The organism is Streptomyces sp. NPDC057302, from assembly GCF_042667685.1.
In the GTDB taxonomy this organism is placed as follows: Bacteria; Actinomycetota; Actinomycetes; order Streptomycetales; family Streptomycetaceae; genus Streptomyces.
Genome location: NZ_JBHUZJ010000005.1, coordinates 114691 through 227532 on the forward strand (window position 1 = coordinate 114691; position 112842 = coordinate 227532).

106 protein-coding genes, 5 tRNA genes and 1 riboswitch (2 of these 112 cut by a window edge) are annotated in these 112842 nt (G+C 70.0%); of the genes, 81 read left to right on the forward strand and 30 right to left on the reverse strand.

Going from position 1 to position 112842, the window contains the following annotated elements; all coding sequences use genetic code 11:
- Positions 1–957, reverse strand: partial view of a purple acid phosphatase family protein gene (locus ACFUPX_RS06060; protein ID WP_383316725.1) — the 5' portion only. The gene continues 666 nt to the left of window position 1, outside the view; the window shows 957 of its 1623 coding nt (coding positions 1–957); it begins with the start codon at positions 955–957; the stop codon falls past the left edge of the window.
- A gap of 152 nt (positions 958–1109) precedes the next feature.
- Here ACFUPX_RS06060 and ACFUPX_RS06065 point away from each other — a divergent pair, with 152 nt between their 5' ends.
- The 3 genes from ACFUPX_RS06065 to ACFUPX_RS06075 all read left to right on the forward strand — a co-directional run bounded on the left by ACFUPX_RS06065 (position 1110) and on the right by ACFUPX_RS06075 (position 4763).
- Positions 1110–2150, forward strand: coding sequence for a 3-isopropylmalate dehydrogenase (locus ACFUPX_RS06065; protein WP_383316728.1), 1041 nt, complete (start codon positions 1110–1112; stop codon positions 2148–2150).
- A 244-nt stretch (positions 2151–2394) separates the two neighbouring features.
- Positions 2395–3492, forward strand: a complete 1098-nt coding sequence (locus tag ACFUPX_RS06070) for a branched-chain amino acid aminotransferase (RefSeq protein WP_383316731.1) — start codon at positions 2395–2397, stop codon at positions 3490–3492.
- A 494-nt stretch (positions 3493–3986) separates the two neighbouring features.
- Entirely contained in the window at positions 3987–4763 is a 777-nt protein-coding gene (locus ACFUPX_RS06075; protein ID WP_383316734.1) for a class I SAM-dependent methyltransferase, read from the forward strand.
- Here the strand turns inward: ACFUPX_RS06075 and ACFUPX_RS06080 are convergent.
- Positions 4744–6168: a cytosine permease gene (locus tag ACFUPX_RS06080; RefSeq protein WP_383316737.1), complete on the reverse strand. Its 1425-nt coding sequence runs from the start codon at positions 6166–6168 to the stop codon at positions 4744–4746. The genes ACFUPX_RS06075 and ACFUPX_RS06080 overlap by 20 nt on opposite strands.
- A gap of 162 nt (positions 6169–6330) precedes the next feature.
- On the opposite strand from ACFUPX_RS06080, the gene ureA reads away from it, so the two are divergent.
- The 10 genes from ureA (at position 6331) to ACFUPX_RS06130 (ending at position 18716) form a co-directional block, all read left to right on the forward strand.
- Entirely contained in the window at positions 6331–7047 is a 717-nt protein-coding gene (ureA, locus tag ACFUPX_RS06085) for an urease subunit gamma (RefSeq protein ID WP_383316738.1), read from the forward strand.
- Positions 7044–8732, forward strand: coding sequence for an urease subunit alpha (locus tag ACFUPX_RS06090; protein WP_383316741.1), 1689 nt, complete (start codon positions 7044–7046; stop codon positions 8730–8732). The genes ureA and ACFUPX_RS06090 overlap by 4 nt, the downstream gene beginning before the upstream one ends.
- A 72-nt stretch (positions 8733–8804) precedes the next feature.
- Entirely contained in the window at positions 8805–9821 is a 1017-nt protein-coding gene (locus tag ACFUPX_RS06095; protein ID WP_383316744.1) for an agmatine/peptidylarginine deiminase, read from the forward strand.
- A 121-nt stretch (positions 9822–9942) separates the two neighbouring features.
- A complete protein-coding gene (locus ACFUPX_RS06100; RefSeq protein ID WP_383317013.1) occupies positions 9943–10491 on the forward strand; it encodes a TetR/AcrR family transcriptional regulator in 549 nt (182 codons plus the stop codon).
- 128 nt (positions 10492–10619) lie between these two features.
- Positions 10620–11747: a protein TolB gene (locus ACFUPX_RS06105; protein WP_383316747.1), complete on the forward strand. Its 1128-nt coding sequence runs from the start codon at positions 10620–10622 to the stop codon at positions 11745–11747.
- 42 nt (positions 11748–11789) lie between these two features.
- Positions 11790–12998, forward strand: a complete 1209-nt coding sequence (locus ACFUPX_RS06110) for a TolB family protein (protein WP_383316750.1) — start codon at positions 11790–11792, stop codon at positions 12996–12998.
- A 64-nt stretch (positions 12999–13062) separates the two neighbouring features.
- Positions 13063–14316, forward strand: coding sequence for a TolB family protein (locus ACFUPX_RS06115; RefSeq protein WP_383316753.1), 1254 nt, complete (start codon positions 13063–13065; stop codon positions 14314–14316).
- Positions 14317–14651: 335 nt separating this feature from the next.
- Positions 14652–16256 carry a citramalate synthase gene (cimA, locus tag ACFUPX_RS06120; RefSeq protein WP_383316755.1) on the forward strand — a complete coding sequence of 535 codons (1605 nt, stop codon included), beginning with the start codon at positions 14652–14654 and terminating at the stop codon, positions 16254–16256.
- A gap of 69 nt (positions 16257–16325) precedes the next feature.
- On the forward strand, positions 16326–17702 hold the full coding sequence (locus tag ACFUPX_RS06125) for a hypothetical protein (protein ID WP_383316757.1): 1377 nt from the start codon (positions 16326–16328) through the stop codon (positions 17700–17702).
- Positions 17703–17828: 126 nt separating this feature from the next.
- Positions 17829–18716 carry an alpha/beta fold hydrolase gene (locus tag ACFUPX_RS06130; protein WP_383316760.1) on the forward strand — a complete coding sequence of 296 codons (888 nt, stop codon included), beginning with the start codon at positions 17829–17831 and terminating at the stop codon, positions 18714–18716.
- Between the two features lie 30 nt (positions 18717–18746).
- Here the strand turns inward: ACFUPX_RS06130 and ACFUPX_RS06135 are convergent, their stop codons facing one another.
- Positions 18747–19790 (reverse strand): SDR family NAD(P)-dependent oxidoreductase, encoded by a 1044-nt coding sequence (locus tag ACFUPX_RS06135; RefSeq protein ID WP_383316763.1) that lies wholly within the window; start codon positions 19788–19790, stop codon positions 18747–18749.
- 59 nt (positions 19791–19849) lie between these two features.
- On the opposite strand from ACFUPX_RS06135, the gene ACFUPX_RS06140 reads away from it, so the two are divergent.
- The gene (locus tag ACFUPX_RS06140) at positions 19850–20455 is read left to right on the forward strand and encodes a TIGR03086 family metal-binding protein (protein WP_383316766.1); all 606 of its coding nucleotides are present in this window, start codon (positions 19850–19852) and stop codon (positions 20453–20455) included.
- 12 nt (positions 20456–20467) lie between these two features.
- On the opposite strand, the gene ACFUPX_RS06145 is transcribed toward ACFUPX_RS06140, so the two are convergent.
- Both ACFUPX_RS06145 and ACFUPX_RS06150 read right to left on the reverse strand, forming a co-directional pair.
- Positions 20468–21004, reverse strand: a complete 537-nt coding sequence (locus ACFUPX_RS06145; protein WP_383316769.1) for a hypothetical protein — start codon at positions 21002–21004, stop codon at positions 20468–20470.
- Between the two features lie 198 nt (positions 21005–21202).
- A complete protein-coding gene (locus ACFUPX_RS06150) occupies positions 21203–21838 on the reverse strand; it encodes a YceI family protein (protein ID WP_383316772.1) in 636 nt (211 codons plus the stop codon).
- Between the two features lie 307 nt (positions 21839–22145).
- On the opposite strand from ACFUPX_RS06150, the gene ACFUPX_RS06155 reads away from it, so the two are divergent.
- Positions 22146–23738 (forward strand): acyl-CoA carboxylase subunit beta, encoded by a 1593-nt coding sequence (locus ACFUPX_RS06155; protein WP_383316775.1) that lies wholly within the window; start codon positions 22146–22148, stop codon positions 23736–23738.
- Positions 23739–23792: 54 nt separating this feature from the next.
- Complete coding sequence (locus ACFUPX_RS06160; protein ID WP_344520107.1) at positions 23793–23990, forward strand: acyl-CoA carboxylase subunit epsilon; 198 nt, start codon at positions 23793–23795, stop codon at positions 23988–23990.
- Between the two features lie 156 nt (positions 23991–24146).
- Here the strand turns inward: ACFUPX_RS06160 and ACFUPX_RS06165 are convergent, their stop codons facing one another.
- From ACFUPX_RS06165 to ACFUPX_RS06200, 8 genes are all read right to left on the reverse strand, one after another.
- Complete coding sequence (locus tag ACFUPX_RS06165; RefSeq protein ID WP_190084708.1) at positions 24147–24731, reverse strand: ATP/GTP-binding protein; 585 nt, start codon at positions 24729–24731, stop codon at positions 24147–24149.
- Positions 24712–25305, reverse strand: coding sequence for a DUF742 domain-containing protein (locus ACFUPX_RS06170; RefSeq protein ID WP_383316779.1), 594 nt, complete (start codon positions 25303–25305; stop codon positions 24712–24714). Before ACFUPX_RS06170 ends, ACFUPX_RS06165 begins: the two co-directional genes overlap by 20 nt.
- Before the next feature lie 93 nt (positions 25306–25398).
- The gene (locus tag ACFUPX_RS06175) at positions 25399–25812 is read right to left on the reverse strand and encodes a roadblock/LC7 domain-containing protein (protein WP_135330751.1); all 414 of its coding nucleotides are present in this window, start codon (positions 25810–25812) and stop codon (positions 25399–25401) included.
- Positions 25813–25822: 10 nt separating this feature from the next.
- Positions 25823–29011, reverse strand: coding sequence for a nitrate- and nitrite sensing domain-containing protein (locus tag ACFUPX_RS06180; protein ID WP_383316782.1), 3189 nt, complete (start codon positions 29009–29011; stop codon positions 25823–25825).
- A gap of 340 nt (positions 29012–29351) precedes the next feature.
- Positions 29352–29936, reverse strand: coding sequence for an ATP/GTP-binding protein (locus ACFUPX_RS06185; protein WP_190084711.1), 585 nt, complete (start codon positions 29934–29936; stop codon positions 29352–29354).
- Positions 29917–30321, reverse strand: coding sequence for a DUF742 domain-containing protein (locus ACFUPX_RS06190; protein WP_190084712.1), 405 nt, complete (start codon positions 30319–30321; stop codon positions 29917–29919). The genes ACFUPX_RS06185 and ACFUPX_RS06190 overlap by 20 nt, the downstream gene beginning before the upstream one ends.
- Before the next feature lie 119 nt (positions 30322–30440).
- Positions 30441–30860, reverse strand: a complete 420-nt coding sequence (locus ACFUPX_RS06195) for a roadblock/LC7 domain-containing protein (protein WP_098244998.1) — start codon at positions 30858–30860, stop codon at positions 30441–30443.
- Positions 30861–34727 carry a nitrate- and nitrite sensing domain-containing protein gene (locus ACFUPX_RS06200; RefSeq protein ID WP_383316787.1) on the reverse strand — a complete coding sequence of 1289 codons (3867 nt, stop codon included), beginning with the start codon at positions 34725–34727 and terminating at the stop codon, positions 30861–30863.
- A gap of 573 nt (positions 34728–35300) precedes the next feature.
- Here ACFUPX_RS06200 and ACFUPX_RS06205 point away from each other — a divergent pair.
- The 9 genes from ACFUPX_RS06205 (at position 35301) to ACFUPX_RS06245 (ending at position 39265) form a co-directional block, all read left to right on the forward strand.
- Positions 35301–35501, forward strand: coding sequence for a hypothetical protein (locus tag ACFUPX_RS06205; protein ID WP_383316790.1), 201 nt, complete (start codon positions 35301–35303; stop codon positions 35499–35501).
- Between the two features lie 118 nt (positions 35502–35619).
- Positions 35620–36408, forward strand: coding sequence for a fumarylacetoacetate hydrolase family protein (locus tag ACFUPX_RS06210; protein ID WP_383316793.1), 789 nt, complete (start codon positions 35620–35622; stop codon positions 36406–36408).
- Positions 36401–37882: a glutamate--tRNA ligase gene (gene gltX / locus ACFUPX_RS06215; RefSeq protein ID WP_383316796.1), complete on the forward strand. Its 1482-nt coding sequence runs from the start codon at positions 36401–36403 to the stop codon at positions 37880–37882. Before ACFUPX_RS06210 ends, gltX begins: the two co-directional genes overlap by 8 nt.
- 73 nt (positions 37883–37955) lie before the next feature.
- A complete protein-coding gene (locus ACFUPX_RS06220) occupies positions 37956–38681 on the forward strand; it encodes an HAD family hydrolase (RefSeq protein ID WP_383316799.1) in 726 nt (241 codons plus the stop codon).
- Between the two features lie 88 nt (positions 38682–38769).
- A tRNA-Gln gene (locus tag ACFUPX_RS06225) sits at positions 38770–38841 on the forward strand.
- Positions 38842–38862: 21 nt separating this feature from the next.
- Positions 38863–38935, forward strand: a tRNA-Glu gene (locus ACFUPX_RS06230).
- 62 nt (positions 38936–38997) lie between these two features.
- Positions 38998–39070: transfer RNA gene (locus ACFUPX_RS06235), tRNA-Glu, on the forward strand.
- 28 nt (positions 39071–39098) lie between these two features.
- Positions 39099–39170, forward strand: a tRNA-Gln gene (locus ACFUPX_RS06240).
- A gap of 22 nt (positions 39171–39192) precedes the next feature.
- Positions 39193–39265: transfer RNA gene (locus ACFUPX_RS06245), tRNA-Glu, on the forward strand.
- Between the two features lie 43 nt (positions 39266–39308).
- On the opposite strand, the gene ACFUPX_RS06250 is transcribed toward ACFUPX_RS06245, so the two are convergent.
- Positions 39309–39983: a MerR family transcriptional regulator gene (locus ACFUPX_RS06250; RefSeq protein ID WP_383316802.1), complete on the reverse strand. Its 675-nt coding sequence runs from the start codon at positions 39981–39983 to the stop codon at positions 39309–39311.
- Between the two features lie 132 nt (positions 39984–40115).
- Here ACFUPX_RS06250 and ACFUPX_RS06255 point away from each other — a divergent pair, with 132 nt between their 5' ends.
- The gene (locus ACFUPX_RS06255; RefSeq protein ID WP_383317017.1) at positions 40116–40574 is read left to right on the forward strand and encodes a DUF4188 domain-containing protein; all 459 of its coding nucleotides are present in this window, start codon (positions 40116–40118) and stop codon (positions 40572–40574) included.
- 85 nt (positions 40575–40659) lie between these two features.
- On the opposite strand, the gene ndgR is transcribed toward ACFUPX_RS06255, so the two are convergent.
- Entirely contained in the window at positions 40660–41376 is a 717-nt protein-coding gene (gene ndgR / locus ACFUPX_RS06260) for an IclR family transcriptional regulator NdgR (RefSeq protein ID WP_119295157.1), read from the reverse strand.
- 180 nt (positions 41377–41556) lie between these two features.
- Between ndgR and leuC the strand changes: the two genes are divergently transcribed.
- The 4 genes from leuC to ACFUPX_RS06280 all read left to right on the forward strand — a co-directional run bounded on the left by leuC (position 41557) and on the right by ACFUPX_RS06280 (position 44925).
- A complete protein-coding gene (leuC, locus tag ACFUPX_RS06265; RefSeq protein ID WP_383316806.1) occupies positions 41557–42990 on the forward strand; it encodes a 3-isopropylmalate dehydratase large subunit in 1434 nt (477 codons plus the stop codon).
- 5 nt (positions 42991–42995) lie between these two features.
- The gene (leuD, locus tag ACFUPX_RS06270) at positions 42996–43589 is read left to right on the forward strand and encodes a 3-isopropylmalate dehydratase small subunit (RefSeq protein ID WP_383316809.1); all 594 of its coding nucleotides are present in this window, start codon (positions 42996–42998) and stop codon (positions 43587–43589) included.
- A gap of 239 nt (positions 43590–43828) precedes the next feature.
- Positions 43829–44065, forward strand: a complete 237-nt coding sequence (locus tag ACFUPX_RS06275) for a hypothetical protein (protein WP_363212500.1) — start codon at positions 43829–43831, stop codon at positions 44063–44065.
- 173 nt (positions 44066–44238) lie between these two features.
- A complete protein-coding gene (locus ACFUPX_RS06280) occupies positions 44239–44925 on the forward strand; it encodes an HU family DNA-binding protein (RefSeq protein WP_383316813.1) in 687 nt (228 codons plus the stop codon).
- A gap of 120 nt (positions 44926–45045) precedes the next feature.
- On the opposite strand, the gene ACFUPX_RS06285 is transcribed toward ACFUPX_RS06280, so the two are convergent.
- Together ACFUPX_RS06285 and cofC are read right to left on the reverse strand one after the other, a co-directional pair.
- Positions 45046–45249 (reverse strand): hypothetical protein, encoded by a 204-nt coding sequence (locus ACFUPX_RS06285; protein ID WP_383316816.1) that lies wholly within the window; start codon positions 45247–45249, stop codon positions 45046–45048.
- Between the two features lie 13 nt (positions 45250–45262).
- On the reverse strand, positions 45263–45898 hold the full coding sequence (cofC, locus tag ACFUPX_RS06290; protein ID WP_383316820.1) for a 2-phospho-L-lactate guanylyltransferase: 636 nt from the start codon (positions 45896–45898) through the stop codon (positions 45263–45265).
- A 159-nt stretch (positions 45899–46057) separates the two neighbouring features.
- Here cofC and ACFUPX_RS06295 point away from each other — a divergent pair, with 159 nt between their 5' ends.
- Genes ACFUPX_RS06295 through ACFUPX_RS06305 form a run of 3 tightly spaced genes read left to right on the forward strand, consistent with a single transcriptional unit; the run spans position 46058 to position 49135 of the window.
- Positions 46058–46912 (forward strand): lysophospholipid acyltransferase family protein, encoded by an 855-nt coding sequence (locus ACFUPX_RS06295; protein ID WP_383316823.1) that lies wholly within the window; start codon positions 46058–46060, stop codon positions 46910–46912.
- Positions 46909–47919: an NAD(P)H-dependent glycerol-3-phosphate dehydrogenase gene (locus tag ACFUPX_RS06300; RefSeq protein WP_383316826.1), complete on the forward strand. Its 1011-nt coding sequence runs from the start codon at positions 46909–46911 to the stop codon at positions 47917–47919. Before ACFUPX_RS06295 ends, ACFUPX_RS06300 begins: the two co-directional genes overlap by 4 nt.
- A 34-nt stretch (positions 47920–47953) precedes the next feature.
- Positions 47954–49135, forward strand: coding sequence for a D-alanine--D-alanine ligase family protein (locus tag ACFUPX_RS06305; protein WP_383316829.1), 1182 nt, complete (start codon positions 47954–47956; stop codon positions 49133–49135).
- Positions 49136–49162: 27 nt separating this feature from the next.
- On the opposite strand, the gene ACFUPX_RS06310 is transcribed toward ACFUPX_RS06305, so the two are convergent.
- Both ACFUPX_RS06310 and ACFUPX_RS06315 read right to left on the reverse strand, forming a co-directional pair.
- Complete coding sequence (locus ACFUPX_RS06310) at positions 49163–49645, reverse strand: DUF3515 domain-containing protein (RefSeq protein WP_383317020.1); 483 nt, start codon at positions 49643–49645, stop codon at positions 49163–49165.
- Positions 49646–49671: 26 nt separating this feature from the next.
- Positions 49672–49905 (reverse strand): Lrp/AsnC family transcriptional regulator, encoded by a 234-nt coding sequence (locus ACFUPX_RS06315; RefSeq protein ID WP_016642988.1) that lies wholly within the window; start codon positions 49903–49905, stop codon positions 49672–49674.
- A gap of 209 nt (positions 49906–50114) precedes the next feature.
- Between ACFUPX_RS06315 and ACFUPX_RS06320 the strand changes: the two genes are divergently transcribed.
- Complete coding sequence (locus tag ACFUPX_RS06320) at positions 50115–51080, forward strand: thiamine-phosphate kinase (RefSeq protein WP_383316832.1); 966 nt, start codon at positions 50115–50117, stop codon at positions 51078–51080.
- A 216-nt stretch (positions 51081–51296) separates the two neighbouring features.
- On the opposite strand, the gene rpmB is transcribed toward ACFUPX_RS06320, so the two are convergent.
- Entirely contained in the window at positions 51297–51482 is a 186-nt protein-coding gene (gene rpmB / locus ACFUPX_RS06325; protein ID WP_160507429.1) for a 50S ribosomal protein L28, read from the reverse strand.
- A 218-nt stretch (positions 51483–51700) separates the two neighbouring features.
- Between rpmB and ACFUPX_RS06330 the strand changes: the two genes are divergently transcribed.
- The 9 genes from ACFUPX_RS06330 to mutM all read left to right on the forward strand — a co-directional run bounded on the left by ACFUPX_RS06330 (position 51701) and on the right by mutM (position 60839).
- On the forward strand, positions 51701–53362 hold the full coding sequence (locus ACFUPX_RS06330; protein WP_383316837.1) for a DAK2 domain-containing protein: 1662 nt from the start codon (positions 51701–51703) through the stop codon (positions 53360–53362).
- A gap of 80 nt (positions 53363–53442) precedes the next feature.
- The gene (gene recG, locus ACFUPX_RS06335; RefSeq protein WP_383316840.1) at positions 53443–55653 is read left to right on the forward strand and encodes an ATP-dependent DNA helicase RecG; all 2211 of its coding nucleotides are present in this window, start codon (positions 53443–53445) and stop codon (positions 55651–55653) included.
- 71 nt (positions 55654–55724) lie between these two features.
- The gene (gene rsmD, locus ACFUPX_RS06340; protein ID WP_383316843.1) at positions 55725–56318 is read left to right on the forward strand and encodes a 16S rRNA (guanine(966)-N(2))-methyltransferase RsmD; all 594 of its coding nucleotides are present in this window, start codon (positions 55725–55727) and stop codon (positions 56316–56318) included.
- Between the two features lie 26 nt (positions 56319–56344).
- Positions 56345–56824: a pantetheine-phosphate adenylyltransferase gene (gene coaD / locus ACFUPX_RS06345; protein WP_383317023.1), complete on the forward strand. Its 480-nt coding sequence runs from the start codon at positions 56345–56347 to the stop codon at positions 56822–56824.
- A gap of 90 nt (positions 56825–56914) precedes the next feature.
- The gene (locus tag ACFUPX_RS06350; protein WP_383316846.1) at positions 56915–58012 is read left to right on the forward strand and encodes a cell division initiation protein; all 1098 of its coding nucleotides are present in this window, start codon (positions 56915–56917) and stop codon (positions 58010–58012) included.
- Positions 58013–58182: 170 nt separating this feature from the next.
- Positions 58183–58827 carry a YceD family protein gene (locus tag ACFUPX_RS06355; protein ID WP_383317026.1) on the forward strand — a complete coding sequence of 215 codons (645 nt, stop codon included), beginning with the start codon at positions 58183–58185 and terminating at the stop codon, positions 58825–58827.
- A gap of 2 nt (positions 58828–58829) precedes the next feature.
- Positions 58830–59003: a 50S ribosomal protein L32 gene (gene rpmF, locus ACFUPX_RS06360; RefSeq protein WP_003965982.1), complete on the forward strand. Its 174-nt coding sequence runs from the start codon at positions 58830–58832 to the stop codon at positions 59001–59003.
- Positions 59004–59010: 7 nt separating this feature from the next.
- Positions 59011–59865, forward strand: coding sequence for a ribonuclease III (gene rnc / locus ACFUPX_RS06365; RefSeq protein WP_383316849.1), 855 nt, complete (start codon positions 59011–59013; stop codon positions 59863–59865).
- 110 nt (positions 59866–59975) lie between these two features.
- Positions 59976–60839, forward strand: a complete 864-nt coding sequence (gene mutM / locus ACFUPX_RS06370; protein WP_383316852.1) for a bifunctional DNA-formamidopyrimidine glycosylase/DNA-(apurinic or apyrimidinic site) lyase — start codon at positions 59976–59978, stop codon at positions 60837–60839.
- Here the strand turns inward: mutM and ACFUPX_RS06375 are convergent.
- Together ACFUPX_RS06375 and ACFUPX_RS06380 are read right to left on the reverse strand one after the other, a co-directional pair.
- On the reverse strand, positions 60809–61198 hold the full coding sequence (locus ACFUPX_RS06375) for a winged helix-turn-helix transcriptional regulator (RefSeq protein ID WP_383316855.1): 390 nt from the start codon (positions 61196–61198) through the stop codon (positions 60809–60811). The two genes, mutM and ACFUPX_RS06375, sit on opposite strands and share 31 nt — an antisense overlap.
- Before the next feature lie 74 nt (positions 61199–61272).
- Positions 61273–62220, reverse strand: a complete 948-nt coding sequence (locus ACFUPX_RS06380) for a CAP domain-containing protein (RefSeq protein WP_383317029.1) — start codon at positions 62218–62220, stop codon at positions 61273–61275.
- 131 nt (positions 62221–62351) lie between these two features.
- Between ACFUPX_RS06380 and ACFUPX_RS06385 the strand changes: the two genes are divergently transcribed.
- The 4 genes from ACFUPX_RS06385 to ACFUPX_RS06400 all read left to right on the forward strand — a co-directional run bounded on the left by ACFUPX_RS06385 (position 62352) and on the right by ACFUPX_RS06400 (position 68768).
- A complete protein-coding gene (locus tag ACFUPX_RS06385) occupies positions 62352–62633 on the forward strand; it encodes an acylphosphatase (RefSeq protein ID WP_383316858.1) in 282 nt (93 codons plus the stop codon).
- A gap of 383 nt (positions 62634–63016) precedes the next feature.
- Positions 63017–63220, forward strand: coding sequence for a hypothetical protein (locus ACFUPX_RS06390; RefSeq protein WP_135333243.1), 204 nt, complete (start codon positions 63017–63019; stop codon positions 63218–63220).
- Positions 63221–63498: 278 nt separating this feature from the next.
- Complete coding sequence (smc, locus tag ACFUPX_RS06395; protein WP_383316861.1) at positions 63499–67071, forward strand: chromosome segregation protein SMC; 3573 nt, start codon at positions 63499–63501, stop codon at positions 67069–67071.
- A 245-nt stretch (positions 67072–67316) separates the two neighbouring features.
- Positions 67317–68768, forward strand: a complete 1452-nt coding sequence (locus tag ACFUPX_RS06400; protein WP_383317032.1) for a sugar porter family MFS transporter — start codon at positions 67317–67319, stop codon at positions 68766–68768.
- 44 nt (positions 68769–68812) lie between these two features.
- Here the strand turns inward: ACFUPX_RS06400 and ACFUPX_RS06405 are convergent, their stop codons facing one another.
- Together ACFUPX_RS06405 and ACFUPX_RS06410 are read right to left on the reverse strand one after the other, a co-directional pair.
- A complete protein-coding gene (locus ACFUPX_RS06405; protein ID WP_383316864.1) occupies positions 68813–69793 on the reverse strand; it encodes an LLM class flavin-dependent oxidoreductase in 981 nt (326 codons plus the stop codon).
- A gap of 92 nt (positions 69794–69885) precedes the next feature.
- Positions 69886–71328, reverse strand: coding sequence for a purine-cytosine permease family protein (locus ACFUPX_RS06410; RefSeq protein ID WP_383316867.1), 1443 nt, complete (start codon positions 71326–71328; stop codon positions 69886–69888).
- A gap of 211 nt (positions 71329–71539) precedes the next feature.
- On the opposite strand from ACFUPX_RS06410, the gene ftsY reads away from it, so the two are divergent.
- Complete coding sequence (gene ftsY / locus ACFUPX_RS06415) at positions 71540–72748, forward strand: signal recognition particle-docking protein FtsY (protein ID WP_383316870.1); 1209 nt, start codon at positions 71540–71542, stop codon at positions 72746–72748.
- A gap of 90 nt (positions 72749–72838) precedes the next feature.
- On the opposite strand, the gene ACFUPX_RS06420 is transcribed toward ftsY, so the two are convergent.
- The gene (locus ACFUPX_RS06420) at positions 72839–73501 is read right to left on the reverse strand and encodes a bifunctional DNA primase/polymerase (RefSeq protein WP_383316873.1); all 663 of its coding nucleotides are present in this window, start codon (positions 73499–73501) and stop codon (positions 72839–72841) included.
- Between the two features lie 422 nt (positions 73502–73923).
- On the opposite strand from ACFUPX_RS06420, the gene ACFUPX_RS06425 reads away from it, so the two are divergent.
- The 6 genes from ACFUPX_RS06425 (at position 73924) to ftsH (ending at position 83776) form a co-directional block, all read left to right on the forward strand.
- On the forward strand, positions 73924–75399 hold the full coding sequence (locus ACFUPX_RS06425) for a hypothetical protein (protein ID WP_383316875.1): 1476 nt from the start codon (positions 73924–73926) through the stop codon (positions 75397–75399).
- A 301-nt stretch (positions 75400–75700) separates the two neighbouring features.
- Positions 75701–77068 carry an ammonium transporter gene (locus ACFUPX_RS06430; RefSeq protein ID WP_383316878.1) on the forward strand — a complete coding sequence of 456 codons (1368 nt, stop codon included), beginning with the start codon at positions 75701–75703 and terminating at the stop codon, positions 77066–77068.
- Positions 77065–77403 carry a P-II family nitrogen regulator gene (locus ACFUPX_RS06435; RefSeq protein ID WP_362340004.1) on the forward strand — a complete coding sequence of 113 codons (339 nt, stop codon included), beginning with the start codon at positions 77065–77067 and terminating at the stop codon, positions 77401–77403. The genes ACFUPX_RS06430 and ACFUPX_RS06435 overlap by 4 nt, the downstream gene beginning before the upstream one ends.
- A 53-nt stretch (positions 77404–77456) precedes the next feature.
- Complete coding sequence (locus ACFUPX_RS06440; RefSeq protein ID WP_383316883.1) at positions 77457–79925, forward strand: [protein-PII] uridylyltransferase; 2469 nt, start codon at positions 77457–77459, stop codon at positions 79923–79925.
- A gap of 212 nt (positions 79926–80137) precedes the next feature.
- Positions 80138–81703, forward strand: a complete 1566-nt coding sequence (ffh, locus tag ACFUPX_RS06445; RefSeq protein ID WP_383316886.1) for a signal recognition particle protein — start codon at positions 80138–80140, stop codon at positions 81701–81703.
- Between the two features lie 138 nt (positions 81704–81841).
- Complete coding sequence (gene ftsH, locus ACFUPX_RS06450) at positions 81842–83776, forward strand: ATP-dependent zinc metalloprotease FtsH (RefSeq protein WP_383316889.1); 1935 nt, start codon at positions 81842–81844, stop codon at positions 83774–83776.
- A gap of 50 nt (positions 83777–83826) precedes the next feature.
- On the opposite strand, the gene ACFUPX_RS06455 is transcribed toward ftsH, so the two are convergent.
- Positions 83827–84690, reverse strand: a complete 864-nt coding sequence (locus ACFUPX_RS06455; protein ID WP_383316892.1) for a class I SAM-dependent methyltransferase — start codon at positions 84688–84690, stop codon at positions 83827–83829.
- A gap of 227 nt (positions 84691–84917) precedes the next feature.
- On the opposite strand from ACFUPX_RS06455, the gene proS reads away from it, so the two are divergent.
- The 18 genes from proS (at position 84918) to ACFUPX_RS06545 (ending at position 99670) form a co-directional block, all read left to right on the forward strand.
- Positions 84918–86333, forward strand: a complete 1416-nt coding sequence (proS, locus tag ACFUPX_RS06460; protein ID WP_383316895.1) for a proline--tRNA ligase — start codon at positions 84918–84920, stop codon at positions 86331–86333.
- 270 nt (positions 86334–86603) lie between these two features.
- On the forward strand, positions 86604–87200 hold the full coding sequence (locus ACFUPX_RS06465; RefSeq protein ID WP_383316898.1) for a hypothetical protein: 597 nt from the start codon (positions 86604–86606) through the stop codon (positions 87198–87200).
- 208 nt (positions 87201–87408) lie between these two features.
- Entirely contained in the window at positions 87409–87846 is a 438-nt protein-coding gene (rpsP, locus tag ACFUPX_RS06470; RefSeq protein ID WP_383316901.1) for a 30S ribosomal protein S16, read from the forward strand.
- Positions 87847–87848: 2 nt separating this feature from the next.
- Entirely contained in the window at positions 87849–88088 is a 240-nt protein-coding gene (locus tag ACFUPX_RS06475) for an RNA-binding protein (RefSeq protein ID WP_030361979.1), read from the forward strand.
- Between the two features lie 114 nt (positions 88089–88202).
- Entirely contained in the window at positions 88203–88766 is a 564-nt protein-coding gene (gene rimM / locus ACFUPX_RS06480; RefSeq protein WP_383316905.1) for a ribosome maturation factor RimM, read from the forward strand.
- Positions 88766–89587 carry a tRNA (guanosine(37)-N1)-methyltransferase TrmD gene (trmD, locus tag ACFUPX_RS06485; protein ID WP_383316908.1) on the forward strand — a complete coding sequence of 274 codons (822 nt, stop codon included), beginning with the start codon at positions 88766–88768 and terminating at the stop codon, positions 89585–89587. The genes rimM and trmD overlap by 1 nt, the downstream gene beginning before the upstream one ends.
- 132 nt (positions 89588–89719) lie before the next feature.
- Positions 89720–90070, forward strand: coding sequence for a 50S ribosomal protein L19 (rplS, locus tag ACFUPX_RS06490; RefSeq protein WP_351165399.1), 351 nt, complete (start codon positions 89720–89722; stop codon positions 90068–90070).
- Positions 90071–90115: 45 nt separating this feature from the next.
- On the forward strand, positions 90116–90835 hold the full coding sequence (lepB, locus tag ACFUPX_RS06495) for a signal peptidase I (protein ID WP_383316911.1): 720 nt from the start codon (positions 90116–90118) through the stop codon (positions 90833–90835).
- Entirely contained in the window at positions 90828–91913 is a 1086-nt protein-coding gene (gene lepB, locus ACFUPX_RS06500) for a signal peptidase I (RefSeq protein ID WP_383316914.1), read from the forward strand. Before lepB (ACFUPX_RS06495) ends, lepB (ACFUPX_RS06500) begins: the two co-directional genes overlap by 8 nt.
- Positions 91798–92769: a signal peptidase I gene (lepB, locus tag ACFUPX_RS06505; RefSeq protein WP_383316917.1), complete on the forward strand. Its 972-nt coding sequence runs from the start codon at positions 91798–91800 to the stop codon at positions 92767–92769. The genes lepB (ACFUPX_RS06500) and lepB (ACFUPX_RS06505) overlap by 116 nt, the downstream gene beginning before the upstream one ends.
- An 80-nt stretch (positions 92770–92849) precedes the next feature.
- Positions 92850–93626 (forward strand): signal peptidase I, encoded by a 777-nt coding sequence (gene lepB / locus ACFUPX_RS06510; RefSeq protein ID WP_383316920.1) that lies wholly within the window; start codon positions 92850–92852, stop codon positions 93624–93626.
- On the forward strand, positions 93532–94119 hold the full coding sequence (locus ACFUPX_RS06515; protein ID WP_383316923.1) for an NUDIX hydrolase: 588 nt from the start codon (positions 93532–93534) through the stop codon (positions 94117–94119). The genes lepB (ACFUPX_RS06510) and ACFUPX_RS06515 overlap by 95 nt, the downstream gene beginning before the upstream one ends.
- Before the next feature lie 55 nt (positions 94120–94174).
- Positions 94175–94483 carry a DUF2469 domain-containing protein gene (locus ACFUPX_RS06520; protein ID WP_003965949.1) on the forward strand — a complete coding sequence of 103 codons (309 nt, stop codon included), beginning with the start codon at positions 94175–94177 and terminating at the stop codon, positions 94481–94483.
- Positions 94484–94589: 106 nt separating this feature from the next.
- Complete coding sequence (locus tag ACFUPX_RS06525) at positions 94590–94967, forward strand: YraN family protein (RefSeq protein ID WP_383316926.1); 378 nt, start codon at positions 94590–94592, stop codon at positions 94965–94967.
- Positions 94967–96586, forward strand: coding sequence for a YifB family Mg chelatase-like AAA ATPase (locus ACFUPX_RS06530; RefSeq protein WP_383316929.1), 1620 nt, complete (start codon positions 94967–94969; stop codon positions 96584–96586). Before ACFUPX_RS06525 ends, ACFUPX_RS06530 begins: the two co-directional genes overlap by 1 nt.
- Complete coding sequence (gene dprA, locus ACFUPX_RS06535) at positions 96583–97809, forward strand: DNA-processing protein DprA (protein WP_383316932.1); 1227 nt, start codon at positions 96583–96585, stop codon at positions 97807–97809. Before ACFUPX_RS06530 ends, dprA begins: the two co-directional genes overlap by 4 nt.
- 328 nt (positions 97810–98137) lie before the next feature.
- Positions 98138–98980 (forward strand): RNA polymerase sigma factor WhiG, encoded by an 843-nt coding sequence (whiG, locus tag ACFUPX_RS06540; protein WP_383316937.1) that lies wholly within the window; start codon positions 98138–98140, stop codon positions 98978–98980.
- A gap of 132 nt (positions 98981–99112) precedes the next feature.
- Positions 99113–99670: a TetR/AcrR family transcriptional regulator gene (locus ACFUPX_RS06545; protein ID WP_383317035.1), complete on the forward strand. Its 558-nt coding sequence runs from the start codon at positions 99113–99115 to the stop codon at positions 99668–99670.
- Here ACFUPX_RS06545 and ACFUPX_RS06550 read toward each other — a convergent pair.
- Complete coding sequence (locus ACFUPX_RS06550; RefSeq protein WP_383316940.1) at positions 99639–100337, reverse strand: peptidoglycan DD-metalloendopeptidase family protein; 699 nt, start codon at positions 100335–100337, stop codon at positions 99639–99641. The two genes, ACFUPX_RS06545 and ACFUPX_RS06550, sit on opposite strands and share 32 nt — an antisense overlap.
- A gap of 282 nt (positions 100338–100619) precedes the next feature.
- On the opposite strand from ACFUPX_RS06550, the gene rpsB reads away from it, so the two are divergent.
- From rpsB to ACFUPX_RS06595, 9 genes are all read left to right on the forward strand, one after another.
- A complete protein-coding gene (rpsB, locus tag ACFUPX_RS06555) occupies positions 100620–101576 on the forward strand; it encodes a 30S ribosomal protein S2 (protein ID WP_383316943.1) in 957 nt (318 codons plus the stop codon).
- Positions 101577–101670: 94 nt separating this feature from the next.
- Positions 101671–102507, forward strand: coding sequence for a translation elongation factor Ts (tsf, locus tag ACFUPX_RS06560; RefSeq protein WP_383270741.1), 837 nt, complete (start codon positions 101671–101673; stop codon positions 102505–102507).
- A 186-nt stretch (positions 102508–102693) separates the two neighbouring features.
- A complete protein-coding gene (pyrH, locus tag ACFUPX_RS06565) occupies positions 102694–103455 on the forward strand; it encodes a UMP kinase (protein ID WP_249587479.1) in 762 nt (253 codons plus the stop codon).
- A gap of 148 nt (positions 103456–103603) precedes the next feature.
- Positions 103604–104161, forward strand: a complete 558-nt coding sequence (gene frr / locus ACFUPX_RS06570; RefSeq protein WP_383316946.1) for a ribosome recycling factor — start codon at positions 103604–103606, stop codon at positions 104159–104161.
- Between the two features lie 40 nt (positions 104162–104201).
- Positions 104202–105275 (forward strand): phosphatidate cytidylyltransferase, encoded by a 1074-nt coding sequence (locus ACFUPX_RS06575; RefSeq protein ID WP_383316950.1) that lies wholly within the window; start codon positions 104202–104204, stop codon positions 105273–105275.
- 370 nt (positions 105276–105645) lie between these two features.
- On the forward strand, positions 105646–106752 hold the full coding sequence (gene rlmN, locus ACFUPX_RS06580; protein WP_383316954.1) for a 23S rRNA (adenine(2503)-C(2))-methyltransferase RlmN: 1107 nt from the start codon (positions 105646–105648) through the stop codon (positions 106750–106752).
- A 20-nt stretch (positions 106753–106772) separates the two neighbouring features.
- Positions 106773–106889, forward strand: a riboswitch (TPP riboswitch).
- 92 nt (positions 106890–106981) lie between these two features.
- Positions 106982–108064 (forward strand): thiamine ABC transporter substrate binding subunit, encoded by a 1083-nt coding sequence (locus tag ACFUPX_RS06585; protein WP_383316958.1) that lies wholly within the window; start codon positions 106982–106984, stop codon positions 108062–108064.
- A 50-nt stretch (positions 108065–108114) separates the two neighbouring features.
- Complete coding sequence (locus ACFUPX_RS06590; RefSeq protein WP_383316962.1) at positions 108115–109725, forward strand: ABC transporter permease; 1611 nt, start codon at positions 108115–108117, stop codon at positions 109723–109725.
- Entirely contained in the window at positions 109725–110771 is a 1047-nt protein-coding gene (locus ACFUPX_RS06595) for an ABC transporter ATP-binding protein (RefSeq protein WP_383316965.1), read from the forward strand. Before ACFUPX_RS06590 ends, ACFUPX_RS06595 begins: the two co-directional genes overlap by 1 nt.
- A gap of 77 nt (positions 110772–110848) precedes the next feature.
- Here ACFUPX_RS06595 and ACFUPX_RS06600 read toward each other — a convergent pair whose 3' ends face one another.
- The 3 genes from ACFUPX_RS06600 to ACFUPX_RS06610 all read right to left on the reverse strand — a co-directional run.
- On the reverse strand, positions 110849–112015 hold the full coding sequence (locus ACFUPX_RS06600; protein WP_383316968.1) for an LOG family protein: 1167 nt from the start codon (positions 112013–112015) through the stop codon (positions 110849–110851).
- Positions 112016–112145: 130 nt separating this feature from the next.
- Positions 112146–112550 carry a VOC family protein gene (locus ACFUPX_RS06605; RefSeq protein WP_383316973.1) on the reverse strand — a complete coding sequence of 135 codons (405 nt, stop codon included), beginning with the start codon at positions 112548–112550 and terminating at the stop codon, positions 112146–112148.
- 166 nt (positions 112551–112716) lie between these two features.
- Positions 112717–112842, reverse strand: partial view of a hypothetical protein gene (locus tag ACFUPX_RS06610; protein WP_383316975.1) — the 3' end only. The gene runs 1041 nt beyond the window's last position; only the last 126 of its 1167 coding nucleotides appear in the window; its start codon lies off the right edge, out of view; its stop codon occupies positions 112717–112719.

The following is a 112842-nucleotide window of genomic DNA, read 5'->3' on the forward strand; positions in this document are numbered from 1 at the left end:
GTTGCCGTACGTGAAGGAGTAGACGCCCGGCGCGTTCCTCGGGTCGAAGCCGTTCTCGGGGAGCGACCAGCGGGCGGACTGGCCGCCGTAGCCGTTGGGCGAGTACCACGCCTCCATGTCGTGGTTGCCGGTCGTCACCATCCACGGGACGGACTTCGCCACGGACTCCGTCTGCGCGAGGAAGGTGTCCCACACCCGCGCGTCGTACGTGTCGGACTCCTTGCCGTGCCCGGTCGTGTCCGCGTAGCAGATGTCGCCCGCGTGCAGATGGAAGGACGGGTTCTGGCCAAGGATCAACTGGTCGTTGGCGAGGGCGTGGTAGCTCACGCCCTGGTCGCCGAAGGCCGTGAAGACGAACTTCCGCGCCTGCGCGGGAGCCGTGCGGAAGGAGCCGATCGTCGCCATCCGCTCGGGCGATGCCGGGTCGAAGCCCTCGTGGCCGACGCCGTAGTAGTACGTCGTGCCGGGCCTGAGGCCGTCGAGCGCCGCGTGCAGGTAGTACTGCTCGACCGCGGGCAGCTTCTTCGACAGGGACGGGGTGTGCAGGTCGCGCACCTCCGCCTCGATCTTCCGGCTCAGCTCCCAGGGCTTGGGGCCCACCCGCAGATAGGGGGACCTGACCGCGAGCGGCACCTGCCAGGAGACCCGCATCTGCGTCTTCGGGTCGGCCCCGAAGGCGAGATGCCGGGCGAAGGGCGCCACCAGCCTGCCGTCGACCTTCACGGGCGCGGAGGGCGCGGAGGCCGCGGAGGGTGCGGACGGTGCGGAGGCCGCTGAGGACGCTGAGGACGCGGAGGACGCGGCGAGCAGGCCGATGCCGCCGACCGTGCCGGCGGTGGCGAACGAACCGGCGAGCACCCTGCGCCGGGAGAGCCTCTTGCGCAGGTACTCGTGCTGCTCGGGCATGGTCATCCCGGCCGCGAGCCGCTCGGGTATGCCGACGTTCGGAGTGTCCATGTCGATAGAACTTCCCGGCGGCGTCCAACTCCCGTCAGGCATATGGGTGAAGACGGGGTGGCCATGTGGTGACGTGCCCGTGGCGTGACCAGGGGTGTCCGCATGCCGGACTGCTTGTGTCATCCCCTGGGACGGAGCGTAGGGTGTTTCGCATGTCTCGCAGCATCAATCTCGCAGTGATCCCCGGTGATGGAATCGGCCAGGAAGTCGTGGCCCAGGGGCTCAAGGTCCTCAATGCCGTCCTCCCGCAGGATGTGAAGCTGGAGACCAAGGAGTTCGACTTCGGCGCCAAGCGCTACCACGCGACCGGTGAGACCCTCACCGACGCCGACGTCGAGGCCCTCAAGCAGTACGACGCGATCCTCCTCGGCGCGATCGGTGACCCCTCGGTCCCGTCCGGCGTCCTGGAGCGCGGTTTCCTGCTGAAGCTCCGCTTCCTCTTCGACCACCACGTCAACCTGCGGCCCTCGAAGCTGCTCCCGGGTGTGGCGACCCCCCTCAAGGGCCAGCCCGAGATCGACTTCATCGTCGTACGCGAAGGAACCGAGGGCCCGTACACGGGCAACGGCGGCTCGATCCGCACCGGTACCCCGCACGAGGTGGCCACCGAGGTCTCCGTCAACACCGCCTTCGGTGTGGAGCGTGTCGTCCGTGACGCCTTCGCCCGCGCCCAGGCGCGCCCGCGCAAGAAGCTGACGCTCGTCCACAAGAACAACGTCCTCGCGTACGCCGGGCACCTCTGGACGAACGTCTTCAACCAGGTGGCGAAGGAGTTCCCCGACGTCACCACCGACTACATCCACGTCGACGCCGCGACGATCTACCTCGTCACCGACCCGGCCCGCTTCGACGTGATCGTCACCGACAACCTCTTCGGCGACATCATCACCGACCTCGCCGCCGCAGTCTCCGGCGGTATCGGCGTCGCGGCCTCCGGCAACATCAACCCGAGCCGCGAGTTCCCCTCGATGTTCGAGCCCGTGCACGGCTCGGCGCCGGACATCGCGGGCCAGGGCAAGGCCGACCCGTCGGCCACGATCCTGTCCGTGGGCCTGCTCCTGCGCCACCTGGGCCACGAGGACGAGGCGGAGCGCATCGAGAACGCCGTCTCCGCCGACCTCGCGGAGCGCGGCGACACGGTCCGCAGCACCGAGCAGATCGGCGACGCGCTCGCCGTACGAGTAGCGGGCTGACCCGGTAGCTCGTCCCTCGACACAGAAGCCGCCGGGTCTGGTTCACCACCCGGCGGCTTCTCGTATGCGGCTCCGGGTGCCACCATCGACCCCTGGGCCGCATTCACGCTGTTTCTTCCTCGGCGCCACGCGAGCGATAATCGAACGTGGGGCCGCGGAATGCAGGGTTACTCGGACGTCCTAGTACGAGACGTACAGGCGTGAGCGCGGTCCGTCACCATCACACCGTGAAGGACTAGTACTCATGACGACGACGCCGACACCCACGATCGAGCTCAAGCCCACATCGAGCCCGCTGTCCAAGGCGGACCGCGAGGCGATCCTGGCCAACCCCGGGTTCGGCCGCCACTTCACCGACCACATGGTGACGATCAAGTGGACGGAGGGCCGCGGCTGGCACGACGGCCAGCTCGTGCCGTACGGCCCGCTCTCCCTCGACCCGGCGACCAACGTCCTGCACTACGCGCAGGAGATCTTCGAGGGCCTGAAGGCCTACCGCCAGCCCGACGGCACGGTGGCCTCCTTCCGCCCCGAGGCCAACGCGGAGCGCTTCCAGCGGTCGGCGCGGCGGCTCGCGATGCCGGAGCTGCCGGTCGAGACGTTCATCGAGGCGTGCGACGCGCTGGTGAAGGCGGACAAGGCGTGGGTTCCGGCGCACGGCGGCGAGGAGTCGCTCTACCTGCGTCCGTTCATGATCGCGAGCGAGGTCGGGCTCGGCGTGAAGCCGGCCAACGAGTACCTGTTCATCGTGATCGCCTCGCCCGCGGGCGCGTACTTCCCCGGTGGGGTCAAGCCCGTCTCGATCTGGCTTTCGGAGGACCGGGTGCGGGCCGTGCCGGGCGGTGTGGGCGACGCCAAGACCGGCGGGAACTACGCGGCGTCCCTGCTGGCGCAGGCCGAGGCCGCGGAGAAGGGGTGCGACCAGGTCGCGTACCTCGACGCGGTCGAGCACAAGTGGGTCGAGGAGCTCGGCGGCATGAACCTGTACTTCGTGTACGGGGACAAGATCGTCACCCCGACTCTCACCGGCTCGCTCCTGGCCGGAATCACCCGGGACTCGCTCCTGACGGTCGCCCGTGACCTCGGCTACACGTCGGAGGAGTCGCGGGTCTCGATCGACCAGTGGCAGGCGGACACGTCCGAGGGCACCCTGACGGAGGTCTTCGCCTGCGGCACCGCGGCGGTGATCACTCCCGTGGGTACGGTCAAGTGCCGCTCGGGCGAGTGGACGCAGAGCGGTGGGGAGCCGGGGCCGGTGACGATGAGGCTGCGGGAGGCGTTGCTGGACGTGCAGCGGGGGACGGCGAAGGATCGGCATGGCTGGATGCATGATCTCGGCTGAGGGCTTGCGGGGGTAGGCCGGTAGGTACGCGCATTGAGGCCGGACCCGGAAGTGAATCTTCCGGGTCCGGCCTTTGTGGTGCTTGGGGGCGGGGCGCGCGCCGCTGTGGGGGTGCGGTGCGGGTTCGTCTGTGGGGGCGGGGCCGCGCCGGTATGTCCGTCCTCGCCATCGTCCGGTGGCCGCGGGGGTTCTTCGGCTGGGGAGTGACAGGAACCGTGCTCCGGGCGGAAATACCGGCACGTCCCCTCAGGCGCGCTCCCGACTGCGGGTACGTGGGGGCTGGTCCCCCCATGGCGACGGGATCTCCCCCGCCCACCTCACAGACCTCCGCTCACCCCCACAGACCCCCGCCCGGGATCACGGGTCGCTGCGGGGTAATCGGGTGGGTGGGTGGGAAAGCTTGTTCGGTCAGGGGTGGGTGCGGGGTAATCGGGTGGGTGGGCGGGGAAGCCTGTTGGGGTAGGGGGTGTGGGGTGAGGTGGGAGAGTGGGGGGATGTTGCGGGGGGTTTTTGATGGGGATGCCGAGTTGTATGACCGGGTGCGGCCGCGGTATCCCGCCGGGCTGGTGGACGAGCTGGTCCGGCAGGCGCAGCTGGGCAGCGGCAGCAGGGTTTTGGAAGTCGCCCCCGGTACGGGCCAGTTGACCGTGCCGCTCGCGAGGACCGGCAGCGCCCTCACCGCCGTGGAGCTGGGACCCGCCCTCGCCGCCGTGGCCCGGCGCAACCTCGCGAACTGGCCGCTGGCCCACGTCGAGGTGGACGAATTCGAAGCGTGGCCGCTGCCTGCGGAGCCGTACGACCTGGTGGTGTGTGCCACCGCCTTCCACTGGCTCGACCCCGCCGTGCGCGTCCCGAAGATGAGGCAGGCCCTGCGCCCCGGCGGGACTCTCGCGATCGTCACCACCGAGCATGTCGCCGGGGGGAGTGCGGAGTTCTGGGTGGAGGTCCAGGGGTGTTACGAGAGGTGGGATCCCGACGCGACCGAGCCGGGGCTGCGGCTTACCCCGGAGAGTGAACTCCGCACCGATACGGGGGAGTTGGAGCGAACCGACGGCCTCGGGCCCGTCGTCGTGCGCCGCTTCGCGCGGGACATCACCTACACCGCCGACCAGTACATCGACGTACTGCGGACCTACTCGGGGCACCGGGCCCTGGATGACCACACGCGGGAGGGACTGCTGGGGTGTGTGCGGGAGTTGATCGACGGTACGTACGGCGGGTCCATCAGCAAGCGGTACCTGCATGAGCTGATCACGGCGTCGGCACGCTGACCGCGGGCTCGACCGCCGGCTCCGGCGCCCCCTTGCGCTCCAGGACCGCGTACGCGATGCCGCCCACCACACCCGACAGCAGGAAACTGCAGTCCACGCCCCCGGTGAGGGAGAGCAGTGGCCCCTCGTAGGACGGCAGGGAGACCGCCGCGAGGCCGACCGCCGCGCCCAGCGCCCAGCTCACCGTCGCCGGGACGTTCCAGCCCGCCCGGTACCAGTAGATCCCGCCCCTGGAGCGGCGGTTGAAGACCTGGAGAGCCTCCGCGTCGTAGGCGCCGCCGCAGCGCACGAAGCCGATCAGGGTGATCACCGCCCACGGTGTGCCGATCGCCGTGAGGAGCAGGACGAAGGACGTCATCGCGTCCTGTGCCTCCCACGCGTAGTGCCCCACGAACACGCACCCCGTGGCCACCGTCGCCACCGTGTACGTCGCCCGCGCCCGCGAAGCCCGCGGCAGGATCGCGTCCAGGTCGAGGCCCATCGAGTACAGCATCAGGCCCGCGTTGCCCACCGAGCCCGCGGAGGCGGCCAGGAGGAGCGGGACCAAGTACCAGGAGGGGGACGCCGAGACCAGCGGGCCCGCGTAGTCGAGCGCCGCGCCCGCCGCGTACGCCGTGAACGTACCGAAGAGCTGCGGCACCAGGAGCCCGGCCAGCAGTCCCGCCCAGGACGCCCGCAGCACCGCCCGGGAGCTGTGGCGCGCGGGGGAGATGTAGCGCGTGTAGTCGCCCAGGAGCGTGATGAACGCGATCGGGCCGCTCAGGCCAGCCGCCACCAGGGCCAGGAGCCACGTCGGCCAGAAGGAGCCCAGGAGGTACCCGCCCGCCTCGGGGAGCGCCGACGTCGTGAAGTCGGGGGCGTAGGCCACCGCCCCCAGGATCAGCAGCGCCGTCATGCCGACCGCCAGTACGCGCGACAGGCGCAGCAGCACCCGGTAGCCGTACACCGCGCCCGTCACCGTGGCCGCGGCGAGCAGCGCGTACACGATCCCGTACGAGAGGCCGCCCGCCGGGAGCCCGATCAGGCGGTGCAGCACGCCCACCATGACGTCGCCGCCGATCCAGACCGTCAGCGCGGTGTAGCCGAGGGAGAGGAGGAGGCCGACGACCGAGCCGACCAGGCGGCCCCGGACGCCGAACTGCGCCCCGGAGGAGGTGGAGAGATTCGTGCCCGTGCGCAGCGAGACCAGGGCCAGGGGCGCGGTCAGGGCCGTGCCGAGGACCGTGCCCGCCACCACGGACGTGACCGACGCCCACCAGCCGAGGCCGAACGACACCGGCAGCCAGCCGAAGACGATCACCCCGAGACAGAGGTTGGAGCCGAGCAGGATCGAGATGAGATCGCGGGGACCGCTGGTGCGTTCCCCGTCCGGGATGGTGTCGACTCCGCGCTGTTCTATCGGCATGAGGGTGCCCCTGACGCTCGATCGTGGCCGCCTGCGCACACAGGCCGCCGTTCGACTGTTTGAGTGCCGCTCAATGTGACCTGAGGCATGCTCGTACGTCAATGTTTCCGTTGAATGAATCTCGTGGTTAGAGTGTCGTTCAAACGATGGAGGTGTGGTGGCGTGCGGCTTACCCCCACGGAACGCGACCGGCTGCTGCTCTTCGGGGCGGCCGAGCTGGCCAGGGCCCGCAAGGCGCGCGGCCTCAGACTCAACGTCCCCGAGGCGACCGCGCTGATCGCGGACACGGTGTGCGAGGCGGCCCGCGACGGGGTCAGGCTCGCCGAAGCGATCGAACGGGCGCGCTCGGTTCTCGGGCCCGACGACGTCCTGCCGGGTGTCGCGGACGTGGTGACCGAGGTGCATGTGGAAGCCGTCTTCGACGACGGGTCCCGGCTCGCCGTCGTCTCGCAGCCGATCGGTGCGGGCCTCGGGAGCGAGGCTCCCGGAGCGCTGCTTCCCGGGCCCGAGCACGCGGAGCTCGCGCCGGTCGTGACGCTCACCGTGCACAACACCGCGTCCGTGCCGGTCTCCGTCACCTCGCACTTCCACCTCTTCGAGGCCAATCCCCGGCTCGACTTCGACCGCTGTGCCGCCTACGGCATGCGGCTCGCGGTGCCTGCCGGGTCCTCCGTGCGCTTCGGCCCCGGCGAGAGCGTCGAGGTCGGGCTCGTGCCGATCGGCGGTGAGCGCGTCGCCATCGGCTTCGCCGGTCTGGTGGACGGCCCGCTCGACGCGCCCGGCGCCAAGGAAGAGGCCCTGCGCAGGGCCGTGGCCTGCGGCTATCTGGGAGCTGACCCAGCCGCAGGCCGAGGAGCAGACGGAGGAGCCGACCGATGAGCATCGATCCCTACGCGTACGCCGCCACCCATGGGCCCCGCGCGGGCGACCGTGTCCGGCTCGGCGACTCGGGCCTGGTGGTCCGGGTGGAGTCCGACGCGCAGCAGTACGGCGAGGAGTTCCTCGCCGGGTTCGGCAAGACGGCCCGTGACGGGCTGCATCTGAAGGCCGCCGCGGTCCGTGACACCTGTGACGTCGTGATCAGCAATGTGCTCGTGATCGACGCCGTGCAGGGCATCCGCAAGGTGTCCATCGGGATCAGGGAAGGGCGGATTCATGCGATAGGGCGGGCGGGTAACCCGGACACCCTCGACGGGGTCGACGTCGTCGTCGGCACCGGAACGTCCATCGTGTCGGGCGAGGGGCTCATCGCCACCGCCGGGTCCGTGGACACGCACGTCCATCTGCTTTCGCCGCGCATCATGGAGGCGTCCCTCGCCTCCGGGGTGACCACGATCATCGGCCAGGAGTTCGGGCCCGTGTGGGGCGTCGGGGTCAACTCCCCGTGGGCGCTGCGGCACGCGTTCAACGCCTTCGACGCCTGGCCCGTCAACATCGGCTTCCTGGGCCGTGGTTCGTCCTCGCACGACGCCCCGCTGATCGAGGCGCTCGCCGAGGGCGGGGCCTCGGGCTTCAAGGTGCACGAGGACATGGGCGCCCATACGCGGGCGTTGGACACCGCGCTGCGGGTGGCCGAGGAGCATGACGTTCAAGTCGCTCTGCACAGTGATGGGTTGAATGAGTGTCTTTCGGTCGAGGACACGTTGAAGGTGTTGGAGGGGCGGACCATTCACGCCTTCCACATCGAGGGGTGTGGCGGCGGGCATGTGCCCAATGTGCTGAAGATGGCGGGGGTGCCGAACGTCATCGGCTCCTCCACCAATCCGACGTTGCCCTTCGGCCGGGACGCGGTGGCCGAGCACTACGGGATGATCGTCTCCGTCCATGACCTGAAGACCGATCTGCCCGGTGACGCGGCGATGGCCCGTGACCGGATCCGGGCCGGGACGATGGGCGCCGAGGACGTGCTGCACGACCTGGGCGCCATCGGGATCACCTCCTCGGACGCACAGGGCATGGGGCGCGCGGGCGAAACCGTACGCCGCACGTTCGCGATGGCCGGGAAGATGAAGACCGAGCTGGGTCCGATGGAGGGCGACGGCGACGGGGACGACAACGCGCGCGTCCTTCGCTACATGGCCAAGCTGACCATCAACCCCGCCATCGCCCACGGCCTGGCCCACGAGGTCGGCTCCATCGAGGTCGGCAAGATGGCCGACATCGTGCTCTGGAAGCCCGAATTCTTCGGCGCCAAACCGCAGTTGGTGCTGAAGTCCGGCTTCCCCGCCTATGGAGTGGTGGGCGATCCGAATGCCGCGACCGACACGTGCGAGCCCCTCGTCCTCGGCCCGCAGTTCGGCGCGTACGGCGCGACGCCCGCCGACATCTCGGTGGCCTTCGTCGCGCAGGCCGCCGTCGACCAGGGCAACGACCAGATGCCCACCCGGCGGCGCCGGGTCGCCGTGCGGGGCACCCGGGGCATCGGACCCGCCGATCTGCGGCTCAACTCCCGCACCGGCTCCATCGACGTCGACCAGCGCTCCGGCCTGGTCACGCTCGACGGCGACCCGGTCCGCTCCGAGCCCGCCGACTCCGTGTCGCTCAACCGCCTCTACTTCCTGTAGCCCGCCCCGCGGTCCTTTCCGCAGCCCTTTCCGCAGTCCTTCCCGCGTTCCTTCCTTCCCGTAGGGATCACCATGACCTTCCACATGCCCGCCGAGTGGGCCCCGCACGAGCGCACCTGGATGGCCTGGCCGGGCCCCAACCCCACGTTCACGAACGCGCGCGAGCTCGCCGAGGCGCGGGCCGCCTGGGCGGGCGTCGCCCGTGCCGTACGCCGCTTCGAACCCGTCACGATGGTCGTCGGCACCGGTCAGAGCGAGTCGGCCCGCGCGCTCCTCGGGCCCGACGTCGAACTGGTCGAGCGCGATCTGGACGACGCGTGGATGCGTGACATCGGCCCCACCTTCGTACGCGACGGCGCTCAACTCGCCGCAGTGGACTGGACGTTCAACGGCTGGGGCGGTCAGGACTGGGCCCGCTGGGAGCACGACGCGAAGATCGCCCGCCACGTCGCCGACCTGGCCGGTGTGCCCGTCCACTCCTCGCCCCTGGTCAACGAGGGCGGCGGCATCCACGTCGACGGCGAGGGCACGGTCCTGCTGACCGACACGGTCCAGCTCGACCCCGGACGCAACCCCGGCCTGACCCGCGAGCAGGCCGAAGAGGCGATCCACGCCCGTATCGGCACGCGAAAGGCGATCTGGCTGCCGAAGGGGCTGACCGGTGACTACGGGCAGTTCGGCACCCGGGGACACGTCGACATCGTCGCCGCCTTCGCCGCGCCCGGAGTCGTGCTCGTCCACTCGCAGCAGGACCCCGCCCACCCGGATCACGAGGTCAGCAAGGAGATCATCGGGGTGCTGAAGGGGCAGACCGATGCCCGGGGCCGCGCCCTGCAGATCGTCGAGGTGCCCGCGCCGACCGTCCTCGCCGACGACGAGGGGTGGGTCGACTACTCGTACATCAACCACTACCTCTGCAACGGCGGCGTCGTCCTGTGCGCCTTCGACGACCCGCGCGACGAGATCGCGGCGGGCATCTTCCGCCGTCTCTTCCCGGAGCGGACCGTGACGCTCGTGGACGCCCGTACGATCTTTGCCGGGGGTGGTGGCATCCACTGCATCACCCAGCAGCAGCCGAAGGTCTCGTAGATCCGTAGATCCCCGTAGATCCCATAGGTCTGGCGTCAGACGAATCACCGCAGGAGTCCCCGTGGCCGAGGCCGCCCGCCGGAAGAACGCACCACCGCGCGAGGACGTGCTTGCCGCTGCCATGGAGATGATCGCCGAGCGCGGCCTGGAGAAGCTGACCATGGCCGCGCTCGGCCGCGAGGTCGGCATGAGCAGCGGCCACCTCCTCTACTACTTCCGCACCAAGGACGAGCTGCTCCTGCGCACCCTGGAGTGGAGCGAGTCCGCGCTCGGCGCCGAGCGCGGCCGGCTGCTCGCACGGCGGGGCACGGCCCGCGAGCGGCTCGACGCCTACGTCGACCTGTACGTCCCCGACGGCCCCGGCGACCCGCACTGGACGCTCTGGCTGGAGGTCTGGAACCGCTCCCTGAACGCCGACGAGGACGAGCGCGACCGGCAGGTCGCCATCGAGAGCGCCTGGCACCGCGACCTGGTGGCGCTGCTCGCCGAGGGCGTCTCGCGGGGCGAGTTCGAGGCCCTGGACCCCGACCGGTTCGCGTCCCGGCTGAGGGCGCTGCTCGACGGATTCTCCATCCACGTGGCGATCGGCCTGCGCGGCACGGGGCGCGACCAAATCCTCACGCACGTAAGGGAGTTCCTGGACGGAACGCTGGCCTCCAGCTCCTCCTAGGACCCCGTTCTCCCCGTCTAGGTTGTACGCGTTCCTGCGGATTGTGTGGATCCTGGCGGTGCGCTTGTATCCCCGTGGGCCCTTGGCTCGGTATCGGGCCGGGGGAGCGACAGGTTTTGGGGGAAGCCATGTCCACTGCCAGACGTGTGTCCTTGAGCGGGACGTCCTTCGGGCGGGCGTCCTTGAGCGCCTTGCTGGTCGCGGGACTGGGCGCGACCGTGTCGCCGGCCGTGGCGCAGGACGCGCCGCACGCGCGGTCGGCGCCGAAGGTGGAGCGTGTGAGCACCGCGGCCGACGGGGCCGAGGCCGACGGGGCGTCGCGCACCGCGTCCATCTCTGCGAACGGCCGGTACGTCGCCTTCTACAGCGACGCGGAGAATCTGACGGAAGGTCATCAAGGGCCGTACGACTGGGCGTTCGTCAAGGATCTGAAGACCGGCGAGGTCAAGCGCCTCAAGAACTCCATGGCCGCACCCGTGATCAGCGACGACGGGCGGTACGCGGCGCACACCGGCTGGGGCGCGCACGGCATCAACGTCTTCCTCACCGACCTGAGCACGGGGGAGATCAAGCAGATCGACGGCAGGCGCTTCAAGTACAGCGCGTCATCGCCCGCCATCAGCGCGAACGGCCGCTACGTCGCCTACGACCTGCAGCCGCAGCACCCGGGAGACCCCCAGCGGGTCGAGGTCTACGACCGTGAGACGGACACCCGCGAGGTCATCAGCGACGGACCGCCGGACTCGGCCCGCGACATGGCGGACCCGTCCATCAGCGCCGACGGCCGCCATGTCGCCTACGAGGACGAAGGCACCGGTGAGGTCTGGCTCCGCGACCGCGCAACGGGCGGCCTCACCCGCGTCGACGACGGCACCCCGTCCAGGCTCGTGCAGGTCAACGGCCGCACGGTGGCGATGAACGGCCCGGACGGTGCCTACGTACGTGACCTGCGCACCGGAAAGGTCCAGCACTTCGCGGGGGCGAGCGCGCAGGCGGTCAGCCGGGACGGCCGTCGGCTCGTCTACGGCATCTCTGGTGCATCCGGCGTCTCTGGCGCATCCGGCGACGGCCGGCCGGAGATCAGGCTGCGCCACCTGCCCAGCGGCCGTGAACGCACCATCGGCCACGGGGGAAGCGCCACGGTGGGGGCGATCGCCGACGAAGGCCGCAGCATCGTCTACTCCTCGGCCGACACGGACATCGTGCCGGGCGACACGAACGGCGTCTCCGACATCTTCTTGCGCCACATCCACTGACGTGTGCGCCACATCCACTGACCGATTCGGGGGAATCACACCATGATCAGCAGCAAGAGAGCCGCCACCGGCCTGTGCCTGGCCGCCCTGCTCGGCACGATGGGAGCGCTCCCCGCCCACGCGGAGCCCGACCCGGAGCCTCCGGCGACCGAGCGGATCAGCACGACCACCACCGGCGAGCAGCTCGCCGACCCGTCGTACGACCCGGCGATGGGCGAACGCCGCGTGGTCGCCTTCACGTCCGACGGAGGCGCCGACGGCCTGTCCGGGGTGTCCGTGAACGCGGCGGGCGGCATCGCGGGCGTCAGCTACGGCGCGAACGGCCCGTCGTACGACGGCGCGCCCTGTGCCAGCGGGCGGATGGTCGGTTTCGTCTCCGAGTCCACGACCCTCGGCAGCCCGCCGAAGCCGGACCACCGGCCGACCGTCTACATCCGCAACCGTGCGGTCGGCAAGATCACCGGCCTCCACAGCTACCAGGGGGTCCGCTTCACTTCGATGGGGCAGCCCCACGTCGATCCCGGCTGCCAGTGGGTCGTCTTCACGGCCACGCTTCCGGCCACCGAAGCGGACCCGGATCCGCAGCCGCGCGTCTACCGCTTCCAGTTCAACGGCGGCACCACCGACCTGGTGAGCGAGGCACCGGCCGAGGCCGCGGGTAAGCCTTCGATCGGCGCCCGCGGGGAGTACGTCTCCTACGAGCAGGGCGGCGACATCTACGTACGGAACATGACCACCGGCGCCCTGGAGAAGGTGTCCGTGGCGCGGGACGGGGGCGCCGCCGACGGGCCGTCGTCCGGCGCGTCGCTCAGCGAGGACGGGCGCCGCGTCGCCTTCGACTCGCGTGCGTCCAACCTCGCGTCCGGCGACCCGAACCGCGACACGAACGTCTTCGTACGCGACCTCGACACCGGCACCACGACGCTGGTGAAGGCCCCGAAGAAGAAGGGGTACACCGCGCAGGCGTCGCTCGCGAAGAACGGCACCCACGTCGCGTACGTCTCGGCGAAGGCCCACGGGAAGGGCTCCGTCCCCTCCGTGTACCTGCGCGAACTGGCCACCGGGCAAACGCGGTTGATCAGCGTCGACCTCAAGGGCGGCCGCAACGACCTCGCGGCGCAGCACCCCTCGGTCAACGAGGACGGCTCCGTCGTGGCCTTCGACTCGGAGTCGGCCGACCTGGTGCCGGGGGACACCAACGGCGTGTCCGACGTCTTCTTGCGGACAGTTCCGGGAGAACCGCAACCGTAAGAGCATCTCGCGCATCACAGACATTGCACGCACCGAACATCAAAGAAACACGGGGGATTTGACCATGCACAGCACCAAGCGCCGAGCCACCCTGGCCGCCGCCGCACTCGTCGCCGCCGTCACGGCGGGCACCCTGCCCGCCGCCTTCGCGGCACCCGACGCCGCCGCGCCCCGCACCGAGGGCGTCAGCGTCACGGCCGAAGGCAAGGCGGCCGACGACCGGTCGTCGGGGGCGACCCTCAGTCGCGACGGACGGTTCGCGGCCTTCGACTCCGGGGCCACCGACGTCGTGGCCGGCGACACCAACGGACTGAACGACGTCTTCGTACGCGATCTGCGCACCGGGAAGACCGAGCGGATCGCCCTCGAAGGGCGTGACGTCAGGAACCCCTCGCTGAGCGCGGACGGGCGGTACGTCGCGGTGGTCACCAGCCCGGCCGGCTCCTACTCGGACTCCGACGTCCGGCTCTACGACCGCAGGACAAAGAAGACCGAGCGGCTCGACGTCGAGCTGCCCGACGGCGCCGCGGGCGCGGGCACCGTCTCGCTGACCCCCGACGCCCGGTACGCCGTCTTCGACGTGAGCCAGCGCGCGGGCAGCCCCGGCGGCATCGTCTTCCTGCGCGACCGCAAGTCCGGCACGACCGAGCGGATCAGCGCCGCCGACCCGGCGAGCGAGGGGCGCACCGCGCACGGGGCGAGCGTCAGCGACGACGGCCGCCGGGTCGTCTACGCGTACAACTACTTCAACGGTCCGCGCGGCGACGACTGGAGCGACGTGCTGCTGCGCGACCGCAAGAGCGGTGAGCTGACCAAGGCCGACCGCTCCCACGACGGATCGCAGACGGAGAAGGAGTCCCTGGAGCCGTCCATCAGCGGCGACGGCCGCACCGTCGTCTTCGAGTCCCGCGACACCCATCTCGTCCCGAACGACGACGACGCCGCCTGGAACGTCTTCGTCCACGACATCGCCTCCGGCAAGAACCAGCGGATCCACGGCACCCAGGGCGGACCCGGCGAGGCCTACACCCGGGCGCCCGCGATCAGCGCCGACGGCCGCCGCCTGACGTTCATGTCGGAACTCACCGAAGCCGGGTCCGAGTACGGCAAGGAGTGGCCCGTCTACCTGCGGGACCTGAAGAGCGGCAGCACCACGCTCGTCACGCCGGACACCACGGGCGGCGCGGCCTCGGCGCTGGTCGCCCCAGGCGGCATCTCCGCGGACGGCCGCAGGATCGCCTTCCTCTCCGGCGACGCGACGCTCTTGAGCGGCGACACGAACGACGGCTACGACACCTTCGTACGCCACGTGCGCTGACGGAGGAGCACGTCATGCGGGCGGCGGCGCCGGACGCGCCGCCCGCATCGTGAGACGGGGCAGCGCGGTGTGTGCGTGCTGTGGCAGGCTGCCACCGTGCTCTCGTTCGCCATGATTATTGGCAGCAGGCGCGCCGGTCCGCAGTGACCGTCTCGTACCACCATGTACGGGCGGACACCGTCGTCTCTTAGACCCGCGCGCAAACCTCTCGTACCCACGAGGGGTTTTTTCGTTTCCTGGCCCAACATCAGCCGGACGCGGAGCGCGAGGGATCATTGAGGCGGTGGAGCCGGTCATTCCGGTAGACCGAGATCCGACACAGGAGCCAGATCAGCATGACGGAAACCAGCACACCCGACGATACGTTCCACGTCTTTGACACCACGCTGCGCGACGGCGCGCAGCGCGAGGGAATCAACCTGACCGTCGCGGACAAGCTGACCATCGCCCGGCACCTGGACGACTTCGGCGTGGGCTTCATCGAGGGCGGCTGGCCGGGCGCCAACCCCCGCGACACCGAGTTCTTCTCCCGCGCCCAGCAAGAGATCACCTTCCGGCACGCCCAGCTCGTCGCCTTCGGCGCCACGCGCCGCCCGGGTGGCTCGGCGGCGCAGGACCCGCAGGTCAACGCCCTGCTGGAGTCCGGCGCCCCGGTCGTCACGCTCGTCGCCAAATCCCATGACCGGCACGTCGAGCTCGCTCTGCGCACGACTCTGGACGAGAACCTGGAGATGGTGCGCGACACCGTCTCCTACCTCGTGGAGCAGGGGCGGCGCGTCTTCGTCGACTGCGAGCACTTCTTCGACGGCTACCGCGCCAATCCCGAGTACGCGAAGTCCGTCGTCCGCACGGCCTCCGAAGCGGGCGCCGACGTCGTCGTCCTGTGCGACACCAACGGCGGCATGCTCCCCGCCCAGGTCCAGGCGATCGTGGGGACCGTGCGCGCCGACACCGGCGCCCGGCTCGGCATCCACGCGCAGGACGACACGGGGTGCGCGGTCGCCAACACCCTCGCCGCCGTCGACGCCGGCGCCACCCACGTGCAGTGCACCGCCAACGGCTACGGCGAGCGCGTCGGCAACGCCAACCTCTTCCCCGTGGTCGGCGCCCTGGAGCTCAAGTACGGCAAGCAGGTCCTGCCCGAGGGCTCGCTGCGCGAGATGACCCGTGTCTCGCACGCCATCGCCGAGGTCGTCAACCTCACCCCCTCCACGCACCAGCCGTACGTAGGCGTCTCGGCCTTCGCGCACAAGGCGGGCCTGCACGCTTCCGCGATCAAGGTCGACCCGGATCTCTACCAGCACATCGACCCGGACCTGGTCGGCAACCGCATCCGGATGCTGGTCTCGGACATGGCGGGGCGCGCCTCCATCGAGCTCAAGGGCAAGGAGCTCGGGATCGACCTGGGCGACGACCGGGCGCTGGTGGGACGGGTCGTCGAGCGGGTGAAGGAGCGGGAGCTCAGCGGCTACACCTACGAGGCCGCCGACGCGTCCTTCGAGCTGCTGCTGCGCGAGGAGGTCGAGGGGCGGGCCCGGCGCTACTTCCGCGTCGAGTCCTGGCGGGCCATCGTCGAGGACCGGCCCGACGGCACGCACGCCAACGAGGCGACGGTGAAGCTGTGGGCCAAGGGCGAGCGCATCGTCGCCACGGCGGAGGGAAACGGCCCGGTCAACGCCCTGGACCGCTCGCTCCGGGTGGGCCTGGAGCGGATCTACCCCCAGCTCGCCAAGATGGAGCTCGTCGACTACAAGGTCCGCATCCTGGAGGGCAAGCACGGCACGTCGTCCACGACCCGGGTACTGATCTCCACCAGTGACGGTGACGGTGAGTGGTCGACGGTGGGCGTGGCGGAGAACGTGATCGCGGCGTCCTGGCAGGCCCTTGAGGACGCGTACACCTTCGGCCTGCTGAGGGCGGGCGTCGAGCCGGTGGAGTAGCCGCCGCGCACCCGGAGCAGCTCCGCCTCAGGACCGCCGTCGGCGGCCCGACTGAGTTAGCTTCGAAGTATGACAATTAATGGGGCAAAGCGAATATTTGTCGCGCTGTCCGGGCTTCTCGTGTCCCTGGGTGCCGTGTCGTTCACGGCGGCGCCCGGGGCTGCGGCAGCCGCCACGGCGTCGAGCGTCCCGGCCGTGGCCGACGCCTGGGAGAAGAGCCCGGTGTACGTGGATCCCGCCGCGTCGGACCAGCTGCCCCGGGCCGACGCGGATGCCCTCGCGCAGAAGATCAAGGACGCCGACAAGCCCGTGTTGGTGGCGGTGCTGCCCGCCGACTTCCCCAAGCAGGACCTCTTCCAGAAGCTGCGCACCGAGACCGGTGTGACGGGGGTGTACGGGATCCGGCTCGGCGACGCGTTCGACGCGAAGGCGGACCGGGCGGTGCTTGGCCGTGCGGCCGTCGCGAACCTCGTCACGACGTACGGGGACGGGGGCGGGGGCGATGCCAAGACCCAGCTGAACGGCTTCGTCGACCAGGCGGTGAAGGACGCCCGCGGCTCGGCGCCCGCTTCGTGGGGCGGTGAGTCCGGTTCCGACGGCGGCACTCCCGTGGGCGCGCTGATCGGCGTCGGCGCGGTGCTCGTCGCGGGTGGCGGGGCCGCGTACGCGGTGGTCCGGCGCAACCGGCGGCGGCGGGCCGAGGTGCAGCGGGCCGCGCTGGAGAAGCTGCGGGTCGTGGTCGACGAGGACATCACCGCGTACGGCGAGGAGTTGGACCGTCTCGACTTCCACCCCGCGGAGGCGGGCGCGGACGACGCGATGCGCGCGGACTACGAGCGGGCCCTGGACTCCTACGAGAAGGCGAAGTCGTACATGGCGGCGGCGCAGCGGCCCGACGAGGTGCGGGCCGTCACGCAGTCCCTGGAGGACGGCCGCTTCTCCCTCGCCCTGCTCGCCGCACGGCGGGAGGGCCGACCGCTGCCGGAGCGTCGCGCGCCCTGCTTCTTCGACCCGCGGCACGGTCCCTCGGTGAAGGACGCGCAGTGGGCGCCGCCGGGCGGGACCGAGCGGACGGTCCCGGTCTGCCTGCCGGACGCGACACGCCTCGCGGACGGTGAGGAGCCGCTGTCCCGGACGGTGGCGACGGACTCGGGGGAGCGGCGCCCGTACTGGGAGGCGGGCCCGGCATACGGCCCGTGGGCCGGCGGCTACTTCGGGGGCGGGATGCTGCCGGGCCTCCTGGTCGGCACGATGCTGGGCGGGATGATGGCGAGCCCGGCGTACGGGGCGGACTACGGGGGCGTCGGGGACGGTGCCGGGGGCGGGTACGACGGTGGGGACTACTCGGGGTCGGACTTCGATCCCGGGGACTTCGGGGGCGGCGGCGATTTCGGGGGCGGCGGGGACTTCGGTGGGGGTGGGGACTTCGGGGGTGGGGGGTTCTAGGGGGCGTGGTTGACGGAGTCGAGAATTAGCGAGACGATACGTATCGTCTGATGCGTAGCCGTCTTAACTGTCTCGGCCGGCTTGGCTGTCTTAGCCGTCGTTGCCGTCGATCCGGAGGGTCATCCCATGCAGCAGCAGTACGTCGAAGCCGCCCCCGGCATCCGCCTCTGGACGGAGCGGCGCGGCGACCCCGACGCTCCCGCGCTGCTCCTGATCATGGGCGCCCAGGCCTCGGGACTCGGCTGGCCCGACGCCTTGGTCGACGCCCTCGCCGCCCGTCACCAGGTCATCCGCTACGACCACCGGGACACCGGCCGCTCCACCTCCACCTTCGACGAACACCCTTACCCCATCACGGACTTGGCGCGGGACGCGGTAGCCGTCCTGGACGGCCTCGGCATCGAGCGGGCGCATCTGGTGGGCATGTCACTCGGCGGCATGCTGACCCAGCTGGTCGTCGCCGACCACCCCGAGCGCGTCCTGAGCGCCACCCTGGTCGGCACCTGCGCGCTCAGCGAATCCCCGTACACGGCCCCGGACGGAACCCAGGTCCCGGTGGGTGAACTCCCCGGCATCGCCCCGGAGGTCCTGGAGGTGTGGTCCCGCCCGGCCGAGGACAAAGGCCCGGAAGCCGAACTGGACCGCCGGGTGGAGCACTGGCGCGTCCTGAACGGCGGCCAACTCCCCTTCGATGACGCGTACTTCCGTGATCTGGAGAGCGAGATCATCGCGCACACCGGGACCCACGTCTCCTCGACGGCACATGCCCGCGCCGACGACTCCCACATGCTCCGCACCGACGAACTGGCCGGCACGAAGGTCCCCACGCTCGTCATCTCCGCCCCGGCCGAGCCGGTGTTCCCGCCCCCGCACGCGCACCACCTGGCCCAGGCCGTCGCAGGCGGCGGCGCACGCGTGGTGGAGATCGCGGGCATGGGACACGCGCTGCCCCCGGCGGTGCATGGCCCGCTCGCCGAAGCGATCCGCACGCACACGGATGCCGCGCGGCCCTAGCCGCGCCACCGGCGGAACCGGATGTGCCCGCTACAGGTCGCCCAACCCCGTGAGTTCCGCCGACAGCTGCCAGAGGCGGGCCGCGGCCTCGGGGTCGGTCGCCCAGGGCTTGACGCCTCCGGTCAGCATGTCGTCCGTCGTGGCGGGCTCCGCGACGCCGCAGTCCTGGCAGTACGCGCCGCCGTGGGCGTCCAGGAGCGGTGACGTCGCCGCCCAGACCGCCGTGGCCGCACCCTGCGCCGGGCTCTTGAAGCCCTGCGCCGGTGTGCCGTCGGCGGACATCCAGCCCTGCGCGATCTGTTCCTCCCGGGGGATGTGGCGCTGGAGGGGCGTGAGGATGCTGCCGGGGTGTACGGAGAAGGCCCGCGGGCCGGAGCCCGCCGCACTCCCGGAGCCTGCCGCGCTCAGGGAGTCGAGGTGCACGGCGAAGAGCGCGTTCGCCGTCTTGGACTGGGCGTAGGCGAGCCAGCGGTCGTATCCCTGGTGGAAGTGCGGGTCCTCCCAGCGGATGTCGGAGAGGAAGTGGCCGGACGAGGCCACCGACACGACGCGCGACGTGCCCGGACTCAACGCCGGGTAGAGGCGGTTGACCAGGGCGAAGTGCCCCAGATGATTGATCGCGAAGTGGGACTCCCAGGTGCCGTCCGGGCCGACCCGGGTCTCGGGGCACGCCATCACGCCCGCGTTGTTGATGATGATGTCGAGGGCCCGGCGCGTGGCGAGGAAGCGCTCGGCGAAGCGCCGGACACTGCTCTGGTCCGCCAGGTCGAGCTCCTGCACCTCCACGCCGTCCGTGCCGCGCAGCGCCTCCTGGGCGGCGAGCGGCCTGCGCGCAGGGACGACGACGTGCGCGCCCGCCTTGCCGAGCGCCCGGGTGATCTCCAGGCCGAGCCCCGAATAGCCGCCGGTGACCAGCGCCGTCCTGCCCGAGAGGTCGATCCCGGCGAGCACGTCGTCAGCCGTGCTCGCCGCACCGAACGTAACCGGCTCACCGGACGTACCCAACTCACCGAACTCACTGAACTCACCGAACTCGCGGCCGGAATCGTGCTGTTGTTCTTGCCGTGTGGTCATGGGCGTGACGCTAGAAGCTGGACCGCGCTCTAAGGCAAGGACGAAAGTCGGGAGACGAAGTGAGCGAGCAGCACGGCACGAACACCACCTGGCCCATCCTCGACAGCGCGCACGCGGCACTGCGTACGGCCGTCCACGGCGTGCCGGAAGGAGACTGGGACCGCCCGACGCCCTGCGCGGAGTGGAACGTCACCCAGGTGTTGCAGCACGCGGCGGGCGACCAGCTCGGCTACGCCTCGTCCCTCACCGGAGGCCCCGGCCCCGCGGAGAACCCCTTCGCCCCCTCCGGCAAGCTGACGGATTCCCCGCTGGCCCTGCTGGAACCGGCCCTAGTGGCCGCGGCCGAGGCCTGGGGGAGCGTCGACCCATCGGTCCAGGAGGTACGCGTACCGCTTCCGCCCGGCAGCATGACCGCCGCCCTCGGCGTCGGCGCCTGCGCACTCGACGCGGCCGTCCACGCCTGGGACATAGCGGTGGCCACCGGCCAACCCTCGCCCCTGACCGACGAGTTGGCGAGACCCCTGCTGGACGTGGCCCGGCAGATCGTCGAGCCGGTCCGCGCCTTCGCCTTCGGGCCCGCACTCGACGCGGAGGCGGGCGGGGCGCAGGGGGGAGAGGCCGCCGAACTGCTCCGGTACCTCGGCCGTCAGCCCGACTGGGCATAGCGGCCGGGAGGCTCAGGCGCTCTCCGGCGGCGGCAGGCGCCAGTTCCCCGGATGTCCGGGCGGGAGCGCGAGGTCGCGCCGCACCGCCTGGTAGTAGCCCTCGCGTGTGGTCCGCTGGCGCTCCAGCAGTACGGACCACGCGGCGGGGTCCCGGATGCCCTCGCGCAGGAACCGCTCCATCTCGATGACGGTGAGCACCCAGACCCGCGCCTTGTCGACCACGTCCGGCGTGCCGAGCATCAGCAGCGCCTCCCCGGCCGGATCCCGCGCGATGGCGGCCTCCGCCAGGTGGGGCGCCGCTACCTCGGGGGCCAGCGGGTGCGGGTGCGGGTCGTTGCCGAGGTGGGCGGCGACGCGGTAGGTGAGCGTGACGGTCTGCTTCACCACGCGGGCGTAGTCGCCGTACACGGCGAGCCGCCGTTCCTCCCAGCGAGCCGCCTGCTCCCGCTGGAAACGGGCCCGGTCGCCTCGGGTGATCGCCAGATACGAACCGAGCGCACCGACGATCACGCCTATCAGCGCGGGCAGTTGCTGCATGAACTCGGACACGGCCCGAACGGTATAGGAGCCCCACCCACCGCCCCGGCACACATGCAAGGCAAGCCCACCCACCGCCCCGGCACGTATGCAAGACAAACCCACCCACCCCACCCCGCATGCATGCGGGGCAATCGGGTGGGTGGGTGGGAGAGACCCGTCGCGAAGCGGCGGTCCAGAAAGCCAGCGAGGCTCAGGAGCCAGAACAGATCAGGAGCCGGACTTGATCGCGGAGATGTCGAAGCTCAGCTTGATCTTGTCGGAGACGAGCACCCCGCCGGTCTCCAGCGCGGCGTTCCAGGTGAGGCCCCACTCCGAGCGGAGGATCTCCGCCTTGCCCTCGAAGCCGACCCGCTCGTTCCCGAAGGGGTCCGTGGCCGAGCCGTTGAACTCCAGGTCGATGGCGAGCTGCTTCGTGGTGCCGAGGATCGTCAGGTCACCGGTGATGCGGTAGTCGTCGCCGCCCAGCGCCTCCGCCTTGGTGGAGCGGAAGGTCATCTCGGGGAACTCGTCGGTCTTGAAGAAGTCCGCGCTCTTCAGGTGACCGTCACGGTCCGCGCTGCCGGTGTCGATGCTGTCCATCTTCACGTCGATGGAAGCCGTCGATCCGGCCGGGTCCGTGCCGTCCAGGTGCAGCGTGCCCGCGACGTCGGTGAAGGAGCCCTTGACGTTCGTGACCATGGCATGGCGCGCGACGAAGCCGATGGACGTGTGCGAGGGGTCGATCGCGTACTCACCGGTCAGGGCGGCCAGGTCCGGGCTGACCGGAGCGGACACCGTGCCGGTGCCAGTACCGGCGCCGACGGAGGAGGTGACGGTTTCGTTCTTGCGGCCGAAGAGACCCATGACTGCTCCTTGGGGACGAGCTGCGACCGGGAAGGCCGAGCTGCGAGCTACGGGGGTTGTGTCTGTTGAATGTTCAACGAGATTGACTGTAGCGCGATTCAGTTCAACATTCAACATCAGGCACAGCGTCCCGTGTGAGGTGTCTCTCACCCGCCCCTTTGTGGAATCCCTACAGCGCGACGACCCTCTGAGCAGTCACTTCGGGCGCACTGGAGCGAGCTTCTGTTCAGGGGTGCCAGGAAAACGGGCCGGAGACTGTTCAAAGTCGACGGTCCGTTTCAGTAGGCGCCCTTCGTAAGGTCACTACATGACCGTTTTGGACGAGACCGCTTCTCCCGAGGGCGAGCCCACCGACGCGCGTGGGCGCGTGGCCGAGCTGCACGCGATCCGTGCCGAGGCGCTGCGCGGCCCGAGCGAGAAGGCGACCGAGGCGCAGCACGCCAAGGGCAAGCTGACCGCGCGTGAGCGGATCGAGCTGCTGCTGGACGCGGGTTCGTTCCAGGAGGTCGAGCAGTTGCGCCGGCACCGGGCGACCGGGTTCGGCCTGGAGGCCAAGAAGCCGTACACCGACGGTGTCATCACCGGCTGGGGCACGGTCGAGGGCCGTACGGTCTTCGTCTACGCGCACGACTTCCGCATCTTCGGCGGCGCGCTCGGCGAGGCGCACGCCACGAAGATCCACAAGATCATGGACATGGCCATCGCGGCCGGTGCCCCGCTGGTGTCGCTCAACGACGGCGCGGGCGCCCGTATCCAGGAGGGCGTCTCCGCGCTCGCCGGGTACGGCGGCATCTTCCAGCGCAACACCAAGGCCTCGGGCGTCATCCCGCAGATCAGCGTGATGCTCGGCCCGTGCGCGGGCGGCGCGGCCTACAGCCCCGCCCTGACCGACTTCGTCTTCATGGTCCGCGAGACCTCGCAGATGTTCATCACCGGACCGGACGTGGTGCGTGCGGTGACGGGTGAGGAGATCAGCCAGAACGGTCTGGGCGGCGCGGACGTGCACGCCGAGACCTCGGGCGTCTGCCACTTCGCCTACGACGACGAGGAGACCTGCCTCGCCGAGGTCCGCTACCTCATCGCGATGCTCCCCTCGAACAACCGCGAGAACCCGCCCACCCACGACTCGGACGACCCGGCGGACCGCCGCTCCGAGGTCCTGCTCGACCTGGTCCCGGCGGACGGCAACCGTCCGTACGACATGACCAAGGTCATCGAGGAGCTCGTCGACGACGGCGACTACCTCGAGGTCCACGAGCGCTGGGCGCGCAACATCATCTGCGCCCTGGCCCGCCTGGACGGCAAGGTCGTGGGCATCGTCGCCAACCAGCCGCAGTCCCTGGCCGGGGTCCTGGACATCGAGGCCTCCGAGAAGGCGGCCCGCTTCGTCCAGATGTGCGACGCTTTCAATATCCCGATCGTGACGCTCCTCGACGTGCCCGGCTTCCTGCCGGGCGTGGACCAGGAGCACGGCGGGATCATCCGGCACGGCGCGAAGCTCCTGTACGCGTACTGCAACGCCACCGTGCCGCGCATCTCGCTGATCCTGCGCAAGGCGTACGGAGGCGCGTACATCGTCATGGACAGCCAGTCCATCGGCGCCGACCTCACCTACGCCTGGCCCACCAACGAGATCGCGGTGATGGGCGCCGAAGGCGCCGCCAACGTCATCTTCCGGCGTCAGATCGCGGCCGCCCAGGACCCCGAGGCCATGCGCCAGAAGATGGTCAAGGAGTACAAGGCCGAACTCATGCACCCCTACTACGCCGCCGAGCGCGGCCTGGTCGACGACGTCATCGACCCCGCCGCCACCCGCGAGGTGCTCATCAGCTCCCTCGCGATGCTCCGCAACAAGCACGCGGACCTGCCGTCGCGCAAGCACGGCAACCCCCCGCAGTAAGCACGCAGCAATCACGCAGTAACCCCGCAGTAGCCCACAAGGAGAACGCTGCACATGACTACCCCCGACATCCGCGTCGAGAAGGGGCACGCCGAGCCCGAAGAGGTCGCCGCCATCACCGCGATCCTGCTGGCCCGGAGCGCCGCCGCCACCGCGCAGGCTCCCGCGCCCCGCCGAGGCCGCGACAAGGCCGGCTGGCGCCGCCTGGAGCGCACCCCGGGCTTCCGCGCCCCGCACAGCTGGCAGGGCTGAGCCCCACCGCCGCACGGCACCCGACAGGGCCCCGCACCACTTCCGGTGCGGGGCCCTGCCGCGTCCCCGACCGCAGGGCGCCCCCGGGCAAGGCAAAGGGCCCCGCACCGACTGAACGGTGCGGGGCCCTTCACGTACGGGCGAGAACGGCCGGCGCTAACGCAGCCGCGCCATCAGCGCGTGCTCCACGAGCGTGATCAAGCCGCTCTTCGCGTCCGCGCGATGCCGCGCGTCGGTGGTGATGATCGGGGTGTCCGGGCCGATCTGCAGCGCCTCGCGGACCTCGTCCGGCGTGTACGGCTGGTGGCCGTCGAAGCCGTTGAGGGCGATGACGAAGGGCAGGCCCGAGTTCTCGAAGTAGTCGACGGCGGGGAAGCAGTCGGCGAGCCTCCTCGTGTCGACCAGTACCACCGCGCCGATCGCGCCGCGTACGAGGTCGTCCCACATGAACCAGAAGCGGTCCTGTCCCGGCGTACCGAAGAGGTACAGGATCAGGTCCTGGTCCAGGGTGATGCGGCCGAAGTCCATGGCCACCGTGGTGGTGGTCTTGTCCCCGGTGTGGGTGAGGTCGTCGATGCCCGCGGACGCGGACGTCATGACGGCCTCGGTGCGCAGCGGATTGATCTCAGAGACCGCTCCGACGAACGTGGTCTTGCCCACGCCGAAGCCGCCCGCCACCACGATTTTCGCGGAGGTGGTGGAGCGGGCTGTTGCTCCGCCGCTAGAGCTTGCGAAGTCCACTGAGCACCCTTTCGAGCAGTGTCACGTCTGGCTGGCCGCCGGCGGACTCGTCGCCGCCCGGCTGATGGATGGCGACAAGTCCGGCCTCCGCCAGGTCGGCTACGAGGATCCGGGCGACGCCGAGGGGAATGGAGAGAAGTGCCGAGATCTCAGCGACTGACTTGATCTCGCGGCACAGATTGCAGATCCGCTGATGCTCGGGCAACTGGCCCTGCAACTGATGCGGTTGGGCGGTGGTGTGCACCAGCGCCTCGATGGCGAGCTGGTAGCGGGGCCTGGTGCGGCCGCCCGTCATGGCGTACGGGCGCACCAGGGGGTTGCTCGCAGCGGGCGCCGGCTCGGGCGCGCGTCGCTGTGGTTGCACTGGCTGGATCCTGGGGGTATGAGGCTGCTCGTACGGGCTCTGGCGGGGGCCCGGCTGCTGCGGCTGCTGATAGGGCCTGCGGTGCTGGCTGGGCGCGGAGGGGAAGTTGTAACGGTTGGGTCCCCCGTCGTGCGGCCCCTGCCCCTGGCCGTGACCAGGCGACCAGTTGGCCGATGACGAACCGTTCGGGGGTGTTCCTGAGCCTGCCACGTACTCCTCCTCCGACTGTGCCGGGCACCATCATTCTGGAGCCGCGTCCCGAAACCTTACGGCCACGGGACGCGAAAACGCACCGTACGTCTACTAGTTGAGAAGGCTCCCCTGCAGCTCCGCACGCAGGTCGGGCGTGAGTACGGTGCCGGCGCGGTCGACAAGAAGCGCCATCTCGTACCCAATGAGACCGATGTCCGCATCCGGGTGGGCGAGGACGGCCAGCGAGGAGCCGTCCGAGATGGACATAAGGAAGAGAAATCCTCGCTCCATCTCCACAACGGTCTGGGTCACGGAACCACCCTCGAAGATCCGGGAGGCCCCGGCGGTGAGGGAGGTCAGACCGGATGCGACGGCCGCCAGCTGGTCGGCGCGGTCGCGGGGAAAACCTTCGGACATCGCCAGAAGGAGTCCGTCGGCGGAGACCACCACCGTGTGGGACACCCCAGGGGTGTTGTCCACGAAGTTGGTGATCAACCAGTTCAGGTTCTGCGCCGCCTGGCTCATCGGGCTCACACTAACGCTCCTGGTTGTAGGTGCTGTCAGAGCCGAAGCCCTGGCCATTCGTGGTGTCACTGCCTGCGCTGCGTCCCCGCTGGACGCCGCGGCGCAGGTTGCTCAGCCGACCCCGAACGTCCTCGGGGTCGCGGGAGACCTGGGGGCCGCCCTGTGGGGTCTGTTCCGCCGTGCCCTCGACCAGATTGGCCTTGGGCACCCGCTTGGGGAGACCGGACGGGGTGACCCCACCCGCCTTGGGCTCCTTCAGCGACTCGGCGCGGTGCCAGCGGTCGTCGTTGGACGTACGCCAGCTGCTGTCGTTGTTGCCGAACACATCGTCGGCGGGGGCCGCCGGAGCGCTGCCGTTGCCGGCCGCCGCACCGGTGGATCCGCGGCGCGGAAGGCCCGCGGAGGTCGTGTCGTGGACTGCGGACGGGGCCGGCCCGGGACGGTCGAAGCCTACGCGCTCGCCGCCGTTCGCGGGAGCCGCCGGACCGGATTCCGGTTCCGGAGAGTACTCGGCCTGATACGCGCCCGAGTTGTTCTCGTATCCGTCGCGCGAGGGCCAGTCGTCCTGGTGGGAGCGGTCCGGGTAGGCCGCGAACGGCTCGGAGACGGCACCCGTACGAGCGGCGTGGTCGTCGTGACCCGCCTCCGTATAGGGGGTGTCCTGGTATCCGTCCTGCGCCGGGTAGTACGCGTCGTCGTACGCCGGCTGCGCGGCCTGGCCCTGGTCGTACTCGTTGTACGCCGGGGCCGCCGGAGCCTGCTGGTCGTACCCGGAGTCGTAGCCGCCCTGCTGCTGGTCGAAGCCCTGGCGGCCGTCGATCTCGTCGCGGAAGAGCGGACGGCCGTCGGCGGACTGCGCCTGCGCCTCCAGAGCGGCACGCCGCTCCTCGCGCATCAGCGAGCGGCCCACCGGGTCGAGCTCCTGCGCGTCGACGCCGTCACCGTTGTAACGGCTGTCGTCGAAGCCCAGTTCGGCTGCCGTGCGCATCGGCTCGTGGTGGAAGGAGGGCTGCTCCGGGGCGTGCTGCTCCGGCATGATCGAGGAGACCGTGAACTCGGACTCGGGCAGCTGGTTCTCGCCGCCGCCACCATGCGTGATCCCGTCGGGAAGCATGACGAGCGAGGTCGTGCCGGCCTGCTCGCCCGAAGGACGCAGCTGGACGCGGATGCCGTGCCGGTCGGAGAGGCGGCCGACCACGAACAGGCCCATGCGCTGGGAGATCGCGGCGTCCACCGTCGGCGGGTTGGCCAGCTTGTGGTTGATGTCCGCGAAGTCCTCGGCGGTGAGGCCGATGCCCTTGTCGTGGATCTCGACCATGATGCGGCCGTCGGGCAGCCGGGTCGCGGTGACGCGGACCTTGGTCTGCGGCGAGGAGAACGTGGTGGCGTTCTCCAGGAGCTCGGCGAGCAGGTGCACGAGGTCGGTCACGGCGAGGCCGTGGATCTCGGCCTCCGGCACGCCCGACAGCTCGACGCGCTCGTACTGCTCCACCTCGGATGACGCGGCGCGCAGGACGTCGACCAGCGGGACCGGCTGGTCCCAGCGGCGTCCCGGCTCCTCGCCGGAGAGGACCAGGAGGTTCTCGCCGTTGCGTCGCATACGGGTCGCCAGGTGGTCCAGGCGGAAGAGGCTCTCCAGCTGGTCCGGGTCGGCCTCGTTGTTCTCCAGGTCGGTGATGAGGGTCAGCTGGCCCTCGATCAGGGACTGGTTGCGGCGCGAGAGGTTGGTGAAGATCGCGTTGATGTTGCCACGGAGCAGGGCCTGCTCGGCGGCGAGCCGCACGGCCTCGCGGTGCACCTGGTCGAAGGCGCGGGCGACCTCGCCGATCTCGTCCGTGGAGGAGATCGGGATGGGCTGTACGCGCGTGTCGACGCGGCCGGGGTCGGTGCGCGAGAGCTGGTCGACCAGCATCGGCAGGCGCTGCTCGGCGATGCCGAAGGCGGCCGTACGCAGCTGGCGCATCGCGCGGCTCATCTGGCGGGCCATGAGCCCGGCCAGGATGAAGGCGGCCAGGAGCGCGATCACGACGATGGCGCCGTTGATGTAGGCGCTGCGCTGGGCGTCGGCCGCGATGTCCGACGCCTCGTTCACCGCCTTGTCGGCCAGATCGGACTCGATGGTGCGGTACGCGTCGAACTTGGCGGAGGTGGTGGCCCACCAGGCCTCGGGGGTGATGCCCTTGCCGGCGAGGGCGACGCGGGCGCTGGGCTGGGTGGTCTCCAGCTGCGCCATGGCCGCGACCATCGCCTCGGACGACGGCGGCGGGACGAAGGTCTCGCCCTTGGCCTTGGCGGCGGCAGCGGCCTGCTTGGCCTGCTTCTCGCCGTCGGCCTTCAGCTGCTTCTTCGCGGCTTCGAGCTTGGCGACGTCCGCGGGGGTGCCACCGCCGGTGTACTCCTCGATGGCGATGCCTTCGAGGTAGGCGTACGAGGAGATGGCCACCCGCTGCTTGGCGAGGCTGGTGGCGGTGGGGCCGGGCTTGACCAGCAGGTGCGTGCCGAGGGAGCGCTGCAGGGAGAGCGCGGCCTTGGTCAGCGAGATCGCGTAGACCGTGCGGCCGTAGCTGGTGATGTTTCCGGTGCCCAGACCGAGTTCGTTGGCGAACTCCATCAGGGGGTGCTGGATGGCTACGTAGCCCTCTTCGGTCTGCGCGCCGGAGAGCTTGGAGGTGTAGGCGGCCTGCCGCAGGGACTGCAGACCCGGCTCCACCTTGTGGAAGCCTTCGAGGCGGCGCTTGAGGCCTTCCTTCTGCGGCATGCTCGCGGCGGCGGCGTCGAACTCGTCCGCGGCCTTGTCGGTGGCCTTGCGGGCCTTCACGACGACCGGGTCGTTCTTCTTGCCGCGCAGCAGCGGAGCGGCGGAGAGGTCACGCTCTTCGATGAGGCGGTTGCCGTAGTTCAGGGAGGCCTGCACGAGGCGGGCCGTGCTCTCGGCGTCCTGGGCTTCGCTCCAGGTGTCGATCGAGCCCTTGACCTGGAAGCCGCCCATGACGAGGCCGACGAGCACGGGTATGAGGAGGATCGCGTTCAGACGGGTCGGCACGCGCCAGTTGCGCGGGGACATTCTGCCGCCCGTGGGCGCCGGCGGCTCCATGCCCTGCACATCGGTGGGGGACGCCGCTGTGCGCGGCGGCGGGGTGAAGTTGCCCCGCGTGTCCCGCGTAAGCGGCGGTGCGGGGCTCGGCTTGCTTCGCCTCACTCGACCAACAACCTCTCGGCGGCGGGACCTGAACTGGTCCCGCTGTCGTCTCCAAGGCCCGTGCTACTGGGCAGTTCAGCGCATTCCAGCACGTCAGGGGGTCCTCTACCAAACAGTGGGAAGGGCAAGTCCGGAGTGGTGTAAGCCTCAGATAAAACGGTCAAATAGAGCGAGCCCCGCCAAAAGGCGGGGCTCTCGTGCGCACAGCGACACCAAATGACCGCGACGCGTGGCGGCGCCCGGCGAATTCTCTGTCGAAACGTTATGAACACAGCGGCCGTCCGTGTCAAAGGACACAGACAGCTCTGTGGAATCTACGGCAACTGCCGTACGGCCTCGTCTACTTGAGTCGTGCCATAAGTGCGTGCTCGACCAGCGTGATCAAGCCACTCTTTGCGTCCGCACGGTGTCGCGCGTCGGTGGTGATGATCGGCGTGTTGGGACCGATCTGGAGAGCTTCGCGCACCTCGTCGGGGGTGTAGGGCTGGTGGCCGTCGAAGCCGTTGAGGGCGATGACGAAGGGCAGGCCGCTGTTCTCGAAGTAGTCGACGGCCGGAAAGCAGTCGGCGAGACGGCGGGTGTCGACGAGCACGACGGCGCCGATGGCACCGCGTACGAGGTCGTCCCACATGAACCAGAAGCGGTCCTGACCGGGCGTACCGAAGAGGTACAGGATCAGGTCCTGGTCCAGGGTGATGCGGCCGAAGTCCATGGCGACGGTCGTCGTCGTCTTGTCCCCGGTGTGGGTGAGGTCGTCGATGCCCGCGGACGCGGACGTCATGACGGCCTCGGTGCGCAGCGGGTTGATCTCGGAGACGGCGCCCACGAACGTGGTCTTGCCTACGCCGAAGCCGCCCGCCACCACGATCTTCGCGGAGGTGGTGGAGCGGGCCGGCGCTCCGCTGCTAGAGCTTGCGAAGTCCACTGAGCACCCTTTCGAGCAGTGTCACGTCAGGCTGACCGCCGGCGTTCTCGTCGCCGCCGGGCTGGTGAATGGCGACGAGCCCGGCCTCGGCCAGGTCGGCCACGAGGATCCGGGCCACGCCGAGCGGCATGGAGAGCAGCGCCGACACCTCGGCCACCGACTTGACCTCACGGCACAGGTGGCAGATGCGCTGGTGCTCCGGGAGCAGCCCCATCAGCTGCGCCGGGTCGGCCGTCGTGCTTACCAGCGCCTCTATCGCGAGCTGGTAGCGGGGCCTGGTCCGGCCGCCGGTCATCGCGTAAGGACGCACCAGCGGCTGGTCGCCTTCAATACCGTACGACGCGTGAGAGCCGTACGGGTCGTGAGAGGCGTTGGGCGGGGTCATGGATCCTCCGGGCGGGACAGCAGGTGGTCTGCGTGCCGTCTGATAGAGCCGGTGGGGGGCACCAGGTTGGCCGGACGGTGGTCAGTACGTTCGGTCGGTGGGGCGGCCGATGAAGAGAGCTAGTGCAGCAGGCTGCCCTGCAGTTCGGCGCGGAGGTCCGGGGTGAGGACGGCGCCCGCGCGGTCGACCAGGAGTGCCATCTCGTAGCCGACGAGGCCGATGTCGCACTCGGGGTGCGCGAGTACGGCGAGGGACGAACCGTCGGAGACCGACATGAGGAAGAGGAACCCCCGCTCCATCTCCACCACGGTCTGGGTGACGGCGCCGCCCTCGAAGATCCGCGAGGCCCCGGCGGTGAGGGAGGTGAGACCCGACGCGACCGCGGCCAGCTGGTCGGCGCGGTCACGCGGGAAGCCCTCGGACATCGCCAGAAGGAGGCCGTCGGCGGAGACCACGACGGTGTGGGACACCCCGGGGGTGTTGTCCACGAAGTTCGTGATCAACCAGTTCAGATTCTGTGCCGCCTGGCTCGGACTCAACTAACGCTCCTGCTGGTGAGTGGGGAAGCTGCCGGTCTGGCCGGTACCGGCCTGGCGACCCTGCTGGATGCCCCGACGGAGATTCGTCAGCCGGCCGCGTACCTCTTCGGGCGCACGCGAGACCTGCGGACCTGTGCTGTCCTGCTGCTGCTGTGCGGTGCCCGCGACGAGGTTGGCTCGCGGGACGCGGCGCGGCAGGCCGGATGTGGTGACGCCACCGGCGGACGGCTGCCGGACGCGCTCGGCCTGGCGGCCCAGCTCGTCGTTGGGCGAGGTGCGCCAAGAGGCGGCGCTGCCGTTCGTGACGCCGTTCATGGTGTTTCCGCCGCCGGTTCCGTTGGACGCGGGGGCGGGCGTTGCGGCCGGGCGCTGGGGCGCGGCCGGGTTCTGCGGCTGCTGTCCTTGCGGCCGCTGTCCCTGGGGCCGCGAGGGGAGCGGCGATGAGGGCTGCGGGCGCTGCGGACGCTGGGGCTGCTGCTGCTCGGGGGCGCCGGGCGCGGGGGAGCGGTCGCCGCCCTGCGGGTCCTGGGGTCCCTGCTGCTGTTGCTGCTGGAACCAGTTGGTCTCCAGCGTGTCGAACAGCGGGGTGCGGCCGTCACCGGGACCGGCGGGCGGAAGCCCTTCCGGCTGCGAGGGCTGCTGGGGCTGAGACTGCTGCGGCTGCTGGGGCACGGGAGGCACCGGCGGTATGCCGAGCTGGCCGCCCTGGCTCTGACCGGGGCCCTGACCGGAGCCCGGCCCCTGACCGGGACCCTGCTGACCACGCCGAGGCTGCGGCGGCGCACCCGCGCCGGGCGCCCCGCCGTTGTAGCCGGGAGCGCTGGTGCCGGGACGCTGGAACTGGCCCGTACCGGAAGAGGTGTCCTGCCCGCCGAAGACGTCCGGGCGGACGAACTGACCGGTGCCCTGCTGGCCGGGACCCTGGCCACCCTGCTGGCCGGAGCCCTGCGGCGAACCCGCCCCGGGCGGCGGCCCGTTGAAGTCCGGTCGCGCGAACTCGGCGGTCGAGCCGTGGCCCTGCGCGCCCGCGTCGGCCGCGGGGTAGGGGAACTGCCCGGTGGACTCGGGCTCCTCGTGCCCGCGCGGGGTGTCGAAGGGATCGCGCGAGACCTGCGGCTGCGCGTTCTCGTCGCTCCAACTGGGCACGCGCGGCTGCGGGTTGCCCCCGGGAAGCTCGGCACGCGGACCACCGCGCGGCGGCAGCTGCGGCCTGCGCCCCTGGTCCCCGGAGTCGTTCGCCGAGGGGTTCGCGGGAGCGGCGGGGTTCATGGGCCCGGCCGGGTTCACCGGGTTCGTACGCTGCTGAGGCACCGGAGGCTGCGGCGCGGACGACTGGCCGCGGCCACCGCCCTGCCCGCCCCCGAAGAGGCTGCCGCCGGAAGAGCCCGCGCCCTGTCCGGGCGGCACCTGCCGGGGAGGCTGCTGACCGGACGGGCCGGCCGGAGCGGACGGCGAACCGGTGCGCTGCCCCGCGTCACGAGCGGGAAGCGCGGCCCGCGGCCCCGTGCCCGTCACCTGACCACGCGGCGGACCGGCACCGAGACGGCCCGCGGAACCCGCGGGACCCGCCGAGCCGGGGGCGCCGTTTCCGGCGCCGACTCCACGACGTGCGGCGGCGGCGCCCGCGGAGGCCTGGGCGGCGACGGGGCCGCCGCTCTGGCCGGGGACGGGCGCACCGGGCTTGTTCGGCGCCTTCTTGCCGCCCTGGGCGACATCGATGGGCAGCATGACCAGCGCGGTCGTACCGCCGGAGTCCGAAGGACGGAGCTGGATGCGGATGCCGTGGCGCTGCGACAGACGGCCGACCACGAACAGACCCATGCGGCGCGAGACCGAGACGTCCACGGTGGGCGGCGACGCGAGCCGCTCGTTGATCGCGGCGAGGTCCTCGGGGGAGAGGCCGATGCCCGTGTCGTGGATCTCGATCAGCACACGCCCGTCGGGCAGCGCGTGACCGGTGACCTTGACCTTGGTCTGCGGCGAGGAGAACGACGTCGCGTTCTCCAGGAGCTCGGCGAGCAGGTGCACGAGGTCGTTGACCACGCGTCCGGCGACCTCGGTCGTCGGGACCGCGGAGAGTTCGATGCGCTCGTACTGCTCCACCTCGGACGCGGCGGCACGCAGCACGTCGACGAGCGGGACGGGCCGGGTCCACCGGCGGCCGGGCTCTTCACCTGCGAGAACGAGGAGGTTCTCGCCGTTACGGCGCATGCGGGTCGCGAGGTGGTCGAGCTTGAACAGCGAGGAGAGCTGGTCCGGGTCGGCCTCGCGCGACTCCAGCTCGGAGATGAGCGAGAGCTGGCGCTGGATGAGGCCCTGCGAACGGCGCGAGAGGTTGGTGAACATCGCGTTGACGTTGCCTCGCAGGAGCGCCTGCTCGGCGGCGAGGCGGACGGCCTCGCGGTGCACGTCGTCGAAGGCCGCGGCCACCTGGCCGATCTCGTCCCTGGAGTGCACACCGACGGACTCGACGGAGGTGTCGACGTCCTGCGGGTCGGCCTCGGAGAGCTGCTTGACGAGCTCGGGCAGCCGGTCCTGGGCGACCTTGGTCGCGGTGTCCTGGAGGCGCCGCAGCGAGCGGATCATGGACCGGGCCACGACGAAGGCGCCGACGAGCGAGACACCGAGGACGAGCAGGATCAGCGCACCGTTGAGGATGGCGGCCTGCTCGGACTCGTTGCGCAGCTCGCGGGCCTTCTGCTCCATCTCGTTGAGCAGCGTGAGCTCGATCTTGGACATCGCGTCGATCTTGGTGGTGTCGGCGTCCACCCAGTCCTTGTACGACCGCTTGTCCTGGAGCTTGATGCCGCCCTCCTGCCCGAGCACACGCTTGGCGTAGGAGTCGGCGCCCTCGATGGAGGAGTTGCCTCCGTCGATGGGCTTGGTGACCTCGTCGGCGTTGCCGGAGTAGATGCCCTTGAAGGCATCCAGCTTGGAGTTCTCCTTGTCCAGCGCGGCGAAGCCGTAGCGCCGGTCGGTCTCGGAGATCTTGCCGAACGTGCTGTCGCCCGCGGGAAGCGAGGCGGCGATCACGGCGCGCTGCACCGAGGCGTACTCCTTGGCGGAGGAGAAGGCCGTCAGGGCGCGGGTGCGCTGGATCATGTCCGGGTTGCTGGTCGCCTGCGCCATGTCCGAGGACAGGGTCAGCAGCTGCTCGATGAGCTGGCTGTAGGCGTCGACCGTCTGCGAGGTGGAGTTCTCGTCCTGGTACGCGTCCTTGCGGACCTTGTTGATCTGCTGGAGCTGCTGGGTGATCTCGACCGTGTTCGCCCGGACGCCGAGGAGGCCCTTGTCGTCGTCGGTGTTGTCGAGGTCCTGCGTCTCCTGGAGGAACCGGTTGTAGGCGCGGTCGGTCTTCTGCCGGGAGCCCTTGACCACGTAGTCCGAGGAGTTCGCGCCGTGCGCGAGGGGCCCTGCCGAGCGGTCGCGCTCCTCCTGGAGCGCGGAGGCCAGCTCGGTGGCCCGCTTGGTCATGTCCGTCAGCAGCTTCATGTTGTTGAGCTGCTGGATCTCGTCCATGGACTCGTTGATGCGCAGCGCGCCGAGGGACGTCGCGGTGATCACGGGGAGCGCGAGCAGCGAGACCAGACGGGTGGAGATGCGCCAGTTGCGCAGGGCTATTCGCGAACCGGGGCCGGTGGGCGACTTCACGGTGCCCGTCGTGCCGCCCGAGTTCGATGCGCCCGGGTTCGAGGCGCCCGTGGGCAGGCTTGCGCCACCGGCGCCGCGCACGGCCCCGGAGCCGTTGTCGCCGGACGGTGCTTGCCCGGGGTTCTGGGCGTGCTGGGCCGAGGAGCCGCGGTCGGTCCCGCCGCGCTCCGGCTCTGCCGCAGCGCTGCTGCCATCCCTCTTGAAACGTCCCTGCACTAGCGTCGCAACCTCTGGACCAGGCGTCCCTCCGCACAAACGGCGGGACGGTGTCGGCGTCGTGGGGCGCAGAACGCCCCATGGTGGTCGTGAGTGACCGGCGCTGCTCCCCTTTCCCGCCGCCACTCGGCGCTGCGTTGCGCCCCTGCGCGCCGGTTCGATCCCGCGGCGGTCCCGGGAATTCCAGCACAGTGCAGGATCTCCAACAAGGCCCGTGTGTCGCGTCGCGACCTCCGTGACTGGGCGTGAGTGGCGCGTCACGAGACGTAGAAAGCGATCCGGGCAAAACGACCCATTGCGCCCGGCGGACTAGGGGGTAAGCGGTGTCCCAGTGTTCATGATCGGGAGCGGAATGATGGCTTCAGTGGCGCAATGTCCGATTCCAACAAGGCCTCCACGGGCCTGAATTGACCCATTTGCCCGCTCGCTCGTGAGCAAACTCACATCAAGATCAAGGCCTCATCCGGGCTTTGGCCGGGAATTGGATGTTTAGCCTGACGCTTTACAGGGATGGCGAATCCGACAAGCCGCGTCCGTCATACGACGCCACAACCGACAGGGCCTGAAGAGCAGATGAAGACTGTGAAGTCGGCGATGTTCCACAACATAGCCAACCCCCGCCGCACCACCCTCGCCCACCTCACGGACGCACAGGAGGTCGCCCCGGCCGCCGAGCAGCCGGACCACGCCCTGGAACTCCCCACGGTGACGGCCAACCCGAAGCGCACGATCCTGATGGACGCTCCGGCGGAGTTCATCCCGTCCGGCGTCTGAGGACGAGCGCGCGGCGCGATCGGCGCCGGCCGCGGCCGCGGGGGCACAGGAGGCTGGGCGGCACGCGGCCACGTTAGCCTGGGGTGTCAGTCTCTCCCTCCAGCAAAGGGCACCGCTCTTGCGCATCGCCAGGTTCTCCATCGACGGCAACGTCGCCTTCGGCGCGGTCGAGGGTGAAAGTCCCCCCGGAACGACCGACGGGCTCGTCCTCGACATCATCAAGGGCATCCCGTTCGCGGACTTCGAGCTCTCCGGCACGAAGGTCCCGCTGAGCAAGGTCAGGCTGCTGCCCCCGGTGCTCCCCAACAAGGTCGTGGGCATCGGCCGCAACTACGCGGACCACGCGGCGGAGCTCGGCAACGAGGTCCCCGACGTCCCCGTCGCCTTCTTCAAGCCCTCCACCTCGGTGATCGGCCCCGGCGACGCCATCGCGTACCCCTCCTTCTCGCAGGAGCTGCACCACGAGGCCGAGCTGGCCGTGGTCATCGGCCGCATGTGCCGCGAGGTCCCGCGCGAGCGCGCCCGCGACGTCATCCTCGGCTACACCTGCGCCAACGACGTCACCGCGCGTGACGTGCAGAAGCGCGAGAAGCAGTGGGCCAGGGCCAAGGGCTTCGACACCTCCTGCCCGCTGGGCCCCTGGGTGGAGACCGACCTCGACCCCTCCGACCTCACCATCCAGTGCACGGTCAACGGCGAACAGCGCCAGCTGGGGCGTACGGCCGAGATGGTCCGCTCCATCGAGGACCTGATCGTGCACATCTCCGAGGCCATGACGCTGCTCCCGGGCGACGTCATCCTCACCGGCACCCCGGCAGGGGTCGGCCCCCTGAACGTCGGCGACGAGGTCGCCGTCACCATCGAAGGCATCGGCACTCTCACCAACAAGGTGATCAAGCGTGGCTAACGCGACCCCCGTACGCGTACGTTTCTGTCCCTCGCCGACCGGCAACCCCCACGTGGGCCTGGTCCGCACCGCTCTCTTCAACTGGGCCTACGCCCGGCACAACGAGGGCTCCCTGATCTTCCGCATCGAGGACACCGACGCGGCCCGCGACTCGGAGGAGTCGTACGAGCAGCTGCTCGAAGCGATGCGCTGGCTGGGCTTCGACTGGGACGAGGGCCCCGAGGTCGGCGGCCCGCACGAGCCGTACCGCCAGTCGCAGCGCATGGACGTCTACCAGGATGTCGCCGCCAAGCTCCTGGACGCGGGCCGCGCGTACTACTGCTACTGCTCCACGGAGGAGCTCGACGCCCGCCGCGACGCCGCCCGCGCCGCGGGCAAGGCGTCCGGCTACGACGGCCACTGCCGCGACCTGACCGCCGAGCAGCGCGCCGCGTACGAGACGGAGGGCCGCAAGCCCATCGTCCGTTTCCGCATGCCCGACGAGGCGATCACCTTCACGGACCTGGTCCGCGGCGAGATCACCGTCCAGCCGGAGAACCTCCCGGACTACGGCATCGTCCGCGCCAACGGAGCACCGCTCTACACCCTGGTGAACCCGGTCGACGACGCCCTGATGGAGATCACCCACGTCCTGCGCGGCGAGGACCTGCTCTCCTCGACCCCGCGCCAGATCGCCCTCTACAAGGCGCTCGCGGACCTGGGCATCGCCAAGGAGACCCCGGCCTTCGGCCACCTCCCGTACGTGATGGGCGAGGGCAACAAGAAGCTCTCCAAGCGTGACCCGCAGGCGTCCCTGAACCTCTACCGCGAGCGCGGCTTCCTCCCCGAGGGCCTCCTTAACTACCTGTCCCTCCTGGGCTGGTCGTTCTCCGCGGACCAGGACGTCTTCTCGATCCCCGACATGGTCGCCAAGTTCGACCTCGCGGACGTGAACGCCAACCCGGCCCGCTTCGACCTGAAGAAGGCCGAGGCGATCAACGCCGACCACATCCGCATGCTGGACGTGAAGGCGTTCGCGGCGGCCTGCGAGCCGTGGCTCCAGGCCCCGCACGCGAACTGGGCCCCCGAGGCGTTCGACCAGGCAGCCTGGGAGGCCATCGCCCCGCACGCCCAGACCCGCATCAAGGTCCTCTCCGAGATCACGGAGAACGTGGACTTCCTCTTCCTGGACGAGCCCGTCGAGGACGAGGCGTCCTGGACGAAGGCCATGGGCAAGGGCGACCCCGCCGCGCTCCTGACGACGGCCCGCGCCAAGCTCGACGCCGCCGACTGGACCTCCCCGGAGTCCCTCAAGGAGGCCGTCCTGGCCGCAGGCGAGGAGCACGGCCTGAAGCTCGGCAAGGCCCAGGCCCCGGTCCGCGTGGCCGTCACCGGCCGCACGGTCGGCCTGCCCCTCTTCGAGTCCCTGGAGATCCTGGGCAAGGAGAAGTCGCTCTCCCGCATCGACGCGACACTGGCGAAGCTGGCCGCGTAAGCACGCCCTCCCGTACGCGACGAAGGACCCGGAAGCCGCCACGGCTGCCGGGTCCTTCGCGTACGTTCGAAGCATGCCGATCAAAGCCGTGGTCTGGGACGTGGACGACACGATCTTCGATTACGCGCACGCCGACACCACCGGCATGCACGCCCACCTCACCGCCGAAGGCCTCATCGAGCGGTACGAGACCGCCGAGCGCGCCCTGGCCCTCTGGAAAGAGGTCACCGAGCGCCACTGGGCCCGCTTCAGCGCCGGGGGGATCGAGTTCGAGGCCCAGCGCCGCGACCGCGTACGCGAGTTCCTGGACGCCGTCCTGACCGACCAGGAGGCTGACGCCTGGTTCGCGCGTTACCTCGGTCACTACGAATCCGCCTGGACCCTCTTCCCGGACACCGTCCCCACCCTGGACGCCCTCGCGGGCGAGTACCGCCACGCCGTCCTCTCGAACTCGGCTCTGGCCGTCCAGGAGCGCAAGTTGAGCGTCCTGGGCGTGCGCGACCGCTTCGAGGCCGTCCTGTGCGCCGCCGACCTCGGCGTCTCCAAGCCCGCGCCCGAGGCCTTCCTCGCGGTCTGCGAGGCGATGGGGCTGCGGCCCGACGAGATCGCCTACGTGGGGGACCAGCCGGAGATCGACGCCAGGGGCGCCCGTGACGCCGGCCTTCTCGGGATCTGGCTCGACCGCAACAGCGCATCCCAGGAAGGCCCGTCGGGGGTGCACCGCATTACGCGCCTCGCCGAGCTGCCCGCGCTGCTCCGCGCCGATACCCGTTTTGGAGCGCCGTCCACCTTCGGGTAATGTTCTTCCTGCGCCGCCCGAGAAGGCCGAAAGGTCCGGTCAGGAGGCGTAAGTCGAAGCAAAACTCCCGCAAGGGGTTGCGTATCGATGGCCTATGGTGTAATTGGCAGCACGACGGTTTCTGGTTCCGTTAGTCTAGGTTCGAGTCCTGGTAGGCCAGCTCGCAGAGCTTATCTGCAACGCCCCCGTTGTGTAGCGGCCTAGCACGCCGCCCTCTCAAGGCGGTAGCGCCGGTTCGAATCCGGTCGGGGGTACAGATCCTTCCCATGGAAGCAGTCCGGGTCGCACCCACTGCAGCCGATGCAGGATCGCTAGGGCCCCCGTTGTGTAGCGGCCTAGCACGCCGCCCTCTCAAGGCGGTAGCGCCGGTTCGAATCCGGTCGGGGGTACGCAGGGTCTAGCTGGTCTAGACCACAGTGGGCTATGGTGTAATTGGCAACACGACGGTTTCTGGTTCCGTTGTTCTAGGTTCGAGTCCTGGTAGCCCAGCGCAGTACAGCAGGATGAGCTAGCCCCCGTTGTGTAGCGGCCTAGCACGCCGCCCTCTCAAGGCGGTAGCGCCGGTTCGAATCCGGTCGGGGGTACGCGAATTGGCAAGGGGCCTTCCCGTAAGGGAGGGCCCCTTCGTCATTCCTTCGACGCTTCCGGCCCGTCCGAAGGCGCTTGCCCGTAACGGCGGTTGGACTCCTCGGCCTGGGCGAGCCTGCGCAGGCTCAGCAGCACCGGCTCGTAGAGAACGGTGAGCGCGACCGCCGCCTCCAGCTGTTCGTCGGGTGCTTCGTGGCGGTCCACCGAGTCCAGGTCGGCGACGGCCAGTTGACCGGCGGAATGCGCGTACGGCGCCAAGTCGTCGACCGTGCACGGGTATCCGAGCCGGGTGAGCGCGCCGACCGCCGTCACCAGCATTCCGTACGCCGGCGACAGCGGGCCGAGGTCCTCGCTGAACCGCCAGCCGAGCCGGGCGAGCAGGGCGTCCACCGTGTGGCGTGCCGTCTGTGTCGCCGGATCGTCGGCTGGCGGCTGTGGTCCGTGCGGGAGGGCCCAGACCGCTACGCCCAGGCGGAAGTTGCGGTCCAGGGAGTCGTCCTCCAGGGCGGTGAGCACCTCGCGGGCGGACGCGATCGGCACCCGCCCCACCTGGATGAGCGCCCGGACGAGGCGCAGCCGCTGCACGTGCTTCTCGTCGTACTCGGCCTGCGTCGCCGTCACCCGGCGGCCCGGCGGGAGCAGCCCCTCACGCAGGTAGTACTTGATCGTGGCCGTCGAGACCCCGCTGCGTGTGCTGAGCTCCGCCAGTCTCATCGGCTCGCTCCTCCTCTTGTTTCCTCTTGCGCACCCACTTGGGTAGTGGCACTATCCAACCATGGATAGCAGGGCTATCCAACGCTCTCTGGAGGGGGAACCATCGTGAGCACCAAGCCGATCGAAGGCCGCATGACCGCCGATGCGCAGGGCGGTGTCACCGTCTTCACCATCGGGATGCGCATCAACAACTTCCGTGCCGTGCGCAGCTGGTGGCCCGTCTTCCGTGCGATGCCGCGGATGCTCAAGGAGCTCTCCGTGGACCGGGAGCTCGGCATGCTGGGCTACCAGCTGCTGCTCGGTGCTCCACGGGTGCTCTACGTCATCCAGTACTGGGAGTCGCCGGAGAAGCTGCTCGCCTACGCGTCCGATCAGGGCAAGGAGCACCGGCCCGCCTGGGCCGCCTTCAACCGGCGGATGCGGGAGGGCAAGGGGAAGGTCGGCTTCTGGCACGAGACGTATGCCGTGCCGGCCGGCGCCCACGAGGCGGTGTACGTCAACATGCCGGAGTTCGGCCTGGGCAAGGCGACCGGTGTGGTGCCGGTCGGCCACCGGGGGGAGCGGGCCGCCGACCGTCTCAAGGTGGCCTGAGGGCATGAAAAGAACGCCCGAGGGGCCGCCGCGGCGTTGAGGCGGCCCCTCGGGCGTTCTGTGTGGACTCTTGGAGTGGTGCGGATCAGCCGGTGCGGCGCAGGGCCTCGGACAGGCGGCCCGCGGCGTCGATGATGGCCTGCGCGTGCATCCGGCCCGGGTGGCGGGTCAGGCGCTCGATCGGCCCGGAGACCGAGACGGCGGCGACCACGCGGTTCGAGGGGCCGCGCACGGGGGCGGAGACCGAGGCGACGCCCGGCTCCCGCTCGCCGATCGACTGGGCCCAGCCCCGGCGGCGTACGCCCGAAAGGGCCGTGGCCGTGAAGCGGGCGCCCTGGAGGCCGCGGTGCAGGCGCTCCGGCTCTTCCCACGCCATCAGGATCTGCGCGGACGAGCCGGCTTTCATCGTGAGCGTCGAGCCGACCGGGACCGTGTCCCGCAGGCCCGAGAGGCGCTCGGCCGCGGCGACGCAGATACGCATGTCGCCCTGGCGGCGATAGAGCTGCGCGCTCTCGCCCGTCACGTCCCGCAGGTGCGTGAGGACCGGTCCTGCCGTGGCGAGGAGGCGATCCTCGCCCGCCGCCGCCGCGAGTTCCGAGAGGCGCGGGCCGAGAATGAAACGGCCCTGCATGTCGCGCGCCACCATCCGGTGGTGTTCCAGTGCCACAGCGAGGCGATGTGCCGTGGGTCGTGCGAGTCCGGTGGCCGCGACCAGACCCGCGAGGGTGGCCGGGCCGGACTCCAGGGCGCTCAAGACGAGAGCCGCCTTGTCGAGAACGCCGACGCCGCTAGAGTTGTCCATGCGTCGATACTCGCGTCTCACTCTGTGAAACGCAAGTTCAATTTTCCATGGAACACGTCACCCTGTACGTGCGATCCGCGGACCAACGGAAAGCGGTCCACGCGCGGCACGAGGGGTACGGGCGTGGACGAACAATTCTCTAGTTGGGCCGGCACAACACAGCCGGTCGGAGGGAAAGCGATGGGTAGGACACTCGCGGAGAAGGTCTGGGACGACCACGTCGTCCGGCGCGCCGAAGGCGAGCCCGACCTCCTCTTCATCGATCTGCACCTGCTGCACGAGGTGACGAGCCCGCAGGCCTTCGACGGCCTCAGGCAGGCCGGCCGGCCGGTGCGGCGCATCGACCTCACCATCGCCACCGAGGATCACAACACCCCGACCCTCGACATCGACAAGCCCATCGCGGACCCGGTCTCGCGCGTGCAGTTGGAGACGCTGCGCAAGAACTGCGCCGAGTTCGGGGTGCGGCTGCACTCGCTCGGCGACGTCGAGCAGGGCGTCGTCCACGTGGTGGGCCCCCAGCTGGGCCTGACCCAGCCCGGCACCACCGTGGTCTGCGGCGACTCCCACACCTCCACGCACGGCGCCTTCGGCGCGCTGGCGTTCGGCATCGGCACCTCCCAGGTCGAGCACGTCCTGGCCACGCAGACGCTGCCGATGGCCCCGCCGAAGACCATGGCCATCACCGTCGACGGCGAACTGCCCGACGACGTCACGGCCAAGGACCTGATCCTCGCCATCATCACGAAGATCGGCACCGGCGGCGGCCAGGGCTACGTCCTGGAGTACCGCGGCTCCGCCATCGAGAAACTCTCGATGGAAGCCCGCATGACCATCTGCAACATGTCGATCGAGGCCGGTGCCCGCGCGGGCATGATCGCCCCCGACGCCACCACCTTCGACTACATCGAGGGCCGCGACCACGCCCCGAAGGGCGAGGAGTGGGACGCGGCGGTCGCGTACTGGAAGACCCTGAAGACGGACGAGGACGCGGTCTTCGACGCCGAGGTCTACATCGACGCCACCAAGCTCGCCCCGTTCGTCACCTGGGGCACCAACCCGGGCCAGGGCGCGCCGCTCTCGGCGAACGTCCCCGATCCTGCTTCGTACGAAGACGCGTCGGAGCGGTTCGCCGCCGAAAAGGCCCTGGAATACATGGGGTTGAGCGCCGGACAGGCGCTGCGCGACATCAAGGTCGACACCGTCTTCGTAGGTTCCTGCACCAACGGCCGTATCGAGGACCTGCGTGCCGCGGCCTCCATCGTCGAGGGCCGCAAAGTCGCCGACGGCGTACGGATGCTGGTCGTCCCCGGCTCGGTCCGGGTCGCCCTCGAGGCCGTCGCGGAGGGCCTGGACAAGGTCTTCGTCGCCGCGGGCGCCGAATGGCGGCACGCGGGCTGCTCGATGTGCCTGGGCATGAACCCCGACCAACTGGCCCCCGGCGAGCGCTCCGCATCGACGTCCAACCGCAACTTCGAGGGCAGGCAGGGCAAGGGCGGCCGCACCCATCTGGTGTCGCCCCAGGTGGCCGCAGCCACCGCGGTGACGGGCCACCTGGCCTCACCCGCCGACCTGACCGATGCCCCTGACGCCCCCGTCACCGCCGGAGTCTGAGAGCCATGGAAGCATTCACCACGCACACCGGCCGGGCCGTTCCGCTGCGCCGCAGCAACGTGGACACCGACCAGATCATCCCCGCCCACTGGCTGAAGAAGGTCACCCGGGACGGATTTGAGGACGGGCTCTTCGAGGCCTGGCGCAAGGACGGCGAGTTCGTCCTGAACAGGCCCGAACGCCAGGGCGCGACCGTCCTGGTCGCCGGTCCCGACTTCGGAACGGGCTCCTCGCGCGAGCACGCCGTATGGGCGCTGCAGAACTTCGGCTTCAAGGCCGTCATCTCCTCGCGCTTCGCCGACATCTTCCGCGGCAACTCGCTGAAGAACGGTCTGCTCACCGTCGTGCTCGACCAGCAGGTCGTGGACGCGCTCTGGGAGCTGACGGAGGCCGACCCGCAGGCCGAAATCACCGTTGACCTGCAGGATCGCCAAGTTCGCGCCGGTGACATCACCGCCGACTTCGAGCTCGACGAGAACGCCCGCTGGCGCCTCCTGAACGGTCTGGACGACATCAGCATCACGCTCCAGAACGAGCCGGCCATCGCCGCGTACGAGTCGGACCGACCCTCGTACAAGCCGCGGACGGTGCAGGTCTGACACCCCCGCAACACCCTGGTGTACCCCCAATCGTGGACGGTTGGGGGTACATCTGTGTCTGCCCTCCCCGGGGTGCCCGATGACCTGAACGGGTGGTCTCAACTCCCTTGATTCGGACGGCAGAAGAGGCTTGAAATCCCCTTGTACTCGCATCGACCGGGTACCCTCAGGAGGGCGCCGGATGTGGGTAGTTACCCCCTGCGGAGGCGACAACTCGCCCCAGATGGCACAATCGGTGCATGGAACGTGACAGCCAACTCGAGCTCTACGGGCTTGTTGCGGACCAGCTGAAGGAAGCGCACTCACGAGTGCGTGCACTGCAAGTCCCGGAGGGCGTACGGATGGCGCTGACCCGGAAGCTGCTGGTCATTACGGCCGCGGCCAAACACGATCTTGCCGATGCGGCAAGGCGTCTGGAGCGATTGATGGCGTCCCTCGACGAAGCTGAAGAGGGACGATTCCCCGAAGACGCCTGAGCCACAAGGCTCAAACGGCCCTTCGAGGAACCTTCGAGGAACTCATGGACAGCCGAGTTCGTTGCGGCACAAGGGTGATTAGCCCGTTTCGTGTTTGATTTGCGGTATATATCTGCCTAACGTGCGAAAAAGCCTGGCGAATACGCTCGGGCGAGGTCTCCGAAGGGGAAGACGTGAACAAGGCGCAGCTCGTAGAAGCGATTGCCGACAAGGTGGGTGGCCGTCAGCAGGCCGCCGACGCCGTGGACGCGGTTCTGGACGCAGTCGTCCGTGCCGTGGTCAGCGGAGACCGTGTTTCGGTCACCGGTTTCGGCTCGTTCGAGAAGGTTGACCGTCCGGCCCGTTACGCCCGCAACCCGCAGACCGGGGAGCGCGTTCGGGTCAAGAAGACCTCGGTTCCGCGCTTCCGCGCCGGTCAGGGCTTCAAGGACCTGGTGAGCGGCTCGAAGAAGCTCCCGAAGAACGACGTCGCGGTCAAGAAGGCGCCCAAGGGCAGCCTTTCGGGCGGCGGTGCTTCGGCGACCGTGAAGAAGGCGGCGGCCAAGAAGGCCACGGCCAAGAAGGCGACCGCGAAGAAGGCCGCCACCGCCAAGAAGGCGACCGCCAAGAAGACCACGGCGACGGCCAAGAAGGCGTCCGCGGCCAAGAAGACCACCGCCAAGAAGGCGACGGCGACGGCCAAGAAGGCGTCCGCGGCCAAGAAGGCCACGGCCAAGAAGGCGACCCCCGCCACCAAGAAGGCGACCGCCAAGAAGACCGCGCCGGCCACCAAGAAGGCCACGGCCAAGAAGACCGCGCCCGCCAAGAAGTCGGCGGCGCGCAAGACCACCGCCAAGAAGGCGACCGCCCGCAAGAAGTAAGGGCACGAGGGCACTCACGCGCCGGGCCGGGCTCCCAACTGGGAGCCCGGCCCGCGGCGTGTTCGGGGCCCTGGAGAGGACCGGGGCCTTGGGGAGCCTCAGGCCCGGCTCAGGCCCGGCTCAGAACGTCTGCAGCGTCACCAGGGTGATCCGGCGCCGCTCGCCCTCCCCCTCGACCTCGATCCGCACCCGCTGGCCGGGCCTCAGCAGCCGCAGGCCCCCCGCGTCGAACGCCGGAGGGTCGAAGGGCACCGGGGTGCCGTCGTCGAGCAGCACGCTGCCGCTGCGGGTCTCGGAGTCGTACGTGTACGCGGTCGCCTGCATGGGGGAAGCGTACTCAGTCGGCGATCAGCAGCCTCGCGGCAGCCGCGGCCGTGCGCGGCCCGACGCCGAGCGCGAGCGCGGCCCGCAGGTCGTCGCCGGTGTCCACGTCCTGGCGTACGGAGTCGACGCCTTCGAGCGGAAGCTCCACCGCGCCGGACGCCGCGTGCCGGGAACGCGACGCCACGCCGAATGCCGGACGCAATTCCGTGCCGGGGGCCGCGGACAGCAGTGTCGTACCGATTCCTGCGGCATCCGAGAGGAAAGAGCGGGGAAATTGGGCCGCGCCTTCGAGTACCCGGGCCAATTCCATGGACCGCAGCGCGGGGAGATCCGCATTCAGCGCCGCGACGGCCGAATCGGGCCGCCCGGCGCGCACGGCCGCCGTTCCGTGCGCCAGGGCGGCGTTCAGGCCTCCCGCGGGCTCGTCCCGCACGATCCGGGCACCCAGCGCCGCGAGCTCCCGCCCGGCGAGGCCGTCGTCCGTGACGACCACCACATCCCGTACCGAGGGACAGGCCAGCACGGCGGCCACGGTGTCCTGCGCGAAGGCGAGTGCGAGGCCCGGACGCACCATGTCGCCGGTGGCGGCGGTGAGCCTGCTCTTGGCGCGCTCCAGCGGTTTCAGGGGTATGACCAGGGTCCACTGCACGGGGGGCGGCTCCGTCCTTCGCGTCGGGCCCATTGTGACCTGCTGGGCGGGGCACTACCGGGGCCGGGTCGCGGGGGCGGGCGTACGGTGTTCTCGACAGACAGGCAGCCTGGGGCGACACTTGTGCGGCCGACCAGGTTCATGGAGGAAGGTGTCCGAGTGTCCCGCCGCAGAATCGGCTTCTGGTACCGCCTGGCGGCAGTCATCGCCAAACCACCTCTGGTGGTTTTCTTCAAGCGGGACTGGCGAGGAATGGAACACATTCCGGCCGACGGTGGATTCATCACCGCGGTGAATCACAACTCGTATATCGACCCGCTCTCGTACGCCCACTTTCAGTACAACACCGGACGAGTGCCGCGTTTCCTGGCAAAGGACGGCCTTTTCAAGGACGGGTTCGTCGGCAAGGTCATGAAGGGCACGGGCCAGATCCCGGTCTACCGCGAGACCACGAACGCGCTCGACGCCTTCCGTGCCGCGGTCGACGCGATCGAGCGCGGCGAGTGCGTGGCGTTCTACCCCGAGGGCACCCTCACCAGGGACCCCGAGATGTGGCCGATGACGGCCAAGTCGGGTGCCGCCCGGGTCGCCCTGCGCACCAAGTGCCCGGTCATCCCCGTGGCGCAATGGGGCGCCAACCTCGCGCTTCCCCCGTACAGCAAGAAGCTCAGCCTCCTTCCGCGCAAGAAGCTGCAGGTGCTCGCGGGCGAGCCGGTCGACCTCTCGCGCTTCTACGACAAGGAGCCGAGCCCCGAGGTCCTGCGGGAGGTGACCGAGACCATCATGGCCGCGGTCACCGAACTCCTGGAGGAGATCCGGCAGGAGACGGCCCCCAAGGCCCCCTATGACCCGCGCAAGGCGCGGCTCGCGCAACGGCGCAAGGCGGCGGACCGGAGCGGTCGGAGCTTCTCGGACGGCACGGACAGCACCGACGGCACCGACAGCACGGACAGCACGGACAGCACGGACGATCCGGCGAACACCCCTGAGAACACCACGGAGGACAGCAAGTGACGAACCCGGTGAAGGTCGCCGTCTTCGGAACGGGCTCTTGGGGTACGGCGTTCGGCATGGTGCTCGCCGACGCGGGCTGCGACGTCACCCTGTGGGGCCGCCGCGCCGAACTCGCGGACGCCGTCAACTCCACGCACAGCAACCCCGACTACCTCCCCGGTGTCGAACTCCCGGAGAGCCTCAGGGCGACCACCGACCCGGCGACGGCCGCGGCCGGCGCCGACTTCACCGTGCTCGCCGTGCCCTCGCAGACGCTGCGCGCCAACCTGGCCGAGTGGGCGCCGCTGCTGGCCCCCGACACGGTGCTCGTCTCCCTCATGAAGGGCGTCGAGCTGGGCTCCGCGATGCGGATGAGCGAGGTCATCGAGGACGTCACGAAGGTCGCCGCCGACCGCGTCGCCGTCGTCACGGGACCCAACCTCGCCCGCGAGATCGCCGCCAGGCAGCCCGCGGCCGCCGTGGTCGCCTGCCGCGACGAATCGATCGCGCAGCGCCTCCAGACGGCCTGCCACACGCCGTACTTCCGCCCGTACACGAACACCGACGTCGTGGGCTGCGAACTCGGCGGCGCCGTCAAGAACGTCATCGGCCTCGCCGTCGGCATCGCGGACGGCATGGGCCTGGGCGACAACACGAAGGGCTCGCTCATCACGCGCGGCCTCGCGGAGACGACCCGCCTCGGCATGGCGATGGGCGCCGACCCGCTGACGTTCTCCGGACTCGCGGGCCTGGGCGACCTGGTGGCCACCTGCTCGTCGCCGCTGTCGCGCAACCACACCTTCGGCACGAACCTCGGCAAGGGCATGACGCTTGAGGAGACCATCGCGGTCACCAAGCAGACCGCCGAGGGCGTCAAGTCCTGCGAGTCGGTCCTCGATCTGGCCCGCAGGCACGGCGTCGACATGCCCATCACCGAGACGGTCGTGGGCATCGTGCACGAGGGCACACCGCCGGTGGTCGCCGTCAAGGAGCTCATGTCACGCAGCGCCAAGCCCGAGCGCCGCTGACTCCGCGGGGACCAGCGGGTACCCTCAAGCCGATATGAGCAGCGAGAACCTCCCCCAGAGCCCCAAGGCGCACCCCGAGCAGAGCTCTGAGCTGCCGCTCCGCAAGCCGCGTGTGGCCGTCGTGTTCGGCGGCCGCAGCTCGGAGCACGGCATCTCGGTCGTCACGGCGGGCGCCGTGCTGCGTGCCATCGACCGCGCCAAGTACGACGTCCTGCCCATCGGCATCACGACGGACGGCCGCTGGGCGCTGACCGCGGACGACCCCGAACGCATGGCGATCACCGACCGCCAGGTGCCCAACGTGGCCGACCTCGCCGAGTCGGCCAAGGGCGGCGTCGTGATGCCCCTGGACCCGGGCGACCGCGAGGTCGTCTACCACGAGCCGGGATCCGTGCCCAAGGCGCTCGGCGAGGTCGACGTCGTCTTCCCGATGCTGCACGGCCCCTACGGCGAGGACGGCACCCTCCAGGGGCTCCTGGAGCTCTCCGGAGTGCCCTACGTGGGCGCGGGAGTGCTCGCGTCGGCCGTCGGCCAGGACAAGGAGTACATGAAGCGGGTCTTCATCTCCTTCGGGCTGCCCGTCGGCCCGTACCTGGTGATCCGCCCGCGCGAGTGGGACCGCGACGAGCAGACCGCCCGCAAGAAGATCGCTGAGTTCGCCGGCGAGCACGGCTGGCCGCTGTTCATCAAGCCCGCGCGCGGCGGCTCTTCGATGGGCATCACGAAGGTCGACTCCTTCGAAGGCCTCGAAGATGCGATCGAGGAGGCCCGCCGCCACGACCCCAAGATCCTCGTCGAGTCGCTCCTGCGCGGCCGCGAGATCGAGTGCGGGGTACTGGAGTTCGAGGACGGGCCGCGCGCGAGCCTGCCCGCCGAGATCCCGCCGGTGCAGTCGCACGACTACTACGACTTCGAGGCGAAGTACATCGACTCGACGCCCGGGATCGTGCCCGCCCCGCTGACGCCCGAGCAGACCGCCGAGATCCAGCGTCTGGCCGTCGACGCCTTCGAGGCCACGTCCTGCGAGGGCCTGGTGCGCGCGGACTTCTTCCTCACCGAGGACGGGCAGTTCGTGATCAACGAGATCAACACGATGCCGGGCTTCACGCCCATCTCGATGTACCCGAAGATGTGGGAAGCCAGCGGCGTCGGCTACTCGGAGCTGGTGGACCGGCTGATCCAGGCGGCCCTCAACCGGTCGACGGGGCTGCGCTAGCACCCCGTACGGCACCCTGCACAGGCGCTACGCGATCCCCTTGGGGATGGCCTTCCTGACGGGGGCGGCGAAGTCCGTCAGCGGGCTCACGCCGCTCCCCGCGCGCTCCTTGGGCACCGTGACCTCCACGTACGCCTTGCGCAGCGTGGAGGTGAAGCGGAACGAGCCGTCGTCCTGCTCGTCGAGCAGCCAGTTGACGCCGTCCGCCGTCACGCCGTCCGCTTCCGGGTCGTTCATCTCGGTCGGTCTCGCGACACCGCAGCGCAGTATGATCGCCGGGTCTCCCCACCCGGCGGTCAGCTGGGACTTCGGCTCGGGATCAACGCGCCCAAGACCGTCCACCTTCTTCGGCAGCAGCTTGTCCAGGTTCCGGCACAGTTCGGTGACCTTGCTGTCCGGGGAAGGAACCGCGGCCTTCACTGCTTCGTCTGCCGAGGAGCAGCCCGCGGACGCGATCAGGAGTGCGAGGGCGGGAGCTGAGACCAGGCAGCGACGCCGGCGACGGGAAATCTTCACCGGCCAAGGGTAGACGGGGGCTACAAGTGCACGACGGGGCAGGTCAGGGTCCGGGTGATGCCGTCCACTTGCTGGACTTTGGCGACCACCATGCGGCCGAGTTCGTCGACCGTGTCCGCCTGGGCGCGCACGATGACATCGTAGGGTCCGGTCACGTCCTCGGCCTGGATGACTCCTGGGATCTTGCCGATCAGCTCGGCGACGGTCGACGCTTTGCCGACCTCTGTTTGGATCAGGATGTACGCCTGTACCACGGAACCTCCAGGGCGGCCACGAGGATCATGTGGGGAGAAGGGACGCCACGGTACCGCGTCGCCGCTTCCCACGGGGAGACCCAGGGGACCTGTGGCGCGCACTTCGCGGTGGACAGGCAACAGAAGTTGACGGTCATACCGACCGTACCTATGACAGTGACGGCTCGCGACCGCAAGCCGAGCAGCGTGAAAGGGCATGGTGAGTCCCGGTGAAGGGAACCGTCGGCGAGTTGGGGGAGTTCGGGCTCATCAGGGAACTCACCTCTCGGCTCACCTCCACCCCGGCCGTCCGGCTCGGTCCGGGCGATGACGCCGCCGTCGTGTCGGCTCCCGACCGCCGGGTCGTGGCGAGCACCGACATCCTTCTCGAGGGACGGCACTTCCGCCGCGACTGGTCCACCGCCTACGACGTGGGCCGCAAGGCCGCCGCGCAGAACCTCGCGGACATCGCCGCGATGGGCGCCGTACCGACCGCGCTCCTCCTCGGCCTCGTCGTCCCCGCCGAACTCCCCGCGAGCTGGCCCACGGAGCTCATGGACGGCCTGCGGGACGAATGCCAGGTCGCGGGAGCCGCCGTCGTGGGCGGCGATGTCGTACGTGGCGACACGATCACCGTGGCGATCACCGCGCTCGGCGATCTGCGCAACCACGAGCCGGTCACCCGCGCCGGAGCGCAGCCCGGAGATGTCGTGGCCGTCACCGGCTGGTTGGGCTGGTCCGCGGCCGGGCACGCGGTGCTCTCGCGCGGCTTCCGCTCGCCCCGCGCCTTCGTGGAGGCCCACCGCAGGCCCGAACCGCCCTACCACGCGGGCCCCGCGGCCGCCGGGCTCGGCGCGACCTCCATGACGGACGTGAGCGACGGACTCATCGCCGACCTCGGCCACATCGCCGATTCCAGCAAGGTGCGCATCGACATCCGCTCCGGAGACGTCGACGTGCCCTCCCAGATGAACGACATCGGCCAGGCCGTCGGCGTCGACCCCCTGCAGTGGGTGCTCAACGGCGGCGAGGACCACGCGATCGTGGCGACGTTCCCGCCGGACGTGAAACTGCCCGCCCGCTGGAAGGTCATCGGCGAGGTCCTCAACCCCTCGGCCCTGCCGCAGGTGACGGTCGACGGCGCACCCTGGACCAGCAAGGGCTGGGACCACTTCGGCGACAACCTCGAGGACTGAAAGACGATGCCGGCGCTCGGCAGCCACGGCATGAGCGTCGTCACCGCCGTCACCGCCGCCACCGCGCGCCCGTGATCAACTCGGCGACCGTCTCGACCAGTTCGGCCGGACGCCCCCTCGGTCGTCGACCAGGGGGCGTCTCCAAGACAAAAGGGCCGGTCCCCCGAGGGGGACCGGCCCTTTTAGCAACCAGCTAGGTGGCCGCGCTTACTTGCGTCAGCGCGAGACCTTGCCGGCCTTGATGCACGAGGTGCAGGCGTTGAGCCGCTTCGGCGTCCCGCTGACCACGGCACGAACGCGCTGGATGTTCGGGTTCCAGCGACGGGACGTACGGCGGTGAGAGTGCGAGATGTTGTTGCCGAAGCTCGGCCCCTTGCCGCAGACGTCGCAGTTGGCAGCCACGGGTCACTCCAAGACTTCAGATGCACTTACGGTTAATCCCGGCATGCCGGGATCAGTGCAATGATCGTGGGTGGCGTTGCCAGGAGGAATGGCCCGATAGGTATCGGGCAACCGGAGCAGCATACAACGACTGCTTCGATAGAACGAAACTACCATGTCTCGCTCCGGCCCCGCCCCGGGCCCTTCGTCCTTCCCGGTCTACGCTGCGTCCATTCCGGATGCCCTTAGGAGGCGAGCAGGTGCCGCAGAACCTCGACGCCGTCGCGGTGCGCGCCTGGTGCGGCCTCGCTCTGGACGCCCTGGGAGGCGCCCGCGAGGAGATCGACGCGATCAACGTCTATCCGGTCGCGGACGGGGACACCGGAACGAACCTCTATCTGACCGTGGAATCGGCCGCCCAGGCGGTGGACGCCGTCTTCACGGGCCTGGAGCCCGCCCGGCCCGCCCTGGCCGAGGCCGTACGCGCCATGGCGCACGGCGCGCTGATCGGGGCCCGCGGGAACTCGGGCACGATCCTGTCGCAGCTGCTGCGGGGGATGGCGCAGGTCCTGGGCGCCGACCGTGACACCGATCACGCCGACGGCCGGACCCTGGCGCTCGCGCTGCGGCAGGCCGCCGAATCGGCCCACCAGGCGGTCGCGCACCCCGTCGAGGGCACCGTCCTGACGGTCGCCGCCGTCGCTGCCGATGCGGCCTTCGGCGCCGAGGGCGACTGCGGGGCGGTGGCGCGGGCCGCCTACGACGGTGCGTGCCGGGCGCTGGAGGCGACTCCGGGGCAGCTCGCGGTGCTCGGCCGCGCGGGAGTGGTGGACGCGGGCGGACGCGGACTCGTGGCGGTGCTCGGGGCGCTCGTGGAGGCGCTGTCGGGCGAGGCGGTGCTCCTGAAGGCGACGGCTTCGGGCGGGCACGCGCGCGTGGAGCCCGCCGAGTGCCAGGACCCCGCGGCCGACGGCACGGCCCCCGCCTTCGAGGTGATCTACCTCCTGGAGGCCGACGACACGGCCGTCGCACGGCTGCGGACCCGGCTGGACGGACTCGGTGACTCGCTCGTCGTCGTCGGCGGCGACGGGCTGTGGAACGTCCACGTCCATGTGGACGACGCCGGAGCCGCCGTCGAGGCGGGCGTGGAGGCCGGGCGGCCCCACCGCATCCGCATCACCCACTTCGGGGTGGGGGACGCGCACACCGCGGGTGCCGCGCACCCGCCCCGGGAGCGGGTGCAGCGCGGGATCGTCGCCGTCGTACCGGGGGAGGGGCTCGCGGGTCTCTACGCCGAAGCCGGGGCGACCACGGTGCCCACGCGCCCCGGGGAGCCGCCCGCCAGCGGGGAGCTGGTCGAGGCGATCCGGCGGGCCCACGCGCGCGAGGTGGTGCTCCTGCCGAACGACGCCGAGCTGCGCCACACCGCTGCCGCCGCCGCGGAACAGGCCCGCACCGAAGGGGTGCGCGTCGCGCTGATCCCCACCCGGTCCGCGGTCCAGGGCATCGCGGCGCTCGCCGTGCACGAGCCGGACCGCCGCTTCGACGAGGACGTCGTCGCGATGACCTCGGCGGCCGGCGCGACCCGGTACGCCGAACTGGCCGTCGCCGAGCGGCAGTCGTGGACCATGGCGGGCATCTGCCAGGCCGGTGACGTCCTCGGACTGATCGACGGCGACGTCGCGCTGATCGGCGACGACACCACGCGCACCGCGCGGTCCGTCCTCGACCGGATGCTGGCCGCGGGCGGCGAGATGGTCACGCTGGTGCTCGGCGAGAACGTGCCGGACAGCCTCGGCGACGAGCTGGAGAAGCATGTGCGCGAGGCGCATCTGGCGGTCGACACGGTGGTCTACCGCGGGGGACGTCAGTCGGCCCTGCTCCTGATCGGCGTGGAGTAGCGGGCTCCTCGCGCCCATCGCACCAGCCTGACCAGCGGATTTCGCGGACGTACGCCGAATTGTCAGTGGGGTGGTGTGCAATGGATCTCGTGCCCGCGCTCGAAGAACCCCTGAAGAAAGTGGTCGGTCCCGCCACCGCGAAGGTGATGGCCGAGCACCTGGACCTGCACACGGTCGGCGACCTGCTGCACCACTACCCGCGCAAGTACGCGGAGCGTGGCGAGCTCACCCGCCTCGCCGACCTGCCCCTGGACGAGCACGTCACGGTGGTCGCCCAGGTCGCGACGGCCCGCATCCTGACGTTCAACGGCGGCAGGGGCCAGCGCCTCGAAGTGACGATCACCGACGGCAGCGGCCAGCTCCAGCTGGTCTTCTTCGGCCGCGGCATCCACAAGCCGCACAAGGACCTGCTGCCCGGCACGCGCGCGATGTTCGCGGGCAAGGCATCCGTCTTCAACCGCAAGATGCAGCTCGCCCACCCGGCGTACGAACTGCTCAAGGGCGACCCTGACAACCCTGACGGCGCCGAGGACGCTGTGGGCTCCTGGGCGGGCGCCCTCATCCCGATCTATCCGGCCACCGCCAAGCTGGAGTCCTGGAAGATCGCCAAGTCGGTCGACGCGGTGCTGCCCAGCGCCCAGGAGGCCGTCGACCCGCTGCCGCCGAGCCTGCGCGACGGCCGCGAGCTGATCCCGCTCCCCGAAGCGCTCCTGAAGATCCACCGCCCGCACACCAAGGCGGACATCGAATCGGCCCGCGACCGCCTGAAGTGGGACGAGGCCTTCGTCCTCCAAGTGGCCCTGGCCCGCCGGAGGTACGCGGACGCGCAACTCCCCGCGATCGCCCGCCGCCCCCGCGAGGGCGGCCTGCTCGACGCCTTCGACGCCAAGCTGCCCTTCACCCTCACCGAGGGCCAGGAGAAGGTCTCCAAGGAGATCTTCGACGACCTGGCGACCGAGCACCCGATGCACCGCCTCCTCCAGGGAGAAGTCGGTTCCGGGAAGACGATGGTCGCCCTGCGCGCCATGCTCGCCGTCGTGGACGCGGGCGGCCAGGCCGCGATGCTCGCGCCCACCGAAGTCCTCGCCCAGCAGCACCACCGCTCGATCACCGAGATGATGGGCGAGCTCGCCGAGGGCGGCATGCTCGGGGGCTCGGACCAGGGCACGAAGGTGACGTTGCTCACCGGCTCCATGGGCATGGCGGGCCGGCGGCAGGCCCTGCTCGACCTGGTCACCGGCGAGGCCGGGATCGTCATCGGCACGCACGCGCTGATCGAGGACAAGGTTCAGTTCCACGACCTGGGCCTGGTCGTCGTCGACGAACAGCACCGCTTCGGGGTCGAGCAGCGCGACGCCCTGCGCGGCAAGGGCAAGCAGCCCCCGCACCTCCTGGTCATGACGGCCACGCCCATTCCGCGCACGGTCGCGATGACCGTCTTCGGCGATCTGGAGACCTCGGTCCTGGACCAGCTCCCCGCGGGCCGCTCGCCGATCGCCACCCATGTCGTACCGGCCGAGGACAAGCCCCACTTCCTGGCGCGCGCGTGGGAGCGCGTGCGCGAAGAAGTCGAGAACGGCCACCAGGCGTACGTGGTGTGCCCCCGGATCGGCGACGAGGACGACGACCCGAAGAAGGCCAAGAAGAAGGCCGAAGAAGAGGCCACCGCCGAGAAGCGGCCCCCGCTCGCCGTCGTCGAGGTCGCCGAGCAGCTCACCCGCGGCCCGCTGAGCGGCCTCAAGGTGGAGATCCTGCACGGCCGCATGCAGCCCGACGACAAGGACGCGGTGATGCGCCGCTTCGCCGCGGGCGAGACCCAGGTCCTGGTCGCGACGACGGTCATCGAGGTCGGCGTGAACGTCCCGAACGCCACGGCCATGGTGATCATGGACGCCGACCGCTTCGGCGTATCGCAGCTGCATCAGCTGCGCGGTCGCGTCGGCCGTGGCTCGGCCCCCGGCCTCTGTCTCCTGGTCACCGAGATGCCCGAGGCGAGCCCCGCCCGCGCGCGCCTCGGGGCGGTGGCCGCGACGCTCGACGGCTTCGAGCTCTCCCGGATCGACCTGGAGCAGCGCCGCGAGGGCGACGTACTGGGCCAGGCGCAGTCCGGAGTCCGCTCCAGCCTGCGCATGCTCGCCGTCATCGAGGACGAGGAGATCATCGCCGCGGCCCGCGAGGAGGCCGTCGCGGTCGTGTCCGCCGACCCCGACCTGGAGCACCTGCCCGAGCTGCGCACCGCCCTGGACGCCCTCCTGGACGACGAGCGGGAGCAGTACTTGGACAAGGGCTGACAGGCAGCGGCGGCACAAGGGCTGAGAGACTGAGGGCGGATCTTCCCTCACGTACACCGACAAGGACTCAGATGACCCGCGTGATCGCCGGTGCGGCCGGCGGACGTCGCCTCACCGTCCCGCCAGGAAACGGCACACGGCCCACGTCCGACCGTGCGCGCGAGGGCCTGTTCTCCACCTGGCAGGCCTTGCAGGGCACGCTCGACGAGGCGCGCGTCCTGGACCTGTACGCGGGGTCCGGCGCCATCGGCCTCGAAGCGCTCTCGCGCGGCGCCGCCCACGCCCTGCTCGTCGAGGCCGACACCGGCGCGGTGCGCACCATCCGGGAGAACGTGAAGTCGATCGGCCTGCCCGGCGCCGAGGTCAGGCCGGGCAAAGCCGCCCAGATCGTCCGGAGCGGCGCCCCCACGACCCCGTACGACCTGGTCTTCCTCGACCCTCCGTACGTCGTCACCGATGACGATCTTCGCGAGATCCTGCTCACACTCCGGGCGGAAGGCTGGCTCACGGACGATGCGCTCGTCACCGTTGAACGCAGTACCAGAGGCGGAGAATTCTGCTGGCCCGACGGCTTCGAAGCACTGAGGTCCCGTCGCTACGGCGAAGGCACGTTTTGGTACGGTCGCGCCGCCTCTACGTGCGACGACTCAGTGATCGCGCCATGACCGGACCGGAGAGCGAGGGACTTCAGTTGCGCCGCGCCGTCTGTCCGGGGTCATTCGACCCCATCACCAATGGACACCTCGACATCATCGCCCGCGCCTCCAGGCTTTACGACGTGGTGCACGTCGCGGTGATGATCAACCAGTCGAAGAAGGGCCTGTTCTCCGTCGAGGAGCGGATCGAGATGATCCGCCAGGTCACCGCCGACTTCGGGAACGTCGAGGTCGAGTCCTTCCACGGCCTTCTCGTCGACTTCTGCAAGCAGCGCGACATCCCGGCCATCGTCAAGGGCCTGCGCGCGGTCAGCGATTTCGACTACGAACTGCAGATGGCCCAGATGAACAACGGCCTCTCGGGAGTCGAGACCCTGTTCGTGCCCACGAACCCCACCTACAGCTTCCTCTCCTCCTCGCTGGTCAAGGAGGTCGCCGCCTGGGGCGGCGACGTCGCCCACCTGCTGCCGCCGATGGTCCACGAGGCGCTGGTGGAGCGCATCGGCAAGAACTGACAGCCCGTCACCCGGTGTCGGACGGCCACCGACTGGCCTTACAGTCGTGCCGTCCGTCTCCAATCAGCTGTAGAGAGTGGCGAGCACACGGTGGACGTGCAGAAGAAGATCGACGAGATCGTCGACGCGGTCGGCAGCGCCCGGTCGATGCCCATGTCGGCCTCGTGCGTGGTCAACCGCGCCGATCTGCTGTCGATGCTCGAAGAGGTGCGCCAGGCACTGCCCGGCTCCCTCGCCCAGGCGCAGGAGCTCATCGGCGGCCGTGAGCAGCTGGTCGAGCAGGCCCGCCAGGAGGCGGACCGGATCATCGAGACCGCCCACGCCGAGCGCGGCTCGCTGATCTCCGACACGGAGGTCGCCCGCAACTCGCAGGGCGAGGCCGAGCGCATCCTCGCGGAGGCCCGGCAGGCGGCCGACGAGGTCCGCGTCGAGGCCGACGACTACGTGGACAGCAAGCTGGCCAACTTCGAGGTCGTCCTCACCAAGACCCTCGGCTCCGTCGGCCGTGGCCGCGAGAAGCTCCTGGGCACCGGACCCGGCCTCGACGAGCAGGGTTACGAGGACGAGGACGCCCCGCAGCGCAGCACGGACCCCGAGACGCTGCGCCGGGACGCGGACGCGTACGTCGACGCCAAGCTCGGCGCCTTCGAGGCGGTCCTGGCCAAGACCCTGGAGGCGGTCGGCCGCGGCCGTCAGACCCTGCACGGCCGTGCGCCCGCCGACGACCTGGCGGCCCTGGCCGACGGCCTCGGCTCCCAGGCGCACACCACGGACGCCGAGTACCTCGCGGGCCTCACCGACCCCACGGCGGCCCCGGCTCCCGCGGTCCCCGCCCAGGTGGCCCCGCAGCCGCCCCAGGTGCCCCCGCAGATCCCGGTGCAGCAGCCGTACGCCCCGCCCCAGCAGGAGCCCGACCCGTACGCGTACCAGCAGCAGGACCAGTACGCCTACCAGCAGCAGTACGCCCAGCAGGACCCGTACGGCTACCAGCAGCAGGATCCGTACGGCTACCCGCAGCAGGGATACGACCAGGCCCAGCAGCAGGGGTACGGGGACCCGCAGCAACAGCAGCAGCAACAGCAGCAGCACCACCAGCAGCAGGCCCCCGGGGTGCTCGACGAGACCAGTCTCTTCGACACCGGCATGATCACGGCGGAGCAGCTGCGCCAGTACGAACAGGGCCGCTAGCCCCCGCTGCGAGGTCCGTCCGGGACCGGATTGGGCCGAGAGCGAATGGTCCAGTATCCTGGCTCTTCGGTCGCGCGTACGTCCGCGATCCAGGCTGCCCGGCTAGTGAGCGAAGCTCACGACGGGGGCGGCCCTCCTTGAACTTCCAGGATTCGAAAGCAGGAAACGCCCTGAGTGCTCGCCTAGACCACCGCAACCCACTCGTGTTCGACACACACGAGCTGGGTCGGCGTCCCGGTGCGCTGCAGCGGCTGACCCGTTCCATCGAGGCCCCCGGTTCGCCGGACGTCCTCGGTATCGACGGGGTGATCGGAGTGCCGCAGGGCGCACCGGTCGAGCTGGAGATCCGCCTTGAGTCGGTCATGGAAGGGGTGCTTGTCACAGGCACCGCCCGTGCGTCGGCCGAGGGGGAGTGCGTAAGGTGTCTGGAGCCGCTGAAGCTTGAGGTGGAAGCGGATTTCCAGGAGATGTTCTCGTACCCTGACGCCGACGACCGGGGCCGCACCGCGGAACCGGCCGACGACGCCGAGGACGACGAGGACAGGCTCTATCTCGAGGACGGCTTGTTCGACCTCGAACCCGTGCTGCGTGACGCGGTAGTGCTCGCACTGCCGATGCAGCCGGTGTGCCGGGACGACTGTCCGGGCCTGTGTTCCCAGTGTGGAGCACGGCTCGCGGACGACCCGGACCACCACCACGACGTCGCCGACATTCGTTGGGCGGCACTGCAGGGACTCGCCGGGACCATCCAGGACGGCGAGAAGGACGACGTGAGCGGCGCCGAAGCCGGCGTCGACGAGAAGCAGGAGAAGTAGCCGTGGCTGTTCCGAAGCGGAAGATGTCGCGCAGCAACACGCGCCACCGCCGGTCGCAGTGGAAGGCTGCGGTCCCCACTCTGGTTTCGTGTGAGCGTTGCCAGGAGCCGAAGCTGCAGCACATCGCGTGCCCGAGCTGCGGCACGTACAACAAGCGCCAGGTCCTCGAGGTCTGAGCGGCTGGTGAGAGGCACCGTGTCTAGCCACAAAACGGCGGATGACGCCAAGGCGGAGAACGCCAAGAAGCAGGCGGAAAACACGGCCTCGTCCCACACGCTTTTGGAAGGGCGGCTCGGGTACAAACTCGAGTCCGCCCTTCTGGTGCGTGCACTGACCCACCGTTCGTACGCGTACGAGAACGGCGGTCTGCCGACGAATGAACGGCTCGAGTTCCTCGGGGACTCGGTGCTGGGACTCGTCGTCACGGACACGCTCTATCGCACCCACCCCGACCTGCCCGAAGGCCAGCTGGCCAAGTTGCGGGCCGCGGTGGTCAATTCGCGTGCGTTGGCGGAGGTCAGTCGTGGCCTCGAACTCGGTCTCTTCATCCGGCTCGGCCGGGGCGAAGAGGGCACGGGTGGCCGGGACAAGGCATCCATCCTCGCCGACACCCTTGAAGCGGTGATCGGCGCGGTCTATCTGGACCAGGGTCTGGACGCGGCGGGCGAGCTGGTACACCGGCTCTTCGACCCGTTGATCGAAAAGTCCTCGAACCTGGGCGCGGGCCTGGACTGGAAAACCAGCCTCCAGGAGCTCACCGCGACCGAGAGCCTCGGTGTTCCCGAGTACCTCGTCACGGAGAGCGGCCCGGACCACGAGAAGACCTTTACTGCTGCCGCCCGCGTCGGAGGCGTCTCGTACGGCACCGGCACCGGCCGCAGCAAGAAGGAAGCGGAGCAGCAGGCCGCGGAGTCCGCATGGCGTGAGATTCGCGCTGCCGCGGATGAGCGGATCAAGGCGGCGGAAATCGCTGCCTCGGCTCCTGCGGCTCCCGCTGCCGCGGAGGTCGACGGGGGCTCCGAAGCTCCGTCTGCCTGACGCTTTAATATGTGGTGCCGGTCGCCCTTTGGGTGGCCGGCACCAGCTTTTTTCGCCGCTTCGCGGCGGGGTTTCCACCCGCCCGCCCGTCACCCCGGAGTCGAGACCCCATGCCCGAGCTGCCCGAGGTCGAAGTCGTCCGGCGTGGTCTTGAGCGGTGGGTGGCTCAGCGCGTCGTCGCCGATGTCGAGGTGCTGCATCCGCGGTCCGTGCGGCGGCACATCGCGGGCGGTGACGACTTCGGGCTCCGGCTCAAGGGCCACCGTGTCGGTACGGCGATGCGGCGGGGGAAGTATCTCTGGCTGCCCGTCGAGGACAGCGGCACCTCGATCCTCGCCCATCTCGGGATGAGCGGGCAGCTGCTCGTGCAGCCCCAAGAGGCTCCCGACGAGAAGCACCTGCGGATCCGGGTCCGGTTCGCCGACGACCTCGGCACCGAGCTGCGCTTCGTCGACCAGCGCACCTTCGGCGGGCTCTCGCTGCACGCGAACACCGCGGACGGAATGCCGGACGTCATCGCGCACATCGCACGCGATCCGCTGGACGAGCTCTTCGACGACGCGGCCTTCCACACCGCGCTGCGCCGCCGTCGTACGACGATCAAACGCGCCCTGCTCGACCAGTCGTTGATCAGCGGCGTCGGCAACATCTACGCGGACGAGGCCCTTTGGCGGTCGAAGCTGCACTACGAGCGGCCCACCGCCACGTTCACACGCCCGCGCACGGCTGAACTCCTGGGCCACGTACGGGACGTGATGAATGCCGCCCTCGCGGTCGGCGGCACGAGCTTCGACAGCCTGTATGTGAACGTGAACGGCGAATCCGGGTATTTCGAGCGGTCGCTCGACGCCTATGGACGCGAGGACGAGCCGTGCCGCCGCTGCGGCACGCCGATGCGCCGGCGCCCCTGGATGAATCGCTCCAGTTACTTCTGCCCGCGCTGTCAGCGGCCGCCGGCCGGCGCGCTGTCGTAGCGCTCGCGCGCTTCGAGCACGCCGTCCATCCTGCCCTCCACGAAGTGGATGAGGTTCATCAGGCGTTCGGTGATCTCCCGCCCCAGCGGGGTGAGTTGATAGTCCACGCGCGGCGGGTTGGTGGGCTGCGCCTCGCGGTGGACCAAGCCGTCGCGCTCAAGGGCGTGCAGCGTCTGGGACAGCATCTTCTCGCTCACGCCGTCCACCCGGCGGCGCAGTTCGTTGAAACGGAACGTGCCGTCGTGCAGCGCGCCCAGGGTGAGCGCGCCCCAGCGTCCGGTGACGTGCTCCAGGGTGCCGCGCGAGGGGCACTGCTTGGAGAACACGTCGTACGCCAGGTCCTGGGCGGTGGGTTCCATACCGCAAGCATACTCTCGCGCAGCGCTGACCTAGGGGTGGCGCTAACCGACAGTAAGTGGAGGGACTCCGTGTCCTAGAAGCCGAAGTCCTGCGTCCACCAGGGGCCGCCCGGCGCGAAGTGCGCGCCGACGCCCAGGGTCTTGTAGTCGCAGTTCAGGATGTTGGCCCGGTGGCCGTCGCTGTTCATCCAGGCGTCCATCACGGACTGGGCGTTGGCCTGGCCGCGGGCGATGTTCTCGCCGCCCAGGTCGGATATCCCGGCCTTCTCGGCGCGGTCCCACGGGGTCGCGCCGTCCGGGTCGGTGTGGTCGAAGAAGTCGCGCTCGGCCATGTCCGCGCTGAAGTTCCCGGCGAGCGAGGCCAGCGCGGCATCGGCGCGCACGGGGGAGCAGCCGACCTTGGCCCGCTCCGCGTTGACCAGGGTGAGCACCGCGGCCTCGGCCGCGTTCTCGGCGGACGGCGACTTCGAGCCGGTGACCGGCGGGGCCTTCGGCTTCTCGGAGGGAGCGGTGCGCGAAGGGCTCGGGGGCGTCGTCTTCTCGTTCTTCTTCTCGTCGGTGTCCGGCGCGGGCGCCTGGGTCGACGGCTTCTTCGACGGCTCGGCCGAGGGCTTGTCGGCGGACTTCGAGGGCGCGGGGGCCGGGGCGTCGGGCCGCTCGGAGCCGCGGCTCGGCGGGGCCGACTCGCGGTCGGCGGTGCCGCTGTCGCCGCCCTGCGGGGCCACCTCGCTCGGTGTGGTGGCGGCACGCACCTTGTTCGAGTCGCCGCCACCGCCCAGGGAGTAGTTGTCGGCGCCGGGCACCAGGCCGGTGGCGACGGCCACGGCGCCCATGGCGACGGCTGCCGAGACACCGAGCAGGCCGGTGCGCACCGGAGCCGCACGGCGGCCCTTGCGGCGGTGCGTGACGGTGGCGGGGCGGGGCTCCGGGACGCCGGCGTGCTCGCCCGCGTACACGTCGGAGACTCCAGTGGCGCGGCCGGTGGCGGCTGCCCCTGCGCCGGAGCGTCGGTGGCGTCCCATCTCCTGGCCTTCCTCGTCCTGGCGGTCAACGTGGCTCACCCATACGGGTGAGGCTCATCGAGTCGGGACTGTACGCGATGGCGCATGGGGACGAAGTGCTCCGAGAGCAATTGGCCGGTTAGCGTGCACCCATGAACGAAGAAGTCAGAGTCACGGCATGGGTGCGTGGCCAGGTGCAAGGCGTGGGATTCCGCTGGTTCACGCGTGCCAAGGCTCTGGAGATCGGGGGCCTGAGTGGTTTTGCTCTCAATCTGGACGACGGCCGTGTGCAAGTCGTCGCCGAGGGTGCGCGTGCGGGTGCCCAGGGGCTGCTCGACTGGCTCCGGGAGGGCGACACACCCGGCCGCGTCGATGGTGTCACTGAGATCTGGGACACTCCGCGCGGCATCTACGACACGTTCGCGATTCGCTGACGGAGAGCCGTCGGGTGGGGGCGCGCGGATGGGGTCACGGCAACTGCCCGGGGCAGGAAACGCCTGGTGGTTGCCAAGAACGGTCCGTCGTGGCAGGCTCCCCGGTGAAGGATGATCGACACGCCCCCAGGGCCCCGCAGCAGAGGCAGCGCCGCCGTTCTTACGGCCGCAGGCCCCCGGGTTGCCCGCCAATACGGGGCGTGATCGTGTTGACCGTCAAACTTTTTGGTGAGACTCTGGAATCCCCGCGCACCTTAGCTGTTTGGCATGTGAGAACGGCCAGCAAGACCCAGCACGAACAACGAGTGCCAAGCACCGCGGGTGCGAATCCCTCACGACCCACACCGCTTCGGTCGGTCACTCATTGTGGAGGACCATCCATCATGGCAAAGGCGCTTCTCGGTTACGTCGGCGGTTCCGACCCGCGACTTCTCGCCGAGATGCGACGGCTCCAGCAGCGCGTTCAGGACCTGGAATCTGAGCTTGTGAAGATCCAGGCCGAGAACGACGCGCTCGCGGCTGCCGCTTCTCACGAATCTCTCCTGGAGAGCATCGACGTACCCCAGGCGGAGCCTGCGCTCACCTGACCACCAACTCAGTAAGGCGCTCATGTAAGGCGCTCACCTCGCACGATCTTGCGTCACGCGTCATTGGTCGCGTCATGCTCTCTCGGGTCTGCGAGGTGCCTGTGAACAGTGCCTCTTAACGCACGTGGTCGGGCTGCCACGGCAGCCGCCTGTCCAGATCTGCAAGGGACGCTTCGGCGTCCCTTCTTTCTTGCCGCCGCGTAGCCTGTTTCCTTTACATCTGATGTGCCCTGCACCTTCCTGGGTGAAACGGTCAGTGAAAGGTAGAGTCCGGCGGCGTGCACCTCAAGGCCTTGACCCTGCGCGGTTTCAAATCCTTCGCGTCGGCGACGACGCTGAAGTTCGAGCCGGGCATCACCTGCGTCGTCGGACCGAACGGCTCCGGCAAGTCCAATGTCGTGGACGCGCTGTCCTGGGTGATGGGCGAACAGGGCGCCAAGTCGCTGCGCGGCGGCAAGATGGAGGACGTCATCTTCGCCGGCACCACCGGGCGCCCCCCGCTCGGCCGCGCCGAGGTCTCCCTCACCATCGACAACTCCGACGGCGCCCTGCCCATCGAGTACGCCGAAGTCACCATCACGCGGATCATGTTCCGCAACGGCGGCAGCGAGTACCAGATCAACGGGGACACCTGCCGGCTGCTCGACATCCAGGAACTGCTCTCGGACTCCGGCATCGGGCGCGAGATGCACGTCATCGTCGGGCAGGGCCAGCTCGACGGCGTCCTGCACGCCGACCCCATGGGGCGCCGCGCCTTCATCGAGGAGGCCGCCGGTGTCCTCAAGCACCGCAAGCGCAAAGAGAAGGCGCTGCGCAAGCTCGACGCGATGCAGGCCAACCTCGCCCGCGTCCAGGACCTGACCGACGAGCTCAGGCGCCAGCTCAAGCCGCTCGGCAGACAGGCCGCCGTGGCGCGCAGGGCCGCCGTCATCCAGGCCGATCTGCGCGACACCCGCCTTCGGCTGCTCGCCGACGATCTCGTACGCCTGCGGGACGCCCTGCGCACCGAGGTCGCCGACGAGGCGGAGCTCAAGCGGCGCAAGGACACCGCGGAGGCCGCGCTGAAGAAGGCGCTCCAGCGGGAGGCGGAGCTGGAGGACGAGGTGCGCCGCCTGACGCCGCGGCTCCAGCGGGCGCAGCAGACCTGGTACGAGCTCTCGCAGCTGGCCGAGCGGGTGCGCGGCACGGTGTCGCTCGCCGATGCCCGGGTCAAGAGCGCGAGCGCCGCGCCCCCGGAGGAGCGGCGTGGACGTGACCCCGAGGACATGGAGCGCGAGGCCGCGCGGATCCGTGAGCAGGAGGCGGAGCTGGAAGCCGCCCTCGAAGCGGCCGAACACGCGCTTGAAGACACCATCGGCCACCGTGCCGATCTGGAGCGGGAGCTCGCGGTCGAGGAGCGCCGCCTCAAGGACGTGGCACGGTCCATCGCCGACCGGCGCGAGGGGCTGGCGCGGCTGAACGGCCAGGTCAACGCGGCACGTTCGCGGGCGGGCTCCGCGCAGGCCGAGATCGACCGGCTCGCCGTGGCACGCGACGAGGCGGGGGAGCGCGCGGTCGCGGCCCAGGAGGAGTACGAGCAGCTCAAGGCGGAGGTCGACGGGCTCGACGCCGGTGACACGGAGCTCGGCGAGCGGCACGACGAGGCGAAGCGTTCCCTCAGTCAGGCCGAAGGCGAGCTGACCGCGGCCCGGGAGGCGGCCACCGCGGCCGAGCGCAAGCGGGCCGCGGTCGCCGCCCGGCACGAGGCGCTCGCGCTCGGCCTGCGCCGCAAGGACGGCACCGGGGCGCTGCTCGCCGCCAAGGACCGCCTCACGGGACTGCTCGGACCGGCGGCCGAACTGCTCTCGATCGCCCCGGGCCACGAGGTCGCCGTGGCGGCGGCGTTCGGCGCGGCGGCGGACGCGATCGCCGTGACCACCCCGGCGTCGGCGGCGGAAGCCATCAGGCTGCTGCGCAAGCAGGACGCGGGGCGGGCCGCGCTGCTCCTGGCCAGTGCCCAGGAGACGCCGGGCGGCGACCCCCGTGACGTACGGCCGGAAGGCGCCGAAGGACCGGCACTGGTCGCCGAACTGGTGCGCGGGCCGGAGGAGTTGATGCCCGCGGTGCGGCGGTTGCTGCGGGGGATGGTCGCCGTGGGCACCCTGGAGGACGCCGAGGACTTCGTCTACGCCCATCCGGAGCTGACCGCCGTGACCGCCGAGGGGGACCTGCTCGGGGCGCACTTCGCGCAGGGCGGGTCCGCCGGGGCGCCGAGCCTTCTCGAAGTGCAGGCCTCCGTCGACGAGGCGGCGGCCGAGCTGGAGCAACTGGCGGAGCAGTGCGAGCAGTTGGCGCACGCCCAGCAGGATGCGGGCGAGCGGCGCAAGGAAGCCGCCGCGCTCGTCGAGGAGCTGGGGGAGCGCAGGCGCACCGCCGACCGGGAGAAGTCCTCGGTGGCGCAGCAGCTGGGCGCGCTCGCCGGGCAGGCGCGTGGCGCGGTGGGCGAGGCCGAGCGCAGTGCGGCAGCCGCGGCCAAGGCCCAGGAGGCGCTGGACAAGGCGGTCGAGGACGCCGAGGAACTGGCCGAGCGGCTCGCGGTGGCCCAGGAGGCGCCGGTGGAGGAGGAGCCCGACACCGCCGTACGGGACCGCCTTGCCGCCGACGGGGCCAATGCCCGGCAGACCGAGATGGAGGCCAGGCTCCAGGTGCGTACGCACGAGGAGCGGGTCAAGGGGCTTTCGGGGCGGGCCGACTCGCTCGACCGGGGTGCCCGCGCCGAACGCGAGGCACGCGCGCGTGCCGAGCAGCGCAAGGCCCGGATGCGGCACGAGGCGGCGGTCGCCGAGGCCGTCGCCCGGGGCGCGCGGCAGCTGCTCGCGCATGTCGAGGTCTCCCTCGTGCGGGCCCAGGAGGAACGTGCCGCCGCCGAGCGCGCCAAGGAGGTCCGGGAGCGGGATCTGACCGCCGAGCGGAGCCAGGGGCGCGACCTCAAGGCGGAGCTCGACACATTGACCGATTCAGTTCACCGCGGCGAGGTACTCGGTGCCGAGAAGCGGCTGCGGATCGAGCAGCTGGAGTCCAAGGCACTGGAGGAACTCGGTGTGGAACCGGCAGGACTCGTCTCCGACTACGGCCCCGACCAGCTTGTGCCCCCCTCGCCCGCGGCCGAGGGCGAGGAGCTGCCCGAGGATCCGGAGCACCCGCGCAACCGGCCCGTGCCGTACGTACGCGGTGAGCAGGAGAAGCGGCTGAGGTCAGCCGAACGGGCGTACCAGCAGCTCGGAAAGGTGAACCCGCTCGCCCTTGAGGAGTTCGCCGCACTCGAGGAGCGCCACAAGTTCCTGAGCGAGCAGCTCGAAGACCTGAAGAAGACGCGGACCGATCTCCTGCAAGTGGTGAAGGAGGTCGACGAGCGCGTCGAGCAGGTCTTCACCGAGGCCTACCGGGACACGGCCCGGGAGTTCGAGGGCGTGTTCTCGCGGCTCTTCCCCGGCGGCGAGGGGCGGCTCGTCCTGACCGACCCCGGCAACATGCTCGCCACGGGGGTCGACGTCGAGGCGCGCCCGCCCGGCAAGAAGGTCAAGCGGCTCTCGCTGCTCTCCGGCGGTGAGCGGTCCCTGACGGCCGTCGCGCTGCTCGTCTCGATCTTCAAGGCACGGCCGAGTCCCTTCTATGTGATGGACGAGGTCGAGGCCGCACTCGACGACACCAACCTGCAGCGGCTCATCCGCATCATGGAGGAGCTGCAGGAGGCGTCACAGCTCATCGTGATCACCCACCAGAAGCGCACGATGGAGGTCGCGGACGCCTTGTACGGCGTCTCCATGCAGGGCGACGGCGTCTCGAAGGTGATCAGCCAGCGGCTGCGGTAGCGCTCCGCAGCCCTTTCGCAGCCCTCTCGCAGCGCTCCACAGACCCCCCGGCACCTCTTCACCGGCTCACCTTCATAACTTCAAGACTTGAACGAAGTTGACCTCAGGAGTCCCTGAAGTTCACAGGAACCCAGGTATTGACTTCGAAACTTGAAGGCATAGTCTCTGCAACGTTGCTTTTACCTTCAGGTGGTGGGCGGCGTGAAGTTGTGCGCCACTTGAAGTGCTCACCCCCACCCCCGGCGATGCTGCCGGTGGCCCGAGGAGTCCATGTGACCAGCACAACGAAGGCGCCCCAGCCCGAAGGCAGAGAGGCCAGGCCGGACCATCTCGGCCATGTCATCTTCATCACGGCGGCCGCAGCCATGGGCGGCTTCCTCTTCGGCTATGACAGCTCCGTGATCAACGGCGCGACCGTCGCCATCCAGCACCGGTTCGACGTAGACGCGAACATGCTCGGCTGGATCATCGCCACCGCGCTGCTCGGCTGCGCCGTCGGCGCGGCGGTCGCCGGGCGCATCGCCGACCGCATCGGCCGCATCCGCTGCATGCAGATCGCCGCCGTCCTCTTCGCCGCGAGCGCCATCGGTTCCGCCCTGCCGTTCGCGGCCTGGGACCTGACGATGTGGCGCTTCATCGGCGGCATCGGCATCGGCATGGCCTCCGTCATCGGCCCGGCCTACATCGCCGAGGTCGCCCCGCCCGCGTACCGAGGCCGCCTCGCCTCCTTCCAGCAGGCCGCGATCGTCATCGGCATCGCCGTCTCCCAGCTGGTCAACTACGGCATCCTGAAGCTGGCCGACGACGACCAGCGCGGCAAGGTGATGGGCCTCGAAGCCTGGCAGCTGATGCTCGGCGTCATGGTCATCCCGGCCGTCCTGTACGGCGTGCTCTCCTTCGTCATCCCCGAGTCCCCCCGCTTCCTGATCTCGGTCGGCCGTGACGTCGAGGCGAAGAAGGTGCTCGGCGAGGTCGAGGGCAACAAGATCGACCTGGACGCGCGCGTCAACGAGATCGAGGAGGGCATGCGCCGCGAGCACAAGTCCTCGTTCAAGGACCTGCTCGGCAAGGTCGGCTTCCTGCCGATCGTCTGGATCGGCATCGGCCTCTCGGTGTTCCAGCAGCTCGTCGGCATCAACGTGATCTTCTACTACTCGAACCAGCTGTGGCAGTCGGTCGGCAAGGACCCGAGCAGCTCGTTCCTGTACTCGTTCGAGACGTCGATCGTGAACATCATCGGCACGATCATCGCGATGCTCTTCGTCGACCGCATCGGCCGCAAGCCGCTCGCCATCATCGGCTCCGCCGGCATGGCGCTCGCGCTCTTCACCTGCGCCTGGGCGTTCTCCTACCGCACCGGCTCCGGCGACAACGTCTCGCTGCCGAACGCGCAGGGCCTGACGGCGATCATCGCCGCCAACTTCTTCGTGCTCTTCTTCGCCCTCTCCTGGGGCGTGGTGGTCTGGGTCCTGCTCGGCGAGATCTTCCCCAACCGGATCCGCGCAGCCGCCCTCGGTGTCGCCGCGTCGGCCCAGTGGCTCGCCAACTTCGCGATCACCAAGACGTTCCCGAGCATGTCCGAGTGGAGCCTGACCGGCTCGTACATCATCTACGGCGCCTTCGCCGTGATCTCGATCCCCTTCGTCATGAAGTTCGTCAAGGAGACGAAGGGCAAGACCCTGGAGGAGATGGGCTAATCCCCGCTGCCCCTCCTCTGAGGAAGCTGCCCCGGCTCAAGGACCTACTCCTTGAGCCGGGGCAGTACGTTTTCGCAGAAGTGGTGCAGGCTGCGCCAGCCCTCGTCCACCGGCATCCCTCCCGAGAGCGGATGCAGTACGAGATTGGCGGCGCCGCGCTGCACGTGCGCCACGCACTCGTCGGGCGTGAGCACGCGGTAGACGCCCTCGGCGCGCAGCTCCTCGACCGTGGTGGCCGCGGACTTCACCGCCGAGCGGATGTCCTTGGACTGCCATGAGGCGTACGTACGGGCCTCGTGCAGGAAGTGCTCGCCGTGCTCGGCCCAGGTGCGGTCCGGGTCGTCGGCGATGTGCAGGAGCGGGGTCTCGGCCGCGGGCATCATGGTCCAGCCCTCGGTGCCGTACTCCGCGAGCCGTGCGTTGTAGTACGCCTCGAGTTCCGGCAGATGGGCGCTGGGGAAGAACGGCAGGCCGAGCCGGGCCGCGCGCCGGGCCGCCGCCTGCGAGGAGCCGCCGACCAGGAGCAGCGGGTGGGGCTGGGTGTACGGACGCGGGGTGACGCGCACGGTACGGCCGCGGAACTCGAAGGGCTCGCCCGTCCACGCCTGCAACAGGGTCTCCAGGAGCTCGTCCTGGAGCTTGCCGCGCCGCTTCCAGTCGACGTCGAACGCCTCGTACTCCTGGGGCCGGTAACCGATCCCCGCCACTGTCACCAGACGGCCGCCGCTGAGCAGGTCGAGTACGGCGATGTCCTCGGCGAGCCGCAGCGGATCGTGCAGCGGGCCGATGATCGCGGAGACCGTGACCGCGATGCGCCGGGTCGCCCCGAAGACCGCGCCCGCGAAAGTGAAGGGCGAGGGCAGCCAGTTGTTGCCGACCCCGTGATGCTCCTCGGTCTGCACGGTGGAGATGCCCCGGTCATCCGCGTACGTGGACATCTCCAGGGCGGCCTTGTAGCGGTCGCTCAGCGAGCTGGGTGTCGCGTCCGGATCGACGAGGTTGAAACGTACGACTGTGACGGGCATGGAAAACGTCCCCCTTCACCGTGGGCGGGCGAAGAGGGACGTTAGATGACGTGGTGTCAGATGACCAGTGCCCGGAGGCAGTTGATCGCCGATCAGGCCGAGACCAGCTCGCTGTCGCCCTTGCCCTGGGGCGCCTGGGCGGCCGGGGTCCTCGGCAGCACCGCGTACAGCGCGGCGGCGATGAGGATCGTGGCGAGCCAGCCCAGGCCGTTGCGGCCGATCCAGGAGGTGGCGAGCGGGCCGCTGAACCAGTCGACCTTCGTGAAGAGCAGGCCCATCACCAGGGCGATCGCCCACGCGGTCATGGCCTGCCAGGCGAAGCCGGCCTTGTACCAGTAGGCGCTGGTGCGCTTGGTGTCCATCAGCGCTTCGGCGTCGTACGTCTTCCTGCTCAGCATGTCGATGCCGAAGACGCCGATCCAGGCGGAGAACGCGACCGCGAGCAGGGTCAGGAAGGAGATGAACGAACCGATGAAGCTGGTGGCCACGTTCATCAGGAGGTAGCCGAAGATCAGGCTGATGATCGCGTTGATGGACACGGCCCACGTGCGCGGGACCTTGATGCCGAGCGTCATCGCGGTGAAGCCCGCCGAGTACATCGACATCGAGTTGATGAGCAGCATGCCGATCAGGGCCATCAGCAGGTACGGCACCGCGATCCACGTCGGAAGCAGCTCGCCGAGGAAGGAGACCGGGTCCGAGGCCTTCGACAGGCTCGGCGTGCTGACCGCCATGACCGCGCCCATCAGGACCATCGGTACGACGACGATGCCGGCGCCGCCGATCGCGTTGCCCACCAGCGCCTTGCTGGAGGCGTTACGCGGGAGGTAGCGCGTGAAGTCCGGGCCCGTGGGGACCCAGCTGATGCCGCCCGCGGCGATCGTGCCGATGCCCGCGATCATCGCCGCGGTGGAGCCCGCGGACCGCGAGAAGACGTCCGACCAGGGGGTATTGGCCACCAGGTAGACCAGCACGAGGACGCTGAACGCGCCGAAGAGGTACGTCGCCCAGGTGTTGCAGATGTGCAGCACCTTGCGGCCGAGGCCACTGATCAGGAACGTACAGGCGACGAAGGCGACCAGTGTCACGATGGTGAGCCACGTGCTGGACTCCACGCCGAAGCAGATGTCCAGGACGGTGATGATCGCGTACGCGCCCGTCACCGCGTTGATCGTCTCCCAGCCCCAGCGCGCCACCCAGATCAGCGAGCCCGGGAAGAGATTGCCGCGCTGGCCGAAGACCGCGCGCGAGAGCGTCATGCCGGGGGAGCCGCCGCGCTTGCCCGCGATCGAGATCAGACCGACCAGGCCGTAGCTGAGGAGCGGCGAGACCAGGGCGACGACCAGCGCCTGCCAGAAGTTGAGGCCGTTCGTCGCGATGCCCGCGCCCATGGTGAGCAGCAGGACGCTGATGTTGGCCGCCACCCAGGTGGGGAACAGCTCGCGGGTTCGGCCCGTGCGCTCGGAGTCGGGGACGGGCTCGAGGCCGCGTGTCTCCAGTGCGCCTTCGGTTTCGGCGGTGGCGGTGGTGCTCATGGGGTGGGGTCCGTGCCTCTCGCTCGGATCGCAACGCCGCGATCCGTCCGTGATCCGTCCGTGTGGGGGTGATCGGGTTGGACTCTACGCGCGTTGATGCGGAGAGCTCCATCGTACTTTAGTCCGAGTAGTGCCCTCTATGAGCTTATGTTCTTTGGAGGAAGCTCCAGGCTGGGCCCGTGTTGCCCCCATGGCTGATACTGGGTGGGTTATGGAAATCGTCATCCTTGCTGTAGTCATCGCCGTGGTCGTGATCGGCGCGCTCGGCGGGCTCGTGATCGGCAGCCGCAAGAAGAAGCGGCTGCCGCCGAAGGCCCCGTCGTCCACGCCCACCATCACCGCTCCTCCGGCCGAGCCGCATATCGGCGACGAGGCCGAGACGCCGCGCGACGAACCGCGCCGCACGATCGAGGAGGTGGAACTCCCGCTCGCCGAACCCTCGGCCTCGGCCCCGGTCGTCGTCGAAGAGCCGGCCGCCCCGGAGATCGAGACCCCGGAGCCCACGGCAGGTCGCCTGGTCCGTCTGCGCTCGCGGCTCTCCCGCTCGCAGAACGCACTCGGCAAGGGGCTGCTCACGCTCCTCTCCCGCGAGCACCTGGACGAGGACACGTGGGAGGAGATCGAGGACACGCTCCTCACCGCCGACGTCGGCGTCGCCCCCACCCAGGAACTGGTCGAGCGCCTTCGCGAGCGCGTCCGCGTGCTCGGCACCCGCACCCCGGACGACCTGCGCACCCTGCTGCGCGAGGAACTCCTCACGCTGCTCGGCCCGGAGCTCGACCGCACGGTCAAGACCGAGTCGGGCCTGGAGACGCCCGGCATCGTGATGGTCGTCGGCGTGAACGGCACCGGCAAGACCACCACCACGGGCAAGCTCGCCCGCGTCCTGGTCGCCGACGGCCGCTCGGTGGTCCTCGGCGCCGCGGACACCTTCCGTGCCGCCGCCGCCGACCAGCTGCAGACCTGGGGCGAGCGCGTCGGCGCCCGCACGGTCCGCGGCCCCGAGGGCGGCGACCCGGCGTCGATCGCCTTCGACGCGGTCAAGGAAGGCATCGCGGAGGGCGCGGACGTCGTGCTCATCGACACCGCGGGCCGCCTGCACACCAAGACCGGCCTCATGGACGAGCTCGGCAAGGTCAAGCGCGTCGTGGAGAAGCACGCGCCGCTGGACGAGGTGCTGCTCGTCCTGGACGCCACGACCGGGCAGAACGGCCTGGTGCAGGCGCGGGTCTTCGCCGAGGTCGTCGACATCACCGGCATCGTCCTGACGAAGCTGGACGGCACGGCCAAGGGCGGCATCGTCGTCGCGGTCCAGCGCGAGCTGGGCGTGCCGGTGAAGCTGATCGGGCTCGGAGAGGGCGCGGACGACCTGGCGCCGTTCGAGCCGGAGGCGTTCGTGGACGCGCTGATCGGCGAGTAGCGACGCCGGAGCACCGGACCGTACGCGAAGAAATGCCCCACCCCGGGATGCAGCCGGGGTGGGGCATTTCCGTGTGCGCAGCCGCGGCTGCTACGCGGGTGAGCGATGGGCCACGTACGCCAGGGTCCCCAGGATCAGCCGCGCCTGGGGCGGATGCGTCGCCGAGTCGAGGTCCGGCGCGCGGAGCCAGCGGACCGGGCCGAGACCCGCGCGGTCGGACGGCGGGGCCGTGATGTGCGTGCCGGGGCCCAGGCCGTGCAGGTCGATGCCCGCGTCGTCCCAGCCCATGCGGTAGAGCAGCTGGGGGAGTTCGGCGGCGGCTCCGGGGGCGACGAAGAAGTGCGCCCGGCCCTGAGGGGTGGCCGCCACCGGGCCGAGCGGCAGGCCCATGCGCTCCAGGCGGACCAGCGCCCTGCGCCCGGCGGCCTCGGCCACCTCGATCACGTCGAAGGCGCGCCCCACGGGGAGCAGCACGGCGGCGCCGGGGAACTGGGCCCAGGCGTCGGTCACTTCGTCCAGCGTCGCCCCGGCGGGCACCTCGGGGGCGAACTTCAGGGGGTGGGCGCCGGGGGCGGCGCAGTCGGCCGCGCCGCAGGAGCAGCGGCCGTCCAGAGCGCGTGCGCCGGGGACCGCGGCCCATCCCCACAGCCCGGTGTACTCGGCCACCGCAGTGCAGTCCGACGCGCGGCCGCGCCGCCGTGAACCGGTGCGGGGCTTGTCGGTTCCCCGGATACCGCCGATCGTGAAGCCCATGCCCCCTCCAACGGGTCGAGCGCGGTGTGGTTACGTGACGGAATCGGATCGTTACTCTGTGCTTTTGTTCCGGCGTCCGGGGTTCGCAGGGGGGTGCGCTCGGTCATTTGCGCCCCCAAGTGCTCCCTTCCGCCCACCTTCGAACGTCCACTGTCAAGTCAATCGCTTGTGGCGGGCCGGGAGTTCATTCGAAGGGGTGGCGAATGGTGGCGTTTCCGCGATCGCCCTCGCCGGAGGGGTGATCGTAGGATTACTTTCAGTGCACGGACCCTAAGTGCTGTGCACTCGTGGGTATGCCGGAGGCAAGTCGGTTTCCTGTTCGATGGGTGACGTTCTCCGGACGGAGAGCCGCAACGCGCGGCATTCTGGTAGGGCTTGGCGTGGGACCGCGCGTAAGTGTCATGAGGGATGGGGGCGTTCCAGTGGGCGGCAATGGCGGAAGTGGTGCGAACGCTGAGAAGCGCCCCAACGAACTGCTCAATTCCTGGTTCGTGCGCAGCGGCTGGTCGAAGGGCGAGCTGGCGCGCCAAGTGAACCGCAGGGCGCGGCAGTTGGGCGCCCATCACATCTCCACCGACACCTCGCGCGTACGGCGCTGGCTGGACGGCGAGAACCCCCGCGAGCCCATCCCGCGCATCCTCTCCGAGCTGTTCTCCGAGCGGTTCGGCTGTGTCGTCGCGGTCGAGGACCTCGGGCTGCGCGCCGCCCACCAGTCGCCCTCCGTCTCCGGCGTCGACCTGCCCTGGACCGGACCCCAGACCGTCGCGCTCATCAGTGAGTTCTCGCGCAGCGACCTGATGCTGGCCCGGCGCGGCTTCCTCGGCACCTCGCTCGCGCTCTCCGCCGGTCCCGCCCTCATCGAGCCCATGCAGCGCTGGCTGGTCCCGGGACCGACGGCCCCGGTCGCCGACCCCGAGCCGCCCGTGTCCTCCCGCAGGCCGGGACGGCTCTCCAAACCGGAGCTGGACCTCCTGGAGTCCACGACGGTGATGTTCCGGCAGTGGGACGCCCAGTGCGGCGGCGGGCTGCGGCGCAAGGCGGTCGTCGGCCAACTGCACGAGGTGACGGACCTGTTGCAGGAGCCCCAGCCGGAGGCCACGTCCAAGCGGCTCTTCAAGGTGGCGGGGGAGCTGGCCGAACTGGCCGGCTGGATGAGCTACGACGTCGGGCTCCAGCCCACCGCCCAGAAGTACTTCGTCCTGGCCCTGCACGCCGCGAAGGAAGCCGGCGAGAAGCCGCTGGGTTCGTACGTCCTTTCCAGCATGAGCCGCCAGATGATCCACCTCGGGCGGCCCGACGACGCGCTCGAACTGATCCACCTCGCGCAGTACGGAAGCCGGGACTGCGCGAGCCCGCGCACCCAGGCCATGCTGTATGCGATGGAGGCCCGCGCCTACGCCAGCATGGGCCAGCCCGGCAAGTGCAAGCGGGCCGTGCGCATGGCCGAGGACACCTTCACCGACGCCGCCGACTTCGACGAGCCCGAGCCCGACTGGATCCGCTTCTTCTCCGAGGCCGAGCTCAACGGCGAGAACGCCCACTCGTTCCGCGACCTGGCCTATGTGGCGGGCCGCAGCCCGACGTACGCCTCGCTCTCCGAGCCCGTCATGGAGCGCGCCGTCGACCTCTTCGGCAAGGACCCCGAGCACCAGCGTTCGTACGCACTGAACCTCATCGGGATGGCGACGGTCCACCTGCTCCAGCGTGAACCGGAGCAGAGCACGGTCCTGGCGAGGCAGGCGCTCACCATCGCCAAGAAGGTCCGCTCCGAGCGGGTCAACACCCGCCTTCGCAAGACCGTGGACACCGCGGTGCGGGACTTCGGCGACATCGCCGAGGTCGTGCAGCTCACCGACCAGCTCGCCATCGACATGCCGGAGACCGCGGAGGCGGTCTGACGGCGCCCCACCAGAACTCCGGCCGCGGCCGGCCCATCCCGAACTGCCCGACTCGGCTCCCCCACGCCAGGTCAATCGGATGGCCGCCGTGGCCGGTTCGCGTGCTGTGCGCAGGGTATGAATCCGCGCCCGGCCTGACCCGGCAGTTCATGGACGCGTAACACGTACGACCTCTTCGTCACTGCGGCGAAACATCGAGGGGCGCCCCCTGAAACGGCGCTGGGCCAATCTCATGGCGCATAACGGCCCACCCCCTCTTGCCCCGCCCGCACGGGCCGCATACGACGACGAGGAGACGCCGATGCCCCCAGGCATCACGATCGCCGCAGACGCCCCGCAGCTGTCTGCCGCCAACACAGGGTTCATGCTCATCTGTTCCGCCCTGGTGATGCTCATGACACCGGGACTCGCCTTCTTCTACGGAGGCATGGTCCGTGTCAAGAGCACGCTGAACATGCTGATGATGAGCTTCATCAGTCTGGGGATCGTCACCATCCTCTGGGTGCTGTACGGCTTCTCCATCGCGTTCGGCACCGACCACGGCAGCCTCTTCGGCTGGTCGTCCGACTACGTGGGGCTCAGCGGCATAGGCCTCACCGAGCTGTGGGACGGCTACACCGTCCCGGTCTACGTCTTCGCGGTCTTCCAGCTGATGTTCGCGATCATCACGCCCGCCCTGATCAGCGGTGCGCTCGCCGACCGCGTGAAGTTCACCGCCTGGGCGCTGTTCGTCACGCTCTGGGCCACCGTCGTCTACTTCCCGGTCGCGCACTGGGTGTGGGGCACGGGCGGCTGGGCCTTCGAGCTCGGAGTCATCGACTTCGCCGGCGGCACGGCCGTGCACATCAACGCGGGTGCCGCCGCCCTCGGCGTGATCCTGGTCATCGGCAAGCGCGTCGGCTTCAAGAAGGACCCGATGCGGCCGCACAGCCTGCCGCTCGTCATGCTCGGCGCCGCACTGCTCTGGTTCGGCTGGTTCGGCTTCAACGCCGGATCGTGGCTGGGCAACGACGACGGCGTCGGCGCGATGATGTTCCTGAACACGCAGGTCGCCACCGCCGCCGCCATGCTGGCCTGGCTCGCCTACGAGAAGATCCGGCACGGCGCGTTCACCACCCTCGGCGCGGCATCGGGCGCCGTCGCGGGGCTCGTCGCCATCACCCCGTCCGGCGGTTCCGTCTCGCCGCTCGGCGCGATCGCCGTCGGCGCCATCGCCGGTCTGCTCTGCGCCATGGCCGTCGGCCTCAAGTTCAAGTTCGGCTACGACGACTCCCTCGACGTCGTCGGTGTCCACCTCGTCGGCGGTGTCGTGGGCTCGCTGCTCGTCGGCTTCTTCGCCACCGGTGGCGTCCAGTCCGACGCCAAGGGCCTCTTCTACGGCGGCGGACTCGATCAGCTGGGCAAGCAGGCCGCCGGTGTCGGCGCCGTCCTCGCGTACTCCCTCATCGCCTCCGCGATCCTCGCCTTCCTGGTCGACAAGACCATCGGGATGCGGGTCGGCGAGGACGAGGAGGTCGGCGGCATCGACCAGGTGCAGCACGCCGAGACCGCGTACGACTTCAGCGGAGCGGGCGGTGGCACGGCTCCCCGTACCGCCTCGGTGCCCGGACCGCCGGCCCAGGACGCCGGTAAGGCCGCGACCGACAAGAACAAGAGGGTGGACGCATGAAGCTCATCACCGCGGTCGTCAAGCCGCACCGGCTCGACGAGATCAAGGAGGCCCTCCAGGCCTTCGGCGTCCAGGGCCTGACCGTCACCGAGGCCAGCGGCTACGGCCGCCAGCGCGGTCACACCGAGGTCTACCGTGGCGCGGAGTACACCGTCGACCTCGTACCGAAGATCCGCATCGAGGTCCTGGTCGAGGACGACGACGCCGAACAACTCCTGGATGTCGTGGTCAAGGCCGCCCGGACCGGCAAGATCGGGGACGGCAAGGTCTGGAGCGTCCCGGTCGACACGGCGGTTCGGGTACGGACCGGCGAGCGCGGACCTGATGCGTTGTGAGCTCGGTGGGCAAGAGCTGAGCGGGACTGAGCGGGACTGACAGGAGCTGCTGGGTGACGAGTGTGGACGTACGTACTGAATCGGACTCGGAAGACTCCGGACCCAGCGGCTATGCGGCGGCCCGGCTGCGCCTCCTCCAAGGGGAGGCGCAGTCCGGGCCGCCGCGCCGTTCGGCCCTCGCCGACCTCACGGACGACTGGCTGACCGGGCTCTTCACGGCCGCGGGCGCGCCGCGCGGGGCCTCGCTGGTCGCCGTGGGGGGCTACGGCAGGGGAGAGCTCTCGCCGCGCAGCGACCTCGACCTGCTGCTCCTGCACGACGGCAGCGCGGACGCCGGTGCGATCGCTGCCCTCGCGGATCGGATCTGGTACCCCATCTGGGATCTGGGTCTCGCGCTCGACCACTCCGTGCGGACCCCGGCCGAGGCGCGCAAGACCTCGGGCGAGGACCTGAAGGTGCAGCTGGGGCTGCTCGACGCGCGGCACGTCGTGGGCGACCTCGGTCTGACCGCCGGGCTGCGGACGGCCGTGCTCGCCGACTGGCGCAACCTCGCGCCGAAGCGGCTGCCCGAGCTGCGGGAGCTGTGCGAGGAACGGGCCGAGCGGCAGGGGGAGCTGAGTTATCTCCTGGAGCCGGACCTGAAGGAGGCCAGGGGCGGCCTGCGTGACGCGACCGCGCTGCGGGCGGTCGCCGCCTCGTGGCTCGCGGACGCGCCACGGGAGGGACTCGCCGACGCCCGGCGGCGGTTGCTCGACGTGCGGGACGCGCTGCATCTGACGACGGGGCGGGCCACGGACCGGCTCGCGCTGCAGGAGCAGGACCAGGTCGCCGCGGAACTGGGCCTGCTGGACGCCGACACCTTGCTCCGGCAGGTGTACGAGTCCGCCCGCACCGTCTCGTACGCGAGTGACGTGACGTGGCGCGAGGTGAGCAGGGTGCTGCGGTCCCGCTCCGTGCGGCCCCGGCTGCGGGCCATGCTGGGCGGCGGCAAGGGGGCGGCGGCGGCCGAGCGGTCGCCGCTGGCCGAGGGTGTGGTCGAGCAGGACGGGGAGGTGGTCCTCGCCAGGGCCGCCAGGCCCGAGCGTGACCCGGTGCTGCCGCTGCGGGCCGCCGCGGCAGCGGCCCAGGCCGGTCTTCCGCTGTCGCTGCACGCGGTGCGCAGGATGGCGGCGGCCGTGCGGCCCCTGCCCACGCCGTGGCCCGCGGAGGCCCGGGAGCAGCTGGTGACGCTCCTGGGGGCCGGGCGGCCCACGGTCGAGGTGTGGGAGGCGCTGGAGGCCGAGGGCTTGATCACCCGGCTGCTGCCCGACTGGGAGCGGGTGCGGTGCAGGCCGCAGCGCAACGCCGTGCACACGTGGACGGTCGACCGGCATCTGGTGGAGACGGCGGTGCAGGCCTCGGAGCTGACCCGGCGCGTGGGCCGGCCCGACCTGCTGCTGGTCGCCGGGCTGCTGCACGACATCGGGAAGGGCTGGCCGGGGGACCACTCCGTGGCCGGGGAGATCATCGCCCGTGACGTCGCCGCCCGGATCGGGTTCGACCGGGGCGACGTGGCGGTGCTCGCGACCTTGGTGCGCCATCACTTGCTGCTGATCGAGACGGCCACGCGGCGGGACCTCGACGATCCGGCCACCGTACGGGCCGTCGCGGACGCGGTGGGGTCGCTGGGGACGCTGGAACTGCTGCACGCGCTGACCGAGGCGGACGCGCTGGCCACCGGGCCCGCGGCCTGGTCCGCCTGGCGGGGTTCGCTCGTCGCCGACCTGGTGAAGCGGGTGGGGGCGGTGCTGCTGGGGGACGGGCCGGAGGGAGTGGAGGACGTCGCTCCCACCGCCGAGCAGGAGCGGCTTGCCGTGGAGGCGTTTCGTACGGGCGGGCCGGTCCTCGCCCTGCGGGCGCAGACGGAGGGGCCCGGCGTGGATGACGCTTCGGACGCTTCGGTGGACCCCGAGCCGCTGGGCGTCGAACTGATCATCGCGGTGCCGGACCAGCAGGGCGTGCTGTCCGCCGTCGCCGGGGTGCTCGCCATGCACCGGCTCGCGGTGCGCACCGCCGAGCTGCGAAGCGTCGGATTGCCGTCGGGGCCCGAAGACTCGGTGCTGCTCCTGAACTGGCGGGTCGCCGCGGAGTACGGCTCCCTGCCGCAGGCCGCGCGGCTGCGGTCGGACCTGGTGCGGGCGCTTGACGGATCGCTGGACATCGCGTCGCGGCTGGCGGAGCGGGACGCGGCGTACCCGAGGCGCCGCGGAACGGTGGCGCCGCCGCCGCGCGTAACGGTCGCCCCGGCCGCCTCACGCCTCGCGACGGTGATCGAGGTACGGGCCCAGGACGCCCCGGGCCTGCTGCACCGGATCGGGCGCGCACTGGAGTCGGCGGGGGTGGCGGTGCGCAGCGCGCATGTGTCGACGCTGGGCGCCAACGCGGTGGACGCGTTCTACGTGACGGGGGCGGGGGCGCCGTTGCCGGGGGAGCGGGCGGCGGGGGTGGCTCGGGCGGTGGAGGAGGCGTTGCGGGGGCGTTGACGGGGTACGAGGTGGTCCTGGCGGATCCGGCCGTGGCGTCTCCTCTGTGGGCAGGCGTTCGGTGGACACCGCCCGAAGCCGCCACGCGGTGATGAAACCGACGCCCGCCCGCGAGCCCTCGCCCACCCCGGCGGGGCACAGTGCCGCGGTGGTGCGGATACCCTGGAGGGCGACCTGTCCGCCCGCCCCCGACCCGAGGATTCGCGACCGCCGTGTTCGACACTCTCTCCGACCGCCTCGCAGCGACATTCAAGAACCTCCGGGGCAAGGGCCGCCTGTCCGAGGCGGACATCGACGCCACCGCGCGCGAGATCCGCATCGCCCTGCTCGAGGCGGATGTCGCCCTCCCCGTCGTCCGTGCCTTCATCAAGCAGATCAAGGAGCGCGCCGCCGGGGTCGAGGTCTCCCAGGCCCTGAACCCCGCCCAGCAGGTCATCAAGATCGTCAACGAGGAGCTCGTCGGCATCCTCGGCGGCGAGACGCGACGCCTGCGGTTCGCCAAGAACCCGCCGACCGTCATCATGCTCGCCGGTCTGCAGGGTGCTGGTAAGACCACCCTCGCCGGAAAGCTCGGCCTCTGGCTGAAGGGGCAGGGCCACTCGCCGCTCCTGGTGGCGTGCGACCTGCAGCGCCCCAACGCCGTGAACCAGCTGTCCGTCGTCGCCGAGCGCGCGGGCGTAGGCGTCTTCGCCCCGCAGCCGGGCAACGGCGTGGGCGACCCGGTCCAGGTGGCCAAGGACTCCATCGAGTTCGCCAAGACCAAGCAGTTCGACGTCGTCATCGTCGACACCGCGGGCCGCCTCGGCATCGACCAGGAGCTCATGCAGCAGGCCGCGGACATCCGCGACGCCGTGAGCCCGGACGAGGTCCTCTTCGTCGTCGACGCCATGATCGGTCAGGACGCCGTCAACACGGCGGAGTCCTTCCGCGACGGCGTCGGCTTCGACGGCGTGGTCCTGTCGAAGCTCGACGGTGACGCCCGAGGTGGCGCCGCCCTGTCGATCGCCCAGGTCACGGGCCGCCAGATCATGTTCGCCTCGAACGGCGAGAAGCTGGACGACTTCGACGCGTTCCACCCGGACCGCATGGCGTCCCGCATCCTCGGCATGGGCGACATGCTCACGCTGATCGAGAAGGCCGAGCAGACCTTCTCCCAGCAAGAGGCCGAGAAGATGGCCGCCAAGCTGCAGGGCAGCAAGGGCGGCAAGGACTTCACGCTCGACGACTTCCTGGCCCAGATGGAGCAGGTCCGCAAGATGGGCAGCATCAGCAAGCTGCTCGGGATGATGCCCGGCATGGGGCAGATCAAGGACCAGATCAACAACCTGGACGAGCGGGACGTCGACCGCACCGCCGCCATCATCAAGTCGATGACGCCCGCCGAGCGCGCGGACGCCGCGATCATCAACGGCTCGCGCCGCGCCCGTATCGCCAAGGGCTCCGGCGTCGAGGTCAGCGCCGTCAAGAACCTGGTCGAGCGCTTCTTCGAGGCCCGCAAGATGATGTCGCGGATGGCCCAGGGCGGCGGCATGCCGGGTATGCCCGGGATGCCGGGCATGGGTGGCGGCCCCGGCAAGCAGAAGAAGAAGCAGAAGCAGGCCAAGGGCAAGCGGAAGTCGGGTAACCCGATGAAGCGCCAGCAGGAGGAGCAGGAGGCAGCCGCCCGCCGCGAGCAGGCGGGTCAGGCGGGCCAGGAAGGCGGCGCCTTCGGCCTCCCCGCGGGACAGCAGGGGCAGAACTTCGAGCTGCCGGACGAGTTCAAGAAGTTCATGGGCTGACGCCTCGCATCTCGTACGTCACCTGGGGCGCCCCTCTGCCGAGAGGGGCGCCCCAGGCGTTTTCGACGCGTTTCCCGATCGCTTTCGGAGCGGATACGAGCAGGTGCCCCACCCCTGTTTGTGTCGTAACGTCCGAATATGAGCAACCCTGTGCCGCCGCGCCGGGCGCCCGACAAGCCCTGGCGCTCCGAGGGCGCACCCCCGCCCGCGCCCACGCCACCGCCGAAGAAGAAGATGCCGGGCGGATGGGGCGGCCTCATCCTCACCGCGCTCATCGTCTATCTCATCGCCAACCTGGTGCTCTCCTTCTTCAACGACGGCGACGAGCCGACGATCTCGTACACGGAGTTCAGCAAGCAGGTCGACTCCGGGAACGTCACGAAGATCTACTCCAAGGGCGACGCGATCCAGGGGCAGCTCAAGAAGGAGCAGGAGAAGCCGGGGGACGAGAAGGGGAAGTACACCAAGTTCACCACCCAGCGGCCCGCCTTCGCCGACGACAAGCTCTGGGACGACCTCACCAAGCACGATGTCACCGTCACCGCCGAGCCCGTCGTCCAGGAACGCAGCTTCCTCTCCAACCTGCTCATCTCGCTCGCCCCGATGCTGCTCCTGGTCTTCCTGTGGATCTTCATCGCCCGGCGGATGAGCTCGGGCATGGGCGGCGCGGGCGGCATGCTGGGCCGCAAGGCGCCGCCGAAGCCGGTGGAGCTCGAACCCGGCGACCAGCGCACCACCTTCGAGGACGTGGCGGGCATCGACGAGGTCGAGGGCGAGCTGAGCGATGTCGTCGACTTCCTGAAGAACCCCGACGCCTACCGCGAGATGGGCGCCAAGATGCCGCGGGGCGTGCTGCTCGCGGGCCTGCCGGGAACGGGCAAGACGCTGCTCGCGCGGGCCGTCGCCGGTGAGGCGGGGGTGCCCTTCTTCTCGGCCTCCGCCTCGGAGTTCATCGAGATGATCGTGGGCGTCGGCGCCTCGCGCGTACGTGAACTCTTCGCCGAGGCCAGGAAGGTCGCGCCCTCCATCATCTTCATCGACGAGATCGACACCATCGGGCGGGCGCGGGGCGGCGGCGGGATGGGCGGGCACGACGAGCGCGAGCAGACGCTGAACCAGATTCTCACCGAGATGGACGGTTTCTCGGGCTCCGAGGGCGTCATCGTCCTCGCGGCCACCAACCGCGCCGACATCCTCGACTCCGCCCTGACCCGCCCCGGCCGCTTCGACCGGGTGGTCACCGTCAGCCCGCCCGACCGCGGCGGACGCGAGGCCATCCTCAAGATCCACACCCGTGAGATCCCGATGGCGGCCGACGTCGACCTCGCCCAGGTCGCCCGTACGACACCGGGGATGACCGGCGCGGATCTCGCCAACCTCGCCAACGAGGCCGCCCTGCTCGCGGTCAAGCGCGGGCAGAGGGAAGTGACGCAGTCCGATCTCTCCGAGGCCCTGGAGAAGGTCCAGCTCGGCGCCGAGCGGCCGCTGGTCATGCCCGACGAGGAGCGGCGGCGCACGGCGTACCACGAGAGCGGCCACGCCCTCCTCGGCATGCTGCAGCCCGGCGCCGACCCGGTCCGGAAGATCACCATCGTGCCCCGCGGTCGCGCCCTGGGCGTCACGCTCTCGACTCCGGACGCCGACAAGTACGCGTACACGGAGGAGTATCTGCGCGGCCGCATCATCGGAGCCCTGGGCGGCATGGCGGCCGAACACGTCGTCTTCGACGCCATCACCACGGGCGCCGAGAGCGACCTCGAACAGGTCACCAACATCGCCCGCGGCATGGTCGCCCGCTGGGGCATGAGCGAACGCGTGGGCCGCCTCTCCGCACTGCCGAACGACGCCCAACAGGCCTACGGCCTCTCCGCGGCCCCCGTCACCCTCGACACCATCGACCACGAGATGCGCCGGATCGTCGACGAGTGCTACGAGATCGCCTCCCGCCAACTGCGGGACCACCGAGACCAACTGGACGCCCTGGCAGCCGCACTCCTGGAGAACGAAACCCTGGAGGAGGCGACGGCGTACCGAGTGGCCGGCATCACCCGCCTGACCAAGGACGCCGACTAGGCACCTTCGTCGGTGAAACGGTTCCGCGGGACAGGGAGGAAGCTAGCCCCCTACCGCGTCCGGGCGATCAAGTACCGGAACACATTGGGCATCCAGATGGTCCCGTCCCGCCGCTTGTGCGGGTGGAGGGCCTCTGTCAGCTCCTTGTTGACCTGCACCTGGTCCGTCGCGCCGATCGCCGCGTCGAACAGTCCCGTCGAGAGCAGACCGCGGACCGCGCTGTCCGTGTCCGCGTACCCGAAGGGGCACGCGACGCGTCCCGAGCCGTCCGGTTTGAGGCCGGCCCGTTGGGCGACCTCCTCCAGGTCGTCGCGGAGCGCGGGGCGCCAACTTCCCGTACTACGGAGTGGGTCGGCGAGCTTGGTCGCCACCTTCAGTACAGAAGAGGTCGTGCAGCGCTCCGGGGGACCCCATCCGGCGAGGACCACGGGGGTGCCGCGCGCGGTCAGCGGGACGGTGGCCTCCAGGAGGCCCGCGAGGCCTTCGGAGTCACCCGCCACGCAGCCGATCGGCTGGAACGCGGTCACCAGGTTGAAGAGGGGTACGTCCGGCCCCGACACGTCGGCGGGGCCGCCCTCGACGAGCCGGGCGCCGCCGTGCGGTGGTGCGTCCGAGCCCGCGTCGGGCAGCAGGCGCTCACGTGCCAGGGTGAGCCGTTCGGGCGCCGAGGGATCGACGCCGGTGACCGACGCGCCCCGGGACGCCGCCATCAGGATCGCGAGCCCGGAACCGCAGCCGAGGCCGAGAAGCCGTGTCCCGCTGCCTACGTCGAGTCGTTCGTACACCGCTTCATAGAGCGGGACCAGCATCCGTTCCTGGATCTCCGCCCAGTCACGCGCGCGTGCGCACCGGTCCACGCCGCGGGGGGTCGCGCCCGCGCGGGGGAGGTGCGGTTGCGCGAGTGTAGGTGTCATCGAAAGCGCCCCAATCCGCCGAGAGTGGCTGGAGTGTCGTATTCAAACGTTTCGTCCGCCCCCGTGCAGTGCGCTCGCACTCCCCCCGTATGCCAGAGAACTCCGCATCCGTCGCGGCGTCCAGAGGTTGTGGGGCAATGCTTGCGTGCCACCGTCGTGCGCCCCCCGGTGGAGCCCCGGAAGAATTCAATTCACGCCCTCCGGAGGCCCGCCGTACCATGCGCGCCATGGCTAAGGCACCCGTTCTCACGCCCCGGGCGGAAGACTTTCCGCGCTGGTACCAGGATCTGATCAGCAAGGCCGAGCTGGCCGACAACGGCCCGGTGCGCGGCACGATGGTGATCCGACCGTATGGCTACGGTCTGTGGGAACGCATGCAGCAGGACATGGACGCGCGCATCAAGGAGACGGGTACCCAGAACGCGTACTTCCCCCTCCTCATCCCCCAGTCGTACCTGACCAGGGAGGCCGAGCACGTCGAAGGCTTCGCCCCCGAACTGGCCGTCGTCACGCACGGCGGTGGCAAGGAGCTGGAGGAGCCGGTCGTCATCCGCCCCACCTCCGAGACGATCGTCAACGAGTACTTCTCCAAGTGGGTGCAGAGCTACCGCGACCTGCCGCTCCTCATCAACCAGTGGGCGAACGTGGTCCGTTGGGAGCTGCGGCCCCGCCTCTTCCTGCGGACGTCGGAGTTCCTCTGGCAGGAGGGCCACACGGCGCACGCGACGTACGAGGAAGCACGCGATTTCGCGGCCCGCATCCACCGGCACGTCTACGGAGCGTTCATGCGGGACGTACTCGCGATGGACTTCGTGCTGGGCCGCAAGACCGCCCAGGAGCGGTTCGCCGGCGCCATCAACACCCTCACGCTCGAAGGCATGATGGGCGACGGCAAGGCCCTCCAGCTCGGCACCAGCCACGAGCTCGGCCAGAACTTCGCCAGGGCCTTCCACACCCGGTACCTCTCCAAGGAGGGCAAGCAGGAGCTCGTCTGGCAGACCTCCTGGGGCAGTACGACAAGGATGATCGGCGCCCTTGTGATGATGCACGGGGACGACAGCGGCCTGCGGGTCCCGCCGCGTCTCGCATCGGTCCAGGCCGTCGTCCTCGCCATCAAGGGCGACGACGCGGTGCTCGCCAAGGTCCGCGAGATCGGCGACCGGCTGAAGGCCGCGGGCGTGCGCGTCCAGGTCGACGACCGTACGGACGTCCCCTTCGGGCGCCGCGCCGTCGACTGGGAGCTCAAGGGAGTGCCGGTGCGCGTCGAGGTCGGCCCGCGCGACCTGGAGAACGGCACCGCGATGCTGGCCCGCCGCATCAGGGGAGGCAAGGAGCCGGTCGCGATCGACTCCCTGGCGGCCCTGGTGCCCACCATCCTCGAGGAGGACCAGCGGCTGCTCCTGGACCAGGCCCGCGAGCGCAGGGAGTCCCGCACCTCGGACGTCACCACCGTCGAACAGGCCGTGGAGGCCACCGCCGCGGGCGGCTGGGCACGCATCCCGTGGGCCACGCTCGGCCCGGAGGGCGAGGCCGAGCTGGCCGAGCACTCCGTGTCCGTACGGTGTCTGGTCGCGGAGGACGGGGCGGTGCCCGACGCCGATGAGACCCCGGGTAACGTCGCTGTGGTGGCCCGCGCCTACTGACGGGCGGGCCTCCGGTACCAGCGCGCGTTCCTGGCTCGTACGCCTGTCCAGGCAACACGCGCCCCGGTGCGAGGACTTCTTCTACGCGCCGGGGCGTAAGCGCCACTACGTACCGGCTTGCCATGAGCTGCGAGGCTTCTGGGCAGATCAGCGCACCCGCCCTCGTCCGGACGCATCAATGGCACATCAATGGCAACTGACGGGTACGTGCAAATTATTTGGGATGCCCCGGAATGGAACCCCTGGGCACCCCGGCTCGTTGTTCACGACGTGAGCACGACACCACCTGTTCTCGCCGCAGAGCTGGCACAGGCGTGGGCCGATATTCAGCGGCACCACCCCGAGCTGCCCGATCTTGCCGCGCCCGAATCCCTGATCGGAGAGTCGTCGTCCGCCTGCGGCGCCGAGCTCTCCTTCGAGCGACTGCTCCATGAGGCAGTCCATGGCATCGCCGCGTCACGCGGCGTACGCGACACCTCACGCGCGGGCCGCTATCACAACCGCAGATTCCTCGCGATCGCCGAGGAGCTGGGCCTGGACCACCCCGATGAGCCGCACCCCAGCAGCGGCTTCTCGCTGGTCACGCTCAACCCCGAGGCGAGGAAGCGCTACCGCCCGACGATCGAGCGGCTCCAGCGCGCCCTCAAGGCGCACACCGCGGCGACCGCCGCCGACACGGCACGCAGCTTCCGGGGCCCGGCCGCCCGGCACGGCTCCTCCGGGGGCGGCGTCCGCGTCAAGGCGGTCTGCGACTGCGGGCGCAACGTCCGCGTCGTCCCGTCCGTGCTCGCCCAGGCGCCCATCGTCTGCGGCGGCTGCGGCAAGCCCTTCCGCATCCCGGAAGTGGTAGGCGCCGTCGCCGGCTGACGGACCGGGCCGGCGCTGCGTCGATGGGGGCGACCGGACCGGTTTCGGACGCCCCGGCGACGTATGGCACAATGTCTAGCTGTACTCGACAGCCGCATAGGAACCCTCTCGCCTCCGGCTGACGCGTCCATCGGGCACCCCGAGTACCGCAACCCCACGTGGCATCTCGTTGTGCCCAACCACGTCAAGACCAGGAGACACCACTCCAGTGGCAGTCAAGATCAAGCTGAAGCGTCTGGGAAAGATCCGCGCGCCTCACTACCGCATCGTCGTCGCCGACTCCCGTACCCGCCGTGATGGCCGGGCCATCGAGGAGATCGGTCTGTACCACCCGGTGCAGAACCCCTCGCGCATCGAGGTCAACTCGGAGCGCGCCCAGTACTGGCTCTCCGTCGGCGCTCAGCCGACCGAGCCGGTCATGGCGATCCTGAAGCTCACCGGTGACTGGCAGGCGCACAAGGGTCTTCCGGCCCCGGCGCCGCTGCTCGTCGCGGAGCCCAAGGACAAGCGCGCCGCGTTCGAGGCCTTCACCAAGGGCCTCGAGGGCGACGACGCGAAGGGTGAGGCCATCACCCAGAAGGCCAAGAAGGCTGACAAGAAGGCGGACGCGGCCGAGGCTGCGCCCACCGAGTCGACCGAGGCCTGAGCATGCTCGAGGAGGCTCTCGAGCACCTCGTGAAGGGCATTGTCGACAACCCCGACGACGTGCAGGTCGCCTCGCGCAACCTGCGCCGGGGGCGTGTGCTCGAGGTCCGGGTCCACCCGGATGACCTCGGCAAGGTGATCGGCCGCAACGGCCGTACCGCGCGCGCTCTGCGGACCGTCGTGGGCGCCATCGGCGGCCGTGGTGTCCGCGTCGACCTCGTCGACGTGGACCAGGTTCACTGAACCACAGGTAGCACCGGCACGGGCCGGGGAGGGCTTCTGGGCCTTCCCCGGCCCGTAGTCGTCTGTAGGCGCCTGCGGGCCCCTTCCGTAGGCACATGACAGGAGAGAAACGCAGTGCAGCTGGTAGTCGCGCGGATCGGCCGCGCCCATGGCATCAAGGGTGAGGTCACCGTCGAGGTGCGCACCGACGAGCCGGAGCTGCGGCTCGGGCCCGGCGCCGTCCTCGCCACCGACCCCGCCTCCACGGGGCCGCTGACCATCGAGACCGGCCGGGTGCACAGCGGCCGCCTGTTGCTGCGCTTCGAGGGCGTACGCGACCGTACGGGCGCCGAAGCGCTGCGCAACACGCTGCTGATCGCGGAGATCGACCCGGAAGAGCTTCCGGAGGACGAGGACGAGTACTACGACCATCAGCTGATGGACCTCGACATCGTCACCAAGGACGGGGTCGAGGTCGGCCGGATCACCGAGATCTCGCACCTGCCCTCGCAGGACCTGTTCATCGTGGAGCGGCCCGACGGCAGCGAGGTGATGATCCCCTTCGTGGAGGCGATCGTCACCGAGATCGACCTGGAGGAGCAGCGGGCGATCATCGACCCGCCGCCCGGCCTGATCGACGGCCGCGCGGAGGTCGCGTCCGCCCGGGACGACGAGGCTCCTTCGGGAGACGACGCCTGATGCGGCTCGACGTCGTCACGATCTTCCCCGAGTACCTGGAACCCCTGAACGTCTCCCTCGTCGGCAAGGCACGCGCGCGTGGGCAGCTCGACGTGAACGTGCACGACCTCAGGGAGTGGACGTACGACCGGCACAACACGGTCGACGACACCCCTTACGGCGGCGGCCCCGGCATGGTCATGAAGACCGATCCCTGGGGCGCGGCCCTCGACGACGTCCTGGCCGAGGGGTACGAGGCAGGGGCCCACGGGCCCGTCCTGGTCGTCCCCACGCCCAGCGGGCGCCCCTTCAGCCAGGAGCTCGCCGTCGAGCTCTCCGAGCGCCCCTGGCTGGTCTTCACGCCCGCACGCTACGAAGGCATCGACCGCCGCGTCGTGGACGAGTACGCGACCCGGATGCCCGTCTACGAAGTGTCGATCGGCGACTACGTCCTGGCGGGTGGCGAGGCGGCCGTCCTGGTCGTCACCGAGGCCGTGGCCCGGCTCCTGCCCGGAGTCCTCGGCAACGCCGAGTCCCACCGCGACGACTCCTTCGCCCCCGGCGCCATGGCGAACCTCCTCGAAGGCCCCGTCTACACCAAGCCGCCGCAGTGGCGCGGTCACGGCATCCCCGATGTGCTGATCAGCGGCCACCACGGCAAGATCGCGCGCTGGCGCAGGGACGAGGCGCTGCGGCGCACGGTCCGCAACAGGCCCGATCTGATCGAGCGTTGCGACCCCGCGGCCTTCGACAAGAAGGACCGCGAGATGCTCTCGATCCTGGGGTGGCGGCCGGGCCCCGACGGCCGATTTGGGCGAGACCCCGAGGCCGTGGAACAATAGGTCGCTGCTGTACGTCCAGCGTGCGCCCCTGCCACAGGGGGAAAGACGCCCGCCCGACGCGAACAGCTATCGAATCCTCATCACGAACTTACCGCTGATGACCTGTGGCATCAGTGAAGAAAGCAGACGATCATGGCTAACCTGCTCGACTCCGTCGACAGCGCTTCGCTGCGCACCGACATCCCGGCCTTCCGCCCGGGTGACACCGTCAACGTCCACGTGCGCGTCATCGAGGGCAACCGCTCGCGTGTGCAGCAGTTCAAGGGCGTAGTCATCCGCCGCCAGGGTGCCGGCGTGCGCGAGACCTTCTCGGTCCGCAAGGTCTCTTTCTCCGTCGGCGTGGAGCGCACCTTCCCGGTGCACACCCCGATCGTCGAGAAGATCGAGCTCGTCAGCCGCGGCGCCGTCCGTCGCGCGAAGCTGTACTACCTCCGTGAGCTGCGCGGCAAGGCCGCGAAGATCAAGGAGAAGCGCGACAACTGAGCTAGCGCACGGGTCCACAGCGGGGCCGGATAGCATCTGGCCCCGATGGACACCGAAGCACAGCACACGGAGCGCGACCGCTCCTCCCCACCCACCGATTCCCCGAGCGCCGAGCGCGACGGAGAGTCCGCGGGGGCGGAGGACCGGTCGCGCTCCGCTTTTATGTCGTTCGTCTCCTGGGTGCCCGGCGGCAGAGCCACCCTGACATTGCTGATCTGCATGGTGTTCCTGCTGCTCGTCAGCACCTTCGTGATGCAGCCCTTCCAGATTCCCAGCGGCTCCATGGAGCCCGCGTTCCGGGTCGGAGACCGGGTACTCGTCAACAAGTTGGCGTACCGTTTCGGTTCCGAGCCGCAGCGAGGTGACGCGGTCGTCTTCGACGGCAGCGGCTACTTCGGGGACGCCGACTACATCAAGCGGGTCGCAGGGGTGGGAGGAGACCGGGTGGTCTGCTGCGACGAACGGGGGAGGATCAAGGTGAACGGCGAGCCGGTCGACGAGCCCTACCTGTACCCGGGCGACGCCCCCTCGAAGGCGCGCTTCGTCGCCGTCGTACCCGAAGGCAGCCTGTTCCTCCTCGGTGACCACCGCAGCGACTCCCGTGACTCCCGCGACCACTTGGGCCAGCCCGGCGGCGGCATGATCCCCGTCGACTCCGTGATCGGCAGGGCCGACTGGATCGCCTGGCCGATCGGGCACTGGACGTCCCTGGAGCGCCCCGACAGCTACGCGCGCGTGCCGGCACCAGGCGGCGCGCATGGGTAACCGCGGGCGGGCGCGAGCCGCCAGCCACCGGTCCGACACCAGGCTGCCCACCGGCTCCCGGCCCACCACCGGTCCCGTACTGCCCGGAAGGGCCGAGCGGCGCAAGCTCGCGCGGAAGGTCAAGCGGCGCAGGCGGCGCTCGGCGATCAAGGAGATACCTCTCCTCATAGGCGTCGCGCTCCTCATAGCCCTGGTCCTGAAGACCTTCCTGGTGCAGGCCTTCGTGATCCCGTCGGGCTCGATGGAGCAGACGATCAAGATCGGCGACCGCGTCCTCGTCGACAAGCTCACCCCGTGGTTCGGTGCCAAGCCCGAGCGCGGCGACGTCGTCGTCTTCAAGGACCCAGGCAACTGGCTCGAGGACGAGCAGACCAAGAAGAAGGACGACCCCGTAGGCGTCAAGCAGGTCAAGGAAGGCCTGTCCTTCATCGGGCTGCTGCCGTCCGACGACGAACGGGACCTGATCAAACGCGTGGTGGGCGTCGGCGGCGACACCGTGAAGTGCTGCGACAAGAACAAGAAGCTCATGGTCAACGGAGTCCCGCTCACCGAGCCGTACATCAACCCCGGTGACGAGCCCTCGTCGTTCCAGTTCGAGGTGAAGGTCCCCGAAGGGCGCATCTTCGTCATGGGCGACCACCGCTCCGACTCGGCCGACTCCCGTTTCCACCGCACCGAGAAGTTCAGCGGCACCGTCAGCGAGGACAGCGTCGTGGGGCGCGCGCTCGTCATCGCCTGGCCCTTCGGCCACTGGCGCAAGCTGGAGGAGCCCGATACGTACGCGTCCGTGCCCGACGCGCGTAGTGGGTCGGCCACCGCCATCGGGCCGTCGCATAGGGTGGCCCCCGGCGATCGATACGGATTGACCGGACTCCCGACCCCTGCGGAACTCCCGCTCGTTATGGGAGTGGTGGGCCTGCATCGCATCAGGAGCGGGCAGCGGCACGGACTGAGGAGTGGATGTGGGGGATGTGGCGGTCGGCGCACGGTCCGGACACGGTGGGCCCGAGGAGCAGCCAGGGCGATCAGACGAGCCGGAGGGCGCGTCCGCAGCGGACGGCGTGAACCCCGGGAGTGACTCCGCGGGCTCCAGTCCCGCACCCGACGAGACGGACGGGAAGCCGCCCAGGGGGGCGAAGAAGCCCCGCTCCTTCTGGAAGGAGCTGCCGCTCCTCGTCGGCATCGCGCTGATCCTGGCGCTGGTGATCAAGACCTTCCTGGTGCAGGCGTTCTCGATCCCCTCCGACTCGATGCAGAACACGCTCCAGCAGGGCGACCGCGTCCTGGTCGACAAGCTGACCCCGTGGTTCGGCTCGGAGCCGGAGCGCGGCGAGGTCGTCGTCTTCAGGGACCCCGGCCACTGGCTCGACGGTGAGCCGACGCCCGACCCGAACGCGATTCAGCGGGTCCTGGGCTGGGTCGGCCTGATGCCGTCCGCCGACGAGAAGGACCTGATCAAGCGGGTCATCGCGGTCGGTGGCGACACGGTCGAGTGCAAGGGCACCGGACCGGTGAAGGTCAACGGCAAGGCGCTGAACGAGCCGTACGTCTTCCAGGGCAACACCCCGTGCAGCGTCGACGACCAGGGCGGCCAGTTCAAGGTCACCGTCCCCGCGGGCAAGATCTGGGTCATGGGCGACCACCGGCAGAACTCCCTCGACTCCCGCTACCACCAGAACCAGCCCGGCGGCGGCGCCGTCCCCGTGGACAACGTCGTGGGCCGCGCCATCGTGATCGCCTGGCCGCCCACCCGCTGGGCGACGCTGCCCAAGCCGGACACCTTCGACCAGCAGGGCATCAACGCCGCGATGAACGTGACACCGGCGGCCCTCGGGCTCGCGGGCGCGGTGCCGGTCGTGCTCTGGCGCAGGCGTCGGCTCACGGTGGCAGCCGCGCAGGCCGCGAGGGTTTCTGGCGGAGGTACCGCCGGGTAGGGTGCCGTCCCAGATCACCGATCTTCCGCGCGCCTGTTCGTAGGCGCGCGGGGTCGTCTCCGATATGGGGGAGCACTGGGATGAGCCGGACACAACGTACGGACGAGGGCCGCGGACGGCTCGGCAGCGTGCTGTCGGGACTGGCCGTGGCCCTCGGCTGTGTGCTCTTCCTGGGGGGCTTCATCTGGGGCGCCGTCCTGTACCAGCCGTACACCGTTCCCACCGGCTCGATGACGCCGACGATCGGCGCGGGCGACCGGGTCCTCGCCGAGCGGATAGACGGCGGCGATGTGCGCCGGGGTGACGTCGTCGTCTTCCGGCAGGCCAGCTGGGGCGATCTGCCGATGGTCAAGCGTGTGGTCGGCATCGGCGGAGACCGGATCTCCTGCTGCACGGACGGCAAGCTGATGGTCAACGGCAAGCCCGTCGCAGAACCGTATCTTCCTGAGGGCGCGGGCGCCGCGGCCACCGGGATCCCGGCCACCACGGTGCCCAAGGGCAACCTCTTCCTGCTCGGTGACGAACGCAGCGGCTCCCTGGACTCAAGCGTGCACCTGGGCGACTCCAACCACGGCTCCGTGCCGCGCGACGCGGTGGAGGGGCGGGTCGACGCGGTGGCCTGGCCGATGGACAGGTTCGGGACGCTGGAGCGACCCGATGGCTTCGCGCAGATGCCGGGCGGCATCTCCGACCCCGGACCCGTGCGGCTCATGGTGTGGGCGGTGGTGGCCGGCGCCGTCCTCGTGCTGGGTGGCGCCGCCTATGGTCCGGTCGCCAAGAGGCTGGGGCGCGGGCGTGAGCGTCCGCAGGGCCGCGACCGCTCGGGGAGTTCGGGGACGACCGCCCGTGTCGGCTGAGCCGCAGCCGCAGCCATTGCGCAAGGTCGCGCGGGTGGTGCTGCTCGATCCGCGGGACCGGATCCTGCTGCTGCACGGACATGAGCCGGGAGACACGGCGGACGACTGGTGGTTCACGCCGGGCGGCGGTCTGGAGGGCGACGAGACGCATGAACAGGCCGCACTGCGTGAACTCATGGAAGAGACGGGCATCACCGAGGTCGAGCTCGGTCCCGCCCTGTGGCAGCGGATCTGCTCCTTCCCCTTCGCCGGACGGCGCTGGGACCAGGACGAGCGGTACTTCCTGGCGCGTACGTCACAGACGTCCACGCAGGCCACAGGGTTGACGGAGCTGGAACAGCGGAGTGTCGCCGGAGCGCGTTGGTGGACGTGCCAGGAACTGACCGAGGCACATGAGACGGTGTATCCGACCAGGCTCGCCGAGCTGCTTCGCAGGCTGCTCGACGAGGGTCCCCCGAGTCGGCCCGAGACCCTCGACACGGAAATCGTGTAGAGGCTCCAGGGGCTGACGCACAATAGGGGGACGCACGGCTGAAGGGGAACATGCCATGAGCGCCGAGGACCTCGAGAAGTACGAGACCGAGATGGAGCTGAAGCTCTACCGGGAGTACCGCGATGTCGTCGGTCTGTTCAAATATGTGATCGAGACCGAACGGCGCTTTTACCTCACGAATGACTACGAGATGCAGGTGCACTCGGTTCAGGGTGAGGTTTTCTTCGAGGTGTCCATGGCGGATGCCTGGGTGTGGGACATGTATAGGCCCGCACGGTTCGTGAAGCAGGTACGCGTCCTGACGTTCAAGGACGTGAATATCGAGGAGCTCAACAAGAGCGATCTCGAACTGCCGGGAGGCTGAGTTCACCGCGAAGGGTGAGCGAGTTATCCACAACGCGTGAGTCGTCCACCAAGATCCACAACGCTCAGGGCTGAGTCCCAGTGTGGGTGTCGGAGGTGGTGCCGACATGAACGCACGGGGAGCACTCGGGCGGTACGGCGAAGATCTGGCCGCGAGGCGGCTCGGAGAAGCCGGGATGACGGTTCTGGAGCGCAACTGGCGCGGTGGCAGAACCGGCGAGATCGACATCGTGGCCATGGACGGCGAAGCGCTGGTCGTCTGTGAGGTCAAGACCCGCAGGGCCGGCCTGGTCGGCTCCGCGGTCTACCAGCATCCGATGGCGGCCGTCGGCCGAGCCAAGGCCGAGCGGCTGCGGCGCCTCGCCGAGCGATGGATCGACGAGCGCGGCGGCCCACCACCGGGCGGTGTACGGATCGACCTCGTCGGAGTGCTGGTCCCACGCCGCGGTGCCCCTGTCGTGGAGCACGCGCGGGGGGTGGCCTGATGGGATTCGCGCGTACGTGTTCCGTGGCGCTGGTGGGCGTCGAGGGCGTGGTCGTCGAGGTGCAGGCCGATCTGGAACCGGGCGTCGCGGCGTTCACGCTGGTCGGACTGCCGGACAAGAGCCTGACGGAGAGCAAGGACCGGGTCAGGGCCGCGGTGGTCAACTCGGGCGGGGAGTGGCCCCAGAAGAAGCTCACGGTGGGCCTCAGCCCGGCGTCGGTGCCCAAAGGCGGCAGCGGCTTCGATCTGGCGGTGGCCTGTGCGGTGCTCGGGGCGGCGGAGCGCATCGATCCGCGGACGCTCACCGACATCGTGATGATCGGCGAGCTGGGGCTCGACGGGCGGGTGCGGCCGGTCAGGGGCGTGCTGCCCGCGGTCCTCGCGGCGGCGGACGCGGGCTATGAGCAGGTCGTCGTCCCCGAATGCACGGCGGCAGAGGCGGCCCTGGTGCCAGGGGTCTCGGTGCTCGGAGTGCGCAGCCTGCGCCAGCTGATCGCCGTACTGACGGACGAGCCGGTGCCGGAGGAGGAGCCGGACGAACCGGGGCGGCCCGACCCGATGCTCGCGGGGCTCTGCGTGCCCGGAACGGGCGTGGGCACAGGGCTCAGCGGCGGTCTGGACGACGCCCTCGCCCTGGACCTCGCCGATGTCGTGGGACAGGCGTCGGCCCGGACGGCCGTGGAGGTGGCGGCGACGGGCGGACACCATCTGTTCCTGCAAGGTCCACCGGGCGCGGGAAAGACCATGCTCGCGGAGCGGCTCCCGGCGATCCTGCCCCGGCTGACCAGGGAGGAGTCCCTGGAGGTGACGGCCGTCCACTCCGTGGCGGGCATGCTGCCCCCGGGCAAGCCCCTGGTCGACACCGCTCCGTACTGCGCGCCGCACCACTCCGCGACGATGCAGTCGCTCGTGGGCGGCGGCAAGGGCATCGCGCGGCCGGGGGCGGTCTCCTTGGCCCATCGCGGGGTGCTCTTTCTCGATGAGGCCCCGGAGTTCAGCAGCCAGACCCTGGACTCCTTGCGCCAGCCCCTCGAAGCGGGCCATGTGGTGATCGCTCGCAGCGCGGGAGTGGTGCGGCTGCCCGCGAAGTTCCTGATGGTGCTCGCGGCCAACCCCTGTCCCTGCGGTCGGCACACCCTGCTGGGCGACGGCTGCGAATGCCCGGCGTCCGTCGTCCGCCGCTACCAGGCGCGGCTTTCGGGCCCGCTGCTCGACCGGGTCGACCTCAAGGTGCAGGTGGAGCCCGTCACGCGATCCGAGCTCGCGGGGTACGGCACGCGGGGGGACTCCACGCAGACGGTCGCCGACCGGGTGCGCGGCGCCCGGGAGAGAGCGGCGGCCAGGCTGGCCGGCACCGGCTGGCGGACCAACAGCGAGGTGCCGGGACACGCCCTGCGTACCCGGTGGCCCGCCGAGCGGGGCGCCCTGGACGCGGCCGAACTGGACCTGGAGCGTGGCTTCCTGACCGCCCGGGGGCTCGACCGCGTCCTGCGGGTCGCCTGGACCGTGGCGGACCTCGCAGGCCGCGACCGGCCTGCCGCTCAGGACGTGGCGCTGGCACTCCAGTTGCGTACGGGGGTGTCGCGGGGCGTGCCCACGGCGATCGGGGCGCTGACATGACCTCGGCCCCGGGTTCGGGCTCTGCCTCGGGAGCGGGCCCCGGATCGGGGGCGGGGCCTGGCTCCGGAGCGGGCCCCGGCCCGGAGGGCGAGCGTCTTGCGAGGGTCGCCCTGACGCGGATCCTCGAACCGGGCGACGAGGTGAGCGGGCGGTGGCTGCGGGAGACCGGAGCCGTGGAAGTGGTGCGGCGGCTGACCGAGGGGGAGGAGCGGCTGGACGGGGTGACGCCTGCCCGGTGGGAAGGGCTGCGGGCGCGGGCAGCGAAGGCGCGGCCCGAGCGGGACCTGGCGGTGGCACGGGACGCGGGGGTGCGCTTCGTGGGCCCGGGGGAGGCGGAGTGGCCCGTCCAGCTGGACGACCTGGGGGACGCGCGGCCGGTGGGGTTGTGGGTGCGGGGACAGCCCAACCTGCGCTTATGGGCGCTGCGGTCGGTGGCCGTGGTCGGCGCGCGGGCCTGCACGGAGTACGGGGCACATATGGCGGCCGGCCTCGGCGCGGGGCTCGCCGAGCGGGGCTGGGTGGTCGTGTCGGGCGGTGCCTACGGGGTGGACGGGGCCGCGCACAGGGGAGCGCTGGGGGCCGGCGGAGCCACGGTCGCGGTGCTCGCCTGCGGAGTGGACCGGGCCTATCCGCGAGGCCACGCCGAGTTGATCAAGAGGATCGCGGAACAGGGTCTGGTGGTCGGCGAGTTGCCGCCGGGCGACCATCCCACGCCCAGCAGATTCATCCTCCGCAACCGCGTCATCGCCGCTCTCACCAGGGGCAGCGTGGTCGTGGAGGCGGCGTACCGCAGCGGTGCGCTGGTCACCGCCCGCAGTGCGCAGGAGCTCGGCCGGTTCACGATGGGGGTGCCGGGCCCCGCGACCAGCGGTCTCTCGGCGGGGGTGCATGAACTGCTGAGGGGCGACGGCGTCCTGGTGACCGACGCGGCGGAAGTCGTCGAGCTGGTCGGTGACATGGGTGAGCTTGCGCCGGAGCGGCGCGGTCCCGTCGTACCGCGCGATCTGCTCGCCCCGGGCGCCGCGCGTGTCCTGGCGGCGCTGCCCGCCCGGGGGAGCGCGTCGGCCCGGGAGATCGCACTCGGCGCGGGGACGGCGGCCGACGAAGCAGTCGGTCGGCTGTACGAGTTGCGCTCTCTGGGGTTCGTCGAACGACACGGCGACGGCTGGCAGTTGACACGCCAGGCGATTGTGTCGGTTGTCCCGAAGGAAGGAGGCCGGTGACCGAGCGTGTTCGGCCGTCCGGATGAACCCCCGACGGCCTTGGGGCAACGCGCAGTTGGTGCTCCGCGGCCGTCACACAAGGCGACGAGGGGAACTCGGTGGGGCGCCCAGCGGAACGTATCTGCGTACGCGAGATCCCCTATTGTTCGCACACTGCGACACTCCAGTCACGCTACGCTCACAAGGATTCCGACGCGGACAGGCAACCACAGGCAAGCAGACGGACAACCTCATTCACTTCACGCAACCTCACCACCCCGCGGGCGCGGGCGAATCCATCGACTCGCGCGACCTCACCAGTTCACGGCAGAACGGCTCAAGGCGACCAATGCCCCAGCACACCTCAGGGTCCGATCGGGCGGCAGCTCCCCCCGCCGCCCGTAGCGGCGAGCGGCAGCGGCCCCCCGCACCCTCGTCGCTGGACGAGCTGTGGCGGTCGTACAAGGAGACGGGGGACGGGCGGCTGCGCGAGCAGTTGATCCTGCACTACTCGCCGCTGGTGAAGTACGTCGCGGGGCGGGTCAGCGTGGGGCTTCCGCCCAATGTCGAGCAGGCGGACTTCGTCTCGTCCGGGGTGTTCGGGCTCATCGACGCGATCGAGAAGTTCGACATCGAACGGTCCATCAAGTTCGAGACGTACGCGATCACCCGTATCCGTGGCGCGATGATCGACGAACTCCGTGCGCTCGACTGGATTCCCCGGTCCGTGCGGCAGAAGGCGCGCAACGTCGAGCGGGCCTACGCCACGCTCGAGGCGCAGCTGCGGCGTACGCCGTCGGAGAGCGAGGTCGCCCAGGAGATGGGGGTCGCGCTGGAGGAACTGCACGCTGTTTTCAGCCAGTTGTCGCTGGCGAACGTGGTGGCTCTGGAGGAGCTGCTGCACGTCGGTGGCGAGGGCGGCAACCGGCTGAGCCTGATGGACACGCTCGAGGACACCGCGGCCGACAACCCCGTGGAGGTCGCGGAGGACCGCGAGCTGAGGCGGCTGCTCGCGCGCGCGATCAATACGCTGCCGGAGCGGGAGAAGACCGTCGTCACGCTGTACTACTACGAAGGTCTCACCCTCGCCGAGATCGGCAACGTGCTCGGGGTGACGGAGAGCCGGGTGAGTCAGATCCACACGAAATCGGTGCTCCAGCTGCGGGCGAAGCTGGCGAGTTTCGGCCGCTGAGCGCGCTGAATCGTCCCTGCCCGCGGCCTGCGTCGCGCGGTACGGATCCGGGGTTCTCCCCGGGGCATCGACTCCCGTCCCGGCGGCCACGTCCGTAGAGTGGAGGGCGTGCCAAGGATTCGAGCGGCCTCTGTGGCCGAGCACCGGTCGATGCAGCGCGGCGCCCTCCTGGACGCTGCCAGGTCCCTGCTGTCCGAGGGCGGTACGGAGGCGTTGACCTTCCCCGCCCTCGCTGAACGCACGGGGCTCGCGCGCTCATCCGTGTACGAGTACTTCCGGTCGCGGGCCGCGGTCGTGGAGGAGCTGTGCGAGGTTGACTTCCCCGTCTGGGCCGCCGAGGTCTCGGCGGCGATGGAGGGGGCGGACTCCGCCGAGGGCAAGGTCGAGGCGTACGTCCGGCGGCAGCTCGATCTGGTGGGGGACCGGCGGCACCGGGCCGTCGTGGCGATCTCCGCGGCCGAGCTGGACGCGGGGGCGCGGGAGAAGATCCGTGCCGCGCACGGTGGGCTCGTCGCCATGATCGGCGAGGCGTTGCGTGAACTGGGGCATGCCGAGCCCCGGCTCGCGGCGATGCTTCTGCAGGGTGTCGTGGACGCGGCCGTGCGGCGGATCGAGCTCGGAGCCGCTGAGGATCCCTCCGCCATCGTCGAGGCGGCCGTCACCATGGCGCTGCGGGGTGTGCGGGGCTGAGACCCCGACCGGCCGCTTCCGGCAGCGGTACGTCGGCCCCTGGCAGCGGCACGTCGATCACCGGCAGCAGGCGGGAGGCCCCCCGCCGCAGGAGCCACGGCGGCAGCAGCGACAGCGGGTCCAGATACGCGTCCGCCCTCAGCAGACCCCAGTGCAGGCAGCTGCTCGGGCAGTGCGCCGTGGGGAGTTCCAGTACCCCCAGCGTCTCGCCCGCCCTCACCTCGTCGCCCTTCTCGACCGTGGCCCGCACCGGCTCGTACGTCGTGCGCAGGGGTGGATCGCCCGTGCCCGCGAGCTCCACCGAGATCACCCCCCGGCCGGCCACCCGGCCCGCGAAGGAGACCCGGCCCGCAGCCACCGCCCGGACCGCTGCGCCCGGCGGCGCCATGAGGTCCACGCCCCGGTGGCCCCGGCCGTACCCCGTCGCCGGCGGCTCGAAGCCCCGTACGACAGGAGGCCGCACCCCGACGGGCCACGCACGGCCCACCTTCGGCACCGGCTCCGCGCCGCCCGCCTTCACCCCTGGCTCCGCGCCGCCCACCCTCGGCACCGGCACCGGCACCGGCCCCCGCACCGGCCCTCCGGCAGCACCCGCAGGCAGCATCACCGCAGTGATCAGCACCACGGTCAACAGCGCCAGACCCAGCTCTCGTCGCATGTGAGACATGCCAGAACCGTCCCGCGCCCGGCCCCTCCGCGGGGATCATGGCGCGGATCTGTGGACGGCCAGCCGGTTGTGGACATCGGCGTCACCCGCCGCCTCCAGGGTCCCGTACACTTCTTGTGGCGATCCGGGTCACCGGGTCGACTTCGCACGCCCCGACACCAAGCCGTGAAAAGCCTGGTGCCAGCGCCTCTCGGTCCTTAGCGGCACGGCGCAATCGCGGGCGTCAGGCGCGACCGCCGTCCGGCGGACGCGGCACAACCGAGAACACCTAGGAGTACGGCCATGGCCGTCGTCACGATGCGGGAGCTGCTGGAAAGCGGCGTCCACTTCGGTCACCAGACCCGTCGTTGGAACCCGAAGATGAAGCGCTTCATCTTCACGGAGCGCAACGGCATCTACATCATCGACCTGCTCCAGTCGCTGTCGTACATCGACCGCGCCTACGAGTTCGTCAAGGAGACCGTCGCCCACGGCGGCACGGTCATGTTCGTCGGCACGAAGAAGCAGGCGCAGGAGGCCATCGCCGAGCAGGCGACCCGCGTCGGCATGCCCTACGTGAACCAGCGCTGGCTGGGCGGCATGCTCACCAACTTCTCGACCGTCTACAAGCGCCTGCAGCGCCTCAAGGAGCTCGAGCAGATCGACTTCGAGGATGTGGCCGCGTCCGGCCTCACCAAGAAGGAGCTGCTCGTCCTCTCCCGCGAGAAGGCCAAGCTGGAGAAGACCCTCGGCGGTATCCGCGAGATGTCCAAGGTGCCCAGCGCCGTCTGGATCGTGGACACCAAGAAGGAGCACATCGCTGTCGGCGAGGCCCGGAAGCTCAACATTCCGGTCGTCGCGATCCTCGACACGAACTGTGACCCCGACGAGGTCGACTACAAGATCCCGGGCAACGACGACGCGATCCGCTCCGTCACCCTGCTCACCCGCGTGATCGCCGACGCCGTCGCCGAGGGCCTCATCGCCCGTTCCGGTGCCGCCACGGGCGACCAGAAGCCGGGCGAGAAGGCCGCCGCCGAGCCGCTCGCCGAGTGGGAGCGCGACCTCCTCGAGGGCGAGAAGAAGGCCGACGAGCCCAAGGCTGACGAGGCCAAGGCCGACGACGCCAAGGCCGACGACGCCGAGGCCGAGGTCCAGACCTCCGCCGAGACGGAGAAGGTCGCCGACGCCGAGCAGGCCGAGGCCCCCGCCGAGGTTGCCGCCGCCGAGGCGCCCGCCGCGGAGACCGAGCAGGCCTGACCTTCACAGGTTCGGTAGTTGACGGCGGGGGCCCATCAGGCCCCCGCCGTTCACCCGTAGATCTTTCAGACCTTCGAAAGAGAATTTCAGGATCATGGCGAACTACACCGCCGCTGACGTCAAGAAGCTCCGCGAGCTCACGGGCGCCGGCATGATGGACTGCAAGAAGGCGCTCGACGAGGCTGACGGCAGCGTCGACAAGGCCGTCGAGGCCCTGCGCATCAAGGGCCAGAAGGGCGTCGCCAAGCGCGAGGGCCGCTCCGCCGAGAACGGCGCTGTGGTCTCCCTCATCGCCGACGACAACACCTCCGGCGTGATCGTCGAGCTGAAGTGCGAGACGGACTTCGTCGCCAAGGGCGAGAAGTTCCAGGCCGTCGCCAATTCGCTCGCCGCGCACATCGCCAAGACGTCCCCGGCCGACCTCGAGGCGCTTCTCGCGTCCGAGATCGAGTCCGGCAAGACCGTTCAGGCGTACGTCGACGAGGCCAACGCCAACCTCGGCGAGAAGATCGTCCTGGACCGCTTCGCGCAGTTCTCGGGCGCCTTCGTCACCGCGTACATGCACCGCACCATGCCCGACCTGCCCCCGCAGATCGGCGTCCTGGTCGAGCTGGACAAGGCCGACGCGGACCTCGCCAAGGGCATCGCGCAGCACATCGCCGCCTTCGCGCCGAAGTACCTCTCCCGTGAGGACGTTCCGGCCGAGGTCGTCGAGTCCGAGCGTCGCGTCGCCGAGGAGACCACCCGCGCCGAGGGCAAGCCCGAGGCCGCGCTGCCCAAGATCGTCGAGGGTCGCGTCAACGGCTTCTTCAAGGAGGCCACCCTCCTCGGTCAGCCGTACGCGCTCGACAACAAGAAGTCCGTCCAGAAGGTCCTGGACGAGGCCGGTGTCACCCTGAAGCGCTTCTCGCGCATCAAGGTCGGCATCTGAGTCCGTACCGCGATCGACGGTAGACCCCGCTAGGGTCGACAGCGGTCGCCCGCGTACCCCACGTAGTACGCGACGTACGACCGCAGATCTGACGAGGAGGCCATTGCCGAGCATGGGATGCGAACAACACCCCACCGGCAGTGGCCTTCTTCGTATGTGCGCCGAGCAAAAAGAAGCGAGAACTCCATGACCACCAAGGCCGACACAAACAGTGGTGACGACAAAGTCGCCGGTCGTTTCCTGCTGAAGCTCTCCGGTGAGGCATTCGCCGGCGGGGGCGGCCTTGGCGTCGACCCCGATGTGGTGCACGCGATCGCCAAGGAGATCGCCGCGGTCGTACGCGACGGCGCCCAGATCGCGGCCGTCATCGGCGGCGGCAACTTCTTCCGCGGCGCCGAGCTGCAGCAGCGCGGCATGGACCGCGCCCGCTCCGACTACATGGGCATGCTCGGCACGGTCATGAACTGCCTGGCCCTCCAGGACTTCCTGGAGAAGGAAGGCATCGAGTGCCGTGTCCAGACCGCCATCACGATGGGCCAGGTCGCGGAGCCGTACATCCCGCTGCGCGCCGTGCGGCACCTGGAGAAGGGCCGTGTGGTCATCTTCGGCGCCGGCATGGGCATGCCGTACTTCTCCACCGACACGACCGCGGCGCAGCGCGCCCTGGAGATCGACGCCGAGGCCCTGCTCATGGGCAAGAACGGCGTCGACGGGGTCTATGACTCCGACCCCAAGACCAACCCGGACGCGGTGAAGTACGACGCGCTCGGCTACGGCGAGGTCATCACCCGGGACCTGAAGGTCGCCGACATGACCGCCATCACCCTGTGCCGCGACAACAAGCTGCCCATCCTGGTCTTCGAGTTGCTGTCGACCGGCAATATCGCCCGCGCCGTCAAGGGTGAGAAGATCGGCACACTCGTGGGCGACGAGGGCACCCGCGCCTGATCTCGGCGACGCCCCCGAGGGATGGACAAAGCCCTGCCGGTCGGACACGGTGCAGGGAAAGAGACGCGACGCAGCCGACGCCCCATGGACTCCCCCTACTTCACCGTGTGGGGGCGCCCCAGCCCACTCACAACACCAGGAGCAAGTGGTGATCGAAGAGACCCTCCTCGAGGCCGAGGAGAAGATGGAGAAGGCCGTCGTGGTCGCCAAGGAGGACTTCGCCGCGATTCGCACAGGCCGTGCGCACCCGGCGATGTTCAACAAGATCGTGGCTGACTACTACGGCGCCCTTACGCCGATCAATCAGCTGGCCTCGTTCTCGGTGCCCGAGCCGCGGATGGCCGTGGTGACCCCGTTCGACAAGAGCGCGCTGCGCAACATCGAGCAGGCGATCCGCGACTCCGACCTCGGCGTCAACCCCAGCAATGATGGAAACATCATCCGGGTGACGTTCCCGGAGCTGACGCAGGACCGCCGCAAGGAGTACATCAAGGTCGCCAAGACCAAGGCCGAGGACTCCAAGATCTCGATCCGCTCCATCCGCCGCAAGGCCAAGGAGACGATCGACAAGGCGATCAAGGACGGCGACATCGGCGAGGACGAGGGCCGTCGCGCGGAGAAGGAGCTCGACGACACCACCGCGAAGTACGTCGCTCAGGTGGACGAGCTGCTCAAGCACAAGGAAGCCGAGCTGCTCGAGGTCTGAGGGCTAGGGCTCGAGGTCTGAGGACTGAGGAATCCGATCCGTGAACGACTCTTCCTGGGGGGCGCCTCCCAGAACCGGGTACTGGGGGCCGCCCGACCAGGGCCCTGCTCAAGGGGCTGCCCCGGCAGGTCCCGCGTACGATGCGCAAGACGCCCTGTATCCAGCAGAGACGCAGCCCATGCCCATCGTGCCTGACATGCCTGAAGTACCCCGGGAGCCCATGCCCAGCGCATCGCAGCCCGCCCCCGAGGCGCCCCGCGCGCCTGGGGCGCCTCAGACGCCTCAGGCGCCGCAGAAGAAGAGCGCGGGCCGTGATCTCGGGGCGGCCATAGGAGTCGGCGTGGGGCTCGGCGCGGTGATCGTCGCGTCGCTCTTCATCGTGAAGGCCGTCTTCGTCGGCGTCATAGCGGTCGCCGTCGTGGTCGGTCTCTGGGAGCTCACCTCGCGGCTCGAGGAGCGCAAGGGCATCAAGGCGCCGCTGGTCCCGCTGGCGGTGGGCGGCGCCGCGATGGTCGTCGCCGGATACGTCCGCGGGCCCGAGGGCGCCTGGGTCGCCATGGCGCTCACCGCCCTCGCGGTACTCGTCTGGCGGATGACCGAGCCGCCCGACGGCTATCTGAAGGACGTCACGGCGGGCGTCTTCGCGGCGTTCTACGTGCCCTTCCTCGCGACGTTCGTGGCGATGATGCTCACCGCGGACGACGGCGCGATGCGGGTGCTCACGTTCCTGCTCCTGACCGTGGTCAGCGACACCGGGGCGTACGCGATCGGCTGGCGCTTCGGCAAGCACAAGCTGGCCCCGCGCATCAGCCCCGGCAAGACCCGCGAGGGCCTGGTCGGCGCGGTGACGTTCGCGATGGCCGGCGGTGCGCTGTGCATGGAGTTCCTGATCGACGGCGGCACGTGGTGGCAGGGCCTCTTGATCGGCCTCGCCGTCGCCGCGAGCGCGACACTCGGTGACCTCGGCGAATCGATGATCAAGCGGGACCTCGGCATCAAGGACATGGGCACGCTGCTCCCCGGCCACGGCGGCATCATGGACCGCCTCGACTCGCTGCTGCCGACGGCTCCGGTGGTCTGGCTGCTGCTGGTGATCTTCGTAGGGTCCGGCTGACCTGCGCCCGTCTGTACGTGAGGGGCCCGCTGTCCATGGACGGCGGGCCCCTCTCCGTGTCGCTCCGTCTCTCAGCGCCGCCGGGGAATCTTCCACCCGTTCTTGCGCAGCCTGACGAGGATGAACACCGCGCAGAGCACCCACACACCGAGGAAGACCCATTTGAACCACGGGGGGCCTTGCCACTTCTCCGCCAGTTGAACCGATGCGACACAGCAAGAGGTCATTGCTCGCGTATGCCCCCGGTTACCGCCAGGAACCGCCGCCGGGCGGCGCTCTTGCGCGTACAGGTGCCGCCACCGCGCACAGATGGCGCTACGAGGGGCCGTGGCCTGGCCGGGTTCCCGTCGTCTGCGACACTGGATGGACCATGCCTGTACCCGGAGAACTCACCTTCGTCGCGCCCCGCGGAGCCAAGAAGCCGCCGCGGCATCTCGCCGACCTCACGCCCGCCGAGCGCAAGGAAGCCGTCGCCGCTGTCGGCGAGAAACCGTTTCGCGCCAAGCAGCTCTCGCAGCACTACTTCGCGCGGTACGCGCACGACCCGGAGCAGTGGACCGACATTCCCGCCGGTTCGCGCCAGAAGCTGCAAGAGGCGTTGCTGCCTGAGTTGATGTCCGTGGTGCGGCACATCAGCTGTGACGACGACACCACCCGCAAGACGTTGTGGCGTCTGTTTGACGGGACGCTCGTCGAGTCCGTGCTCATGCGCTATCCCGACCGCGTGACGATGTGCATCTCGTCGCAGGCCGGGTGCGGGATGAACTGCCCGTTCTGTGCGACCGGGCAGGCCGGTCTCGACCGGAACCTGACGACCGCCGAGATCGTGCACCAGATCGTGGACGGGATGCGGGCGCTGCGGGACGGGGAGATCCCGGGTGGGCCCGCACGGCTCTCCAACATCGTGTTCATGGGGATGGGCGAGCCGCTCGCCAACTACAACCGGGTCACCGGGGCCATCCGCAGGCTCACCGACCCCGAGCCCGATGGTGTGGGGCTCTCGCAGCGTGGCATCACCGTGTCGACCGTCGGCCTGGTGCCCGCCATCCACCGGTTCGCCGACGAGGGCTTCAAGTGCCGCCTCGCCATCTCGCTGCACGCGCCCGACGACGAGCTCCGCGACACCCTCGTACCCGTCAATACGCGGTGGAACGTGCGTGAGGTCCTTGACGCGGGATGGGAGTACGCCGCCAAGTCGGGGCGTCGGCTGTCGATCGAGTACGCGTTGATCCGGGACATCAACGACCACGCGTGGCGCGGTGACCGGCTCGGGCGGCTGCTCAAGAACAAGCCCGTGCACGTGAACCTGATCCCGCTGAACCCGACGCCGGGCTCGAAGTGGACGGCGTCGCGGCCGGAAGACGAAAAGGCCTTCGTGGATGCCATTGCCGCCCATGGGGTGCCCGTCACTGTTCGTGACACCCGTGGTCAGGAGATCGACGGGGCGTGCGGTCAGCTCGCCGCGTCGGAGCGTTAGTCTGGCCGGAACACATCTTCATATTCCGACAGGGGAGCGCCACAGCGCTGAGAGTGCGGCACCAAGGACAGGATGGCCGCAGACCCTCTGAACCTTGCCCGGGTCATTCCAGGTAGGAAGTTCGGACATCACTCAAGCTGTTGCGCCCTGCCCGCGGCCCCTTCAGGGCTGTGGGCAGGGCCGCGTCTCTTCCTGGTCACTCCAGGAGGAATGAACTCAGTTGAACTCAGTGAGCACCACCAAGAAGGTCACCTTCACCGCTGTCGCGGTCGGCCTCTCGCTCGTCGCGCTATCCGCGTGCGGCTCGTCGGACAGTGGCGACAAGGCCGACTCCAAGAGCGTCACGCTTGTCAGCCACGACTCCTTCAGCGTCTCCAAGGATGTACTGGAGGCGTTCGAGAAGAGTTCCGGTTACAAGGTCAACGTCCTCAAGGACGGGGACGCCGGCGCTGCCGTGAACAAGGCGATCCTGTCGAAGGACAACCCGCAAGGGGACGTCTTCTTCGGTGTCGACAACACGCTTCTCTCGCGCGCGCTCGACAACGACCTCTTCCAGTCGTACGAGGCCAAGGGGTCGGGGCAGGTCCTTCCGCAGTTCCGCGCCGATCAGGGCAAGCATCGCGTCACGCCCGTCGACAGCGGCGACATCTGCGTGAACTACGACAAGAAGTACTTCAAGGACAAGAAGCTGGCGCCGCCGACGTCCTTCGCGGATCTGACCAAGCCCGCCTACAAGGACCTCCTTGTCACCGAGAACGCCTCGACCTCGTCGCCCGGCCTCGGATTCCTCCTCGGCACCGCCGCCGAGTACGGGGACGACGGCTGGCAGGGCTACTGGAAGAAGCTCAAGGCCAACGGCGTCAAGGTCGTCGACGGCTGGGAGCAGGCCTACGACGAGGAGTTCTCCGGGTCCGCCGGGGGGAAGAAGGCCAAGGGCGACCGGCCGCTCGTCGTCTCCTACGCCTCGTCCCCGCCCGTCGAGGTGCTCTACGCCAAGCCGCAGCCCAAGGAGGCGCCGACCGGCGTCGCGACCGGCACCTGCTTCCGGCAGGTCGAGTACGCGGGTCTGCTCGGCAACGCCAAGAACGAGAAGGGCGGCAAGGCGCTGCTCGACTTCCTGATCAGCTCCGAGTTCCAGAACGACATGCCGCTCAACATGTTCGTGAACCCGGTGCGGGAGAAGGCCGAGCTGCCCGAGCTGTTCGTCGAGCACGGTGCGACGATCGACAAGCCGGAGACCCTGGACCCGAAGAAGATCGCCGACAACCGCGAGCAGTGGGTCAAGTCGTGGACCTCGCTCGTACTGAAGTAAGCAGGGCCCGTAAGGGGCTCGCGCGCGGGAGTGCGGCGCGGCTCGGTCTGATGGCCGTGCCCGTCGCGTTCTTCGCGGTCTTCTTCGCCTATCCGGTCGCCGCGATCGTCGCGCGCGGTCTGAAGGTGGGCGGGGAGTGGCAGTTCGGGCGCGTTGTCGATGTCCTCGCGCAGTCCGATGTCCGGCACGTGCTCTGGTTCACCACCTGGCAGGCGCTCGCGTCGACCGCGCTCACGCTGCTCATCGCGCTCCCCGGCGCGTACGTCTTCGCGCGCTTCGAGTTCAGGGGCAAGCAGCTGCTCCGGGCGGTCGTCACGGTGCCGTTCGTGCTGCCGACCGTCGTCGTCGGGACCGCGTTCCTCGCGCTGCTCGGGCGGGGTGGGTTCCTCGACGAGATGTGGGGCGTGCGGCTCGACACGACCGTGTGGGCGATTCTGCTCGCGCACGTCTTCTTCAATTACGCCGTCGTCGTACGGACCGTCGGCGGGCTCTGGGCGCAGCTCGACCCGCGTCAGGAGGAGGCCGCGCGGATGCTCGGCGCCTCGCGGTGGACCGCCTGGCGGACGGTGACGCTGCCCGCGCTCGGGCCCGCGGTCGCCGCGGCGGCTCTGATGGTCTTCCTGTTCACGTTCACCTCGTTCGGTGTCGTGCAGATCCTCGGCGGGCCCGCGTACTCGACCCTGGAGGTCGAGATCTACCGGCAGACCGCCCAGCTCCTCGACTTGTCGACGGCGGCCGTCCTGACCATCGTGCAGTTCGCGGCGGTCGGCGTGATCCTCGCCGTGCACGCGTGGACCGTGCGCCGGCGCGAGACCGCGCTGAAGCTGGTCGACGCCTCCACGGTCGCGCGGCGGCCGCGTGGGGCGGGGCAGTGGGCGCTGCTCGCCGGGGTCATGGCCACCATCGCCGTGCTGATCGTGCTGCCGCTCGGCGTGCTGATCGAGCGGTCGCTGAGCGGTCCCGGCGGCTATGGCTTCACCTACTACAAGGAACTGACATCGGCGGAGGGCGGGGCGTTCCTCGTCCCGCCGATCGAGGCGGTCTGGAACTCGCTCCAGTACGCGCTCGCCGCCACCGCCATCGCCCTGGTGATCGGCGGGCTCGCCGCGGCGGCGCTCACCCGCAAGGCCGGGCGGCTCGTGCGCGGGTTCGACGCGCTGCTGATGCTGCCGCTGGGGGTCTCCGCGGTGACGGTCGGCTTCGGCTTCCTGATCACGCTGGACAAGCCTCCGCTTGACCTGCGCTCCACCTGGATCCTGGTGCCGCTCGCGCAGGCGCTGGTGGGCGTGCCCTTCGTCGTACGCACCATGCTTCCCGTCCTGCGCGCGGTGGACGGACGCCTGCGCGAGGCCGCGGCCGTGCTGGGCGCGTCGCCGCTGCGGGCGTGGCGGGAGGTCGACCTGCCGATGGTGCGGCGGGCGCTGCTCATCGCCGCGGGGTTCGCCTTCGCCGTGTCCCTGGGGGAGTTCGGCGCGACCGTGTTCATCGCGCGGCCGGACAACCCGACGCTTCCGGTCGCCGTTGCGCGGCTGCTCGGGCGGGCCGGTGAGCTCAACTACGGGCAGGCGATGGCCCTTTCGACGATCTTGATGGTGGTGTGTGCGGTGTCGCTGCTGCTGCTCGAACGGCTCCGTACCGACCGCACGACCGGGGAGTTCTGATGAATGCAGGTGGTACAGGCGGTGCCGGTTTGCTGACGCTCGCCGATGCGACCGTGCGGTTCGGGGCGCGGGCCGTGCTCGACCGGGTCGGGCTCGCGGTCGACGAGCACGAGATCGTGTGCGTGCTCGGGCCCAGCGGCAGCGGCAAGTCGACGCTGCTGCGCGCGGTCGCCGGGCTCCAGGAGCTCGACGGCGGTCAGGTCCTGTTGGGCGGGAGGGACCAGCGGGGCGTGCCCGCGCACAAGCGTGGGGTCGGCCTGATGTTCCAGGACCACCAGCTGTTCCCGCAGCGTGACGTGGCGGGCAATGTCGCCTTCGGGCTGCGGATGCATGGGGCGTCGCGGGGTGAACAGGCCGACAGGGTGGCCGAGTTGCTCGACCTCGTGGGGCTTCCGGGTGCGCAGCGGCGGGCCGTCGCCTCGCTCTCCGGCGGTGAGCAGCAGCGGGTCGCCCTGGCGCGTGCGCTCGCCCCGAGGCCGCGCCTGCTCATGCTGGACGAGCCGCTCGGGCAGCTCGACCGGTCGCTGCGGGAGCGGCTCGTCGTCGAACTCCGTGAGCTCTTCGACGAGTTGGGTACGACGGTGCTCGCGGTCACGCACGACCAGGGCGAGGCGTTCGCGCTGGCGGACCGGGTCGTGGTGATGCGGGAGGGGCGGATCGCCCAGTCCGGTACGCCACTTGAGGTCTGGCGGCATCCCGCTGACGAGTTCGTGGCGCGGTTCCTCGGCTTCGACAACGTCGTCGACGCGACGGTGGCCGGTGACGTGGCGGACACCGCCTGGGGCAAGGTTCCGGTGCCGGACGGCGCGGCGGACGGGCGGTGCAGGATTCTCGTGCGGCCGGCCGGCGTGCGGCTCGTGCCCGCCGACGAGGGGCTGCCGTGCGCGGTGACGGCGCGCACCTTCCGGGGTACGCACGTTGCCGTTCATCTGGAGCCCGGGGCGGGGCCGCGACTTGAGGCCGCCTGTGCGTTGCGGGATGCGCCCGGGGTGGGGGAGACGGTGGGGGTCGCGTTCGACGCGGGGGATGTCGTGGTTCTCGGCTGACGTGGGCCGCGGCGCTGTTGCTGCGCCGGGGCCTTGAGCGCCGTCATCACCGGCTTCGCCGCCCGCCGAGTGCGTCCTCAGATGCCGGACGGGCTGAAGCCCCGCAGCGCGTCCGGTGCTTCCTCCACCGTGTCCACCAGGGCGATCCTCGACTCCATCGACCGGCCTTTCGCCAGCGCCTGGAGCAGGGGCCATGCCGGGAGCCGGTTCGTCCAGTGGTCGTGGTTCACCAGGATCATCGGGGCCGGTTCGCCGCGGGACTCGTAGTAGTTCGGGGTCGCCGCGTCGAAGATCTCCTGGAGTGTGCCCGCCGCGCCGGGGAGGAAGATGACGCCCGCGTTCGAGCGGGCCAGGAGGCCGTCCTCGCGGGTGGCGTTGGCGAAGTACTTGGCCAGCTGGGTGGCGAAGGCGTTCGGCGGCTCGTGGCCGTAGAACCAGGTGGGGATGCCCACCGACGCTCCACCCGACGGCCAGCGCTCGCGGACGTCGAAGGCGGCGCGCGCCCACTCGGAGATCGAGGGGCTGAACGACGGTGCCTTGGCGAGGAGTTCGAGTGCCTCGTCCAGCATCTCGTCGCGGAAGACGGACGCGTACGCGCCCAGGTTCGCCGCCTCCATCGCGCCGGGGCCGCCGCCCGTGGCGACCGTGAACCCGGCGCGGGCCAGCGAGCGGCCGAGCCTGGCCGCGCCCTCGTACGCCTCCGTGCCGCGGGCCATCGCATGGCCGCCCATGACGCCCACCACCCGCGCGCTGACCAGCAGTTCGTCGAGGGCGTCCGAGACCGAGTCGTCGTGGATCGCGCGGAGCATGGAGGAGAAGACGTCGCCGTCGGCCTTGGTCTCCTGGAACCAGGCGTACGCACGGGCGTCGGGAGTCGCCTCGTACCCACCCTCGGAGAGTCCCGCGAAGAGCTCTTCCGGCGTGTAGAGAAGACCGCGGTACGGGTCGAACGGCAGGCCCGGGACGGGCGGGAAGACCAGCGCCCCGGCGGTCCGCATCGCGTCCACCGCGCTCTGCTCCATGGCGCAGCCGAGGAACACCGCGCCCGTGGCGTCGCAGGCCGTCAACGCGGTCGTACGCGCCGTCAGGTCTATCGCCTGGACGCGGCACCCGGCGAGCGAGCCGCTCGCGGCGATCTCGTCGAACTCCGCGAGCGACTCGATCTCGCGGTCGCCGCCCGGGAGTCGGGGCGTGGGCCTGGGGGCGGATGCGGACGCGGAGTCGGGCTCGGGAGTCGGCTGCATCCGCCCATGCTAAGCAGACCACGCAAGGCACCCGGCGTCAGGCCTGCGGCTGTCCGTAGCCCCAGGCCCGCCGTCAGCCCCGCTCCGGCCCGCAGCAGCCCCGCGCTCGCAGCCCCGCGCCCCCGCCCCCTCAGCCCTGGACCGCCGACTCGTCCATCCACATGATTTCCCAGGTGTGGCCGTCCAGGTCGTCGAAGGCGCGGCCGTACATCATGCCGAAGTCCTGCGTCTTGCCCTCCGTGGCGCCGGACGCCACCGCCTTGTCGACCAGTTCGTCGACCTTCTCGCGGCTCTCGGCGCTCAGACAGAGCAGCGTCTCGCTGGTCGTCGTCGAGTCCGCGATCTCCTTCTTCGTGAAGTCCCGGTAGCGCGGCTTGCTCAGCAGCATCGCGACGATCGTGTCGCTGATCACGACGCAGGCGCAGTCGTCCGTCGTGAACTGCGGGTTGATCGTGTAGCCGAGCTCCGTGAAGAACTTCTTCGAGCTGTCGACGTCGTTCACGGCGAGGTTCACGAAGATCATCTGCTGGTACATGTGGCGTCTCCCGTTGCGGTGAGTTCTGCGTGGCGCCGGTGCGTGTGTGCGCGTGTACGCGTGTGTGCGCCGGGCGTGCCTTGCCTTGTGCAGGGGTAGACGTACGTTCGACGCGGAACTCATCGCCCGCCGCGGAATTTCTTTCCGCGCGTTCGGCGGCGCCCGCTCACCCCGCCAGCGGCTGTGCGGCCAGCTCCGCGACCACCCAGGTCAGCGGCCCGACCACGGCCGCGAGCGTGCCTGCCCGCAGTGCGGCGGTGCCGCGCAGCATCGACGTCGGAGCACCGAGCTG

What these genes read in the sequence shown, in the direction of transcription:
- ACFUPX_RS06065 (WP_383316728.1), top strand. Translation starts at nt 1,110, where the DNA reads ATGTCTCGCAGCATCAATCTCGCAGTGATCCCCGGTGATGGAATCGGC.
- ACFUPX_RS06070 (WP_383316731.1), top strand. Translation starts at nt 2,395, where the DNA reads ATGACGACGACGCCGACACCCACGATCGAGCTCAAGCCCACATCGAGC.
- ACFUPX_RS06075 (WP_383316734.1), top strand. Translation starts at nt 3,987, where the DNA reads ATGTTGCGGGGGGTTTTTGATGGGGATGCCGAGTTGTATGACCGGGTG.
- ACFUPX_RS06080 (WP_383316737.1), bottom strand. Translation starts at nt 6,168, where the DNA reads ATGCCGATAGAACAGCGCGGAGTCGACACCATCCCGGACGGGGAACGC.
- ACFUPX_RS06090 (WP_383316741.1), top strand. Translation starts at nt 7,044, where the DNA reads ATGAGCATCGATCCCTACGCGTACGCCGCCACCCATGGGCCCCGCGCG.
- ACFUPX_RS06095 (WP_383316744.1), top strand. Translation starts at nt 8,805, where the DNA reads ATGACCTTCCACATGCCCGCCGAGTGGGCCCCGCACGAGCGCACCTGG.
- ACFUPX_RS06100 (WP_383317013.1), top strand. Translation starts at nt 9,943, where the DNA reads ATGGAGATGATCGCCGAGCGCGGCCTGGAGAAGCTGACCATGGCCGCG.
- ACFUPX_RS06105 (WP_383316747.1), top strand. Translation starts at nt 10,620, where the DNA reads ATGTCCACTGCCAGACGTGTGTCCTTGAGCGGGACGTCCTTCGGGCGG.
- ACFUPX_RS06110 (WP_383316750.1), top strand. Translation starts at nt 11,790, where the DNA reads ATGATCAGCAGCAAGAGAGCCGCCACCGGCCTGTGCCTGGCCGCCCTG.
- ACFUPX_RS06115 (WP_383316753.1), top strand. Translation starts at nt 13,063, where the DNA reads ATGCACAGCACCAAGCGCCGAGCCACCCTGGCCGCCGCCGCACTCGTC.
- cimA (WP_383316755.1), top strand. Translation starts at nt 14,652, where the DNA reads ATGACGGAAACCAGCACACCCGACGATACGTTCCACGTCTTTGACACC.
- ACFUPX_RS06125 (WP_383316757.1), top strand. Translation starts at nt 16,326, where the DNA reads ATGACAATTAATGGGGCAAAGCGAATATTTGTCGCGCTGTCCGGGCTT.
- ACFUPX_RS06130 (WP_383316760.1), top strand. Translation starts at nt 17,829, where the DNA reads ATGCAGCAGCAGTACGTCGAAGCCGCCCCCGGCATCCGCCTCTGGACG.
- ACFUPX_RS06135 (WP_383316763.1), bottom strand. Translation starts at nt 19,790, where the DNA reads ATGACCACACGGCAAGAACAACAGCACGATTCCGGCCGCGAGTTCGGT.
- ACFUPX_RS06150 (WP_383316772.1), bottom strand. Translation starts at nt 21,838, where the DNA reads ATGGGTCTCTTCGGCCGCAAGAACGAAACCGTCACCTCCTCCGTCGGC.
- ACFUPX_RS06155 (WP_383316775.1), top strand. Translation starts at nt 22,146, where the DNA reads ATGACCGTTTTGGACGAGACCGCTTCTCCCGAGGGCGAGCCCACCGAC.
- ACFUPX_RS06160 (WP_344520107.1), top strand. Translation starts at nt 23,793, where the DNA reads ATGACTACCCCCGACATCCGCGTCGAGAAGGGGCACGCCGAGCCCGAA.
- ACFUPX_RS06175 (WP_135330751.1), bottom strand. Translation starts at nt 25,812, where the DNA reads ATGAGCCAGGCGGCGCAGAACCTGAACTGGTTGATCACCAACTTCGTG.
- ACFUPX_RS06190 (WP_190084712.1), bottom strand. Translation starts at nt 30,321, where the DNA reads ATGACCCCGCCCAACGCCTCTCACGACCCGTACGGCTCTCACGCGTCG.
- ACFUPX_RS06205 (WP_383316790.1), top strand. Translation starts at nt 35,301, where the DNA reads ATGAAGACTGTGAAGTCGGCGATGTTCCACAACATAGCCAACCCCCGC.
- ACFUPX_RS06220 (WP_383316799.1), top strand. Translation starts at nt 37,956, where the DNA reads ATGCCGATCAAAGCCGTGGTCTGGGACGTGGACGACACGATCTTCGAT.
- ACFUPX_RS06250 (WP_383316802.1), bottom strand. Translation starts at nt 39,983, where the DNA reads ATGAGACTGGCGGAGCTCAGCACACGCAGCGGGGTCTCGACGGCCACG.
- ACFUPX_RS06255 (WP_383317017.1), top strand. Translation starts at nt 40,116, where the DNA reads ATGACCGCCGATGCGCAGGGCGGTGTCACCGTCTTCACCATCGGGATG.
- ndgR (WP_119295157.1), bottom strand. Translation starts at nt 41,376, where the DNA reads ATGGACAACTCTAGCGGCGTCGGCGTTCTCGACAAGGCGGCTCTCGTC.
- leuC (WP_383316806.1), top strand. Translation starts at nt 41,557, where the DNA reads ATGGGTAGGACACTCGCGGAGAAGGTCTGGGACGACCACGTCGTCCGG.
- leuD (WP_383316809.1), top strand. Translation starts at nt 42,996, where the DNA reads ATGGAAGCATTCACCACGCACACCGGCCGGGCCGTTCCGCTGCGCCGC.
- ACFUPX_RS06275 (WP_363212500.1), top strand. Translation starts at nt 43,829, where the DNA reads ATGGAACGTGACAGCCAACTCGAGCTCTACGGGCTTGTTGCGGACCAG.
- ACFUPX_RS06285 (WP_383316816.1), bottom strand. Translation starts at nt 45,249, where the DNA reads ATGCAGGCGACCGCGTACACGTACGACTCCGAGACCCGCAGCGGCAGC.
- ACFUPX_RS06305 (WP_383316829.1), top strand. Translation starts at nt 47,954, where the DNA reads ATGAGCAGCGAGAACCTCCCCCAGAGCCCCAAGGCGCACCCCGAGCAG.
- ACFUPX_RS06330 (WP_383316837.1), top strand. Translation starts at nt 51,701, where the DNA reads ATGCCCTTAGGAGGCGAGCAGGTGCCGCAGAACCTCGACGCCGTCGCG.
- recG (WP_383316840.1), top strand. Translation starts at nt 53,443, where the DNA reads ATGGATCTCGTGCCCGCGCTCGAAGAACCCCTGAAGAAAGTGGTCGGT.
- rsmD (WP_383316843.1), top strand. Translation starts at nt 55,725, where the DNA reads ATGACCCGCGTGATCGCCGGTGCGGCCGGCGGACGTCGCCTCACCGTC.
- mutM (WP_383316852.1), top strand. Translation starts at nt 59,976, where the DNA reads ATGCCCGAGCTGCCCGAGGTCGAAGTCGTCCGGCGTGGTCTTGAGCGG.
- ACFUPX_RS06375 (WP_383316855.1), bottom strand. Translation starts at nt 61,198, where the DNA reads ATGGAACCCACCGCCCAGGACCTGGCGTACGACGTGTTCTCCAAGCAG.
- ACFUPX_RS06380 (WP_383317029.1), bottom strand. Translation starts at nt 62,220, where the DNA reads ATGGGACGCCACCGACGCTCCGGCGCAGGGGCAGCCGCCACCGGCCGC.
- ACFUPX_RS06385 (WP_383316858.1), top strand. Translation starts at nt 62,352, where the DNA reads ATGAACGAAGAAGTCAGAGTCACGGCATGGGTGCGTGGCCAGGTGCAA.
- ACFUPX_RS06390 (WP_135333243.1), top strand. Translation starts at nt 63,017, where the DNA reads ATGGCAAAGGCGCTTCTCGGTTACGTCGGCGGTTCCGACCCGCGACTT.
- ACFUPX_RS06400 (WP_383317032.1), top strand. Translation starts at nt 67,317, where the DNA reads ATGCTGCCGGTGGCCCGAGGAGTCCATGTGACCAGCACAACGAAGGCG.
- ACFUPX_RS06405 (WP_383316864.1), bottom strand. Translation starts at nt 69,793, where the DNA reads ATGCCCGTCACAGTCGTACGTTTCAACCTCGTCGATCCGGACGCGACA.
- ACFUPX_RS06410 (WP_383316867.1), bottom strand. Translation starts at nt 71,328, where the DNA reads ATGAGCACCACCGCCACCGCCGAAACCGAAGGCGCACTGGAGACACGC.
- ftsY (WP_383316870.1), top strand. Translation starts at nt 71,540, where the DNA reads ATGGAAATCGTCATCCTTGCTGTAGTCATCGCCGTGGTCGTGATCGGC.
- ACFUPX_RS06420 (WP_383316873.1), bottom strand. Translation starts at nt 73,501, where the DNA reads ATGGGCTTCACGATCGGCGGTATCCGGGGAACCGACAAGCCCCGCACC.
- ACFUPX_RS06430 (WP_383316878.1), top strand. Translation starts at nt 75,701, where the DNA reads ATGCCCCCAGGCATCACGATCGCCGCAGACGCCCCGCAGCTGTCTGCC.
- ACFUPX_RS06435 (WP_362340004.1), top strand. Translation starts at nt 77,065, where the DNA reads ATGAAGCTCATCACCGCGGTCGTCAAGCCGCACCGGCTCGACGAGATC.
- ftsH (WP_383316889.1), top strand. Translation starts at nt 81,842, where the DNA reads ATGAGCAACCCTGTGCCGCCGCGCCGGGCGCCCGACAAGCCCTGGCGC.
- ACFUPX_RS06455 (WP_383316892.1), bottom strand. Translation starts at nt 84,690, where the DNA reads ATGACACCTACACTCGCGCAACCGCACCTCCCCCGCGCGGGCGCGACC.
- proS (WP_383316895.1), top strand. Translation starts at nt 84,918, where the DNA reads ATGGCTAAGGCACCCGTTCTCACGCCCCGGGCGGAAGACTTTCCGCGC.
- ACFUPX_RS06475 (WP_030361979.1), top strand. Translation starts at nt 87,849, where the DNA reads ATGCTCGAGGAGGCTCTCGAGCACCTCGTGAAGGGCATTGTCGACAAC.
- trmD (WP_383316908.1), top strand. Translation starts at nt 88,766, where the DNA reads ATGCGGCTCGACGTCGTCACGATCTTCCCCGAGTACCTGGAACCCCTG.
- rplS (WP_351165399.1), top strand. Translation starts at nt 89,720, where the DNA reads ATGGCTAACCTGCTCGACTCCGTCGACAGCGCTTCGCTGCGCACCGAC.
- lepB (WP_383316911.1), top strand. Translation starts at nt 90,116, where the DNA reads ATGGACACCGAAGCACAGCACACGGAGCGCGACCGCTCCTCCCCACCC.
- lepB (WP_383316914.1), top strand. Translation starts at nt 90,828, where the DNA reads ATGGGTAACCGCGGGCGGGCGCGAGCCGCCAGCCACCGGTCCGACACC.
- lepB (WP_383316920.1), top strand. Translation starts at nt 92,850, where the DNA reads ATGAGCCGGACACAACGTACGGACGAGGGCCGCGGACGGCTCGGCAGC.
- ACFUPX_RS06515 (WP_383316923.1), top strand. Translation starts at nt 93,532, where the DNA reads ATGGTCCGGTCGCCAAGAGGCTGGGGCGCGGGCGTGAGCGTCCGCAGG.
- ACFUPX_RS06520 (WP_003965949.1), top strand. Translation starts at nt 94,175, where the DNA reads ATGAGCGCCGAGGACCTCGAGAAGTACGAGACCGAGATGGAGCTGAAG.
- ACFUPX_RS06525 (WP_383316926.1), top strand. Translation starts at nt 94,590, where the DNA reads ATGAACGCACGGGGAGCACTCGGGCGGTACGGCGAAGATCTGGCCGCG.
- ACFUPX_RS06530 (WP_383316929.1), top strand. Translation starts at nt 94,967, where the DNA reads ATGGGATTCGCGCGTACGTGTTCCGTGGCGCTGGTGGGCGTCGAGGGC.
- dprA (WP_383316932.1), top strand. Translation starts at nt 96,583, where the DNA reads ATGACCTCGGCCCCGGGTTCGGGCTCTGCCTCGGGAGCGGGCCCCGGA.
- whiG (WP_383316937.1), top strand. Translation starts at nt 98,138, where the DNA reads ATGCCCCAGCACACCTCAGGGTCCGATCGGGCGGCAGCTCCCCCCGCC.
- ACFUPX_RS06550 (WP_383316940.1), bottom strand. Translation starts at nt 100,337, where the DNA reads ATGTCTCACATGCGACGAGAGCTGGGTCTGGCGCTGTTGACCGTGGTG.
- rpsB (WP_383316943.1), top strand. Translation starts at nt 100,620, where the DNA reads ATGGCCGTCGTCACGATGCGGGAGCTGCTGGAAAGCGGCGTCCACTTC.
- tsf (WP_383270741.1), top strand. Translation starts at nt 101,671, where the DNA reads ATGGCGAACTACACCGCCGCTGACGTCAAGAAGCTCCGCGAGCTCACG.
- pyrH (WP_249587479.1), top strand. Translation starts at nt 102,694, where the DNA reads ATGACCACCAAGGCCGACACAAACAGTGGTGACGACAAAGTCGCCGGT.
- rlmN (WP_383316954.1), top strand. Translation starts at nt 105,646, where the DNA reads ATGCCTGTACCCGGAGAACTCACCTTCGTCGCGCCCCGCGGAGCCAAG.
- ACFUPX_RS06590 (WP_383316962.1), top strand. Translation starts at nt 108,115, where the DNA reads ATGGCCGTGCCCGTCGCGTTCTTCGCGGTCTTCTTCGCCTATCCGGTC.
- ACFUPX_RS06595 (WP_383316965.1), top strand. Translation starts at nt 109,725, where the DNA reads ATGAATGCAGGTGGTACAGGCGGTGCCGGTTTGCTGACGCTCGCCGAT.
- ACFUPX_RS06600 (WP_383316968.1), bottom strand. Translation starts at nt 112,015, where the DNA reads ATGCAGCCGACTCCCGAGCCCGACTCCGCGTCCGCATCCGCCCCCAGG.
- ACFUPX_RS06605 (WP_383316973.1), bottom strand. Translation starts at nt 112,550, where the DNA reads ATGTACCAGCAGATGATCTTCGTGAACCTCGCCGTGAACGACGTCGAC.